Below are 114,837 nucleotides of genomic sequence, written 5' to 3'. Positions count from 1 at the left end.
GTACTCGGCGCGGACTGTCGCTTCCGGGACGAGGCGGTCGCGGTCACCCGCCAGCATCAGCAGGGGGCCGCGGGCACGCTTGGTGTCGACGCCGGCTTCGCTGTTCGGCGCGAAATTGGCGAGGCCCGCCTGGAACAGCGGGCGGGCGGGAGCGGGGATGCCGTGGGTGGCGAACAGTTTGTCCGATTCTTCGCGGGGGATCGCGTTGGCGAAGGCGCGGTGGTAGCTCTCCGGAGTATGCGACCACGTTTTGCCGCGCAGCCAAGGCTTGCTCAGCACCGGGAGCACGCTCGTGACCTGGACCAACGGCAAGGTCAGCACGCCGCGGAACTGGGCGGGATTGATCGCGACGCATCCGCTGGCCGACCCCGACCCGAGCAGCTTCTGGGCGATCAGGCCGCCGAAGGAATGTCCGATGACCACGGGCGGCATCGGCAGGTCGGCGATGAACTTCGCGTAATGCTCGGTGACCTCGCCGATGCCGCGATTGTTCAGTGCGTCGGGGTTCTTACGGGTGGCATCGGCGGTTCCGGCGTCGCCCGGCCAGCCGGGTGCGAACGTCTGATAGCCCGCGCGGTCGAACGTGTCGAGCCATGCGCCCCAACTGCTGCTGTGCATCCATAGACCGTGGATGAACACAACCGGACGACGTGCGGTGGGATTCGACACGAAAACCTCCTAGGACGGCGCTGTACAGAATCTGCGCGACGCGGCGGGCAGTGAATTCGTCAGTCAGCGGCTTGGAGCGGTCCGGATCAGCTGGCGCGTCCGGACAGCAGACACCGCACGACCTCAATGATCGCGCGGCGCTGGGGTTTTCGTGACCCGTTCGGCCCGGCGCTCGCGCACCGCGTACGGGCGGTCTCCCCGCGAATGGCATCGGCCGGCGGGAAGGGTTTTCAACTAGTCGCAGACCCTGGCTTGCTTGCCGGCGAGTGCGTCCAAGCCGAGCATCGCCAATAGGGACTGGCAATCGTCGGCATTTTGTGAATAGCTGGCAACGGTGCGTGCGGCCACCGCGCTCTGTCGCGCAGTTTCGGCCTTTTCATTTGCCCGCGCCTCGGCGAATTCGCCCGGTTCGTGGATGAGGGTGATGTGTCGTGCCGGGGACATGAATCTCCTTGGGGGTTGATCGAAGCCTACAAGGCGGGCTCGCTCCGCGACAGCCGAACCGACCCAGCAGTTCGCTGAACAGGCTCGGTCGGGCGGCGCAGGGCTGGCAACCGAGTCGCCGGTGGGGCGCGTCGACCGGGGGCCAGCGGTCGCACTCGCCCCGGTGGTGAGGCGGTTATGGAGACGGCGAGCCCGCTTGACGCCCGCGGCGATCGGCGACGGGTCCGGCGGCCACAAACCGGAGACCAAGGTGGTGCGTGATGAGTGTTGCGTCACATACCCACGCCAAATAATCGCGCGACACTCCCCGCGCCTGACCGAGCGCGAAGGACCTACGGGTCACGGGACGAGGAGCTGACGGACTACGCCGTCGGCCAGGAGCCGGCCTCGGTCGGTGAGGATGAGGCGGTCCGCCGCGCGGGTGGCCAGGCCGTCGGCGATGACTCGGTCGGCGGCGGCAAGCCCGACGGGATCGAGGTCGGTGAGGGGCAGGCCGGTGCGGAGGCGGACGGCGAGCATGACGCGTTCGGTGTAGCGCTCGTCGGCGGTGAGGGTTTCCCACCCGGCCGCAGGGAGACCACCGAGCGTGACGCGGTCGGCGTAGCGGGCGGGGTGTTTGATGTTCCACCAGCGGACGCCGCCGACGTGACTGTGCGCGCCGGGGCCCGCGCCGAGCCAGTCACCGCCGTCCCAGTAACCGAGGTTGTGCTGACAGGCCGCGGCTTCGCTTGCGGCCCAATTGGATACCTCGTACCAGGTCAGGCCCGCGGCGGCGAGGCGGCCGTCGATGCGTTCGTAGCGGGCGGCGAGCACGTCGTCGTCAGGGGCGGGGAGTTCGCCCCGGCGGACGCGGCGGGCCAGCGCGGTGCCGTCTTCGACGATCAGTGAGTAGGCGGACACGTGGTCGACGCCCGCAGCGAGCACGGCGTCGAGGCTGGCGTCGAGGTCGCTGTCCCGTTCGCCGGGGGTGCCGTAGATGAGGTCGAGGTTCACGTGGTCGAACCCGGCGGCGCGGGCTTCCTTCGCGGCGGCGACGGCACGGCCGGGGGTGTGCGTGCGGTCGAGCACCTTCAGCACGTGGGCAGCGGCGGATTGCATGCCCAGCGAGATCCGGGTGAACCCGGCCGCGCGGAGGCGCTCGAAGAATTCGGGTGCGGTCGATTCCGGGTTGGACTCGGTGGTCACCTCGGCGTCGGCGGCCAGGGTGAAGTTCGCGCGCACGGCGTCGAGCACCGCGGCCAGCCCGTCACCGCCGAGCAGCGAGGGGGTGCCGCCGCCGACGAATATCGTCGCCACCTCGGGCGTCGCGGTCGGCAGTGCCGCGAACCGCTCTGCCGCCGTTGCCAACTCGCCCCGCAGCGCTTCGAGCCAGGACTGCGGCGACGCGGAGGTCCCCAGTTCACCCGCCGTGTAGGTGTTGAAATCGCAATATCCGCACCGTGCCGCACAGAACGGCACGTGCACGTAGATCCCGAACGGACCACCCCCGAAGTCACCGAGCACCGGTCCCGACATCTCGGTGCCGACAGGGATAGCCGCAGGTGAACTCACCCCTCTAGTGTGCAGGTCCGCCGCCACCGACCCACACCCGATCCCGCTCTGGACAAACGATCACCGGGAACTCCGCTGCCTGCCTTGTTCGCCGAACGTGGCGCGGTTCACTTCGACAGGGTCGGCTGCATCGACCGCCGCCCGCACGGGATGATCTATGACTGGCGTCACATATCAGGTCAACGGTCCAGGGGATTTCCCGCAAAACTGCGGAAAATACGGACACCCAGTCGGAAGGCTGCCGCTGACGTGGCACAATAGGCTGCATGCGCGCATCGGGAGTACGACTTGTGGCACGTCGCCACGTCGACTACAAGCGCGTTTGTAGCGCCTGCTGTCTGACCGAATCCCCTCGGTAGCTCAGCGACGCCCATCCCCGGGTCCTTTCGATCCGGCGAATTTTCGACTTCATCGGTCCGCTGACACCGCAGGTGCGAGTCAGCCCCTCGCGCCTCCAGCACGGATTCCCATACCCCCGCAGGAGCGACCCCATGACGTCGAGTACCGACGCCGGTCCTACCGACCAGTCCGGCCCCGAATCCCGGCCAGGCCACCACACGCGGCCCGACCGGCCCGTTTCAGAGCGCCGCGTCCGTCCCGACCGCCCGCGCGCCGAAGCGGCCACCGCGACAGCGCCGCGCGCCCGCAGCACCAAGCCGGTGCGCCGCAAGGCGGAGGGCCAGTGGGCACTCGGCTATCGCGAACCGCTGAACCCGAACGAGCAGTCCAAGAAGGACGACAACCCGCTCAACGTCCGCGCCCGGATCGAGAACATCTACTCGAAGCAGGGCTTCGACAGCATCGACAAGGGCGATCTGCGCGGCCGGTTCCGCTGGTGGGGTCTCTACACCCAGCGCGAGCAGGGCTACGACGGTAGCTGGACCGGCGACGAGAACCTCGACCTGCTCGAGGCCAAGTACTTCATGATGCGCATCCGCTGCGACGCGGGCGCGCTGAGCGTCGAGCAACTGCGCACCCTCGGCCAGATCTCCACCGAGTTCGGCCGCGACACCGCGGACCTGTCCGACCGGGAAAACGTGCAGTACCACTGGATCGAGGTGGAGAACGTCCCCGAGATCTGGAAGCGGATCGAGGCGGTGGGGCTCAAGACCACCGAGGCGTGCGGCGACTGCCCGCGCGTGGTGCTCGGTTCGCCGCTGGCCGGTGAGTCGCTGACCGAGGTCATCGATCCGACGTCCGCGATCGACGAGATCGTGCGCCGCTACATCGGCAAGCCGGAGTACTCCAACCTGCCGCGCAAGTTCAAGACCGCGATCTCGGGCCAGCAGGACGTGGTGCACGAGATCAACGACGTCGCGTTCGTCGGCGTGAACCACCCCGAGCACGGACCCGGCCTAGACCTGTGGGTCGGCGGCGGCCTGTCCACGAATCCGATGCTGGCGCAACGGGTTGGCGCGTGGGTGCCGCTGGACGAGGTGCCGGACGTGTGGGAGGCCGTGGTGTCGCTGTACCGCGACTACGGCTACCGCCGCCTGCGCACCAAGGCGCGGCTGAAGTTCCTGGTCAAGGACTGGGGCATCGAGAAGTTCCGCGAGGTGCTCGAGGAGAAGTACCTGAAGCGCAAGCTGATCGACGGCCCCGCGCCGGAGCAGGCGACCAAGCCGATCGACCACGTCGGCGTGCAGAAGCTGAAGAACGGGCTCAACGCGGTCGGCTTCTCCCCCATCGCGGGCCGGGTCTCGGGCACCATCCTGACCAAGGTCGCCGACGCGGTGGCGCGGATCGGGTCGGACCGGATCCGGTTCACGCCGTATCAGAAGCTGATCGTGCTCGACGTGGCCGACGACAAGGTCGACGCGCTGATCGACGAGCTGGCACCCCTTGGGCTGCAAGCCCGTCCGTCGCTATGGCGGCGAAACCTGATGGCCTGCTCCGGAATCGAGTTCTGCAAGCTGTCCTTCGCCGAGACGCGCAAGCGGTCGCAGGTGCTGGTTCCCGAACTCGAGGAGCGGCTCGCGGATCTCAATGCGCAGCTGGACGTTCCGGTCACCATCAACATCAACGGCTGCCCGAACTCGTGCGCCCGGTCGCAGGTGGCCGACATCGGGTTCAAGGGCCAGCTGGTCGACGACGGCAGCGGGAATCATGTGGAGGGCTTCCAGGTTCACCTGGGCGGCAGCCTCGGTTTCGACAGCGCCTTCGGGCGCAAGCTGCGTCAGCACAAGGTGACCAGCGACGAGCTCGGTGACTACATCGAGCGGGTGGTGCGCAACTTCATCAAGCACCGCGAGGACGGCGAACGGTTCGCCCAGTGGGCCGTTCGTGCCGACGAGGCCGATCTGAAATGAGCCTCGCTTGCGACGGGCATCTGATGGGAGATCAACTGTGACAACCGAACTGGTCACGAAGCTGGGCGAGGACGAGCTCCGGGCCCTCGCCGAACAGGGCGCCGCCGACCTCGGGACGGACGCGTCCGCGCTCGATCTGCTCCGGTGGACCGAGGACAATTTCGGCCGTGCCGTTTCGACCGACCCGCAAGCAGTCGCCAGCGGTGGCTACATCGTCGCCTCGAACATGCAGGACGGCGTGCTGGTGCATCTGGCCGCGCAGGTCCATGCGGGCGTGGACGTGCTGTTCCTGGACACCGGCTACCACTTCGCCGAGACCATGGGCACCCGAGACGCCGTCGAGGCGGTGTACGGGGTGAATGTGATCGACGTCCGGCCGGAACACAGTGTCGCCGAACAGGATCAGCTGCTCGGCAAGGACCTGTTCGGGCGCGATCCGGGTGAGTGCTGCAGGTTGCGCAAGGTGGTTCCGCTGCAGCGGTCGCTGGCCGGGTACAACGCGTGGGTCACCGGCATCCGCCGGGTCGAGTCGCCGACCAGGGCCAACGCGCCGCTCATCTCCTTCGACGAGGGATTCGGGCTGGTGAAGATCAATCCGATCGCCGCCTGGTCCGACGACGAGATGCAGGACTACATCGAACGGCACGGCATTCTCGTCAATCCCCTTGTCGAGGAGGGGTATCCGTCGATCGGCTGCGCGCCGTGCACGCGGAAGCCGGAGCCGGGAGCCGATCCGCGCAGCGGGCGTTGGGCCGGCCTCGCCAAGACCGAATGCGGGTTGCATACCGCATGACCGAGTCAGGCCCGGAGGAGGCAGCGTGCGTAACCACGTAGGGCCCTCGGGCAGGCAGATTGGACACCGCCTGACCGAGTCAGGCCCGAAGGAGGCAGCGTGCGTAACCACGTAGGGCCCTCGGACAGGCAGATTGGACACAGCATGACGGAGACCATCGTGAGTGAACTGCTAGACGAGTCCTCGAATACCACCGAACGTGCTTTCGGCATTACCGATTTCGACACTCTTGCCGCGCTGGAGTCGGAGTCGATCCACATCTTCCGCGAGGTGGCTGGGGAATTCGAGCGGCCGGTGATTCTGTTCTCCGGCGGCAAGGATTCCACCGTGCTGCTGCACCTGGCACTCAAGGCCTTCTGGCCCGCGCCGCTGCCGTTCTCGCTGCTGCACGTCGATACCGGGCACAATCTGCCCGAGGTGCTGGAGTTCCGGGACAAGATCGTCGAGCGGTACGGGCTGCGGCTGCATGTCGCCAAGGTGGAGGATTACCTCGCCGACGGCAGGCTCACCGAGCGGCCGGACGGCATCCGCAACCCACTGCAGACCGTTCCGCTGCTGGACGCGATCAGCGAGCATCGCTTCGACGCGGTGTTCGGCGGCGGCCGTCGCGACGAGGAGCGGTCCCGCGCGAAGGAGCGAATCTTCTCGCTGCGCAACGCCTTCGGGCAGTGGGACCCGAAGCGGCAGCGGCCCGAGCTGTGGAACCTGTACAACGGGCGGCACGCGCCGGGCGAGCATGTGCGGGTGTTCCCGTTGAGCAACTGGACCGAGCTGGACATCTGGCGCTACATCGCCCGTGAGGACATCGATCTGGCGCGCATCTACTACGCGCACCAGCGTCCGGTGTATCAGCGGGACGGAATGTGGATGACGCCCGGCGTATGGGGCGGGCCGAGGGAAGACGAAGCACTGGAAACGCTTTCGGTGCGGTACCGCACCGTCGGCGACGGATCGTCCACCGGTGCCGTGCTTTCCGACGCGGCCGACAACGCGGCGATTCTCGCCGAGGTGGCCGCGTCCCGACTGACCGAACGTGGTGCTACCCGCGGTGACGACCGGGTGTCGGAAGCCGCGATGGAAGACCGTAAGCGAGAGGGTTATTTCTGATATGTCTGCCGAGTGGAGCTTGCCTAGCGAGCCATCAGCACAGCTATTGAGGCTGGCTACCGCCGGTTCTGTCGACGACGGTAAGTCCACTCTGGTCGGGCGTCTGCTGTACGACACGAAATCCGTGCTGGCCGACCAGATCGACGCCGTTACCCGCGCTTCGGTGGACAAAGGGCTTGCCACGCCGGATCTTTCGTTGCTGGTGGACGGGCTGCGCGCGGAGCGGGAGCAGGGCATCACCATCGATGTCGCCTACCGTTATTTCGCTACGCCGCAGCGGTCTTTCGTGCTCGCGGATACCCCGGGGCACGTGCAGTACACGCGGAACACGGTGTCGGGTGCGTCGACCGCGCAGCTGGTGATTCTGCTCGTCGACGCGCGCAAGGGCGTTATCGAGCAGACCCGCAGGCACGCGGCGGTGCTCGCGCTGCTCGGGGTGCCGAAGCTGGTGCTCGCCGTGAACAAGATCGACCTGGTCGACGACGCGGCGTCCGTGTTCGCGGAGATCTCGGCCGAATTCAACGGGCTCACCAGGACACTCGGCTGGTCCGACGACGACGTGCTGGAGATTCCGGTCTCCGCGCTGCACGGCGACAACATCGCCACCCGCTCGGACAGCACCCCGTACTACAGCGGCCCCTCGCTGATCGAGCACCTCGAATCGGTGCCGGTCGACGCCGACAGCACCGGCAATCACACACTGGGACTTCGTTTTCCGGTGCAGTACGTGATTCGGCCGCGCACCGCCGACTACCCCGACTACCGCGGCTATGCCGGCCAGATCGCGGCCGGTGCGGTGGCGCCGGGCGACGAAGTGGTGGTGCTGCCCTCCGGGATTCGCACCACCGTCGAACGGATCGACACTCCCGACGGTGAGCTCGCGGTGGCCCAGACCGGGCGCAGCGTCACGCTGATCCTGGCCGACGACGTCGACATCTCCCGCGGCGACATCATCACCTCGGTCGCCGACGCCCCCGAGCCCCTCGACACCTTCGATGCCACCGTCTGCTGGCTCGGCGACAAGCCACTGCACCCCGGCGCCCGCCTGCTGCTCAAGCACGGCACCCGCACCACCCAGGCCATCGTCGGCAGCTTGCTCGAGCGCTTCGACGAACAGCGCCTGATCGCCGCCCCCAACCCGGAATCCCTGGCCCTCAACGACATCGGCCGCATCTCCCTGCGCGTCGCCGAGCCCCTCGCGGTCGACGACTACCGAGTAAACCGGCACACCGGCAGCTTCCTGCTCATCGACCCCGCAGGCGGCAACACCCTCGCCGCCGGCCTCGTCGGTGACGTGCTGTCGGCCGTCGAGGTCGGCACCGGAGTCTGACATGACGGACCAGTTCAGCACCGCGACGCGGCCCGTCGCCGCAGCCGCGGTGCTGAACATCGTGGGCGCGCCGAGCGCGGTTGCGCCGGTGCGCAACCGGCCCGCGCTGATCGCGGTGGCGCATGGGAGCCGGGATCCGCGGTCGGCGGCGACCGTGGCGGCGGTGGTGGCCGAGTTGGTGGCGGCGCGGCCGGGATTCGATGTGCGGTTGGCGTTTCTCGATCTCAATGCGCCGTCGGTCGAGCAAGTGGTGGATGCTGTTGCGGCGCAGGGGCATACCCACGCCGTGGTGGCGCCGCTGTTGCTTGGCAACGCCTTCCATGCTCGGGTGGATCTGCCTGGGCTGCTGGCCGCGGCGCACGCCCGGCATCCGCAGTTGCGGTTGACCCAGGCCGATGTGCTCGGGCCTGATGCGCGGTTGGTTGCCGCTCTGCGAGATCGGGTGTCGGAAGCGTCGACCCCAGTGAGCCGCTTAGGTATCGCCGTCGCCGCAGTGGGCTCCTCCTCCCCTGCCGCCAACGCGCGCACCGCCGAGGTGGCCCGCCGCCTCGCCGCACTCACCGGTCATCTCACCGAGATCTGCTTCGCCACCACCGAACCATCACTGCCCCAAGCGATTTCCCGCCTGCGCAGCCGCGGCGCGGAATCCATCCTTGTCGCCCCCTGGTTCCTGGCACCGGGCCTACTCACCGATCGCCTCGTCGCGGCGGCCCCTGAGGTGATCCACGCCGACGTGATCGGCGCGCACGCGGCCCTCACCGCTATCGTCTGGAACCGCTACGACGCGGCGATCACCCACGCTCTCACGATGTCGGCTTAACCGCGGGCACGGAATTCGCGCCGTGAGAAGCCGTCCTGCGCGGACACTTTCGAGCCCAAACCGGCAAGAACAAGGCACAGCGCGCACAAAGTGCCCGCAGCGGCCGGCGTCTCAGCTCAGCAGGTTGTCGACGATGGCCCGGGCCGTCGCCACGCCCCACTCGTCACCCATCTGGTGCGCGGTGTGGGCAGCACCGATCACCGCGGACAGTTCGAAGGCGATCACGTCGGCATTACGTTCGCCGAGGTGACCCTGCTCCTGAGCACGACGGATTTCGTTGGCCAGGAAGGTCAGGAAGTCGCGGTTGTCCGCCGAAATGGCGTCGCGAATCGGGCCGGGACGGCTGTCGAACTCGGCGATGGTGGCCACTCGGAAGCAGCCGCCGGGAAAGGCGGGCTCGACGACCTGGCTGAACCACCGGTCCACGAGCACACGCAGGCGAGGCATGCCACCGTCCTCGTCCAGGCTCGGCGTGATGACCTGGTCCAGAAACACGTCACGCGCCGCCTTGACCGCGGCCAACTGCAGACTCTCCTTGCTGCCGAACAAGGTCGCGATGCCACTCTTGCTGAGCCCGAGATCGGCGGCGAGCCTGCCGATACTCACCCCGGTCAGCCCCTCGACGGACGCCACATCGGCGGCATGCCGGGCGATCGACGCCCGGGATCGCGCGCCCTTGGCCAAACGCTGATCGGTGCCTTGCTGCCGACTGGCGGCGGTAGTGGACTCGGACATGGTGCCATTCTTCCACGAAATCCCGCGAATACGAACGTACGGTCGTACTTCAATGTCAGGGGCGCAAGCGCACCGGTAAGGCGGTCAAGCCCCGGATGGCGAAGCTCGTCCGCCACTCGGTTTCGGAACCTGGCGAAAGTTCCAGATCGGGGTAGCGCTCGAGCAGTCGCGCCAGCCCGATGCGCCCCTCCATGCGGGCCAGGGGCGCGCCGACGCAGTAGTGGATTCCGTGGCCGAAGGCGAGGTGACCGTTGTCGGGCCGGTCGATGTCGATGACTTCTGGATCGGCGAATCGACGAGGGTCACGACCGGTCGCCGCGACGGACAAGACGATCAGCTCGCCGGCGGCAATGGCGATGCCGCCCACCGTGATCGGGGTCGTCGTGTAGCGGAAGGTCGTTTCGCTCGTCGGTGACCGATGCCTGAGCACCTCCTCGATGAATGCCGGAATGTGCGCGGGGTCGTCGCGCAACCGCCGACGAGAGTCGTTGTCGGCCAACAGCGTCACCACCGCGTTGCCGATGAGGTTCGCGGCCGTCTCGAAACCGGCGACCAGCAGGACGAGCACCATACTGCGCAGTTCGCGGGACGTGAGCCGATCCCCGTCCGCCTCCGCGACGATGAGCTCGGAGAGCAGGTCAGCGCCCGGTTCGGTGGTCCGATCGTGGATGAGGTGATCGATGTAGGCGACGAACTCGGTGGCGGCCGTCATCCGCTCGCGCGGAGCATGCTCGCCGGACACGATGACCGTCGACCAATGCTGAAATTTCGCACGGTCCCGATCGGGCACTCCGAGCAGTTCGCAGATCACCGACATCGACAGCGGCACCGCATACCGGTCCAACAGGTCCACGACATCATCTGCTGCCGTGGCCATTTCGGTCAGCAGCGCGTCGGCGAGTTCGGCGACGCGCGGAGCCAGCCCGCGCACCGCTCGGGTGCCGAACGCTCCGCTGAGCAAGGTCCGCAGCCGGGTGTGCTCGGGTGGGTCGTAGAAGACCAACATGCTGGCGAACGGCCCACTTTGGACCTGGTGGCCGGCATTGCTGGCCGCGAGGGCCGATCGTGCGCCGTCGGAGCCGAGGCGCTTGCTGATGCCTGGATGCGTGAACGCCTCTTTCGCCTCGGCGTAGCCGGTGATCAGCCATCCATTGCTGCCGTCAGGGAACACCACCCGATTCACCGGCCCGCGGTCACGCAGCGCGCGGTAGGCGCCGTGTGGGTCGCGGTAGAAGTCGGGCGTCAATACGAATGGCTCGTCCGCCAATCCGTCGGCGGCAGAGGCGGTTTCGATCTCCATCTAGTGAAGCTATCAGCGTGGCGATTTTCCAGGCGTCAATGCTGGTAGCGGTCGACGAGTTCGGTGCCGATGCGGGCGAGTTCGGCCTGGACTTCGGGCGGGTCGAGGACTTCGAGGGAGGCGCCCCAGCCCGCCAATTGCTGGGCGAGCATCCAGGCGGTGGGGGCAGTGACCTGGACGCGGATGCGGCCGTCGACGATAGGGCCGTCGACGACGCAATGCCTGCCCTGCTGGTTGCGCAGTATCGGCAGCAGGCGGTCGGCGATGAGGACGGTCGCCGACGTGGCGGCCCGGCGTTGCTCCAGCTCGTCGACTACTTCGTTCCAGGTTGCGGAGAGATCGAAATCGGCTGGCCGGTGGGCGGTTTCGTCGGTGAGCACGGCTTCGGTGATGCGGTCGATGCGAAACGTGCGTTGGCCGTGCTCGGTTCCGGCGATGAGATACCAGATGGCGTCCTTGTCGATCAGGCCCCACGGGTCGACAAGGCGCTCGGTGCGTTCACCCTTCTTGCTTGCGTACCGCAGGCGAACCTTGTTGCGCTGCACCACCGCTCGCTGCAGCAGCGCAACCACCGGTGGCAGTTCCCGGTCTGCCTGGCCCCATCGGGCCGGGTCGATCACCACGGCGTCGGCGGCCGCGGCGGCGTCGGTGCGGAAAGGCTGGGGCAGCGCGCGAACCAGTTTGCGCAGCGCCGATTTCACCTCCGGCACCGCGTTGGCCGACGGACCAGCCAGCAGGAACAACGCGCGCGCCTCCCCCGCGGTCAAACCGGTGAGATCGGTACGCGCGCCACCGACCAGCGACCATCCGCCGCCGCGACCTGGCTGCGGATACACCGGCACACCCGCCGTCGACAACGCCTCGAGATCACGGCGGGCGGTGGCAACCGACGTCTCCAGTTCCGCGGCGACTTCGGCGGCGGTCACCCGTCCGCGCGTCTGCATCATCAGCAGGATCGCCACCAATCTGTCCGCTCGCATGCGCACAATTCTGCCCGAGAAAGTGCTCATTCGGTGAGCACTTTGGGGCGGAGGATGGTTTTACAAGCAAGGCACGAACCGATGAAGGAGCGAAAATGCTGCGAGGAATGGCGACGAGCACGTTCTACGCCGACGACCTGGAGGCCGCGAAGAACTGGTACAGCGAGTTCCTCGGTATCGAGCCGTACTTCGCCGTCCCCGGCGGCTACTACGAGTTCCGGATCGGTGACTACCTGGCCGAATTCGGCATCGTCAACCGGGCCTACGCACCGGCGGGCGCCCGCAACGCACCCGGCGGCGCCATCGTCAACTGGCACGTCGACGACCTCCAGACCACCTTCGACCGGCTGCTCGAACTCGGCGCCGAGCAGTACGACCCGATCACCGAACGCGGCGAAGGCACCGGCTTCGTGACCGCCTCCGTCATCGACCCCTTCGGCAACATCCTCGGTCTCATGTCGAACCCGCATTACCTCGACGTGCTCGCCAAAACCGGCCCGGCATAACCTCGCAACGGTGACATGGTGCCGGACGGGACTCGTTCGCCCGGCACCATGTCCCGCCGCGTGGCCCGGCCGGTCGCCTCGGCCGGGACACCGCGCGAGCCGCCGCTGGCAGGCAGGCTCTGCCTAGAAGTCGAAGCCGGACGGCGCGCGGATTGGTCCGGATTTCCGCGGCGCGCGGGGTAGCGCGGGCGTTGCGGCGATCGGGTCGTCATATGATCTGGCCCACATCCGCCGTTGCCCCGCGCACGGCTTCCGGCTTGGTCAGGCTTGGAAGGACACCTATGGTCAGCCGCGCCCGAGCACTACCCGGCGCCCGCACCCCCGACGACGTGACCGATCCAGCGAACACTCCGGAACTATTGCTGCGCCGCGTCGCCCGCGGCGATGAGCAGGCCTTCGCCGCGCTCTACGACATCGTGGCGGGCCCGGTGCTCGGCATCGTCACCGGTGTGCTGCGCGACCACGCCCAATCCGAGGAGGTCGCGCAGGAGGCGCTGCTGGAGATCTGGCTCGAGGCAGCACAATTCGACGAACACTGTCGCAGCGCCTTGGCCTGGGTGCTGACCATCGCGCACCGGCGCGCCGTCGACCGGGTGCGCTACCAGCACGCCACCATCGAACGGGAAAACCGGGCAGGGCAATTGCAGCCGTGCCGCGGCTTCGACGAGGTGGTGGAGGCGACGCTGGACAAGATGGAGCACGAGGCGGTCCGGTTGGCGCTGGATGATCTCACCGATCTGCAACGCCGATCGATCGTCCTCGCCTACTACGGCGGCCGCACCTACCGCGAGGTCTCCGAGGCACTCGACAAGCCGGTCGGCACGATCAAGACCCGGATGCGCGACGGCCTGATCCGTCTGCGGGAAAGTTTGGGAGACCGCTCGTGACACCCGACCTGCACAACCTCACCGGCGCTTACGTTTTGGATGCGTTGTCCACCGCGGAGCGCGTTGCCTTCGAGCAGCACCTGACCGACTGCGCGGCCTGCCGCGGCGAGGTCGACGAGCTGAGCGAAGTCGCCGCCCAGCTGGCCATCGCCGTGCCACCACTGCCCGCGGCGGGCATGAAGGATCGGGTACTGGCCGATATTCGGGCGCGTCCACAGCGCCGCCTCGATGACGCGCTCGGGCAGACACAGTTGTTGCCCGCGCTGGACGCGCTCGGTCGCACCGATATCATGCCCGCCCTGAATGGTCTGTCGGACAACCACTTCCCTCCGACGCGCCGGGGTTGGATCATCCGGGCGTCGGTCGGCGTCGCGGCCGCCGTCGCGGTGGTGGCCGTGCTGATCACCGGACTCACGCTTGTCGGCGGTGCGCACAGCGGCACCGTGGTCGCCGCGGATCAGGTGCGTGACGCGCGCGACGCTGTCACCAGGAACGGCGTATTGACCGTGGCGGATGGTGCTGCGACGGCGGTGTTTTCGGCGAGCGTCGGCAAGGTGATCGTCACCGTCACCGGGCTGCCCGCGCCGGACAATGATCACGGCTACCAGCTGTGGACCATCCCGGCCGACGGCACGCCGCGTTCGGCCGGGATGATGCACATCTCCGGTGGTCGCACCGAGCTGACCGCGGACCTGACCCGAGACACCGCGCTGCTCGCGATCACGGCCGAACCGAGCAATGGGTCGGTTCAGCCGACGACACCGATCGTGGCGCGAATTCCGTTGAACTGAACTACTTCACACAGGTGAACTGCATGACGTCGATGTGTCCTGCCCGGAAGTGCTGGGCGCATCCCGTCAGATACCTCATATACGTCTGATAAGTGTCCGGACCGCACAGGGCTTCCGCCTCGGCACGTCGCTCAGCCAAGGCGGCCGCAGGCGCCGTGATGTCACGCAGCGGCGATGCTTTGGCCAGGCGACGGTCCTGACATCAGTTACGAACATCAGTGTTCACAATAGTGTAGCGGCGTCGCTCGCCGACAGGGGGCGGGCCTGATCGCGGTCGAAAGCGTTACGGCGGAGCCCTTCCAGTCCGGACGGAAACCCAGCACAGGCATTGCGACGGTCAGGAGACGGAAGCAGCCATTCGGCGTGGCCACACTCCGCGATCAGAGCGGAGCCTGGGCTCCGACACGTTGACACGCTCCGGTCAGGGACGGAACCAGCGCTCCAGCACGGTGGCGACGCCGTCTTCCAGGACATCGCCGGTTACCTCGTCGGCCAGGTCTCTGACCTCGGCGGGCGCATTGGCCATGGCCACGGAATGTGCTGCCCAGCGCAACATTTCGCGGTCGTTGTAGCCGTCGCCGATGGCCAGGGTGGCGGCGCGTGGCACGCCGAGGGACTGGCGGAGGCGTTCGAGGGCCCAGCCTTTGGAGACGCCTTGGCGGGAGACGGTGAGCCACGGGCCGAATTCACCATGCACCCAGCTGGCGCCCGGGACTTGGAGCTCCCGCAGCAGGCTCAGCATTTCCTCCAGCGAACCCTCGGGCCACCAGCCGTTGAGCCGCGGGGTCGGCTCGCTGCTCAAGGCGGCGTGGTCGACGAGCAGGTATTCGCCGAGCGAGAACCCGCCCGGGCTGACGCCGGTGGCCCAGTAACCGACGCCGACCTTCTCCACGGCGAAGACCATCTCGGGGATCAGTGCCCGCAACGCGACGACCGCGGGCGCTGGATCGAACTCCTGCACCGTCAGCGGTTGCCCCTTGGCGACGTCGACGTGCACCGCCCCGTTCGAGCACAGCGCATGCCCCTCGATCAGGCCGAGCTCGGCCAACACCGGACGGGTGACCAGAACAGTCCGCCCCGTCGTCACCACCACATGCGCACCGGCCGCGACGGCCGCACGCACAGCGGCAACCACGCGCTCGCTGACCGGACTACCGGTGTCGAGCAACGTTCCGTCCACATCCAGCGCTATCAGCCGGGGTCCCCCAGTTGCCACCAGCCCATTGTGCCCCGCCAGCAACGCACCCGTCCGCCGATCAACCGCACCGAGACCGCCACTCGCGTCCGATGATTCGGCCTGGCCACCAAGTACGAAGCGCCGACCGCGGCGGCAAGCAAGCACCAAAGGACCGCCGAATCCGCACCCACTCTCGGGATCCGCACTCGCTCTAGGGCCCTATTGTCGGCCCTATAGTCGGTGCGGATCCCGAGAAGAAGTGCGGATTTCGCGGGGACGGGGGTGCTGGAGTACGACTCTGGCCAGTTCGGGTGGGGAGCCTGTGGTGGTGTCGATGGTCAGGTCGTAGGTGGCGCCGTGGTCGTGGACGGAGTGGAAGTGGCCGCGGGCCAAGCCGATTTCGTTGCCGCGGGCCAGTTCTCGCTGCTCGGCTACGGCCAGTGGGCAGGTGACTGCCACCAGTTGGACGTTCAGGCCCGCGAGGACGGTCTGCCACATCGGGAGTAGATCCGGCGTCAGCAGCATCTCGTCGATGACCAGATGATCGCCGCCGTGCGCGAACGCCGCGGCGGCCGTGCAAGCCGATTGCAGCATCCGGCGCCCCACCGCGCCGTAGCGGACAACCAGTAGCGGGTGGCCGTCGTCGTCGCGGCTGGTGCGGTCGTACCAGAACCCCGCGCGACTGAGCGGACCATCTCGTCCCCCACCCCAGTTCGGCGGCACCAGACCGAAGAGGGTGTCGATGCCCCAGTAGACGAACGGCACGTCACTCTCGTCCTGAATGCTGCGAGCCAAGGTCGTCTTACCCGCACTCGATGTCCCGTTGAGGAAAATGACTCGGCCAGGGCGATCGGCGCTCCGCATCCGACCACAGTATCGAGTGGACGCCGGACAACCCATGCAGCAGACGCAGCCTCGGGTGCGGCGGCCGGGCTAGTGGGCGCCTGCACCGCCTGTGGAACCGCCGGACGAACCGCCAGAGGAGGCGCCGCCGGAGGTCGAGCCACCCGACGTGGAGCCACCGGAGGTGGAGCCGCCGGTGGACGCGCCCGAGGTGCTGCCGCCGGTGGAGGTGCCGCCGGTCGAGGCGTTTCCGGAAGTGCTTCCGCCCGAAGAGGTTCCGGCCGAGGTCGAGCCGCCGGACGAGGTGCCGCTGGATGACGAGGTGTCAGCGGAACCGCCGGTGGTGCCGCTGGATGTGGAGCCGCCGGTTGAGGTGTTGCCGGAGGGGGTTTCGCTGGACCCGCCGGCGGATGCACCCGTCGTCCCGCCGGACGATGTACTGCCCGACGTGGATCCACCTGTGGACTCGGAAGCTGTTGTGCCGGTTGTGGTACCGGTGCCGGAGGTGGTTCCGGTGGCCGGGGTGTCGACTACGCCGCCGGTGGCCGGAATACTTGCGGCGGGCACGGTGGCTGCCGGATCCGGTATTGCGGGAGCCGAATTGACTGGGGGCGCAGCAGGTATAGAACCGGGGGCGGTGGCTACGGGGCCGCCGGCGATGGGGACCGCCGCAGGTGCGCCTGGGGCAGGCTGCCCTGGTTGCGGGACGAGTTGGCCGAAGGGCAGGGGGTTGATGAAGTACGCGGGGTCGGCGTAGGTGCCGCCGTGCGATGTGGTGGCGCCTGGCATTCGGGGTTCGGTGTGGGAGCCGAGGCGGGATTCGGCGACGCTGGGGCCGAGCTTGGTCGTGTGGGACGCGGGGGTGATGAACAGGCCGTAGGCCGAGGGCCTCGGCATGGCCGCGCTGGCGGCGAGGGTTCGCGAGGTTGTCCAGCCGGCCGGTGTCGCCACCCAGGCGTCTCGATGACTGGCCAGGTCGGCGCTGGAGTCGTAGAGCAGGGTGTCGGTGGTGGGCGCGTCGAGACCGGGGAAATGTTCGAGCACCGGTGACGCACTGGGGGCCGACGGGCTGCCGAAGACCGTCACCGCAGACATGGCGACCGCGGAAACGACGGCGGCGCTGGAGAATACGGCAACGCGTGGCGCGTGCTGCTTGCCGCCGGACACGGCGAGCGCCATGGTGCGCGCGGCCATGAGGGCGGCGCCCGCGGCGACGGTCTGGCCCGGGTCGGCCGAGACCACCAGGGGGCGGCCGAGTTCGGCGAGGGTGCGGGCGACTTCGGCGGGCCGGGAAGCGCCGCCTATCACCAGGATCCGGCTGATGTCGGACAGCGTGAGGTCGGCCGAGCGGACGGCGGCGCGCACTACCTCGAGGGTGTCGTGCACGTGCGAGGTGCGCAGGCTGTCGATGTCGACCATCGACAGCGTCGAGGTCGGCATGGTTGCGCCGGGCTTGGCGTCGTGGGCGTAGCGCGCGATCATCGCGCCGAGTGGCCTGCCGCCGAAGTCGTAGGAGCGCATGGGTTTTCCGACCATCGGGTGGTTGTCCCAGTCGGGACCGACGCGCACGACGGTGACGTCGAGGCTGGTCCCGCCGAGGTCGTAGACGAGTACGAAGCCGGGCTCCAGCGGACCGTGTTCGTGCTCGAGCCATTCCGCCGCGGCGACCGGTTCCGGCACCAGCGCAACATCACTCGCGCCGGACAGGTCGAGCGCCTGCCGCAGCAGCGTCACCTCTTTGTCGGAATACGTTGCGGGATAGGTGGCTACGGCACCCGACTGGTCGGCCGCCGCCTCGGCGTCGCGCAGCCCGTTCACCACCGCGGCGACCAGGTTGGCAGGCGACCAGATGCGCCCGCCGACGATCATCGGCTCCGGATCGCGGCTCAGGTCGGCGAAATCCGTTACGGCCATGCTGAATTGCGGGATGCCACCGATGCGTAGTCCACCCGCGCTGTCGAACGTCACCGCGGTGCGTCGACTGCGCACGACGGGCCGGGTTCGTACACCGGCCGCCGAGGCAGTCATAGAGTTCACTGCGCCGATGCTGAAACCCAGACCTGTGGTCATATGCTATCCCGTCAACGTACCGAGACCACGTCCATCACACAGAGATCCATGTGGCCGCGGTCGTCTTCCAAACAGCCAGCACAGATTAGCTGTTCGGCTCGCTGGAAGGATGTGGAATAGACATGAACGGCAAGAGAATGGCGTGAAACGTTTAGCTCGGCACGGCAATGATCCGGATCACCTGGGACTATGCTCCCACGTCAGAATTGTTCAGCCCTCTCGACAGCCGCCGATTCGGTAGCACCACACCCGATCCGGTTACCACGCAGCGATCCGGACAATGCTCCGATAAACGATCAACACCCCGAATTCCCCAGAGAATTACGCGTCACATAAAGACACTGACTGGTCGGTAACTAAATCATAGCCAGCAGTGCAGATTTCATCACATCGCCAATGAACCCGCTAGATACATGACGCATCAACTCCAAGTCCGCTTCCCGCCAGCACAGCCAACCCGCTCCGGCTTGACTTGGTTCTGCGACCGCACCACCGAGGTGAGATCGCAAGAACGAGAAGGGAAATAGAGACCATGGCGACACGGTTCGCGGAAAAGGTCGTGCTGATCACAGGCGCCAGCTCGGGCGTCGGCAAGGCGGTGGCGCTGCGAGTGGCGAGCGAAGGAGCCGCCGTGGTGCTCGGCGCACGCGGCAAGGACGCGGGCGAGCAGGTCGCGGCCGAGATCCGGGCGGCAGGCGGACGGGCGCTGTTCGTGCCGACCGACGTGACAGTGGAAGAGGACGTGGCCCGCCTCACCCAGGCCGCGCTCACCGAATACGGGCGACTCGACGCCGCCTTCAACAACGCGGGCGCCGTCAACGCCTTCGGCCCGATCGGCGAGATCGACGAGGCGGGCTGGCGGGCCGACCTGGAACTCAACCTGACGAGCGTGTTCTACGGCCTGCGCCACCAGGTGCCCGCGATGGTCGCCAACGGCGGCGGCGCGATCCTCAACAACGCCTCGAACCTCGGGATGGTCGGGATGGGCTCGGTCGCGCCGTACGTGGCAGCCAAGCACGGCGTTGTCGGCCTGACCAGGGCGGTCGCGCTGGAGTCCGCCAAGCAGGGCGTCCGGGTGAACGCGATCGTCTCCGGCGCGATCGACACCCCGGCGTTCCGCAACTCGATGGGCGCGACGCCCGAGGGCGAAGCCGCCATCGCCGCCCTGCACCCGCTGGGCCGGATCAGCCAGCCCGAGGAAACCGCCTCATTCTGCGCCTACCTGCTCAGCGACGAAGCCAGCTTCGTCACGGGCGCCGCCCTCGCGATCGACGGCGGTTTCACCGCGCAGTAAGGCCGAAAAAGAAAGCTCGGACGGGTCGCCGCGCGCGACCCGTCCGAACACTACTCAGCCGCGCACATATCAGTACGCCGCGCGCGAACCAGTCAGCAATTACGGGCGCGGCGGCACGAAACGTGCGCGGTAGGTGAGTGTGCAGCCCGGTGCGGTCACGCCCTCATCGCGCGGCCGGGCGGGGCACCATCGACGGCGACGTTGGCGTCGATGGTGGCGGCCTCGCAGGACTACGTAGTCCCGCGAGGAGATCGTCAGGAGCGGGTCAGGAGGCGACGGACCGGGCTGCGGCGCTTGGTAGCACCCGCGGTCCGGACCTCGGGCTGGCGCTGGTGGATCAGGCGGTCGAATTCCGTTGCGGTGCCGGCAGGTTCGGGAAGGCGGCCAGCGTTGTAGTCGTCGGCCAGCTGCCGCACCGTCTGCTGGGCGCAGGACTTGTTGGTGCCGATGAAGCCGGTCGGGCCGCGCTTGATCCAACCGGTGACATAGGTGCCGGGAAGGACGGCGCCGTTGACGCGTTCGAGGACGCGGCCATCCTGGTTCGGGATCACACTCGCCGCGGCGTCGAATGGCAGGCCGGGGATCGCGACGCCACGGTAGCCGACCGAGGTGAGCACGAGGCCCGCGTCGAGGCGTTCGGTAGCGCCGGTGGCGACCGCGCGAGTGCGGCCGTCCGGGTCGGTGACGAGCTCGTTGCGGCTCACCTCGATGCCGGCCACTCGATCGGTGCCGAGGATCTCGGTAGGAGAAGCCAAGTAGCGGAACACAACCCGCTTGCGTTCACCGAACGGCCGATTACGCACGGTGTGCAGCAACCGCAGCTTCTGCTCGACCTGATACGGCAGGCCATCGGTCACCTCGGGCAGCTCACCCTCGACCATGATGTCCACGTCGGCACCGAGCAGACCAACGAATTCCGGCACGGTGAAAGCGGATTCGAGCGGACCGCGACGGCCGAGGATGACGACCTCCTCGATCTTGCTCTCCCGCAAGGCCCGTAGCGCGTACGGGGCGATGTCGGTGCCCGCCAGCGATTCCGGGTCGCTGGTCAGGATGCGCGCGACATCGAGGGCGACGTTGCCGTTGCCGACGATGACGGCCCGCTGCTGCGACAGGTCGAAGACGCGGTCCACGTGATCGGGATGCCCGTTGTACCAGGCGACGAAGTCGGTGGCGGAGATATTGCCGGTGAGTCCCTCACCGGGGATGTCGAGCTTGCGGTCGGCCGACGCACCGACGGCGTAGATCACCGCGTGGAAGTGATCGAGCAGCTCCTCGTGCGAAACATGTCCGCCTACTTCGACATTCAGGTACGAGCCGAAGCCGTGCTGGGCCGAGATGATGTCGAACAGCTCGCTGACCTTGCGGGTCTTGTCGTGGTCCGGCGCGACACCGTGCCGGGCCAGACCGTACGGCACCGGCAGCCGATCGAACACGGTGACCGACACGCCGGGCTGGGTCAGCAGCTCGTCGGCCGCGTACATCGCCGACGGGCCCGACCCGACGATCGCCACCCGCATCGGCTGGCGCTCGGTGCGAATCTCGGCCGCGGGCACCGGCTTTGCCAGCAGCGGCCGCGGCCGGGCCTGCCGGTAGAAGTCGGCGTTGATCTCGATGAACGGCTGCTGCTCGGCGGTCAGCTTCTTCGACGACACGATCGCGTCGACCGGGCATGCGGTGGCGCAGGCGCCGCAGTCGACGCACGCTTGCGGGTCGACGTACAGCATGTCCGCGGTCAGGAAGTCGGGCTCATCCGGCGTGGGATGGATGCAGTTGACCGGGCAGGCGTACACGCAAGACGCGTCGCTGCAACAGGATTGGGTGACGAGATAGGGCACGTCAGCCGGCCTTGGCCGCGCGCAACGGCTCCGAACGGTAGCGGGTGGTGTGGCCGTCGATCTTGAGCAGCTTCCAGACGGCCTTGGAGACCGGGTTCATCAGGCCGATGTCCTTGGCCAGCGTGCGCACGTCGCCGAAGAAGTCGCTGAACTCCTGCTTGGATTCCTTCGACCCGTAGAACAGTTCCTTGCGGACGTAGTCCGGGATGTCGAATTCGCGCCAGAAGGACCGCGGCGGGGTGAAGATCGAGCGGCCCAGGATGTACATGACGATCGGCATCGCGATGGACAGCACGAACTTGCTGCCCGGCTTCGCCTCCGGCACATGTGTTTTCAGGAATTCGTGGGCGAAGGAGATGTGCCGCGCCTCTTCGGCCACGTGAATGGCCATCACGCCGCGCATGATCGGGTGCACGTCCTCGCCGGAACGCAGGATCGCCTTCTGGATGTGGTCGATCGGCTCCTCGCCGGCCAGCACCGCCATGAAGAACAGGTTCGGGAAGAGCGCGGCCACGGGGGCGCCGAGGTACTTGAACTTGCGGACGAGCGGGCCCATGCCCGGTACATCCTCACCGATCCGGTTCACCATCTCCTGGAACATCAGGGTGTGGTTGTGCTCCTCGATCATCTCGTGGGAGCAGTAGCGGAATTCGGGAGAACCGTTGGGCAGGCCGAAGTTGTGCGTGACCATGCCGCTGATCAGGATCGTCTCGAACTGCAGGCCCACCTTGGCGACGTTGGCCTGGCGGTACTTGCCGATCGCGATCTTGCGCTCGTCGGTCTGCGCGAGATACCACGGGTGGCGACCGAGCGGATCGGCCGAGACCGGGAGGATCCACCGTTCCGGCCCCGCCTCGGGGGCGAAGTCGGGGTTGTCCCAGTCGATGTCCTCGAACGGGTCGAAGTGCTTGTTGACCGAACCTTCGGAGAGCAGCAGCAGCTTCGAGGCGTACTCCTGCGCCTTCTCCAGATCGGTATCGATCGGGGGCGTCACGGCTGTAGACATCGTCGTCGCTGCCTCTCCTAGTAGGACGTTTATCTGTATCCAATAGTTACACCTATGGGCAGACACGTCAAGACACGAAGACAGCAACTGGACGGTTGATCACGGGAAACCCGAGCGAGAGGCCGCCGCCACCAGTCCCCCGTCGTCGGGGTAACACGGTGGCCGCGGCCCCACTCGACGCAGCTGACGGTCAGGGGATCCGGCGGCGGCCGCCCTCGTCACTACCGCCACCGGATCGCCCCTAACGCAGCCCGAGCTGCGCCAATCCCACGACCACGCCGTCCGCGGGCAGCGCGAGCGCCATGCCGACACCGGCGACGGACAGCCCGGCGGCCAGCGCCACCCTGGTCAGCCGCTGCTTGGTCCGCTGCGACAGCACCATCGCCCTGGTGGCCGCGCGGCGGTGCGTGCCGGGACGGCGCTTGCCGTGGTGTTTGCCCGCCAACTCCTCGGCGGCGACGGCGGCCCTGCGGCCGATGATCGCCGCCCCGTCGGCGATGGTTCGCTCCGGATCGGGCGGCGTGATCACCGGCCTGGCCAGCTCGCCCGCCAGCACCTGGGCCACCTCGACCGGCCGCGCCGCGCCGCCGACCACGACGACACAGTCCACGTCGGCCATGGTGACGTCCGCGGCGCGCAGGCATCGGTAGACGAGCTCCAAGGAGGCCCGCACGTGTTTGGTGCGTAACTCGTCCGCGGTGGTGCCGGTGACCGAACCGGATAGCGAGGCGGACGGCAGTCCGTGCCCGGCGCGCGAGGCGACCAGCGCGCCGAAGGCCCGGCCGCCGTATTCGGCGGAGTGCATCGGCTGGCCGACGATCGGGTTGTTCGGGCAACCCGCGCCGACGCGGACCAGCGTGACGTCGAGACTCGCGCCACCTAGGTCATAGACGAGCGCGAGACCGGGCATGAGCGGGCCGCGGTCGGCTTCCAGCCAAGTGGCCGCCGCGATGGGTTCGGCGACCAGCTCGACATTGTCCAGGCCGATGGCGTCGAGCGAGGCCCGCAAGTCGCCGATGTGCGTCTCGGTGTAGCGCGCCGGGTAGGTCAGCGCGATGCCGACGTCGCTGCTGTGCGCGTCGTATTGCGGATGGTCGAGCAGTGTCTCGGTGATCAGGCTCTCGGCGACCACCGCCACCAGGTCCGCGGGCGAAAGAGCACGGTGACCGACCCGCGCCGACATGATCGAACGTTGCGTGAGATCGGCGAATTCGATAATCGCGCGCCCGTGCCGCGGAATCATCCCGACCCGGGCCAAACCAGTACTGTCGAAGGTGAGTGTTGTTCGGCGCGTGATGGTTTGGGAGCGCTGCGCCCAGCGGCGACCGGGCGGCGCCGCCGGGGACGGCGGCTGGCGAAGCCAGCGGGGCGGGTGGGCGCCGTCCGAACCCTCCTCCGCGAGAGCGGAAACCGTGTTCACCGTGCCGATGCTCAAACCGAGACCAACCGCCATCGCAATCCTCTGATCGCCGAGCCGATTTGCTTCGAACTCTCTCCACGCAACCACTCCGCGACCTGCCTGCCAACCACCGGACACCCTGTTGTCCGCAGCCCGCCTGTTTTGGCACAGGTTGCATAGCACAAGCATCCATCCTGGTCACCTGCCCTGGACGGCGGCGAATGCGACGACGACCGGATCCCACTGCGACACGCCGATATTCGACGGTGTCCCATCGGTGTTGCCGGAAGCTCCGAACAACCGCCCGGACATCAGGCACCACGTGCGAATACACGTTCTCACATGCTGTGATAGCCCCTAACAATCCCCCGAACGCCTGACACGCGACCGCCGGAAGCGGATACTGTCCGGGACCGCGGGGCGAGTCGACGACACACCGCACTGCCGACACCTTGGACGGCCGGCCCGATCGGACACCAGCGCAACTTCGTACCCACTGCCGTGGCGCCGCACGCCCGCGAGAACCGACGGATTTCCTTGTGCCAGCACAAGATCAGCAACGTCTCAGCAGCCGATGATCTACCGGACCGGATCCGCCCGAATCCATGCCGCCTGACTGGTGGCCTCCCGCAAGATCCACAACGCCGTCCGCGGACTGCTCCCGCGCGTAGCGGGGCGGGGTTCTGCGCCGATCACCAGAACGGTCGATCCCGACGGTCGGTGAACGAAAGAGCAAGGCGTTCAGGAACTTTGGTCCACATACCGGCCATCCGTTCCGGCGCAACCGCTTTCGAACCGCAGGAGCAAACGGTGGCGCCGAAACCTACTGGTTTCGACTCCAGCAGTGAAGAATTGCCACCTTTCGCACCATCGATCAGTGCGCGGGCAACTCCGGGATCCGGGTGGCCCGCGCATACACCGTTTCACCGTCGGACAGTCGCAAGGCCGCCGCGTCACCGCGAGTCACCTGAGCGGCGAACAGATCGCCGGTGGCCGCGTTGCGCAGCTCGACCCGCACCTCGAAGCCGAGGTGCACGACCCGTTCGACGGTCGCCCGGGTGACACCGGCCGAATCGGCGGTGCCCTCGTGCTCGGCCAGCGCCATGCTCGGCTCCCGGCCGACCCGGATGTCGTGCGGACGCACCAGATGTCCGTTGAGCCGCGCCACGGCGCCGAGGAAGGACATGACGAACTCGTTGGCCGGCCGGTCGTACACGTCCTCCGGCGTGCCGATCTGCTCGATCCGCCCCTTGTTCATCACCGCGATCCGGTCGGCCACGTCCAGCGCCTCCTCCTGGTCGTGGGTGACCAGCACGGTGGTCACGTGCACCTCCTCGTGCAACCTGCGCAACCAGGTGCGCAGATCGGCGCGGACCTTGGCGTCCAGCGCGCCGAACGGCTCGTCGAGCAGCAACACCTGCGGATCGACGGCGAGCGCGCGGGCCAGCGCCATCCGCTGCCGCTGACCACCGGACAGCTGGGCCGGGTAGCGATGCTGGAAGCCGTCGAGCCCGACGATGCCGAGCAGTTCGTCGACCCGCTTGGCGATCTCGTTCTTGGGACGCTTGCGGATCTTCAAGCCGAACGCCACATTGTCGCGCACGGTCATGTGCTTGAACGCGGCGTAATGCTGGAACACGAACCCGATGTCGCGCTTCTGCGGCGGCACCCTGGTCACGTCGTTTCCGGCGATCAGCACGATGCCGGAGTCGAGCGATTCGAGCCCGGCGATCGAGCGCAGCAGCGTCGACTTGCCCGAACCCGAGGGCCCGAGCAGCGCGGTCAGTTCGCCGGACGGGATATCGATGGTGACGTCGTCGAGCGCGGCGAACGAACCGTAGTTCTTCTTCGCGTTGGTCACGGTGATCATTTAGTGCCCCGTTTGCGTTCGAGGAGGGTCATCAACAGAAGTGTCACGAGGGCAAGGCCCATCAGCAGGGTCGCGGCGGAGTAGGCGCCGAAGGTGTTGTGGTCGTTGATGTATCGGCCGTGCACCAGCAGCGTCAAGGTCTGCGACTTGCCTGGCTGCGCGGAGGACACCATGATCACCGCGCCGAATTCGCCGAGTGCGCGCGCCACGGTGAGCACCACGCCGTAAGTGAGGCCCCAGCGGATGGCGGGCAAGGTAATCCGCCAGAACGTCTGCCAGCGGGTGGCGCCGAGGGTGGCGGCGGCCTGTTCCTGCTCGTCGCCGATCTCGTGCAGCACCGGCTCGACCTCGCGCACCACGAACGGCAACGTGACGAAGATGGTGGCGAGCACCATGCCGGGCAGGCCGAAGATCACCTTGAAGCCGAGGCCTTCCAGGCCGCCGAACCACCCGTGCGCCCCCCACAGCAGGATCAGCGCCACACCGACCACCACCGGCGAGACCGCGAACGGCAGGTCGACGATGCCCTGAACGAGCGTGCGGCCCGGGAACTTACCGCGCACCAGCGCCAGCGCGGTGAAGATGCCGAAGATGACGTTCAACGGAACCACGATCGCCACGATGATCATCGACAACTGAAACGCCGAGACCGCCGCGGGCGTGGTGATCGAATCGATGAACGCGCCGATACCCTTTTCGAAGGTCCGCAGCAGAATGATGATCAGCGGCGAGACCAGCAGCACGAACAGGTACCCGAGCGCGACGACGCGCAGCGAAATGCGGGTAGGCCAAGAAAGATTCATCGGGATTCCTGTTCCTTGCGCACGCTGCGCTCGGCAAGCAGTCGCAAGATGAGCAGCGACGCGAACGAGATAACCAGCAGCGCAACCGAAACCGCCGCAGCGTTGATCGGCCGATCGATCTCGATCTGCTTCTGGATGTACTGCGAGGCCATTTCGGTCTTGCGCGGAATCGCGCCGCCGATCAGCACCACCGAACCGTATTCGCCGATGGCGCGGGCGAAAGCCAGCCCGCCGCCGGAGATGATCGCGGGGCCGAGCGTGGGTAATACGATGCGGCGGAAGGTGGTCCAGTTGTCCGCGCCGAGCGAGAGCGCCGCCTGCTCGACCTCGCGATCCGCCTCGATGAGCACCGGCTGCACCGAGCGAACCACGAACGGCAGCGTGACGAACGCCAGCGCGACGATCAGACCGGGCTGAGTCGCGTTGAGGTGGATATCAATCGGGCTCTGCGGGCCGTAAAGCGACAGCAGCACAATGCTGGCCACGATCGTCGGCAGCGCGAACGGCAGATCGATCAGCGCGTTGACGATGCCCTTGCCGGGAAAATCGTCACGCACCAGCACCCAGGCGATGAGCGTGCCCATCACCACATTGACCACCGCGACCACGATCGAGACGAGCACGGTGATCCGCAGCGAGTCCACCGCGGCGGGCGCGCTGATCGCCGCCCAGAAGCCGGACCAGCCCTCGTCGAAGGAGGTGACGGTGAGCGCGGCCAGCGGGAGCAGCACGATGATGCTGAGCCACAGCACCGCCGTGGCGATGCCGAGCGGACCCACCGAGCCGGTCACCCGCAGCCACGACCAATTGAACCGCTCTGCGGCGGGGGAACCGCCGGGAGTCATCTTGCTCCCGGCGGTGCTGCTGTCAGTCACAGTCGTCCAGTATCCCGTGCGCCGAACCCGGTTACTTGGTCGCCTTGTCGTAGATCACCGCGACGGTGCCGGTGTTCGGGGTGAACAGCTCCTTGTCCACGGCCTTCCAGCCGCCCAGGTCGGCGATGGTCCACAACTTCTGCGGGGTCGGGAAGTCCTTGGCGAAGTCGGCGGCCACCGCCGGATCGACCGGACGGAAACCGGCTGCCGCCCAAGCCTTCTGGCCCTCGGTGGTGTAGAGGAAGTCGCGGAAGGCGACGGCCTTCTCCTGGTTCTTGCTGTTCTTGAGCACCGCGACCGGGTTCTCGATCTTGAAGGTGGTCGGCGGGATGAAGTGCTCGACCTTGTCGCCGTTCCGCTCGGAGAAGATGGCCTCGTTCTCGTAGCTGAGCAGCACGTCACCGGTGCCCTGCAAGAAGGTCTCGGTGGCCTCGCGGCCCGACTTCGGCTGCACCTTCACGTGATCCTTGGACACGAGCTGGCTCAGGTAGTCCAGGCCCCCCTGCGGGTTCTTGCCGCCGTCGGACTTGGCCGCGTACGGGGCGAGCAGGTTCCACTTGGCCGAGCCGGAGCTGAACGGGTTCGGGGTGACCACCTCGACGCCGGGCTTCAGCAGGTCGTCCCAGTCTTTGATGCCCTTCGGGTTGCCCTTGCGGACCACGATCGCGACGACCGAGCCGAACGGAATTCCCTTGGTGGCGTCGGCATTCCAGTTCGCGTCGACCAGGCCCGCGTCGACCAGGCGGGTGACGTCGGGCTCGACCGAGAAGTTCACGATGTCGGCCTCGGCGCCGTCCTTGACCTTGCGGGATTGATCGCCCGAGGCACCGTAGGAGCCGTTGACGACGACGTTCTTGCCCTTGTCGGTCTTGTTGAACTCGGGCACCACCTTGTCGAAGCCGGGCTTCGGGACGGCGTAGCCATAGAGGTTCAGCGTGCCGCCGCTGCCGTCGGCGCCACCACCCCCGACGGTGTCACTGGCTCCGCCACCGCAGGCGGTGAGGGCGACCGCCGCGAACGCGGTGAGGGCGGCGACGACCGCGGTACGACGGCGCTTGGAGAGCCAAGATTTGCTGGACATCGGGTGGACCTTTCCTACGGACCGCCGGCTCGAGACCTCGAGCGGCAAAGAAAATGCTGTTGGATCGGTAGACCGGCCGCCGCATCGATGCGAGCGGTGGCGTGGCTGTCGGCCGGGTAGGCCGTCGAGGTTCGGGGACGCCTGCGAAAAGGTTGCACGCCAGTCTACGAGGGAGGAACGCGCAAACGTGCCCGGTAGCCGATCAGCGACAGAGAATGTCGGCGACCGCGAGATTGCCGACCGCGATCAACGCCAGTTCATGGCGGACCCGCGGGACACAACTCGAAGACACGGGCAGACTGTAGCAGAGGCCACGGCCCGAGTTCGAATCACAGAGTTCCAGGAAGAGGGGGGTTTCATCCCATGACTAACAGCCCGGATCGGGTACGTACGAGGTTCCCAGGCATCAGCACTCGCGCGTGGGAGCACCCCGCCGACCGCACCGCGTTGGTCGCGCTGCGGACACTATCCGGATTCGACGCGATCCTGCGCACTTTGTCTGGTTTGCTGCAAGAACGCCAGCATCGACTTCTGTACCTCGCGACGGCCGTTCGGGTCGATGAACGACAGTTCCGTTCGCTGCATCAATTGCGCGAAGACTGCGTCGCGGTGCTCGACGCCCGCACCACGCCGGAGATCTTCGTGCTGCAGAGCCCGCACGTGAATGCCTTCACCATCGGCATGGACCAGCCGTTCATCGTGCTGACCACCGGTTTGATCGATCTGATGGATACCGAGGAGTTGCGTTTCATCGTCGGTCACGAGCTCGGCCACGCGCTGTCCGGGCACGCGGTGTACCGCACCATGCTCATGCATTTGCTGCGCATCTCCGCGAGCATCGGCTGGATGCCGGTGGGCGGCTGGGCTTTACGCGCGATCGTCGCCGCGCTGATGGAATGGAGCCGCAAATCCGAGCTGTCCGGCGACCGGGCCGGGCTGCTCTGTGTCCAGGATGTCGACGCCTCGGTGCGGGTGCATATGAAGACCGCGGGCGGCACCTGGATCAAGGAAATGAACCACGGCGCGTTCCTGGCCCAGGCCGACGACTACGAACGCTCCGGCGATCTGCGCGACGGCGTGCTGAAGCTGCTCAACCTGGAATTGCAGAGCCACCCGTTCTCCGTGCTGCGCGCCGCCGAGCTACGCCGCTGGATCCAGAGCGGCGCCTACGACCGCGTGCTGGCCGGCGACTACCCGCGGCGCGACCAGGACAAGAACACCAGCATCTCCGAGGAGATCAAGGAAGCAGCCCGCACCTACCGCAACAACTTCGACCAGTCCGAGGACCCGCTCATCCGCACCGTGCGCAACCTCGGCCGCGACGTCGGCGCCGCGGTCAACACGGTCGGCCAGGAAGTCGGCGACACCGTCTCCAAGATCGGCAAGCGGTTCAACGACTGGCGGGCCGGGGAGAACTAGCGGGTGACGAGCCAGGCGACCACGACGAGAACGAGCAGGGCGATCAAAGCCAGCTGGACGCGCGAACGGGGCATCAGTGGGCGCCGCTCTGCACGGTCGGGCGGGCATCGCCGGTAGCGAGATCGGCGGGCACGGTGTCGGGCACGGTGGGTAGCGCCTCCTCGACGCCGTGCTTGCGGTCGAGCACCCGCAGCAGGGCGCGCAGCGTCCGGTCGAGCAGGTAGGCGATGGCGAAGCTGACCGGGACCATGCCTACCAGCACGACGAGGAACTGCGGGATGAACGGGAGTCCCGCGACCCACAGCTCGAAGCTGTCCCACCAACCTGCGATCTGATGCACCAGCCCAGCCTAGTGCGTCCACCTGAGAGCTCGGCAAGGTCAATATTCGGTCACGGACGCGCCGAGGGAGCGGACGCGACAATAGACACAGTGGACGTGAGGCCGCGGTGGGCCCGAAGATGTGGGGATGGCGTCCCCCGAGTCCTCCGACGATCTCACCGTCGACGAGCCGTATGACCTGCCGGTGCTCAGCCACCTGACCGAATCGAAGCGGCGCGGCGCCTTCCCGCCGATCGACGACTATGCCTTTCTGTCCGACTGCGAAACCAGCTGCCTGATCGCCAGCAACGGATCCGTCGAGTGGATGTGCGTGCCCCGCCCGGACTCCGCGAGCGTCTTCGGCGCGATGCTGGACCGTAGCGCGGGTCACTTCCGGCTCGGCCCGTACGGCGTCAACGTGCCGAGCGCGCGCCGCTACCTGCCCGGCGGAATGATCCTGGAGACCACCTGGCAGACCGAGACCGGCTGGCTGATCGTGCGCGACGCGCTCGTGCTCGGCCCGTGGCACAACAACGACCAGCGCTCCAAGACACACCGCCGCACCCCGATGGACTGGGATGCCGAACACATGCTGCTGCGCACGGTGAAGTGCGTGAACGGCACCGTCGAGCTCGAAATGAGCTGCGAGCCTTCCTTCGACTACCACCGCGCGGTGAGCCGCTGGGAGTACACCGGCAAGGTCTACGAGGAGGCGACCGCGGTCCGCACCGATGACCCGAGCGCGGGCCCGAGCCTCATGCTGACCACCGACCTGCGGCTCGGACTCGAGGGCCGGGAGGCGCGCGCCCACACCAGGATGTCGGAGGGTGACGAGAAGTTCATCGCCCTGACGTGGTCGGAATTGCCCGCGCCCAAGTCCTATACGGATGCGGCGCAGAAGATGTGGCAGACCACGGAGAGCTGGCGGCAGTGGATCACCCAGGGCAACTTCCCGGATCACCCGTGGCGCAACTACTTACAGCGCAGCGCGCTGACCCTCAAGGGCCTCACCTACGCGCCGACCGGTGCGCTACTCGCCGCTGCCACCACTTCCCTTCCGGAAACCCCTGGTGGTCAACGTAATTGGGACTATCGCTACACCTGGGTGCGCGACTCCAGCTTCGCGCTGTGGGGCCTGTACACGCTCGGACTCAACCGTGAGGCCGACGACTTCTTCGCCTTCCTGCGCGACGCCACCACCGGTGCGAACGGCGATGCCGTTCCGCTGCAAGTCCTTTACGGCATCGGCGGCGAACGCGAGATCACCGAGCAGACCCTCGACCATCTCAGCGGCTACGACCGATCGCGGCCGGTGCGCATCGGCAACGCCGCCTACAACCAGGACCAGCACGACATCTGGGGCACCATGCTCGATGCGGTGTACCTGCACGTGAAGTCGCGCCAGCAGGTGCCGGAAACGTTGTGGCCGTTGCTGGAACGGCAGGTTCACGCGGCCATCTCGCACTGGCACGAGCCCGACCGCGGCATCTGGGAAGTACGCGGCGAGCCACAGCATTTCACCTCGTCCAAGGTGATGTGCTGGGTCGCGCTCGACCGCGGCGCGAAACTCGCCGAACTGCACGGCCAATACGAGAGCGCCACCCAGTGGTACACCATCGCCGATGAGATCAAGGCCGACATCCTCGAGCACGGGGTGAACGCCAACGGCGTGCTCACCCAGACCTACGGCGGCGACACCCTGGACGCCTCACTGCTTTTGGCGGTGCTGACCCGCTTCCTGCCGCCGGACGACCACCGGATCCGGGCCACCGTGCTGTCCATCGCGGACCGGCTCACCGAGAACGGCCTGGTGCTGCGCTACCGCACCGACACCACCGACGACGGATTGACCGGCGAGGAAGGGGCTTTCACCATCTGCTCGTTCTGGCTGGTGTCCGCGCTGGTGGAGATCGGTGAGCTGCAGCGCGCGAGGCACCTGTGCGAGCGACTGCTCGGCTTCGCCAGCCCGCTGCGTCTCTATGCCGAGGAGATCGACCCGCGCAGCGGCCGCCACCTCGGCAACTTCCCGCAGGCCTTCACCCACCTGGCCCTGATCAACGCGGTCACCCACGTGATCAGAGCCGAAGACAACCGGCAAGCGGGCGGCTTCCAACCCGCCCACACCCCCGCGAACAACCCTGGGTAGCAGGGCTTTTCGTCAGACGGTCAGACTGTCGGCCTGCTCGCGCAGGCCGCGCAGTTTGCCGAGTTGTCCGTCGACATCCTTGATCCGGTCGCCGCTGTGATCGCCGTATTTCTGGTAGGCCGATTCGGCCAGGCGCAGTGCTTCGTCCGCCTGCTTGGCATTGTCGCCGGCGATCTCGGTGAAATGATCGCGCAGCACTCGCTGCATGGCGCGCAACCGATTTCGGGATTCCTTGCTCACCTGGAAGATGACGTCGTCCATCAGACGGGCCACCGCGACCTTCGCCTCGGCGCGGCGACGCGCCTTGAGGTTCTTGCGTTCGTCCCACAGGGCGTTGACGCCCAGCAGCACACCGGCGCCGATCGAGTACCAGTTCACCAGCGACATCTTGAGGATGCTCGTGACAAGACCGACCATCAGGATGCCGCCGTAGGAGCCGCGCAGCGCGGACAGGAACTGTTGTCCCACACGCGCTTTCGCGCTCTCCAGCGGTTCGAGCGACTGCACCGCCTCGAGCACCTCGCCCGGGTTCTCCAGCCGCATGTTGGGCAGCGGCGCGGCCCGGTTGTCGGCCAGGAACTTCGACGCCACCTGTTCGGACAGCTCGACCGAACGGTAGTGCGCCATCACGAAGTTCTCCTCGACCGCCTCACAGATCCGCGCGTCGAGGTCGGTGCCGAATTCCTTCCAGCGCCGCGCCGGATCGTGCTGCATGATCTCGGCCTCGGCGTCGCGCACCAGGCTGCGCAGCCGGTGCCGCAGGTCGTGTTCGATGTCGGCCATCAGTTCGGTGCTGCCGTCGACCAGCGTGACCTGCCAGTTCGACGTGCGCTGGCGCTGCTGGTCCGCGTCGTCGCGCGCCCGGACCAGCTTGTCGGTGATCTCGGCACGCATCCGCGGATCACGCAGCGACTCGACCTCGTTGCGCAACGTCAACCCGAGGTGGTCGCTGACCAGCCGGATATCCTGCACCGCCGCTTCCAGCGCGACACTGTCCGCGCGGGCGACCACGTAGTCGCGCAGGTGGTCGATCAGTTGTGGCACACCGGATTCGATGTCGCGCTGGTAGTTGCCGGACAGTCCGGCCTGCCGATGCAGTTCCGCGGACACCGGCGCCACCGCGAAGCCGAGTCCGGCCGCGTCGAGCAGTTCCCGGTTGCGCTGCTGGGTGTGCGACCAGTGGGAGAACTGGTCGATCTTGTTCAGCACGCAGATGACGGTGGGGCAGATCTGCTGGATGCGCTGCAGGTAGGCGATCTGGTCGACGGTGAGTTCGGTGGCCGCGTTGGTGACGTAGAGCACCGCGTCGGCGGCGGCGACCATCGACCAGGTGGTGTTGTCGGTGCCGCGCGCGCCCGGCGCGTCCATCACCACGACCCCGTCGGCCAGCAGCGAACTCGGCTGGGTGAACTCGGCCCGGATCACGCCGAAGCCGGAGATGGCAGGCCCGGGATCGAGCGGATCCACCGACTGCCGTTCGGTCCGGCCGTCGACCGAACGCACCAGTGTGGCAGTCGGTTCCGGTCCGTACTCGACGATGACGGGCACGCTCAGGTCGCTGTCGGTCGCGCTGACCGACGCGCCGACCAGGCTGTTCACCAGCGTGCTCATGCCGTTCTTCGGCTCACCGACGACAACGAGGCGAACCCTCGGGTCACCGACCCTGGCCCGGACCATACTCAGGCGGCTGCCCAGATCGTCGCGGCCCGCGAATCGGGTCATCTCCCGCAGTTCGTCCAGAATCCGGATCAGCGGCGCCATCGCGTCCGGATGTTTCACCGTCGCGGCCTTCAGCCCGGCTGCGGCAGACAACCTGCCTCCTTACATGTGTTTGCTATCGATCGACATGGACGCCCCATGCACCCCTTGACCACACGACAAGCTCCGATTACATCAACGCTATGTCCAAGCCGCCCGGCACCATGTGGTGGGTCTCGGCCATCGTCGACTCCGGCATCAGTCCGCCGGAGAGACCGCCGCCCGCGGCGACCGCGAGGGTCGAGTGGTCGGCGTAGAAGGCATGGTCCTGGATCGGGACCATCGACGAGTCGACCATGTGTGCGCTGCTGATCGGATCCGCGATCGCGTGCGGCTTGGGGTCGAACGTCGTCGGCGGCTTGTAGGTCGGCGCCGGGGCCTGGGTCGGGGCCTGGTAGGTCGGTACGTCGTGGGTCGGTACCGGGACGTCGTGGGTGGGGACCGGGACATCGTGGGTCGGCACGTCCGCGGTCGGTATGTCATGAGTCGGCACGGTCGGATCCGGCTGGGTCGCGGTCGGCACGTCCTTGGTCGGCACGGTCGGCTGGGTGGTGACCCCGCCGGAGGTGCCGCCGTTGCCGGTGCTCGGTCCGGTACCGGTGCTCGGTCCGGTACCCGTGCCCGGCGCGGAGACGTCGTCGTCATCCGGGGCGGTGGTCGGCGCGTGCGTCGGCTGGCTGCCGGTGGCCGGCGGAATCTTGGTGGTCGGCACGTCCGGTCCGGTGCTGATGCCGCCGTGCGAGGTCGAGGGCTGGCCCGCGCCGGGCACCTTCGTCGTGACGTCCGGCGTCTTCGGGACGCTCGGGGTGGCGACGTCGGTCGGCACCACCGGGACCGGGACGGTCTTGGTGATGGTGGTCGGCACGTTCGGCGTGGTGACCGAGCCGTCCGAGTGCTTCGACGGGTCCGTCACCGGAGCGGTCGGCTTCAGCACGGGCGTCGGCCGGGCGTGATCGAACAGCACGGGCGTGGCGGCCGCGGGCACAGTGAGCACCGACGGACCCTCCGGCGCGGTGAACACGTTCGCGATCGGCGTGGTCGCGGCGTCCGGCTGGATCGTGGTCTGCAGCGGGGTGGCCGCCACCGGCTGCGCGGCACTCGCCATGGGCGCCACCGCGACAACCGGTGCCGCCGCGACGGGTGCGACCGCAGCCGACATGACCGGTGCGGGCGCGGCTAGCGGCGACACGACGGGCTGCACGGTGGCAGCCGGTGCCGTCGACGAGGTGGTAGAGCCCGGGGTGGTCAGGCCGCCGACAACGCCGGGGTGACTGTGCTGGCTGTGCCCGTTCATGGCCGGATCGAGCACCGAGCGCCCGGTGCCGTCGGGCACGTGGCCGAGGCCGGTGCCGAGGAAGTCGGTGAACTGGTCGAGCTGGTCACCCACGTGACCGGCGCCGACGTCCACCTTCATCTCGGAGTTGAAGTAGATGCCCTGCGGGCCGATGCCGAAGTCCACGGACCACTGCGTGCCGACGAAGACGCCGAGCGGGTCACCGCCGCCGTCGCCGACACCGTCGAACGGGCCGCTGGCCGCGGTCGACTCGGCGTGCGATCCGGGCAGGTCGAAGGCGCCGGAACCCGGCGCGACGAAGCCGTTGGTGCCCGGCAGGCCGAAACCGTGCCCGGCCTGACCGAGCCCGTGGCCGGGCAGGCCGAAGCCGTGGCCGCCGGGCAGGTCGAGATCGTTCGAGACGCCGCCGCCACCGGTTCCCGGCAGCTGCAAGCCGTTGGACGCGCCGGCGTCGGTACCGGGCAGGCCGGTGCCGCCGGTCGTGCCCGGCAGTCCCATGCCGGACTGGCTCGGCGTGGCCGACGTGCCAGGCAGTCCGAAGCCGGACTGGCCCGCTGTTCCTGGCAGCTCCATGCCTTGCTGGCCGGACCCACCGCCGGGCAGGCTCGGCAGTCCCATGCCGGACTGGCCGCCGTCGGTGCCGGGCAGCGGGAAGCCCGCGTCGGTGCCGTTGTAGTCGCCGTTGAGGGTCGGCAGCGGCAGGTTCGCGCCGCCGTGAGCGGTGCCGGGCAGGCCGAAGCCAGGGTTGGGGTGCGCGACCGTCGAGTTGCTCGCGTGCGGTGAGGTGATCGGCGCGGGCTCTACGACCAGGTCCGGGAAGGTGATCACCGGCGAGGGGATGTCGGAGTCGGGGTCGGTGTTGTGCGCCCAGCCCGCGTTCCTGCTGTCCGCGTGGGAAGAGTTGGGGTGTGCCGGGACGCCACCGCCGTTCGCGGCCACCAGTGCACCACCGGTGACGTACGCACCGGCCCGCGCGACCCGCGCGACGCCCGTGGCTACTCGATAGGCGGTGTCACCCGTGCGCTCAGCTGCCTCGGTGGTCTCGTCATCGAAGGGCAGGTCACGCGTCATGAAAGCTCCATCTCGGGTTTCCAGCAACCATCCTCACCTGCCGGCCAGGCCGAGTGAAGATCACCTAACACTATTTCGGGAAAACCCGACTGTCACATTCTCCAGGACTGTAGAGACTCCGCCGGTGGCGAGCAACACAACCTTGCCATCCCGAAAACCAGAACGAAAGCCCTATTTCTAGTGGGTTAGCAAACTGGACGGGGCCTCCAATATGCACCATGACCAGGTCAGATTCTGCCGGTGCCCGGAAGCGTCGCGCGGAGGCCGACGAGACCCTAAGAGTTCTCTAACGATTGCTCAACAAGTGGTGAAGATCCTTTGCCTACCGTCGATTTCATCGGACCAGCCGGGCCGACAGCATCGATCTGAAGGAGTCACCCCTCATGACCGCACTCATCGGACGCCGCATCGCGGCCGTGCTCAGCGGGACCGCGCTCACCGCCGCCGTGGTCGCGAGCATGGCGGGCGCCGCCTCGGCCCAGCCGGGAACGCCGCCCATGCCGACCCAGCCCGGCCCCCGCATCGCGATCGACCCGGTCCCCGGCGAGCCCGTGGTGTGCCCCGAGATCGGTCCGGACGGGTCGGTGCTGATCACCCGTGGCGAGGGCGAAGACGGACCGTGGGTCACCATCGAACGCGACCTGCCGCCGGGTGCCGTGCCCGCGACCCCTCTCGACACCGTCCCGTCCGTCACCGCCCCCGGCGTCCCGGCCGACCCCGGTATCCCGGCCGTCACCGTGCCCGGCGTCCCGGCGGACGCGGTGCCCGCCTACCCGGCCGAACCGGGGTGCGTCGTCGCCAGCGTTCGCTGACCGGCCGGGACTAATGTTGATCCATGACCGGACACCGGATCTTGGTCGTGGACGACGAGGTTCGTGTGCTCGCGTCGCTGCGACGCGGGTTGGAACTCTCCGATTTCGAGGTGGTCACCGCGGCCGACGGCGCCGAGGCGCTGGCGATGGTGCGTAGCGCGACACCCGACGCCATGGTGTTGGACGTGAACATGCCGACGCTCGACGGTGAAGGCGTGGTCACGGCGTTGCGCGCGATGGGAAACGACATCCCGATCTGTGTGCTGAGCGCGCGCAGCGCCGTGACCGACCGCATCGCCTGCCTCGAACGCGGCGCCGACGACTACCTCACCAAGCCCTTCGACCTCGGCGAGCTCGTCGCCCGGTTGCACGCGTTGCTGCGCCGCCGGGTCAGCACCGAACGACCGGACGCGCAGGTGCGGATCGGTCAGGTGCAGATCGACCTGGCCGGGCACCGGGTGCTGGCCGCGGGCACACCGGTAGACCTGACAAAACGAGAATTCGAGGTACTCGCCATGCTCGCCGACAACCCGGGCATCGTGCTCGGCCGCGAGCAAATCCTTTCCACGGTATGGGGTTACGACTTCGCCACCGACACCAATGTGGTGGATGTGTTCGTCTCGTATCTGCGACGCAAGCTGGAGGCGCCCGGCGCGCCGCGGGTGGTGCACACGGTGCGCGGTGTCGGCTTCGTCTTACGGGAGCAGCCGTGAAACGCTCACCGTCGCTGCGTACCCGGGTGGCGGTGGTCTCCGGCGTGGTCGCGGCGCTCGTCGCACTCACCCTGACCATCACCTTCGCCGCGTTGCTGAACGCGACCGGTGAGCGGCAGTTGGACGACACTGTCTCGTCGATGGCGGTCCGGGTTGCTCCGCCGCTGAAAACTCTTCCGATGGACCGGGTTCCGTCCTTGCCGCCGAACGCCGTACCCGCGTCCCCTGGGCCACCGTACGCGGCACCACCGCCCCCCGCGGCGCAGGTTGAAACCCCCGGCTACCCGACCGAAGCGCCTTACGCGGCAACAGGCGCCCCCGAGGCGGGCACCGCCCCCGTTCCGGCCGACCTGCCACCCGACGTGGCGATCACTCGCGTCGATGGCCTGCCCGGCGTGCTCGTCTCACTGGACCCGAACCGTGACGTCGTCGCCTCGGCCATCCACCGCAGCCAGCTGATCGGCCTCGGCATCGGCGTCGCCGGTGCGCTGATCGCCGCCCTACTCGGCTGGTTCCTGGCCGGTTATGCCGCCCGCCCGCTGCGCAGACTGGCCGCCGCCACCCACGGCATCGACACCCTCGAGGAACTACCGCCGCTGTCCGGTCAAGGCGCCAGGGAGGCGGAAGAACTCTCCGACGCCATCACCCGGATGCTCGCCCGACTCGAAGCCGCCCACCGCGCCACCAACCACGCGCTCACCAGCGCCCGCGACTTCGCCGCCGTCTGCGCCCACGAACTACGCACCCCACTCACCGCGCTGCGCACCGACCTACAAGTGCTGGCCACCAAGGAGATTCCCGCCGAACAGCGCGGCACCATCCTCACCGAGGTCCTCTTCGCCGAGAAGCAGATCGAGAACACACTGACCGATCTCGAACGACTCGCGATCGGCGAACTCACCGACCCCGACGTGTTCGAACCCTTCGACCTCTGCGAAACCCTCGACCGCGCAACCCAAGACGCCCAACGCCGGCACCCCGACGTCCGCATCGACCTCACCGCATGCGAGCCCGTCACGGTAACCGGCACCCCCGGCGGCCTGATGCTGATCGTCACCAACGCGGTAGCGAACGCCGTCCAACACGGTCACGCCGACACCGTCACCATCACCGCCAACCCCGCCACCGACAACACGGTGGAAATCCTCATCGACGACGACGGCACCGGCATCCCAGAAACCCTGTGCCCCACCGCCTTCGACCGTTTCGTCAAAGGCCCCGGCTCCCCCGGCTCCGGCCTCGGCCTCGCCCTGGTCCGCCAACAAGCCGAACTCCACTCCGGCACAGCCGAGCTCGCCAAGAGCCCACTGGGCGGTACGCGTCTGCGGGTGCGGATCGCCATACATACCTCGGACTAGATTCAGTCGACCCATTCTTGGAGAGGTGTGCTGTCGAAGCTGATGCCGACCTGCTTGGGCAGTGTCACATTGCGACCGAATGCGTAGCGGTGCACATCTTGATACCGATCTCCGTCGGGCTCGCTGTACACGACGACTTCCGCTTGATCACGATCGATGAGCAAGTAAACGGGAATCCCAGCTTGTGCGTACGCGGTCGGCTTATCGACCAGATCGCGCTGGTAACTGTCGGAATCATGCGACGTAACTTCCACTGTCATCACGACAGCATCGGATAAACCCCACTCACCACAACCGACAAAAGCGTCGGGTGGCGCCAAGACACCGTCAGGGCGCGCTCGGCCCTTCCGGTACGGCCCGACGACCAAACCTTGGCCCGCGATGTGCAGGAACAGGCCGGGGTTAAGCGGCAACAGCAGCATGAGCAGCCAGTTGAGGATCCGGTTATGGTCGCCATCAGGCACGCGTTTTACCCCCAGTCGTCCGCCGATAAGCTCGAGCTGCACACCCTCGGTTTCGCGGTAGACCGTACGTGCGATCACCTCGAAATCTTCGGTGAGGATCACATCCTCATGCACCGCAGTCATCGCCATCCTCCCTGGTTCAGCACCGCTCGCCGACGCATTCTGCCTCATAGTTCACCACCTATCAGGCATTATCCCTCGATTCGTCGACGAGCGCCGGACCGACGCCTTACTTGCCCTTCGGCTTGTCCGACGCCGCGTCCGAGGACAACGCCGCCACGAACGCTTCCTGCGGGACCTCGACGCGGCCGATCGTCTTCATCCGCTTCTTGCCTTCCTTCTGCTTCTCGAGCAGCTTGCGCTTACGGCTGATGTCGCCGCCGTAGCACTTGGCGAGCACGTCCTTGCGGATGGCGCGGATGTTTTCGCGGGCAATGATTTTCGAGCCGATGGCGGCCTGGATGGGCACCTCGAACTGCTGGCGCGGGATGAGTTCGCGCAGCTTGGTGGTCATCTTGTTGCCGTAGGCCTGCGCGGCGTCCTTGTGCACGATCGCGCTGAACGCGTCCACCGCCTCGCCCTGCAGCAGGATGTCGACCTTGACCAGCGCCGCGTCCTGCACGCCCGACTCTTCGTAGTCGAGGCTGGCGTAGCCGCGGGTGCGCGACTTCAGCGAGTCGAAGAAGTCGAAGATGATCTCCGCCATCGGCATGCTGTAGCGCAGCTCGACGCGGGTCTCGGACAGGTAATCCATGCCGCCGAGCTCACCGCGACGCCCCTGGCACAGCTCCATGATCGAGCCGATGAACTCGCTCGGCGAGATAACGGTGCACTTCACCATCGGTTCGTATACGTGCCGGACCTTGCCCTCGGGCCAGTACGACGGATTGGTGACGACATGCTCGCTGCCGTCTTCCATCTCTACGGTGTAGACCACGTTGGGCGCGGTGGAAATCAGGTCGAGGTCGAACTCGCGCTGCAGCCGCTCACGGGTGATCTCCATGTGCAGCAGGCCGAGGAAGCCGCACCGGAACCCGAAGCCAAGTGCCACTGAGGTTTCCGGCTCGTAGGTGAGTGCGGCATCGTTGAGTTGCAGCTTCTCCAGTGCGTCGCGCAGGTCCGGGTAGTCGGAGCCGTCGACCGGGTACAGACCCGAGTACACCATCGGGCGCGGCTCGCGATAGCCGACGAGCGGTTCGGTGGCACCGTTGCGCGCGGAGGTCACCGTGTCACCGACCTTCGACTGGCGCACGTCCTTCACACCGGTGATCAGGTACCCCACCTCACCGACGCCGAGACCCTGGGTCGGCTTCGGCTCCGGCGAGACGATGCCGATCTCCAGCATCTCGTGCGTGGCACCGGTGGACATCATCTTGATCTTCTCGCGCGGCGTGAGCCTGCCGTCCACCACGCGGACATACGTGACCACGCCGCGGTAGGTGTCGTACACCGAATCGAAGATCATCGCGCGGGCGGGTGCCTCGGGATCACCGACGGGCGCGGGCACCGTCTTGATGACCTCGTTGAGCAGTTCGGTCACGCCGACACCGGTCTTGCCCGATACCCGCAGCACGCTGTCGGGTTCGCAGCCGATGATGTGCGCGATCTCCGCCGCGTAGCGGTCCGGATCGGCGGCGGGCAGGTCGATCTTGTTCAGCACCGGAATGATCGTCAGATCCTTGTCCAGCGCCAGGTACAGATTGGCCAGCGTCTGCGCCTCGATGCCCTGCGCCGCGTCGACCAGCAGCACCGCGCCCTCACAGGCTTCCAGCGCACGCGACACCTCATAGGTGAAGTCGACGTGGCCCGGCGTATCGATCAGGTGCAGCACGTAATCCGTACCGTCCACCTGCCACGGCAGCCGCACGTTCTGCGCCTTGATGGTGATGCCGCGCTCGCGCTCGATGTCCATCCGGTCCAGGTATTGGGCGCGCATCTGCCGCTCCTCGACCACACCGGTCAGTTGCAGCATCCGATCGGCCAGCGTCGACTTCCCGTGATCGATGTGCGCGATGATGCAAAAGTTCCGGATCCGAGACGGATCGGTGAACGTCGTGTCGGCGAAGCTGGCGGGCACTCCACTCCTCATGGGTATCGGCAAACTGCCGTCTATCGTCCCATGTCCAGTACGAAGCTCCCGCCAGCGGTGTACCTGAGCGCGCTGCGGGCCGGCATCGGTGCCGATTCCCCGTCGATTCGCGAGCGACTGCCGGCGAGGCTCAGTCGCGAGCAATCCCAGGAACGTCGGTGGCTCATCGTAGAGTTAGGCCATGCCAGGCCAACCGCTGAAAACAATCCAGATCGAGGGGTTCACCTCGATCAGATCGGCGACGGTCGAGCTCCGGAAACTGAACATCCTGGTCGGTGCGAATGGGGCGGGGAAGAGCAACTTCGTTCAGGCGCTCGCCCTGCTCGGGCGAATCGTCGACTGCGAACTCGGACTGTTCGTCGGCCTCAACGGCGGTGCCTCGGCGCTGCTCACCGACGGGGACGGTACCTCCCGGATTCGTCTCGAACTCGACGCGGAACCCAACTCGTATGAGGCCGTCCTCGTCCCGGCAGCGAACGATGAACTGATCTTCGATTCCGAGATCGTCTACTACCACGAGCCGGAATATGACCGGCCGTACAGCAAGTCGCTCGGACGCGGGCATCGAGAAACCCGACTGGCCGCTGACGTCGGTGGCCCGCGCGGCGGTATCGCCAAGTACGTCTTCGCACTTCTCGAAGGCTGCAAGGTCTTTCACTTCCACGACACCAGCGCGGACGCGCCGGTCAAGCGGATGGTCTCGACTGCGGACAACCTGAATCTGCGTTCGGACGCCGGAAACCTCGCCCCCTATCTGTACCGGTTGCAGACCAGCGACGAGGCCACCGACCAGGCCGCCTATCGCCGAATTGTCGGTGCGATCCAGCTGGTGGCACCGTTCTTCCGCGATTTCGTGCTGCAACCCGAGAACAACGATCGCATCCGCCTCCGCTGGCAACAGCAAGGCTCCGACGCTGTCTTTTCGGCCAACCAGATGTCGGACGGCACACTTCGGTTCGTCTGTCTGGCAACACTGTTGCTGCAACCGGAGTTGCCCGCGCTCGTCGTCCTGGACGAACCCGAACTCGGGCTGCACCCCTTCGCCATCGTGCAACTCGCGAACCTGCTTCGGCAGGCCTCGGCGCGCAGTCAAGTCCTGATCGCCACCCAATCGGTCACCTTGATGAACCAATTCGAGGTCGACGATCTGATTGTCGTAGAGCGCAAAGCCGGAGCGTCGTCCTTCTCGCGGCCGGACGCCGCCGAGCTGGAAGCCTGGCTGGCGGAGTACTCGCTCGGCGAGTTGTGGGAAAAGAACTTGCTCGGCGGTCGCCCCGCCAGGGAGGATCTCGACCAGGCATGACGGCCAACTATCACCGTCTGCACTTCCTGGTGGAAGGGCAGAGCGAGGAGATCGTCGTCAATAACGTGCTCGGGCCCTACCTCGCCGACCGCGGCTGGGCGGTGAGCCAGTCCATCGTCACGACCAGACGGCCCGCAGGCGGCCCCAATCACCGCGGTGGCGTCAGCAGTTGGTCCAAGGTCGAGCGTGAGATCAAACTCCTGTTGCGAGATTCGAGCCTCGAAGTTTTGACGACGCTGTTCGACTTTTATGCGTTCCCGCCAGACGCTCCCGGAATGGCCGACGTCCCGCCCGGCCTGCCGCCACGGGGTCGTGCATGTCGAACAGTCTCTCGCGGCCGCCACAGCCGATCGCCGGTTCGTGCCGCATCTGATCCTGCACGAGCTGGAGACCTGGGTGTTCGCCGCGGCCGAGCAAGTCGGCTGCCTGTTGCCAGGACTGACCGAGCAACTGCTCAAAGACGTGCACGTGGCGGGTGGCCCGGAACTGGTCAATGACGGCCCGGACACCGCGCCGTCCAAGCGGATCTTCAACTACTGCCCGCAGTACTCGAAAACAAACGACGGGCCGCTGGCGATAGCCGACCTCGGTGTTGTAGAGCTCCGGAACCAATGCCCCCACTTAGATGCCTGGCTCGAACTGTTGGACAGTCGCTTGTCGTGATCGCGGACCTGCCGATGTAGTGAGCACTCACACATTCGATGTCGTACCGCTATGCCAGCGGGATCCCACACCAGCTGGCGTCCTCCCTGTTCGCGAGGGCCATTGCCCGACTGGACCCGCCGACGCGGCAGCACGAGCCCAAATCAGCACATTCGTAGTTGTCGCGGGGCGGGTGAGAAGAGGGCGGGGCGCCGTTATATTGCGAATATGGCCCGAAGTTGGAACTCCCTCGGCAAGCAGCTCGGACTTATCGCGAAGGAGCAGGGTCCCAAAATCGTCAGGCAACAGGGACCGAAGCTGGTGGAGCGGCTGGTCGGGTCGCTGACTTCGCGGCGGACGCCGCCGGTGAAGGTGCGGCCGACCGCGTCCACCCCCGTGCCGACGGCCGAGCGCGCCCGGCAGATCGTGTACTCGCCGCAGCTGGACGGGCGGGCCGATCCCGGCGAGATCGTGTGGACCTGGGTGCCGTTCGAGGAGGATCCGAGCAATGGCAAGGATCGGCCGGTGCTGGTGGTCGGGCGTGATCGCCGGACGCTGCTCGGATTGATGCTGTCCTCGAAGGCGGACCGGGCACACGACCGGAACTGGGTCGGGATCGGCAGCGGCAGTTGGGATCCCGAGGGCAGGCCCAGCTGGGTTCGGCTGGATCGGGTGCTCGATGTGCCGGAGGACGGCATCCGTCGCGAAGGAGCGATCTTGCCCCGCAAGACATTCGACCTCGTCGCCCACCGGCTGTGCGCCGAATACGCTTGGCACTGAGTCGAATAGGGTCGGCAACCGTCTTGACCGGCAACTGAGGGGGCGGAATAGCAACGGGCCCACCGACAGTTCGGTCGGCGGGCCCGTCGGATCAGCTCAGGAGAGCAGGTTGCGCGAACGGCCGAACAGCAGGCCGTAGACTAGGGCGCCGAGCGCGCCGCCGATCAGCGGGAACACCACGAAAGCCCAGACCTGGCCCATCGCCCCGTCCTGATACGGCGCGACGGCGAGGCTGCGGGCCGGGTTGACCGAGGTGTTGTCCACCGGGATCGAGATCAGGTGGATGACCGCCAGCGTGACGCCGATCGACAGACCGGCCAGCGGCACATCGGAGAGTTGATCGGTCGAGGCGAGCACCACGAAGACGAGCAGCGCGGTCAGCATGACCTCGATGATGATCATCGCGGCCATCCCGTACCCGTTCTGCAGCACCATCTCGCCCAACGGACCCTTTTGCGCCGACGGACTGTGCTGCCCCCAGCCGTTCGCACCGAGCCCATTGACCTCGCGGTCATAGGACGGCAGATTCTTCGCCAGCGCGAACAAGACGAGCCCGGCCAGGAATCCGCCGATCAATTGCGCGATCCAATACCCGGCCGCCGTGACCACGCTGATCCGCCCGAGCAGCAAATGCCCCACCGTCACCGCGGGATTCACGTGACATCCGGAGATCGGCCCGATCGCATAGACCAGGAACAACAGCGAGAGCCCGAAAGCCAACGCCACCCCGAGCGCGCCGACCCGATCCCCCGCCAGCACCGCGGTACCGACACCGCCCATCACCAGCACAAACGTGCCGAGTGCCTCCGCGCCCCACTTCTTGGTGTCGGGAATCGGCCCATATTCGGCCACCTCTTCGACGAATTCTTGAGCCGTTGACATCTGTCCACCTTCCGCGTTCGGAGACAATTAGCTATTGCCAGCCGTGGTGCCGCTGAGATAACAGTGCCGTTCAAGATCAACGGGTTGCCTTACGGAACTTACGCGAGTCGGGTGATCTCTACAACGACCTCCAGATCGGTACAGCCACCTCCGGAAAATATGCCTTTCAACGGCGGCACATCCGCGTAATCCCGGCCGACGCCGACCGAGATGTGTTGTTCGTTGACAGCGATATTGTTGGTCGGGTCGTAGCCCCACCACATCCCGGTCCATGCCTCTACCCAGGCATGTGACTGGCCCGCCACCGTCACGCCGATTTCGGCGGCCGGATTCGGGTGCAGGTAGCCGGAGACGTATCGGCTGGGAATGCCCATGCTGCGCAACAGCACCAGGGTCAGATGCGCGTAATCCTGGCAGACACCTTGCCTTTCCGCGAATGCCTGCACCGCCGAGGTGTGCACCGAGGTGGTGCCCGCGAGATAGTTCATCTCCCGGTGCACCCATTCAGCCGCGCGGACAACGGCTTTCGCCGGCGGCAGACCCTTCGCCAACTGAGTGGCGATACCGGCCAGTTTACGATCGCTCGGCACATAGGAAGTGGGCGCGAGCATTTCGTCGAAACGGTCCGCGATCCGATCCGTGCGCAACCGATCCCAGTCCAGCTCCTCGGCGGGGCCGGCGAACGGCTCGGTTTCCACCACCGACGAGCCGGTGACTTCCAATTCGGTATGCGGAGCGTGCAAGTCGAACGCGGTGACCGCGGTGCCCCAGTAGTCGGTGTAGCGGTAAGAACGGGTGGACGGCTCGGTCTCGACGCGATTGAGGATCACGTTCTGCCTGCTGTCCGCGCGCGGCGTGAGCCGCGCCTCGTTGAACGACCGCGTGACCGGCGCGTCGTAGACATAACCGGTGGTGTGCACCACCCGGATTCGCCAACTCATACCTCCCCCTCCACCTGCGCGTGACCGTCCTGTTTGCTGTGCAGATCGGTCCACGCCACCCAGGGCGCTGCGTGGAAGTACTGCAGCGCGATCGCCTCGCTCACCTCGCGACACGTCTTCCGCAACTCCATCAGCCGGTTCCGCAGATCCTCCAACAGCACACCGGGCGGCAGGAATTCGAGCTCACTGCGCGCGCGGCCCAGCAGGCGTTGCGCCTCGTGTCTGGCCCCGACCCGGCTGCTCGGCCGCTGATCCAGTTCGGCAAGGCAGGTTTCGGCCACCCGCACCGAGTGGAACACCGACCGCGGGAAAAGCCGGTCGAGCAGGATGAATTCGGCGACCCGATGGGCGTCCAGCGCGCCGCGATGGGTGCGCAGGTAGGTGTCGTGCGCACCGGCCGAGCGCAGCACGGTCACCCAGGCGGGCGAGGTGGTACGGTCGCCAGCGCGCGAAAGCAGCAGCCGCACAGTCATATCCACGCGTTCGATGGAGCGGCCGAGTAGCAGGAAGCGATAGCCGTCGTCGCGGCTGAGCGTGGAGTCGGACAGTCCGGCGAACATGGCCGCGCGGTCCTGCACATAGTGGAAGAACTCGTGCGGCCCGAGACTGCGCGCCGCCTTCTCCGCGACCGCCAGCCCGATGTAGGTGGCATTCAAGCATTCCCACATCTCGCTGGAGGTGACTTCCCGTGCGCCCCTGGCATTTTCGCGGGCGTTGGCGATCGAGTCGATGATCGAGCCACCGTCGTGACTGAAGGCGACGAGATCGGTGACCGACCAGACGTCAAGGGGGCCTTCAGGAGGTTCGATGCCGAGCACCCGCAGCAGGACTCGGGAGGTGCGGTCGGGATCGACGGTCGCGTCCTCCAGCAGCTGATGTACCGCGACGTCGAGGATTCGCGCGGTGTCGTCGGCACGCTCGACGTATCGTCCGATCCAGTACAGAGATTCCGCGTTGCGGGCCAACATCAGCGCATCACCGCCCTCGATAGTCGCCCACCCAGCGACTGCCGCTGCTCCTGTTGCTGTTGCTGCTGTTGCTGATTCGCCTGCGACGCCGTCAGATCCCGCCCCACCTCACGCGAATCCGATTGCGGCGGTTCACCAACCAGCTCCGCACCGGCCAATTCCCGATCAGCCAGCGAATCCCGTCCGGACAACACCCAGGTGTCCTTACTGCCACCACCCTGACTGGAATTGACCACCAGCGAACCCTCAGGCAACGCGACCCTGCTCAACCCGCCGGGCAGCACCCAGATCTCGTCACCGTCATTGACCGCGAACGGCCGCAGGTCCACATGCCGCGGCACCAGCTCATTGCCCACCTTCGTCGGCACCGTCGACAACTGCACCACCGGCTGCGCGACCCACCCGCGCGGGTCCGCCTTGATCCGGCGGCGCGATGCCTCCAGTTCCCGCGGCGACGCGTCCGGCCCGATGACGATGCCGTACCCGCCGGAACCCTCGACCGGCTTGATCACCAACTCGGCGATCCGATCGAGCACCTCGTCGCGTTCGCCGGCCAACCAGCAGCGGTAGGTGTCGACGTTCGGCAGCACCGGCTTCTCGTTGAGGTAGTACTCGATGATTCTCGGCACATAGGCGTAGATCAGCTTGTCGTCGCCGACACCGTTGCCGACCGCGCTGGAGATGACGACATTGCCCGCCCGCGCCGCATTCAGCAGGCCCGCGACGCCGAGCACCGAATCCGGCCGGAAATGCATGGGATCGAGGAAGGTGTCGTCGATCCGGCGGTAGATCACGTCCACTTGACGCTCGCCCGCGGTGGTCCGCATGTAGACGACGTTGTCGCGGCAGAAGAGGTCACGCCCCTCGACCAGTTCCACGCCCATCTGCCTGGCCAGCAGCGAATGCTCGAAGTATGCCGAGTTGTACACACCGGGCGTCAGCACGACCACCGTCGGATCGGCCTCGTTCGGCGCGGCCGCCGCACGCAGCGCCGCGAGCAGATGACTCGGATAGTCGCCGACCGCCCGCACCCGATGCGAGGAGAACAGATCGGGGAAGACCCGCGCCATCGTGCGCCGGTTTTCCATCACATACGACACACCTGACGGCGAGCGCAGGTTGTCCTCGAGCACCCGGAAGTCACCGCGCTCGTCGCGAATGAGGTCGATGCCGGCCACATGGATGCGCACCCCGTTCGGCGGCACCAGCCCCGCGGCCTCGCGATGGAAGTGCTGACAGGACGTGACCAGGCGTTTCGGGATCACCTCGTCGCGCAGGATGTTCTGCTCGCCGTACACATCGGCGAGGAACAGCTCCAGCGCGACGACTCTTTGCTTGATGCCGCGCTCGAGCTTGGCCCACTCCGCGGCGGCGATCACCCGGGGCACCAGATCCAACGGAAACGGCCGTTCTTGCCCGGACAGCGAGAACGTGATGCCCTGATCGATGAACGCGCGGTCCAGCGCGGCCGCGCGCGCCGCGAGGTCGGACACGTCGATCGGCGCGAGCGCGGCGAACAGCCCCTTGTACGGCTGCCGCACCCGGCCCGCGCCGTCGAACATCTCGTCGAAGGCGTCCGCGTACCGGCCTGGTCGATAACCTTCGAATAGCCCTGGGGGCGCGCCCTTGCCATTGCTGGCGGCCCGCCCGTTCATACCGACCGGTCTGGACGCGGCGGATCGCGCCGAGCGTGGCGGCGAGGCGGGAGTCATGCAAAAATCGTGCTACACGCAGCGGCAATGCTGCGTGTGACACAGGTAAATTTCTCGCATCACTAGTCCGCTACTGGCGACATACCCGGTCTTCACACCGACCGGTCGGTGTCCTTCGCCAAGGCGGCCCAGTGCTGATTTCGTGCGCCGAGCGGCGGCTGGTATCCTCGACCTTCGGCGTTGCGTTACCCGTTTACCGAGGGTGCGACGCACGCGTAAGAACTTTTCCAGCACAAACCACTCAGCGACAGGAACACGAGGAAACAGGCGTGGCCAACATCAAGTCCCAGTTGAAGCGGATCCGTACCAACGAGGAGGCGCGCAAGCGTAACCAGTCGGTCAAGTCCGCGCTGCGCACCGCGATCCGCAGCTTCCGGGAAGCTGCCGCGGCCGGCGACAAAGAGAAGGCCGCCGCGCAGCTCCTGACCGCGAGCCGCAAGCTCGACAAGGCTGCCTCGAAGGGCGTCATCCACGCCAACCAGGCCGCCAACAAGAAGTCCGCCCTCGCGCTGGCTCTGAACAAGATCTGATTTCCCCGGTGCCGATCCGGTACCGCAGGCATTGACGCAGCCGCCGTGGCCTCGACGACCACGGCGGCTTTTGTCGTGCCCATGAGCGGTCAGGCGGGCCGCCAGCTGGTCGAATTCATACACACAGCCGGTCAGCCAAGTGTTCATCACCAAGGATTCTGGATCGGGCCACAGCCTGTCGGTGGTTCCAGCTACCATTCGGCGCATGGTTACCGTTTACGCCAATCAGACTGTGGTCCGTGGCGAGGATCTGCCCGACGTGATTCGGGCCGCCGAGGTCCTCGGCATCGGGGTGAAGATCGAGAACGTGATGGTTCCCATCGACGATGAGGGCAATTACTCGTTGGAGTGGGTTGTCACGCGTGACGACGAAGTCCCCGTTTACGACGACTGGGAGGGCCGCTATGAGGAGTCCGAGGAAGACGAAGAGGAGCTAGTACTCAGCTCTGTGGAGTGAGTCCTGGTGCTGTCCGATCGACCAACGGCGCCGGATCGGCCGCAAGCCGGTCCAGCGCCGTCTGAGAATCCGCATCGGCCGCTCGATAAATGACGATGCGCTGGTCAGGGTCCTGCAGCGGCATCAGTACCTCGTAATTGACCACCAACTGTCCGACGATCGGGTGGCGCAGCGGCTTGGCCCCGCGCCCGTTCACCTTCACGTCGTGCTGGGCCCACGCCTGCTCGAACTCCGCGCTGTGGGTGAACTCGGCGATCAGATCGCTCAGCACCTGGTCCTCGGGATGCGCGGCCCACGCCGCGCGCAGATCCGCGATGCCCTCGCGAATGATGCGCTCGCGCTCCACGTAGAACTCGCGCATGCTCGGCTCCAGCAGGCACAGCCACATGGTGTTGCGATGCCGCGGCGGCAGCGTGTCGAAGTCGATGACCAGCCGCGACATCTCCCGATTCCAGGCCAGGATGTCGTAGCGGTGGTTCACCAGCATCGCCGGTAACGGCGACAGATCGTGCACCAGCATGGCAAGTGCGGGCGCGGGCACCGTGCTCGGTTTCCCGGCGTTCGGCTGCCGCTGCTGGGCCAGATCGAACAGGTAGGCGCGCTCGTCGGTATCCAGCCGCAGCGCCCGCGACAAGGCCTCCAGCACGTCGGCCGACGGTCGCAGGCCACGCCCCTGCTCCAGCCGGACGATGTAGTCGGTGCTGACCCCAGTGAGGTAGGGCTTACGCACTCTTCCCCGGCACGGAGTTCGATTGACGGCCACCGACGGAGAGTGGACGGGCGGCGGGTCCGACGAGATCAGCGGGCCGATAAGCGATCTGCTGCTTGTCGCGACGGGCCGTGCCGCCGGACTCGCCGCGTTGACCGCACCGGGGGGTCGATCGGGCCTCTGCCGCTCTGCGTGATGTCGTTGTCGCACAAGGCACTTGATGTCGATGCGGTCGGTAAGCCCGTCGCAGAACGCTAGCCTTACCCGTATGGATCTGGTGGCACGCACCTATGGCAGTCCGGATGCGCAGAAGTTGATCGCGGAGGTCCAGCAGGAGTATGTGGCGCGCTACGGCGGGACGGACGCGACCCCGACCGATCCAGCCGAATTCGAACCGCCGCGCGGTACGTTCCTGGTCGGTTATCTCGACGGGGTTCCGGTGGCGTGTGCCGGGTGGCGCGCGCACGACGGTGACGAGCCCGACTTCCGCGACGGGGATGCCGAACTCAAACGGATGTACGTGGTGGTCGAGGCTCGCCGCCGTGGGCTGGCCAGGAAGCTGTTGGCCGCTGTCGAGCAGAGTGCGGCGGCGGCCGGGCGCCGCCGGATGATCCTGGAAACCGGTGCGTTGCAGCCGGAGTCCATCGCTCTCTACATCTCTGCGGGCTATCTGACGATCCCCGCATTCGGCGTGTACAAGGGTGAGCCGGAGAGCCGCTACTTAGGCCGGGATCTGCGTAGACCGGCTGCGTCGGAACTCTCATCGCCGCCAGATTGGCTCTAGCGCAACACTTTCGCGCGGGAGCGGCCTATCAGTTGACGCAAGGGATGGTGTCGCCGGTGATGGTGGCGTCCACCGGCTTTCCGACATCCGGCGCCGGCATCGCGGATTCGGCGACCGGGTCAGTCGTCGACAGCGTCTGCGGGCGGGCCGGATTGTACAGCGCGACAGTGGGATCCGGGTCGCCGAAGGCGGCGCGGACCTCGCGGCGGATGGCCGCCGGATCGATGATGTTGACGTCCTGACCGTTGATGTTGTCGTAGCGGAGTACCGGAAGGGTGCGGAATTCGACGGCCGGGCTCTCGGACGTGCCGAGGGTCCGCAAGAAGTCCGTGATGTTCCAGCCGTCGGACAGCACGATATTGCGGTGCGCGACATCCATCAGCGCGGCTAGCTTGCCGACATCGGTGAACGTGCCCGCCTTGCGCAGATCGAGGGCCACCGAGGTGAGAAACGCCTGCTGCCGGTGGGTCCGGTCGAGGTCGCCGTTCTCCAGACCGTGGCGCTGCCGCACGAAGGCCAGCGACTGAGCCGGGTCGAGCCGCTGCCTGCCGGCGGGGAAATCGGCACCGGAGTAGTAGCTGTCGTTCACCGGCTTGTTGAGACAGACCTCGACTCCGCCCAGCGCCTTGGCCAGGTCGTAGAAGCCCGCCAACGTAACCTCGCCGAACCGATCGATCGGCACCCCGGTAAAGTCGCGCACCGCCTGCACGATCGATGCCCGGCCCGCCTCCCGCCCCGCCCGCTCCAGCGCCTTGCCATCGGTCACGCCCTGATTGATCAGTTGATCCTGGACGGCGGCCTTCTTCAACCCATACGCTTCTTTGATTTTCACGTTGGTGTAGCCAGGAATACCGGACACCTTGACGTAGTCGTCGCGCGGAATCGACACCGCGACAATCTTTTTCATATCCGCAGGAATATGCACCAGGATCAACGTATTCGCGTTGTACCCGCCCTCTTCGCCATCACCCGCGTGTAGCTGATCGAGGATCTCCTTCGGCAGATCATTCCCGTCCTGGTCCTTGCGAGTGTCCAGCCCGATCAACAACACATTCACGTCGCCGGCCAGCGACCGGGGCGCGTCCACCCCCAACGCCGCCGATCGGGTGAACCCCCTGTCGAACCGCCCCGCCGTCGCCCACCCGAAAGCCGTCCCCGCCAAAACCACCGCCGACAATCCCCCGGCCACCACTTTCAGCACGGTGAGCCCCACTCGCCGCTCCGGCCGTCGATGCACACCACCCCGCCGCCGTCGACCGTGCCAAGCGCCGGTCCGCCGGGATTCGTCAACCGGAAAGACCGGTGCAGTTCGCTCGTCCATAACCAAATCCAGTTTGGCACGATTTCAATAGCTAGCAATTCGCTGAATTCACGGAAAAAGGCTGGCCAGGCTCTCGCGAGGACACATCAAGTCCGTTATTCACCACGCTGAACAAAACTGCCAAGACCGGACAAACCTCGCCTGACGTTGCGATCTATTGCAACAGCCCGCTAGACCCAGAAATATTTGTGTCAGCACGTGCTGCACAGTTCTGGCTCATTGAGTTCTCGCCCACATGTGTCTCAGCACACATTCGGCATCACCACATTGCCCGTCACCAGGTCAGCCAAATGCGGCGGCCACACCATGATCAGCGCTTTCTCCGTGGTCGCTTGCCCGCACGGCCGAGGCAGCTCGGCCAAACCGCGCGCGGCGTGCGGCGATTCCAACCATTGCCGTCGCTGCGTGCCGCTGATAGCCCGCGCACATTTCGTCGACACGCGCACAAGATTGCTGACAGATTCGTTTGCAGCCGGCTATTCCGTGCGCGCCCCAGCCCTATCGCTTGCGGAGTGAGCTGACACGCAAGTCGCGGTAAGCGCGATCTTGCTAGCCAATTCCGGTGCGGGCCCGCCATTTTCGTGCGTCGCGGGCGCCCGGTGGTGGTGTCAGCCCGCGGAGTGTAGGTCGAGGATTTGGCTGAGGGCGTGTTCCAGGGCGTAGTTGGCATCGGCGGCGCCGCCCTTGACGTCGGCGTTCAGTGCGGCGACTACCTGGAGGGCGGAGCCGATGGTGGTGGGGGTCCAGCTGCGGGCCTGGGCTTGCGCCTTTTTGACCTTCCATGGCGGCATGCCGAGCTGCTGGGCGAGCTTGAACGGGTCGCCGCGGCCTGCGGAGCCGACGCGGGCGATGGTGTGCACGGAGTCGGCGAGGGCGTCGGCGAGCAGCACGTGCGGGACGCCGCGGTCGTTGGCCCAGCGCAGGGCCTCCATCGCGCCGGGGCGGTCGCCCGCGACGGCGAGTTCGGCCACGTCGAAACCGGAGACCTCGGCTTTGCCCGAGTAGTAGCGGTGTACGGCGGCGACGTCGATCTTGCCGCCGGTGTCGGACGCCAGCTGGGAACAGGCCGCGGCGAGCTCACGCAGGTCGGAACCGACGGACTCCAGCATCGCCTGGACGACGTCGCCCGCGACGCGCACTCCGGCGTTCCGGAATTCGCCGCGCACGAACTCCACGCGCTCGGCCGGCTTGGTGATCTTGGCGCAGTCGTGCACGACCGCACCGGCTTTCTGCAGCGCGGGCACCAATGCCTTGGCTCGCCCGCCGCCCGAATGCAGCACCACGAGCACCACGCCCTCTGGCGGATCACTCGCCGCGGCGGTGATCACGGCGACCGCGTCCTTGCCTGCCTCGGCCGCCGATTCCAGGATGATCACCCGGTCCTCGGCGAACAGCGATGGACTCAACAGCTCGGCAAGTTCCGCGGTGCTCGCGTCGCCCGCCCGCATCCGATCGACCGGCACCGCTTCGGCATCGGGCGCGAGCGCGCGCACCTGCGCGGTGACTTCCGCCACCGCACGCTCGACCAGCAGTTCCTCATCCCCCAGCGCCAGGTGCAGCGCGGGCCGCTCGGTCATGACGCCACCTCGCCGACGCTCGCCTCCGCCATCGGCGAAGGCACGCCGTGTCGATGGTCCACTCGCTCACGCTCGTTGGGCTCGGTCACGGCAGCGATCCTACGGTCCCCCACCGACAGACCCGCGCCGCAGGTTCCGCGTGTTCACCGAGCGCCATGCAGAACCCGGCAACTTGCATCAATGATGCGCCAGGTCAGCTCGGCATCGAGTCGGTCGAAACGTTCCCCCACCCGCGTTCGCGGCAGCCACAGCAGCCGATCCGCGAGCGCCGCACCGAAGGGTGTTTCCACCGCCGTGCCGAAAGGCGTTGCTTCTACGCGAGGTAAATGCATCATCGGGAAGTCACCACGCGTAGCGATTGCCTATCGCCTAGCACCAGCACGTCGCCGTGCTGGTCGGTGCGCGCCACGGTGCTGCCGAGGTCGGACAACACGGTGAGGACTCCGGCATTCGGATGTCCAAAGGTGTTCTCGGCGCCGACACTGACCACGGTCAGGCGTGGGCGCACTGCGGTGAGGAATTCCGTTGTCGTGGTGCGGGACCCGTGGTGCGGCAGCTTCAGAACGTCTGCCTGCAGCGGGGCGCCGGACTGTAGTAGCGCACGTTGCGCGGTGGCTTCGATGTCGCCGGTGAGCAGGATGCGTCCGGCGGGTGTCGTCGCGGCGAGCACGATCGAGCGATCGTTGGCTTCGTCGGCCTCGGCGCCGGGCGTGGGCCGCGGTCCGTCCGCCCCCGGTGCGAGGACCTCCAATTCGACTGCGCCGAAGCGGAATACCTGTCCGGCCGACAGCTCCATCAGCGGAATCCCGGCTTCCCCGGCAACCGCCACGACCTTCGCCAGTCCTTCCACTCGCGCGCCATGCTGCGGCGCCGCACCAGGCGGGTCGCTCGATGAGTGCGCATCGGCTGCCAGGCCGCATTGCTCGCCAGACGGCTCGGATGAACTGGTGGTCGGCTGACGCTGTACCTCTACCGCACTGGCCGCGACACTCGAACTGTCACTCCCAGAGTCACTCTCACGCTGTGCCAAATCCCGCCGAACCTCCGGCGAGCCGCAGCGTGCTGATTCGTTTCCGAACTCACGACCTCCCGCCGAGGCCGAACCTGGTTGCGCGGTCCGGGCCGACCGCACCTCGTCGGCGACCGATGCACCGCTGGCGTCCGCTGTACCACCGGCGCTCGGCAGCAAGCCCTCGAGCTCATGCAGGCCGACCGCCACCGCGGCCACGGCTCGTCCGTCCAGCGCACCGCTGAGGCCGCCGATATGGTCGGCGTGCGGATGGGTCAGCACCAGCAGCGCGATCCGCGAAATATGCAAGCGGTCCAAGCAGTTTCGGATCGGACGCGGCTCCGGTCCGACATCGATCACCACCGCTGTATCCGCACCTACCGACAAGGCGAGCCCGTCACCTTGCCCTACGTCGCATACAGCGAGCACCCACCCTGCGGGCGGCCATCCGGGATGCCAGATCCGCACCGGGATCGCCACCACCGCTACGCCGAACGCCACGGTCAGGATCACCCGTCGGATCGCGGCGAACCGCATCACGAGGATGCCCACGGCGACTACCACGAGGGCGACCAGCCCGCCCAGCATCCCGCCGGACACCTCGACCGACGAGCCGGGCACGTCGGCCACGTGTTCGGCGACGAACAGCAACCACCACATCGGCGGTGCGGCACAACGCACTACCAACTCGGCCAACGGCAACCAGACGCTGGCCGACACCGCACCGACCGCGCCGATCACCGTGATCGGTGCGATCACCGGCTCCACCAGAACGTTCGCGAAAATCGCGACCAGACTGAGCTTTCCGTCCAAGGCGACCACCAGCGGCGTGGTGACGACGAACGCACCGGCCGCCACCGCGACGAGCTCAGCGGGCAGGTGCCGCCAACCCCGCGCCCGGAGCCAGTCCGCCCAACTCGGTGCCAGCAGGATCAATCCGGCGGTCGCACAGACCGACAGAGCGAAGCCGGCCGACACCGCAAGCGCGGGCCACACCGCGAGCAGGCCGATGATCGCCGCGCACAGTGCGGGTAGCGCCTGTTTTCGACGCCCGGTCACCAAGGCCAGCAAGGTGATCGCGCCCATCGCTCCGGCACGCAACACACTCGGATCAGGCCGGGCGATGATCACGAACAGCACGAGCGCCGCCCCCGCGACCACCGCTCCGGCGCGCGGACCGAGCGTCAACACCCGTACCGCCAAGAGCACCGCCCCGAGCAAAATAGTGAAATTGGCGCCGCTGACCACGCAAAGGTGTGACAGGCCCGCGATTTCGAACTCCTCACGCAGGTCATCGGGCAGCATGGAAGTGTCACCATCCACCAGCGCGGGCAACAATCCGGCCGGTTCCGCGGGCAGCGCCTGGGACGTCGCGGTCGCGAAATCCGTACGCACCGAACGAGCTACCCGTTGCCACCACGGCAATGTGCCCACCACCCGCGGTGATCCCTGCGCGAGCAGCATCGCCACCGTGAGATCGCGCCGCCCCGGTACATCCACCCGCGCCTGGAACTCGACCGCCTGTCCCGGCACCAACTCGGCCCACCCGTCGCCGGACGCCAGCACAACCACCGCCCCACCCGCGCGCACCGTCGTCTCGCCGAGGCGATACTCGTCCAAGGTGCCCCGCACGACCCTTCGACTACCGCCGAATGAGCTGCCGCGCATCGGCTTCGGATCACCACCCGGCGTCACCACCACCCGGAGTGAGAATCCAGCCGCCGCCCGCAGCGGATGCGTCGCCACCCGATGCTCCCGCCACGCAGCGGCCACCGCGAACCCTGCCGCCAACAACACCGCAGCCAACGCAACCACCGCGACAGCCCGCCGCCGCTCACCCCGATGCGCCATCGCCCACAACAACAAAACCCACAACCCGATCGCCAACACCACCAATGCCCCCGCAAGCAACAGCCCCGCAACCCAGCCGGCCGAAACCGCCACAATCGTTGCCCCCCAACAACACACCGCCGCAGGCAGCAACCGGGCATCCAGCACTTGGGGTTCGTCATCAGCGCCATCACGCTCCGGATCAGCACCCCGACGACCCGGCCAACTCCGGTCCGGCACGTTCGAACTACCGTCGCGGGTGCTCTGCCCATCGCGAGGCCCGCCATCCCGGTCACGCGCGGTCATGTCGCCACCACTTCGCCGAGATCCCTCTGGGCGAGCCGGTTCCGCACCCGCCGAGTCCGCTGCGCTGCCGAGCTCATATCTTCACCAACTCGCGCAGGCGGGACAGGCGGGCGGGGCCGATGCCGTCGACTTGGCCGAGTTGGGTGACGTCGGTGAAGCGGCCGTGCGCGGTGCGCCAGGCGATGATCGCCTTCGCCATCACCGGGCCGATGCCGGGGAGGGCTTCGAGCTCGGATTCCGTCGCGGTGTTGAGGTCGACGCGGCCGGAAGGGGTTGTCGGATGGGCCGATCCGGACGGCGCGGCCGGGGTGCGGGCGCCCGCGTTGATGGTCGCGCTACCGAGTTGTGGCGGGCCCGGGTTCGGTCCGGGTGGACCAACCAGCACCTGGTCGCCGTCGACCAGCCGCTGCGCCAGATTGAGCCCGGCCAGATCCGCGCCATCCTGCGCACCGCCTGCCGCGACCAATGCGTCGGCGACGCGTGATCCGCCGGGCAGCCGCACCAAGCCGGTGCGGTGCACCAACCCGACCACGCTGATCACCAGTTCGCCGCCTGGTGCGGCGGGCACCGATGCGTCGCCGTGCGGTGCGGCCGCACCACCTGCCTGGGCGGGTACCGGTGCGGCGCCGGACAATGCGGCCGCGCTCGCCGGTTCCGCACCCGACATCCGCGTGACGGCGGGAGCCGTGGTCGTCCGCACCGCGGCCAGCGGCGGCACGGGTCGAGCGACGGGTCGCTCACGGAATATGACGACAGCGGCCACCACCATCGCCACCAGCCCGATCGCCAGTAGCGTGCACAGTCCCCGGCGGCCCGGATCGAGCCGCATCCCCCGAAACCGCTCCGGCACCAGCCGATCCCGCCACCCCCGGCCCTCGGCGGGGTCATCCAACCACCCCGGCGAACGCACCTCCCCGATATCGTCATCGCCGTCCTCGTCCTCGGACGGCAACTCCGCAAGACCCCACCGCCCCGCGCGCCGAGAAGATGCCCCGCTCGCACCCGAGCTCAGTTCGTCAGGCCGCTGATCTACGCTGCGTACGCCATCCGCCGACAACTCATCGCGTGTCCACGACCCGGAACTGTCCGAGTGCACCGGGTTTGCGGCGGCATCCCAATCATCCGATTCCCCGTCGGCAGCGGCCAAGGACTCATTTCGAACTCGCAACCCAGTGCCCTCGGACAGCACGAGGCCGTCTTCGCTGCCCGGCCCCGTCGATCGCCGATCGGCGTCATGCGCCAAACCTATCGATGGCCGCACCGGCCGCTCTTTCAGCCGGTCACGGGCTAATTCACGCAGCCCGCTCGATCGCCGAGTCGCCGCTGGCAAGGCACTCGCCAGGTGGGCTCGGCGGCCGCCGAGGGGACGGGAGGCTTCGGCCGCACCTGCGATCCCGGTCCGGCTGGCGCCGACGCGGGTGGTCAGTGCGCCGAGGCGTCGTTGCATCCGCTCGCGTTCGTCCTGTCGTGGCATGGGGGCGACGCTAGTTCCGGCGGGTGCCGAGAGACCGTGGCCGAGCAGGGAATTCGGCAGCCCTGTTGATAACTGCGGGGGTGTGGACAACTCGCCGGCGCCGCGCAGATCGGCCGCTGGGCGTGGCGGACCACGAAATGTAAAACTGGGCCCGTGATCCGATTCCGTTTCGGCTTGACGCCACTGAACCGAGTCGGCCAGTGCGGAGATCAGTACCGGATTTTGCCCTGGTTCGCGCTCACCGAGGGCTGGTACTACATCGACGTCGGCGGGCATGACCTGCTGCGCGTTTCCGAACGCACGGCCGAGCTACTGCGCACCCAGGCCGGACACCGTGCGGCTGCGCACGACTGCTACGTCGAGTACTACGTCGCCCGCCTCTGGGAGGACATGCTGACGTTGCTGCCGAGCGCGCTGGAGCCGGTGCCCAGCGACCTGATCGACTTCGTCGGCACCGAATCCAAGGGCTGGTCGTTGGCGGACACACCGGAGGTCGACGCCGCGTCGACCTGGTACGGCGACCGCACACTCGACACCGGATACCTGTGGTTCGGCCCGCATGTGCGGTGCTGGCGCACAGTCGACGGCGGCCGCGATTCCGTCACCATCGCTTGGCACTACCCGGCGGATCCGGAGAGCGAGATCGAATTCACCGCCCCGCCGACCGGCCGGGTGAGCGTGCCGGCCGACGAATTCCGCACGGCCGTCATCGAATTCGATCGCACGCTGCTGGCCGCGATGAACGAACGCCTTCGGGAATTCGAACTACTTGGTCCGCCCGCAGGTATCGAGATCGATCTGCCCTTGCTACAGCACGAGCAACAAGATCGAGCGAACTGGCTGGCACAGGCGCTGGAACGTCGACCCGACACGGACTGGGATGCCGTCCGCATCGGCGCCCGTACCCTCCGCCAACCCTCTTCCGCGGTTCGCTGACCGGTTCACGCGCCTCCTGGCAGGACCAGGACGCCTACCGCGCCGACGCCGAGGTGAACGCCTAGGGCGGGACCGAATTCGGCGACGATCAGTTCGTGGATACCGGGAATCAGATCGCGGAGTTGAGAGGCGACGGTTTGCGCGGCCTCTTCGGCACCTAGGTGCTGAACAGCGACGGCGGCGCCGTCTTCGCCTGCCGCATCAACCGCTGCCGCAACGAGTTTCGCGAACGCCTTGGAGCGGGTGCGCACCTTCTCCCGGAGTTCGAGGCGACCCTCGACGATCTGCAGCAACGGTTTGGTCACCAGTTCGCTGCCGAAAAACGCTGCGGCGGAGCTCAGTCGGCCGCCGCGACGCAGTTGTTCGGTGCGGTTCACCAGAATGAACGTGCGCGCTCGGCTCGACGCGGCGACCGCGGTGTCGTAGACGACATCCAGCGACGCTCCGTCGCGGGCCCGGCGTGCTGCCGCCAGCACCGGCAGACCGGTGGCCAGACCCGCGCCGAGCGAATCGACGAGACGAACCCGATCGGCGGCGTCCATGTCGCGGACGGCCTGCCTGCCCGCCTCCCATGTGCCCGAGAGTTGGCGCGAAATATGCACCGCGACAACACCATCACCGCCGCTGAGCGCCAAGGCTTGTTCGTAAACGGCGCGCAGCTCGCCCGGCGATGCGGCCGAAGTAGTGACCGTGTCCGAGGCGTAGTCGATGTCGACGGGGTCGACGCCTTCGCGAATCGCGCGTTCACCGATCAGGACGTGCAGTGGTACGACGGCGATATCGAGCTCGGCGGCGAGTTCGGCAGGGAGGCTGGCGGACGAATCTGTCACGACCACGACGGCCACGGACTACCGAACCTCCTGCAGGGTCTTCACCATCGCGTTGGCCACGGCGGTATGTCCGGCCCAGCCCCAGTGGATACCGTCCGGGTTCGCGTCGCCGGAGAAGATGTTGTCGCGCACGGCTTCACCGAGATCGACCAGCGGCACCGAGGTGCGAGCCGACCACGCGCGCAGCGCCCGCACCGCGCGCTCCCGGCCGGAATGCACGCGTCCGTAGGCGTCGCAGTTGTGCACCGACGGCAGCACCGCGACGAACGGCAACTCGGGCCGCAAGTGCGCCAACGCTTCTCGCGATTGCTCCAGGTAGTCCACGCTCACCTTCGGCGGAAGCGCAACGGGGCGACCGAGTTTCGACAGCTTGGGCTGCAGCCAGGTATAGGTGGCCCGCACGCCACGGCGGAGGGCGGGCGGACGGACGTAGCGGATCAGCTCACGCAGCGCGGTCGGCAGCGGCGACGGCAGGGAATCCATGCCACCGACGGCGAACACGACGGCACCGGCACGCGGCACCGCCGCCCACACCCGCGGATCACCGATCAACGCCCAGTACGCGTCCCGGCAGGTCCAGCCGATCCGCCCGACCACCTCGACATCCCAATCCAGCTCGGCCCCAACGAGGTTCGGCCAGATCCGCGGATGGTCAGCGGGCAGCCCACCCTTGGGCCCGAAGTAGGACAACGAGTCAGCGATCACCAGCAGCACGGGCCGACCGGAAGTCGACGCTTGCTCCGAAACGCTGGAGTCCGCCCGCCCCGACGACTGCACAGCTTCGGCAGACTCGCCGCCGACCTGCGAGGAGCCAACTCCGACAGCGGCTTCGGCCGACTCGACGCCCGATTCACCAGATACGGAATCCGAGGCAGCGTTCACACCAGCGACAGCTACTGTGGCCGCAGGATCGGCATCCGCTGCGACACCATCCGTTTCGCTGGACACCGCAACCGGAGCAGCCGAGACACCGTCAGCAACCGAAGCGGCGGCCGGCGCAGAACCGACTGCAGCGCCGTGGGATTCGCGCTCCCGCTCCGCGAGCGGAGTCGCGAGGTCGTTCGACGCGTCCCGACTCGCGGATTCGGCAGCATCGACCCGACCGTCAGTCGGGTTCGCCGCGGCGGCCGACTCGCCGTCAACGGCCCGCACCACGGGTTCCCCGGCCACAGCCGACGTTTCGCCAGGAGCCGCCCGATCAGGAGGCGGGTCAACCGAACTGGCGGGAGCGGAGCCCTCGGGTTCGGCCGGCGCCTCCCCCTCGTCCGTGCCCGACTCAGCATGTTCGGGCTCGACCACCGGAGGTACCGGGGGCGGGCCGAACAGCGCGTCCGGGACAGAACGTTCCGGTTTGGCCGACGCCTTCCGGAACAGTTCGTCCGGCACCTGCCGAATCGGATCTTCAGAGGACATCCGGGGCCACCTTCGCCGATGCGTTCCACACGTCAAGGCGCCAGCCGGGCTGGTCGATGCTCGGACCGTGACTGCTGAGCTGCACCCAGCTGGTGTTGGCCAGTCCGCCGAGGACGGGCCAGTTCGCTGGCGGCAGATCGAGCAGCGCGGCCGTGAGACCGGCGATCAGCCCGCCGTGCGCCACCAGGATGATAGTCCGGCCGGGCCAGTCCTGCCGGTCGACAAGGAGTTCCCGCACCACCGGCAGCGACCGCGCGCCGACCTCGAGTTTGCTCTCCCCGTTCGGCGGCCGGTAGGTGGCATCGAGCCGCCATGCCTGGCGCGCACCGGGATAGTCGGCGTCGACCTCGAGGTGGGTCAGCCCCTCCCAGTCGCCGAGATCGGTTTCGCGCAGCCGCGGATCGGGCACCACATCGAGTGAGGTGTGCTCGGCCAGCGCGGAAGCGGTCTCGAAGGCACGGCGCAGATCCGAGGAGATGATGGCGATCGCGTTATGCGAAACCAGTTCGCGCGCAGCCTCTTTCGCCTGACGGCGGCCGAGTTCGGTGAGATCGGTGTCGATCTGGCCCTGCATCCGGTCGGCGGCATTCCATTCGGTCTGCCCGTGCCGCAACAGAATCAGGTTGCGCACGTGGGCGTACTTACTCACGGTCGCGCCTTTCTGACGCTCGACACTGCCTCACCGATGACTCGCTCGTTCACTCGGTGTCGCTCTCCGCGTCACCGTTCACCGCCGCGGCCCGCGCGTCCGGTCCGCCGATGCCGTCCACCGGCACCACCGGGCAGTCCTTCCACAACCGTTCCAGCGCATAGAAATTGCGCTCGTCGTTGTGCTGGACGTGCACCACCACGTCGACGTAGTCGAGCAACGCCCAGCGGCCCTCGCGGGTGCCCTCGCGCCGCACCGGCTTGTGCCCGGCCTCGCGCAGCTTGTCCTCGATGTTGTCGACGATGGCGTTCACCTGACGCTCGTTCGGCGCGGAGGCGATGACGAAGCAGTCGGTGATCACCAACTGCTCGGACACGTCGAGCACCACTACGTCGAGCGCCAACTTCTCGTCCGCCGCCCGCGCCGCGACCTGCGCGATCTCGACCGACTCCACAGAGGCGCTCATCGGCGCACCTCGATGCGGCCAACCATTGCCTGCCCCCCGCTACGCTCGCTCACTCAGCTACCTTCCGCTCCTGCGGGCACATAGAGGTGCCGCTTAGATATGTACTGCACCACGCCATCGGGGACGAGGTACCACACCGGCCGGTTCTCGGCGGCGCGGCGACGGCATTCGCTCGACGAGATCGCCAGCGCCGGGATTTCGACCATGGTCACCGCATCGGCCGGAAGATCGCGCAGATGCTCCTCGAGATGATCGGTATTCAGCTCGTACCCCGGACGGCTCACCCCGACAAACCTCGCCAGTTCGAACAGTTCGGCCCAATCCTGCCATGTCAGGATGTTGGCCAGCGCATCCGCTCCGGTGATGAAGTACAGCTCGGCGTCCGGATGCCGGTCGCGCATCTCCCGCAGCGTGTCGACGGTGTAGGTGACCTTTTCCCGGTCGATATCCGCCCGACTGACCGAGAAACTCGGATTCGAGGCGGTCGCGATGACGGTCATGAGGTATCGGTCCTCCGCCGGACTGACCTGTTTATCGGCCTTCTGCCAGGGCTGACCGGTGGGGACGAAGATCACTTCATCGAGCGCGAACCGATTCGCGACCTCGCTGGCGGCGACCAGGTGACCGTGGTGGATGGGGTCGAAGGTGCCGCCCATCACGCCCAGTTTGCGGCCGCGCCGACCTGTCTCTTGCATGAGTGCCGAGCTTAACTGGTCGAGTTCGGGCGGCCAGGAGCGGCAAGCCGAGTGTCGGTCGACTGCCGCGGACCGCCCCACCAGCGCCTGGCCCGCTATTCGCCCGCCAGCCCGTACCCGTCTTCCGCGTCCAGCATCTCGCTCAGCTCCCTGCGGGTCTGGGCGAGCTCCTCGGCTATCGCGGTCGACGAGCCGTTATCCGCCAGTTCGGCGATCAACGCCTGCATCGCGCTCACCCACGGTCGGCCCGGCCCGTCGCCGGAGCCCCATAACTGCAGCCACGCCGCCGACCGCACACAGCGGGCGCGCGACACCGCGTTTCCGAGAGCGCCGAACAATTCGGCTGCCCGGTGATAAGCGGCCACCGCTGCCGCGTCCTGATCGCAGTAGTCGAGTGCGGTGGCGGCGGCCATGGCGAGATCGGCGTGTAGTGCACGACGGTCGAGATCGTGCTCCACCAGTTGGGCGGCCAGCGCGAATTGCCGTGCGGCGTCCTGATATCGGTGCAGCGCGTTCAACGATTCGCCGAATTGGGCACGGACCGCGGCAAGTTCGGCGGGCGGATAAGGAACCCCGTCCGCGACCATCGCCTCCTCGAAGAGCGCGGCGGCCTCGCCGTGCCGTCGCGCGCGATGGAACGCCCGCGCGGCAATCACGGTGTGGTGCAGCAGATCCGGCTCGGAGAGCCCCTCCCAGCTCGCGGCGGCACGCACCGCCGCATCCGCCAGGTCGAGCTCCCGATCCGGTTGTCCGGCGATCGCGATGACCAACTGCGAACTGAGCCGCGCCGTCTGTTCGACGGGCAGGATCCCGGCACCCACCGACAACGCCTCCCGCAGCCTCGCCTCGGCATGCTCCGGCGCATCCGCCAGCCGGGCAGCGCCGAGCTCCGCCAGCCGCTGCACCTCGGCGACCCGGTCCGCGTCGGAGGCAACGCTCTCGGGCCACTCCTCAGGAAAGGTGGCCACCGTTCGTCCCACCGCGGTGGTGAGTACCGCACCGGCTGCGGTGGCAAGTACGGCACCGCCCGCTGGACCACCACTGCCTGTACGAGTGGCACTACTCGAAGGAGCCGCGCCGCGCCCACCACCCGGCGGGGCTGCACCGCTCCCAGCAGGAGCGCCACCTGTCTGCGAGGTACCACGTGCCGAGCCGGCCCCATTCGCAGCGGGTCCGCCGCTCCTAGGAACCGTATCGCCTACACGAAGTCCACTGGCCGCAGAAGCCACGCCATCGCCCTCGGCAGTACCACTAGCACGAGCTTCACCCCTGGCTTCAGCACCATTCGCTGAAGCAGTACCTCCGGTGGAAGAGGCCTCGCCGGTGGGAGCAGAACCAGCCCCAGGAGCGGAATCGCCCTCAGGAACGGCACCTGCCGCACCGCCCACAGCCGCGTCAGTGCCAGCGGGAACTCCATCACTGGTTGCTACCCCAGCCCCGGAAGCGGCACCGTTCGCAGCGATGCTGGATGTCGAGATTTCAGCACCGGCCGTAGCCACCGTATCCTCCGTACCCTCCGCAGGAAGGCAATCAGCCCCCGCGATCGCGGTAGCTTGCGGCAGTTTGCTGCGTAGGCCGAGTGGAAGTCGTTCCACTAGAGGCTGTCTCGCCAATCGAGTTGCGACTTCAGTGCTTACCGCCGTGTTCCCGTTGCGGATGTCGTATCGCGCGCACAGTCCCGCGATCTCCGTATCGAGCTCCGCCAGTAGCGAATCCACCGTCTCGCCCGCGACCTGCACGTAGCCGAGGCCGAGGGTGACGAGCCTGCGAAGCAGCACGCATACGCCGGTGATGAACGCGAGGCGCGCGCCAACGTCGGCGCCGGGGTCGGTGAGCCAGCGGGCGTGTTCGGATAGGATCTCGAGCCCGCGTCCTTCGTTGCCGGTCAGCGCGCAGAACTCGATGTGCAGGGCGACCGATGGCCGCAAGCTGTCGCTGTGCCGCACCAGCGGGTACCCGGTCAGATGCGCGCCGCGAGCATCGGCCAATCGTCCGGTACGCAGCAACGGAAGCAGAGCCTGGGCCAGTACCCGATGTGGCTCTTCCGCGCAGCTGCGATCACCGTCGATGACCGCCTGCCAATGCGCGAGGGCACCCGTGTCATCCCCCAAAGCCACTCTGCTGGCGCCCCATTCGTTGCGTTCACACGCATCACAGTCGGACAGGCCGTCGCGCGGCGCACCGATGGCTTCCTCCTGCAGCCGCGCGCCCTCCTCGACGTCCCCCAGCTTCCGCGCGAGTTGAGCGCGCAGCGCCAGCACCGGCCGCAGGCTGTAACCGCGCTGGCGGTAACGGGTTTCGAGCTCGTCGAACCAGCGGTACACGGTGGACAGTGGTATCGCAGGGTTGTCGATGAGCCCCCAGGTCATCCACTTGAGGTACCAGTGCAGCGAATGCGTGAGCGGGCCGAGTTCGGCGGGGAACTCGTCATAGATCCGCAACAGCCTGCCGTAGGCGACCGGCGCCAGGTCGCGTTCACCAGCGTAGGTGTAGGACTCGGCGAGTTCCAGCAGCACGCGTCCTTCCAGATGCCGGTTCGGGCCCGACTTCGCCGCCGCCGCAAGCGTTTCCAACCGCTCGACGCGTAGTCGGCCGTGCGGCAACGAGTAGACCTGTGCCAGCGCCTGATCGATCTCGACGGGGTCCACGTCTCACTCCGTCTCTTCGCCGGTGCCCGCGGCACGTTGCGTTGCCCAGCTGAGGAATTCGCCGAACGCGCGGTTGAGCAGCGCCGTGTCGGTCGCCCGCAGCGGACGGTGGGTCATCAGCAGTGCCTGCCCGTACAGCGATTCCACGGCGGTCTTCAGGAAGGCTGGATCGTTGATGCGGGTCAGCCTGCGGACGACCGGACTGTGGTGGTTCAGCACGAGTTGGGCGCGCGGTGCGGCGGCGTCGAGCGCGCCGAGGATCTCGCTCCACAGTTCGTTCGCGCCGAGCGCGGTCTCCGCCCTGGTGCGTGCGTTGCGCGCGCCGCGTCCTTCGAGGTACAGCGCGGGCACCGAAACCGGGTGGAAGGCACGCACAATCACGTCACAGGACAGCGGATCCAGGACGGCGCGGGCAATGGACAGGACCGGGGTCAATGCCAGTTCCTCGGCCGGATCTACCGGATCGAGTGCTGCCGTGATGGCGTCGGTATCGAGGTCGATCACCTCGACACCGGGTAGCAGCTGCGGCAGCAAGGCGACAAGTTCCCGGTCGTAGGCGTAGCCGCCGTTGACGATCCCGATGCCCTGCGCCGCCGCGGTGGACGCCACCTGACGGAACTCCTCCACCGTCGCGGTCACCCGGATGACCGGGTGTTTTCGCGCGAATTCGGTCAGCGGGACGCGCCCGTCGGTGGTCTCGAACGTCAAGTGCGGCAGCATGATCCGGAACAACTCCGCCGAATGCCTGGCCATCGCCTTGACGCCGAGAGCGTGCACCGCGAGGAACGCGGCCAGCCGCTGCGGCTGCTCGGCCGCGATCTCGGTGAGCCAGTCGCGCACCCGGTCGCCGAGCACCTCGCGGATGATGGCGAGCCGTTCGTCCTCGTAGAGCCCCTCGCGAGACGCGGTCGGCCGCAACGAGTCGGTGTCGATCACGCACCGCACGAAGAACGCCCAGTCCGGCAGCAGCCCGCGCACCGCGTCGCCGAGCAGCATGCCCTTCAGATACACCCGGTGCGCGCTGCTCTCGGCCGGATTGCCCGGCTGCGCAAGCACATACGCGACGCCGCTGACGCCGGCCAGTTCCGCGTCCAGGTCGATCACGTCGAGTGGATCGAATCCGAGTGTGCGCTCACCGAATTCGAGCAGTGCCTCGCGCCGCTCCATGGCGGACGGGTAGTGCCGATGCCATACGGCCGGGCCGTCGGTGACCGGCACGATGGTGCCGTCGGACTCGACCGTCACCGCATATGGCAGCAATGAACCGTATGCACGGGCGAGTTCGATCACCCGGCGCGGCGCGAACCACGACTCGGCGCCCACCCGTGGCGTCAGGTGCACCGTGGTTCCCGGCTCCGGATACTCCATCGGCTCCAGCAGCCGTACCGAGTAGGTGCCGTCCGCCGCGGCCAGCCATTCGACCGGCGCGGCCGCGGGATTGTCGGCGGATCGGGTGACCACGCGGATCTTCTCGGCCACGGTGAAGCAGGCGAGCAGTCCGATGCCGAACTGCCCGAGGAACTCTCGCCGCGCGCCTTCGATGTCGTCGCGCTTCGACGATCGGCCGATGGTCGCCAGGAAGCGGTGCACGTCCGCCTCGGTCAGGCCGACCCCGGGGTCGGCGATCCGCAAGCCGGTCGCGTCGACGCTGATCCGGATCGCGGTTGGCGCCAACCGGTCCCGCTGGGCACGCGCGGTGACGGCGTCCACCGCGTTCTGCAATAACTCGCGCAGGTACACCCGAGGACTGGAATACAGGTGGTGAGAGAGTAAGTCGACGATCCCCCGCAGATCCACCTGAAACGTATAGCTGTCTTCCACCGCCGCCACACCATTGGGCGTTCGCTCCACCATGGTGCGCAATCCTTGCCGCACGCGCCAATGGTTCGCTTAACAATCGCTGATGACGCCGATCAGACCTGCGGCCGCTTGGACTTCGGCAGCCTGCTGACCACCGCCTCATAGGACTGGTCGATCAGTTCGCGCACCTCGTCGTCCGGTATCGCGCCATTGAGCTTGACGCCGTTCCAGCCATACCGCCCGATATACGACGACGCCGTCACATCGTTCGGATACACCCGGATCAGCTCGTTGGCCTCATCCCGGGTGCGCCCGCACTTGAGCCCGACCGAGGTCTCCCCGAGGAACGCGAAAATCTTGTCGCCGACCTTCGCGACCACATCGCCTTCCCACGGTTCGTCCTGCCAGGCACCGGGTTTCGCGAGGCAGTACTTCAGCAGCTGCTTGCCATTCATGCCCACTCCTCACACCGGCAGCAGCATCGACACCACTGCCGTCAGTTGGCTGGCCGAGCGACATTCGTGCATCTCGATCACCTGCCGGTACTTGTCGGCGGCGGAATCGCCCGAGCCCCAGTTGGTTTGCATCTCCGGATTGAGCCAGTGCGCGTGCTTGGCGGTCCGCACGAGCGACCGCAATGTCGCCAATTCTGGGTCACGATAGTTGGTGCGCGCGTCGCCGAGGATCAGCAGCGAGCTGCGCGCGGTGACGGCATCCGGGAAGTCCCTGGCGAATCCGGCCAGCGCGTTGCCGTAGTCGGAGTGCCCGTCCATCCCGACGACGCGCGCCTCGGTGAAGATCCGGTTCATCGCCTTGTCCAGCTGGGTGCGCGGATCGAAGAATTGGGTGACCTCGTCGGTCTGGTCGACGAACGCGAAAATCCTTACCCGCGAGAATTGTTCGCGCAACGCACTGACCAGCAGCAGGGTGAAATTGCTGAACCCGGCGACCGAGCCGGACACGTCGCACAGCAGCACCAGCTCCGGCCGGCCGGGCCGCGGCTTGCGGTTCACCAGGTCGATGGGCACGCCGCCGGTCGACATCGACTTACGCAGCGTCTTACGCAAGTCGATCTCACCGCGGCGCGAATGCCTGCGCCGCACCGCGAGTCGCGAGGCCAGAATGCGCGCGAGTCGCTGGGTGCTGCGCCGCATCTCGATCAGCTCGGATTCCGAGGCACGCAGGAAGTCGACGTCCTCGGATTGACGCGGCACGCCGTAACTGGCGACCCGCTCCTTGCCGATCCGCTCGGCCACCCGCCGCCGGGTCTCCGCTTCGACCGACGCGCGGAACGCGTCGATCCGACCGCGCGCGGCCCGCCGGGCGATCTCGGTGTCGAACGCGCTGGTGTCCGGCCCGGCCGCCAGTCCGGCCAGGATCTTGGCCAGCAACGTTTGCGGCTGAACATCTTTCAACGCCTGATAGGCCGAGAACGACGACCCACTCGCTGACTGATACTGACCGAGCTGCTCGACCAGCTGAGCGGCCAACGCGTCCAGCCGGGCATCGCCGGCTTCCTGGGTCAGCAGCTCCGCGAGCAGTTCCCGCAGGGCCGCGATGTCCACCTCACCCGTCGGCGTCCGTGGTATCTCGACCTCGTCGCGGGCACCGCTTCGCTCCCCGATCGCGAGCGGAAACCACAGGTCGAAGAGCCGATCGAAGGTCGCGCGATGGGTGGTCCTGCGCAACAGCGAACACGCCAGACCCTCGCGCAGCACGTCCCGGTCGAGCAGATCGAGCACGGTCACCACCCGGCCGGCGTCCACGGTCTCCGAGGGACCCACCGGAATACCGCGCTCGCGCAGCGCTTCGACGAACCCGACGAGATGACCGGGCAGACCGTGCGGCGCGGTCAGTTCCGCATCCGGCGCGGGCTGCGATCGCGCGGGCATCGGCTCAGGCCAGCTTCAGCTCGGCCAGCGCACGCTGGTGATCGCTCTGATGCTTGAGCACAACACCGAGCGTGGCCCGCACCGCGGAATCGTCCAGGTCGTGCATGCCGAGCGCCAGCAGCGTGCGGCCCCAGTCGATCGACTCGGCCACCGAGGGCAGCTTCTTCAGCTGCATGCCGCGCAGCACGTGCACGATCCGCACCAGCTGAGCGGCGACGGCGGCGGACAGTTCGGGAACACGGCTGGCCAGGATGCGGCGCTCGAGCTCCTCGTCCGGGAAGTCCAGGTGCAGGTAGAGACAGCGGCGCTTGAGGGCCTCGGACAGTTCGCGGGTGGCGTTGGAGGTCAGCACCACGAACGGCTTACGGGTGGCGACGATGGTGCCCAGCTCGGGAACGGTCACCGCGAAATCGCTGAGCACCTCGAGCAGCAGGCCCTCGATCTCGACGTCGGCCTTGTCGGTCTCGTCGATCAACAGCACCGTCGGATCGCTGCGCCGGATCGCGGTGAGCAGCGGCCGCGACAGCAGGAATTCCTCGGTGAAGACGTCGGCTTTTGTTTCTTCCCAATCGTTTTCGCTGGACGCCTGAATGCGCAGGATCTGCTTGGCGTGATTCCACTCGTAGAGCGCGCGAGCCTCGTCGACACCCTCGTAGCACTGCAGGCGGACCAGTTCGGCGCCGGAGGTCTGCGCGACCGCCCTGGCCAGCTCGGTCTTGCCGACACCGGCCGGGCCCTCGATGAGCAGCGGCTTGCCGAGCCGGTCGGCCAGGAACACCGAGGTGGCGGTGGCCTTGTCGGCGAGATAGCCGGTGGTCGCCAGCTGATCGATCACATCGTCGACCGAGGTGAAGATCGGCTCCTGGGTCGTCTCGGGGGTGGGGGCCACGTGCAGTCCTTCCTTGGGAACGAGCGCCGCTCGCTCCCTATTACCTATACCGGCCGGATCTGGCCGTCGCCCCACACGATCCACTTGGTGGAGGTCAGCTCCGGTAGCGCCATGGGTCCGCGGGCGTGCAGCTTCTGAGTGGAGATGCCGATCTCGGCGCCGAAGCCGAATTGCTCACCGTCGGTGAACGCGGTTGAAGCATTCACCATGACGGCCGCGGCGTCGACTCGGCTGGTGAATTCGCGGGCCGCGGCCAGCTCACCGGTGACGATGGCCTCGGTGTGCCCGGTGCCCCAGGTGTTGATGTGCTCGATGGCCGCGTCGAGGCCGTCGACCACCTTGAGCGCGATATCGAGGGTGAGGTACTCCTCGCCCCAGTCCTTGTCGTTCGCGGGCACCAGGCCGGGCAGGTCGCCGTGCACGGTGACGCCGTGCCGTTCCAGCGCCTCGATCAGCTTGGGCACCGCGACGGTGGCGATCGCGTCGTCGATGAGCACCGTCTCGGCGGCATTGCAGACGCTGGGACGGCGGGTCTTGGCGTTGAGCAGGATCTGCTCGGCCATGTCCAGATCGGCGGCCGCGTGCACGTAGACGTGGCAGTTGCCGGTGCCGGTCTCGATGGTGGGCACGGTGGCGTCGCGGACCACGGCACTGATCAGGCCCGCGCCGCCACGCGGGATGACCACGTCGACCAGGCCGCGGGCCTGGATCAGGTGGGTGACGCTCGACCGGTCGGCGCTGGGCAACAGCTGCACCGCGTCGGCCGGAAGACCCTGGGCGGCAAGGGATTCCCGCAGCACGGCGACCAGCGCGGCATTGGCGTGCGCGGCCGAGGAGGAACCGCGAAGCAGCACGGCGTTGCCGGACTTGAGGGTCAGCCCGAACGCGTCGACGGTGACGTTCGGCCTGGCCTCGTAGACCATGCCGAGCACGCCGAGCGGCACCCGGACCTGGCGGGTTTCCAGGCCGTTCGGCAGCACCGAGCCGCGCACGATCTCGCCGATCGGGTCGGGCAGCCCGGCCACCTGACGCAGGCCGGAGGCGATGCCGTCGATCCGCGACTTGGTGAGCCGCAGCCGGTCGATCAGCGATTCCTCGACGTTGGCGGACTGTGCCGCGAGCACGTCCTCGGCATTGGCGTCGAGCACCGCGTCGGCCGCGGCGAGCAGCGCGTCGGCGGCGGCATGCAGCGCCTCATTCTTCTGCGCCGTGGTCAGCTGCGCCAGCACACGCGACGCGACCCGACCCTTGCGTGCGGCATCGTGCACCAGCTCGCGGACATCCGGCTCGGTCGTCGTTCCTACCGTCATGGGTACAGCCTACTGACCCGGGCCAAGGCAGAATTCAGCACCGCACATCGCCCGCCGTCCGGTCCGTGGTCACATATTCAGGTGATGGAATTGGGTCTGCTCGGGGTCGTGGCCTTCGTCCTGATCGTCGTGCTCGCCAGTGTCCTCGTGGTCGCCGTGAAGTCCGGTTCCCGGCCTGCGACACCGCCGGTCCCTGGTCCGGGCTGGTATCCCGACCCGGCGGATCCGAACCTCGTCCGCTGGTTCGACGGGCACCAGTGGACACCGCAGACGCGGCAGCGCCTCTACTAGCCTTGGACGGCATGGCCGAAAAGACGGACGTTCCCTCGATCGCGGTGCTCGGCAGTATCAACATGGATCTGGTGACGACCACCGATCGGCGGCCGGTGCCCGGCGAGACGGTGCTCGGTACCGGGTTCGCGATGGTGCCGGGCGGGAAGGGCTCGAATCAGGCCATCGCCGCCCAGCGGGCCGGTGGCGCGGTGCGGTTTCTCGGGGCGGTCGGCGATGACGTGTTCGCGGCCGAATTGCGGCGCGTGCTGACGGATTCGGGGGTGAACGTCGAGCGGTTGCGGACGGTGGACGGGCCAAGCGGGGTCGCCGCGATCGTGGTGGATGGTGGCGGCGAGAACAGCATCATCGTGGTCGGCGGGGCGAACGCGCGGATGACCGAGCTCACCGAGGCGGACCTCGACGCGATCGCTGGCGCCGATATTCTGTTGTGCCAGTTGGAAATTCCGATCGATACGGTGCTGGCCGGGGCACGGCACGCGCGCGCCAACGGCACCACGGTGCTGCTCAATCCCTCCCCCACCCAGCATCTTCCCGCCGAGCTGTGGGCGAATGTCGATGTGGCGGTGGTTAATTCGGGCGAGGCCGAACAGCTCGGCGCCGCCCTCGATCCGGTCGCCCACGTGGTCATCACCCGTGGCGCGGACGGCGCGACCTATCGCGGACCCGGGGGCAAACAGCTGTCCCAGCCGAGTCCTGAGGTCGACGTTATCGACACCACCGGTGCGGGCGATACCTTCACCGGTGCACTGGCTGCCGCCTGGCGCTATGGCCCCGAACACGCGTTGACCTGGGCAGGCACCGCGGGCGCACTGGCCACCACCAAGCTCGGCGCGAGCACCTCGATCCCCACCGAAGACGAGATCCGCGCCGCCCTCCCAGCGAACTAGCGATCGCCGCAACAGCCGTGCTGCCGACGCCCACCGCGAGTAAGGCCGCCATCGCGTCTCACTATTGCGTAAATACAATGGCGCGCACTGTGATCGGCTCGGTGGCCGGCGCCTTGTCCGTTCACCATCGCACAGCAGCACGATGAACCGCCGCCGGTGAAAGTTCACGCCGAACAGCAACCCGCCGACTATCGTTGATGTTCATGCCCACCATGCCGGAGCGCATTCCGTCCGACGACGACAACGACGCGGTCATCGGCAGGTTGGATGCCGACATCGTCGCGCTGACCTTCGTCGACAACGCCGGAATCACCAGGGTGAAGACGGTGCCGATGCGGCGGCTCGCGCAGGCGGCGCGGCACGGGGTCGGGGTGTCGCCCTGCTTCGAGACGTTCGCGTTCGATGATCTGATGACGGCCGGGAAATACCTCGGCGGGCCGGACGGTGATCTGCGGTTGGTCCCGGATCTGTCGGTGCTGACCGAACTCGCGTGTCAGCCGGGCTGGGCGTGGGCGCCCACCAACAAATACACCCAGGACGGGACGCCCTTCGCCGCCTGCCAGCGCGGGTTCGCGACCCGGCAGGCCGAGGCGGCGCGACAGGCCGGACTCCGGCTGTCCATGGCGTTCGAGACCGAATGGGCTGTTGGGCAGGGCGACACCCAAGACTTCACCCCCGCCGCCTACGGGCCCGCGTACGGCTTGGTGCGACTCGGGCAGGTGGCCGACTACGCGCGGGAACTGGTCGCGATACTCGATCGGCAAGGCATCCGCGTCGACCAGTTCCACCCGGAATACTCACCGGGCCAACTGGAACTGTCCGTCCAACCGTCCGATCCGGTCGGCGCCGCCGACGACGCGGTACTGGTGCGGCACACGATCCGCCAGGTGAGCCTGCAGTACGGCTGGCGCGCGTTGCTCGCACCCTGCCTCGAGCCGGGTGGCACCGGTTCCGGTGCGCACCTGCACTTTTCGGCACAGGACGAGCAGGGCCCGCTGTTCGCCACCGGCGACGGCCCGTACGGCATGCGCCGGACCGGCGAGGCATTCCTCGCCGGGATACTGCGCGAGCTGCCCGCGCTCGTCGCGGTGGGTGCCGGTAATCCGGCGAGCTTCCTGCGTCTGGTGCCGTCGCGGTGGGCGGGCGTCTGGCAATGCTGGGGCCGGGAAACCCGGGAGGCGGCACTGCGTTTCATCACCGGCGTGCGCGGCACCGAGGAGTGGGCGGCCAACGCCGAGGTCAAATGCTTTGACGCGACCGGAAATCCGTATCTGATCGTGGGGTCGGTGATCGCCGCCGGGCTGGCCGGCGTGGCCGAGGACCTGCGGCTGCCCGCCGAAATCGGCGGCGATCCGGTGGAATTCGACGCGGAACAGCTGCTGATCTCCGGCGTGCGCAGGCTGCCGACCCGCCCCGCCGAGGCGGCCGACCGGCTGGCGGACTCCGCGGTGCTGGCCGAGGCGATGGGTCCCGAATTACACGACGCGCTGCTCACCGTGCGCCGCGCCGAGGCGGACCGTTATCAGTGCGCCAGCCCCGAAGAGCTTGTCGCGCTGACTCGTTGGCGGTTCTGACGTGCTGACCGACGGTCTGACGCTCACCGATCACCACTGTCACGGCGTCGTCCCGCACGATCTGGACCGGGCCGGGTTCGAGCGACTACTCGGCGAAGGACCCACCGGGACCTTCGATTCCGCGATCGGGCTGGCGGTCCGCCGCTGGTGCGCACCGGCACTCGACCTCCCGCCACACGTCGGTCCGGACGCCTACCTGACCCACCGAGCCGAGCTCGGCTGGCGCGAGGCCGCCGTGCGACTGCTGGCCGCCACCGGCACGACCAGCTGGTTCATCGACACCGGATTCGGCGGCGGCACAGCGGAATTCGGTTTGCTCACCGACGGCGAAGTGCGCGAAGTGGTGCGGATCGAACAGGTCGCCGAACAGGTGATCGCCGAGGTAGGCGCGGGCAAGACGGTGTTCGATCAGATCGAGGCCCGGCTGCGCGAACGCGCCCGACATGCCGTCGGGCTCAAGACCATCGTCGCCTACCGCTGCGGCCTGGATTTCCCGCTGCGCGATCGTCCACCGAAATCCGTGTTCCCCGAACACCGCCTCACCGACCCGGATCTGCTCGGTTGGCTGGTCGGACTCGGCGCGCGCATCGGCGCCGAATTCGGCCTGCCCCTGCAATTCCACACCGGCTTCGGCGATACCGACCTGCGACTACATCGCGCGGATCCCTTGCTGCTCACCGACTTTCTTCGCAACACCGCGGACACCGGCCTGACCGTGATGCTGCTGCACTGCTGGCCGTTCCACCGCAACGCCGCCTACCTGGCCCACGCCTTCGCGCACGTACGGATGGATATCGGACTCACCGTCCCGTACGTCGGGCACCGCGCCGAGGCGGTCCTCGCCGAGACGCTCGAACTCGCCCCGTTCCGTTCGCTGTGTTATTCGTCCGATGGTTACGGCCTGCCGGAACTGCATTTCCTCGGCGCATTCTGGTGGCGCCGCGGCCTCGGCAGACTGCTCGACGAATGGATCGCCGAGGACCTGATCACCACCGCCGACGCCGAACGCCTGGCCACCGGCATCGCCCACATCAACGCCGAGGACGCGTACCCGGGCACCCGGTAACACCACGGGAAAATACTCGAGCTGCCCGAGTATTTATTCGAGTGCGCTTATTCGCGTCGATCTTTACCGTTGATCAGGAAAACCAACGAAAGGATCGACAATGTTTCCCGTCGAGCTGCGCGGCACCCGCGCGCAGACGCTCATGTGGGCCGAAGAGCACGCGGTCGAGCAGTCCGCGCTGCAGCAGCTGCGGAATATCGCCGCGCTGAAATGGGTCCACGGCGTCCGCGTGATGCCGGACGTGCACCTCGGCAAGGGGGCAACGGTCGGCTCGGTGATCGCGATGCGGGACGCGGTTTGCCCGGCCGCGGTCGGCGTGGACATCGGCTGCGGCATGGAGAGCGTCAAGACCGACCTCACCGCCGCGGATCTCCCGGACGACCTGCGTTCGCTGCGGTCCAGGATCGAGGCCGCGGTCCCGGTCGGTTTCAGCGCGCACGACAGCGCGGTCAACGTGACCAAGCTCGGCGGCGAGGTGTCCGCATTGGGCGCGAGCACCGCGACGCTGCGGGCGGGCTGGGACAACTTCTGGGGTTCGTTCGCCTCGCTCGACGATGGCGTGCACAACCGGGAGGCCAAGGCGCACAAGCAGATGGGCACCCTCGGCGGCGGCAACCACTTCATCGAGGTCTGCCTCGACCAGGATGACGCGGTGTGGATCCTGCTGCATTCGGGCAGCCGCAACATCGGCAAGGAGCTCGCCGAGCGGCATATGGCCGTGGCACGGACGCTGTCGCACAACGTCGATCTGCCGGATCGCGATCTAGCCGTATTCCTTTCCGGAACACCGGAAATGGATGCCTACCGGCGCGACCTCACCTGGGCACAGGAGTATGCCGCACGCAACCGCGCGGTAATGCTGGCCCTGGTCTGCCGTGCGGTGCGCGACGAATTCGCCGAGCGCCCGGTGCGTTTCGATCAGCCGATCAGCTGCCACCACAACTATGTGGCCGAGGAGCTCATCGACGGCATCCCGATGCTGGTGACCCGTAAGGGGGCGGTCCGGGCGGGCGCGGGTGATCTCGCGCTGATCCCGGGTTCGATGGGCACCCGTTCATATGTGGTGCGCGGCAAGGGAAATCCGGCCTCGTTCCAGTCGGCCTCGCACGGCGCGGGGCGGCGGATGAGTCGTAACGCGGCGAAGAGGCAGTTCACCGTCGCCGATCTGGTCGCGCAGACCGAGGGCGTCGAGTCGCGCAAGGACGCGGGCGTGGTCGACGAGATCCCGGCCGCCTACAAGGACATCGACGAGGTCATCGCCGCACAGCGCGACCTGGTCGACGTCGTCGCGACGCTGCGGCAGGTGCTCTGCGTCAAGGGCTGAACTCGGGCCGCGCCCACCACCGGTGGGCGCGGCCTCGATTCACTTGCGCCGCAGGGTCGCCGCGAACGCCGCGCCGAGCAAGAACATGCCGGTGAGCAGCGCGAAGCCGTTCAGTATCCAATTGTGCAGTGCGAGATGGAAATCGTCGGACAGCTCCGGCAGATTCTCGACCTGCCGGTAGGTGTCGTCCGGGAAGACAATGTGCAGGATCCCGGGGATCACACCCCACACCAGGCCCGCGATCGCCGTGCCCACCGGGGAGAACGCGGCCAACGCCGCCACCAGGAACAGCAGCACCGCACCGCCGATGATCTGAAAGTTCGAACCCCAGCGGTCCGCCGAGCTGCCCAGGATGACCCACTGCCTGGTGTCGAGCGCGCCGTGCGCGGATAGGCCGATCCCGATCGGGGTGATCACCAGCGAGATCAGCGTGCCGGTGAGCGTGCGGCCGAAGCCGCTGCGACTCTGGAACTGGGAGCCCGGCGGCGACCAGCCCGCCGGCGGCTGGTATTGGCTCGACATCGTTGCCCTCCTGCGCGGACCCGCTGTCGGGATCCTCTCGGCCCCTATTGTCCGCCGTTCATGGTCATTTCGCGTCGAATGCCGCGCCGAGGCGGTTACGATCACGCTTCCGGCGAGACCGGAGAGACGCGCACGTCAGGACTGGTTACCATCGGGTATGCGCCAGCAACAACGAGGTTCGGGCTCCACAACGCCCGCTGCGACGGCCACCGAGCCCCCGGCCATTCCAGGTGTTCGCCGCTACTTCGCGGCCGCGCGCGGCGTGGACTTCCATGTGACCGAGGCCGGACCCACGGACGGTCGACCGGTGCTGGCGCTGCACGGGTGGCCGCAGCATCACTACGCGTATCGCCATCTGCTGGCCGATCCCCCTGCGGGACTGCGCATCATCGTGCCGGACCTGCCGGGTTATGGCTGGTCCGGTCCGGCGCCACACCGGTGGGCCAAAGACGATGTCGCCTCCGATGTACTGGCGTTGCTCGATGAACTCGGGCTCGACCACGTGCTGCTGATCGGCCACGATTGGGGCGGTTACATCGGACACCTCATGGTGTTGCGCGAGCCCGAGCGGTTCGACGGATACCTGGTGCTGAATATCGCTCATCCGTGGCAGACGCCGCGCAGTTTTCTGCCGCATGTGTGGCGGTTCCTGGTCTACCAACCGGTCGTCGCCACGTTCGGGCAGTACTTGCAGCAGCGCACCCGGTTGCTCGAGGTGATGCTGGCCAAGGGCGTCAAGAATCGCGCGGAGTTCGGTCCGGAAGTGGTTCGCGCGTATGCCGATCGGTTCCGCGACCCGGGCGTCGCGCGCGCCGGTGTCGACACATACCGCACCTTCTTGCTCCGTGAACTTCCGCGCGGTGCCCGTCATGGGGAAACCCGCCGCGCCACCATCCCGATCCGGGCTCTGTTCGGTGTCGACGACAGTGCCGTGCACCACTCGCTTGCCGCCGCCGAGACCGCGAAAGCCGATGACTACACGCTGGAGCGGGTGGCGAACTGCGGTCACTTCATCGCCGAGGAACGCCCCGACCTGATCCGGGCCCGGCTGATCACCCTCGCCGAGGAGACCGCGCCGGCCGGAACGCACTGACGGATGTTGTTGTGGCGGAGCGTAATTCTCATGCCGACCGTGTCACGTCATGGCTATCGATACCCTGCAGCACCGTGATGTGCTCCACCACAACGGTATTGCCGCCCCGCTGTTTCGCCTGATACATCGCGCTGTCGGCGCACCTGATCAGATCCTGCACCAGCTGGCGGCTGTGCCGGTAGCCGTCGGCACCCGTGTCGGCGACGGCGATACCGATGCTGGCGGTGACCGAAATCGAGCCGATGGGTTCGGCGACGGCGCTGCGTAGTCGCTCGGCGGCATCGACCGCGGTGGGGACGGGCAGGCGCGCGACGATCGCGAACTCCTCGCCGCCGAGCCGGGAGACGATGCTGTGCTCGGGTGCCACGCGCTGCAACCGATCCGCCGTTTGAACCAGCACCTTGTCGCCCGCGGCATGCCCGAACGCGTCGTTGACCGCTTTGAACCGATCCAAATCGACCATCATCACGCAGACGGGCACCGGCCCGGAGCCACCGACCGTCATCGCGGAGTGGTACTCGAATCCGCGTCTGCTCAACAGCATCGTCAACGGATCGGAGAGCATGTCACTGCGCAGCACCCAGTAGCAGAACTGCAGGCCGGGTGGCACCACCGTGGCCGCGACCATGCCGAGGATCATGATCACCGCCGACGCGGCATCGCCGACGCCGAACAGCGGAATCGACAGTACCACCGCCGACGCCAACGACCACGCCGTGTGCCCGGCCAGCACCTGCGGACTGTGGAAGGCGCTGACATAGATGCCGACGATCAGCAACAGCATCATCCCGACCGACCGGACGACATTGCCCGGACTCAGCACACAGACCAGCGTGATGCACACGTCGCCGATGGCGACCAACGTCAGCGATTCCACTCTGCTCGGCCACGGCAGCCACCACCAGCGCACCACCCACAGCACCGCCGCCACCACGATGCACCACAGCACCACCCGGCCGAGCAGGTACTGCGGACCCGCCGACGACGTCACCGTCAGCACGCTGATCAGCGGCGTCGCCAGTCCGCACAGTCCGATGGCGTACTTCACCACGCCGAGTGCTGAGCGGTCGGCGAGGGCGTTCACCACCCAGCGGTAGTCGACGCCGTCCCGCCACCAATCCCGAAGTAATCGCAGGTAGCCGTTCATGACCGCGTCCCGGTCACGCACGGCTCCGGCCCGAGCGAGTGCTCGGCTGTGTCTATCGTTCGCTCGCTACGCTCGGTCATTCGACTCGTCCTCGGCGTCGACCAGGAAGCCTCGTACTCGTTTCGAACCGCGCTCACTTGTGGTGAACGCCGCCGCGGAAGCCGGTGATCACGGTGTCATCGCGGCGATTCACGCAGTGTAGGACACATCGCGGCGGTTACCGAGAGTCCGACCGGTATCGATATCGACAAGCACCGCCGGGGCGGGTGGGCGCGACGCGCGCGGTTGCTGTCGGTACCGTCGGGCACGATGGAGCGCATGACCACGGCGACCGATGTCCCGGCGATCGACCTCACCGCACCCGACCTTCGCGAGCGCGCGGAACACCTGCTGCGCGAGCTGGCGGGGCCCGACGCTCGGCTACGAGAGGATCAGTGGACGGCGATCGAGGCGCTGGTGGTGCAGCGGCGCCGCGCGCTGGTGGTGCAGCGCACCGGCTGGGGTAAGTCGGCGGTCTACTTCATCGCCGCCAAGCTGCTGCGCGGGGCCGGGCGCGGGCCGACGGTGATCGTGTCGCCGCTGCTCGCGCTGATGCGCAACCAGGTCGCCGCCGCGCAACGGGCGGGCGTGGTTGCCGCCACGATCAATTCGGGCAATGTCACCGAATGGGATGAAATCCACAGCCAGGTCGCGTCCGGCGAGGTCGACGTGCTGCTGGTCAGCCCGGAGCGGCTGAACAATCCGGACTTCCGCGATCAGGTGCTGCCTAAGCTCGCCGCCGACGCCGGACTCGTGGTGATCGACGAGGCGCACTGTGTCTCCGACTGGGGCCACGACTTCCGGCCCGACTACCGGCGGATCCGTACGCTCATCGCCGACCTCGGCTCGGATGTGCCGGTGCTGGCCACCACCGCGACCGCGAACGACCGGGTGGTCACCGACGTCGCCACCCAGATCGGCACCGACACCCTGGTGTTGCGCGGCACGCTGGACCGCGAGTCGCTGCACCTGTCGGTGGTGCGCTTCGACGACGCGGTGGAACGCACCGCGTGGCTCAGCGGGCACCTGCGCACACTCACCGGCTCGGGGATCGTCTACACGCTCACCGTCGCGGCCGCGCACGACCTGGCCGACGTGCTGAACTCGCATGGACACACCGTCGCCGCCTACACCGGCCAGACCGATCCCGCCGAACGCGAGGCGCTGGAGTCGGCGCTGTTGAACAACGAGGTGAAGGCGCTCATCGCCACCTCGGCGCTCGGCATGGGTTTCGACAAGCCCGATCTCGGCTTCGTCGTGCACGTCGGCGCGCCCTCCTCGCCGATCGCCTACTACCAGCAGGTCGGCCGTGCGGGCCGTGGCACCGAGCGCGCCGAGGTGGTGCTGCTGCCCGGACCGGAGGACGCGCGGATCTGGAGTTACTTCGCCTCCGTCGCGTTTCCGCGCGAACACATCGTGCGCTCGGTGCTCGACGCGCTCGACACCGACCGGGCCTTGTCCACCGTGGCACTGGAACCGCTGGTCGAGCTGAACCGCTCCCGCTTGGAGATGGTGCTCAAGGTGCTCGACGTGGACGGCGCGGTGCACCGGGTGCGCGGCGGCTGGATCTCCACCGGTCAACCGTGGACCTACGACACCGAACGCTATGAGCGGCTGTCCGAGGCCCGCGAGGTCGAGCAGCAGGCGATGGTCGACTATCAGTCGACGAGCGCCTGCCGGATGGTGTTCCTGCGCAGCCAGCTGGACGACCCGGGATTGCCTGCGGGGCAAGTGGATTCGCCCGGCTGCGGCCGCTGCGACAACTGCACCGGCACCCGGCCCGACGTCTCGGTGGACGCCGAGGCGGTCGCCGCCACCCGGGCCCGCCTCGACCGTCCCGGACTGGATCTGAGCCCACGCAAGCAGTGGCCCACCGGGATGGCGAAGCTCGGTATCCCGTTGTCCGGCAAGATCACCGGCGGCGCCGAGACCGGTCGCGTGCTCGGCAGGCTCACCGATCTCGGCTGGGGCCAGCGCCTGCGCACCCTGCTCGACGGCCCCGATGATCCCATCCCCGAGAAGGTCTTCGAAGCCTGCGTCGCCGTCTTGCGCGACTGGAAGTGGACCACCCGGCCGACCTCGGTACTGGCCTTGGAATCCCAGCGCTACCCCGTGCTGACCGCCACCCTCGCCGCAGGTCTCGCCGAGATCGGCCGCCTCAACGACCTGGGCACCCTGCCGAATCGCCCGGACCGCCCCCCGGTATCCGCCGCCAACTCGGCACACCGCGTCGCGGGCCTGTTCGACTCCTGGGACGTCCCCGACCTGACCAACGTAGAGGGCCCAATCCTGTTGGTAGACACCCTCTCCGACACCGGCTGGACCCTAACCCTCGCCGCCCACGCCCTCCGCACCGCAGGCGCCGACGCGGTACTCCCCTTCGCCCTCGCATCGGTCACCTAGCCCAACCCCGTCGACGTGAGTCAAATGGTCGCCAAAAGACCTGGCGGGCGTCGCCGCGTCCCGGCGCCGGTCAGTGGCGGGGGTCGGGGAGGGTGATCGTCGGTGGGTCGGGTTCGATTCGTCGGGTTGCGCTCAGGTGGTTGTCCGGGGGTAATGGGCGGCGGGGTTCGCGGACGCCTGCGGTGCCGCCGCCGCCTTCGCGTCCAGGTCTGCCGCCGCCGGTGGTCACCTTGCCGCCCAATAATCTTCGGATGGCTCGCAATAGTTTTCTCATGAGGTCCAGTGTGCTCGCCGGACGGGCGGGCACAACGATGTTCGCGGGCAGCGAAGTTACAGACTGAGGGTGGCGCGCAACCTGGCGTCGAGGGATTCGGATTCGCTGGTCGTCAGTTCGCCGAGCTGCTCGGCGAGCCAGGGACGGTAGGCGCGGTGCAGTTCGAGGGTGTCGGCCCAGCCGTGTTCGGTGTATGTGGCAAGCACGTGGCCGGGGTCGGCGTCGCGCAGGGGAACGACGTGCAGCCAGCGGTACGGCGAGGTGATCACCGCGGAGTCGGATACCAGGACCACCGACATGCGTCTCGGCAGCGGAGTGCCGTCGCGCAAGGCCGGGGAATAACGCCAGACCTCACCGCGTCTCATGCGGCGCCGCGGGCGTCGGTCTCGGCCGCCTCGGTGACGTTCAAGTCGTCGTAGGCCGCGACCTGCTCGGCGGCGTCGTCGACGGCCAGCTTGGCCAGGCTGTCGTGCACGAGCGCGGTGCGCAGCGAGGCGTTGATCACCGAGGACAAGCTGCGATTCTGCTGGTCGGCCGCCTGTTTTGCCCATTCGGCCACCTGCGGATCCAGCGTCACGGTCACGCGCGTCGCCTTACTCATACCGTCATGCATACCAGAGTGCCGCACATTGTGAAGCGCGTTTTCGGGCGGCGGGCGCGGTGCCGGGTCGGCTATCGTCGGACGCGTGGCCAGCAAGGCTGCGGCGTCGGCCATCGAACTGGATGTCGGCGACCGCACGATCCGCATTTCCAACCCGGACCGGGTGTACTTCCCGGAGACCGGCGCGACGAAGCTCGACCTGGTGCAGTACTACCTGAGCGTCGGCGACGGCATCGTCCGCGCGCTGCGCGATCGGCCGTGCATGCTGCATCGCTTCCCGAAGGGGTTGGCCGGGGCCAAGGTGCACCAGAAGCGACTGCCCGCGGGCGCGCCGGACTGGATCAACACGGTGCGCGTCTTCTTCCCCCGCTACAGCAGGCACGCCGACGAGCTGTGTGTAGATGAGCTGGCCGACGTGATCTGGGCTGTGCAGATGTCGACGGTCGAGTTCCATCCGTGGAACTCGCGCGCGGCCGACACCGAAAGCCCCGACGAGTGGCGCATCGATCTGGATCCGATGCCGGACTGCCCGTGGTCGCGCGTGCAGCGAGTGGCCTGCGTCGCGCACGAGGTGCTCGATGAGCTCGGCGCGGTCGGCTGGCCGAAGACGTCCGGCGGCAACGGTTTACACATCTATGTCCGCATCGCACCGAACTGGGGTTTCAAGGAGGTGCGCCGCGCCGCGCTCGCCTTCGCCCGCGAGGTCGAGCGCCGTGCACCCGACGACGTGACCACCACCTGGTGGCGCAAGGACCGCGACCCCAAGATGTTGTTCGTCGACTACAACCAGAATGCCCGCGACCACACCATCGCCGCCGCCTACTCGGTCCGCGGCGTGCCGACCGCCACCGTCTCCACCCCGATCCACTGGGACGAGATTCCCGACGTCGACCCCCGCGACTTCACCATCAAAACCGTCCCGGCCCGCTTCGCCGAACTGGGCGACCTACACGAGGGCATCGACGACGCGGTCTTCGACATAGATCAACTCCTGGAATGGGCCGACCGCGACAAGGTAGACGCCGACCTCGACCAGGAAACCGACCTCGACGAGGACTGATCCGCCCCCGCGGCAGGCGGGGTGCGGGCCGGGGGCAGTGATAACGTCGCCGCAGCGCTGCCACCAGCGCATTGCGCACCCGCTGTACTGCTCCGAAGGAGGTCTATCCATGAGCCGACCGGCAGTAGCGATAGCGATCGCGCCCGCTGATCCGCCTCCTGCGTTGCTGGCGAAGGCGGTCGCGGATGCCGGGGCGAGTGTGGCCGCGCTTGATGAGGCGCGGGGGTTGATCTGGGTGGGTACCCCGGGACAGTTTCCGGATGAGTTGCCGGAGACGATCGAGTGGGTGCAACTGCCCGCGGCGGGGGTGGAGGAGTGGTTCGACGCGGGCGTTATCGCCGCTCATCCGAAGGTGCAGTTCACCTCGGCCGCAGGCGCTTTCGCGGCCAGCGTGGCCGAGCACGCGCTGATGCTGTTGCTGGCGGGCGTGCGCTATCTGCCCGAACAGCTGCGGGCGGCCAGCTGGCGGCGGCAGGATTTCATCCCGCACATCGGTTCGTTGCGCGGTAAGACGGTCACCATCGTCGGCGCCGGCGGTATCGGGCGGGCGCTGATCCCGATGCTCGCACCGCTCGGTGCGCACGTGATCGCGGTCAACCGGTCCGGCCGTCCGGTCACCGGTCCTGGCATCCCTGACACGGTCGAAACGATCTCGACCGATCACCTTTCCCGGGTGTGGCCGCGCACCGACCATGTGGTCGTCGCCGCTCCGGCCACCCCAGCGACCGACCATCTCATCGACGCGGACGTGCTCGCCCGGCTCAAGCCACACTCGTGGGTCATCAATATCGCGCGCGGCAGCCTGATCGACACCGACGCCCTGGTCACCGCGCTCGCCTCCGGCGCGATCGCGGGCGCGGGGCTCGATGTCACCCATCCGGAGCCGTTGCCGGACGGTCATCCGCTCTGGGCGCTCCCGAATGCCATTGTGACACCGCATGATTCGAACCCGCCACAGCTGCGGCTCGCCGCCTTCGCCGACCACGCCTGCGCGAACGTCGAACGGTTCGTCACCGGCAAAGACCTCCTGGCCCCTGTCGATCCGGACCGAGGCTACTGACTCCCGGACCGCCGACGTACGTATACGACGGCGAAAAGTACTTATAGATGACTGATTCGGGGCACCCCCTGCGGCCATAACGTAGTTCCTGTCAGCAAGAACGACAGCGAAACCGCAGATCACAGCCCCGAAGGAGCCCATCATGAACACCATCGTCGCCCAGTACCTGGAAGCCTGGAACACCACCGACGCCACCGACCGCAAGGCCGCCGTCGCCCGGGTCTTCACCGAGACCGCCGGCTACACCGACCCGCTGATGGCGGTCGCCGGGCACGACGCCATCGACGCCGGAATCGCCGCCGCGCAAGCACAATTCCCCGGCTGGACGTTCCGCTTGGCCGGGCCGGTGGACGCCCACCACGATCAGGTCCGGTTCACCTGGGAGCTCGGCCCCGCCGACGCCCCGGCCGTGGTGGTCGGCTTCGACGTGGCCGTCGTCGAGGACGGCCGGTTCGCCAACGTGTACGGCTTCCTCGACAAGGTCCCCGCCGCAGCCTGACCGAACCCGCTCCGCCACAACCTTATTCACCGAAGGAAGCCCTGCCATGACCACCATCGCCCCGTCCTACCTGTCCGCCGTAAAGGCCCCTGGCCCACAACTGCTTCGCCTTTCGCTCCGCTTGGATGCCGTGGTCACCGGCGTCAACGGCCTGGCCTACCTCGCTCTCGCCAAGCCGCTGGAGTCGCTGCTCGGCCTGGACACCGAGATCGGCATCCCGATCGGCATCTTCCTGACGCTGTACGGCGTGGCGGTGGCGATCATCGGCACCAGGCAGTCGATCAGCACCACCGCCACCCGCGTGGTGATCGCGGGCAACGCCGCCTGGGTCGTGGTCAGCCTGGCCGCCCTCGTCGAGGGCGCGCTCGAGCTGAACCTGGTCGGCTCGGTCTGGGCGGTCATGCAGGCGGTGACCGTCGGCGGTTTCGCCGCCATGCAGTACCTGGGCCTGCGCAAAGCGCGGTGAAACCACCGATAACCGAATATCCCGAACCTCGACGACCGCGGCACCAGTACCCAGCTGATGCCGCGGTCGTCGTCGCAGGTCAACCCACATCGCGATCAGCCTGCAACAAATGTGCCATTGACAACTGGCACATTCATCGCTGATGCTGAACGCATGACAAGGTCAACGAAGACCTCGATACCTGGGGTACCGACCACCGCCTCCGCACGGTCCACACTGGCCGCGGCGGCCACCCAGATCGGGTTACGTCCGCTGAACAACGCGGTGCCGATGAACGCCACTGGCGTCTGGTTCGCCCGCAAGCTGGTCGCCACCTTCATGGCCGTGGGCGGTCCGGTGCCCCGCGGCACCGCCGTCACCCCGGTTCGGTCCGGGCCGGTGCGTGGCGAATGGGTCCGTGCCGCCGGGGTCTGTTTCGGCAGACAAGCCATCTACTACATCCACGGCAGCGCCTACGTCATCTGCTCGGCGCGCACCCATCGCGGTTTGGCCGCGCAGTTGTCGCGCAAGACCGGACTCCCGGTATTTGTCACCGACTACCGCCTCGCGCCGGAACACCGCTTCCCGGCCGCGGCCGACGATATCGAGGCGGGCTACCGCTGGCTGCTCGAACGCGGCTATGCCGCAGACGATCTGGTGATCGCCGGTGATTCGGCGGGCGGGCACCTCGCGCTCGACCTGCTCATCGAGAACGACCGCCACCGCATCCCGCAGCCCGCGGCCGTGGCGATGTTCTCGCCGCTGTTCGACCTCACCCTGCGGCTGGCCGCCGAACAGGAACGGCGCCACCGTGATCCGCTCATCTCGGCCGAGGCCGCGAGCCGGATGCCGCGCGAGTACACGCAGGGCCTGCCCGATGACCTGCCCCGGCTGCGGCTGACGGTGCCGCAAGGGATGCCCTTGCCGCCCATGCTCATTCAGGTCGGTGGCACCGAAATGCTCAGGGCCGACGCGCGAGCGCTGTGCGAGATGGTGCGCGCCGCGGGCGGCAGCTGCGAACTGGAGGTGTGGCCGGGTCAGGTGCACGTCTTCCAGGCGCTGCCGACGCTGGTGCCCGAAGCCGATCAGGCCCTGACCCGCGCGGCCGAGTTCCTGCGCGCGGCGCTGGCCGACCGCACTGTCTCCGAGAAGGTGAGCTAACGATGTTCGGACTGGAAAAGCTGCTGCCCCTTGGCAATCGGCCCCGGCGCACGTATGGCGCGCGAGCGGTGGTGACCGGCGCGGGCAGCGGTATCGGCCGGGCCTTCGCGCTGGAGATCGCCGAACGCGGCGGCCAGGTGATCTGCGCCGACATCGATGAGACCCGCGCCGATCAGACCGTCGCGCTGATCGAGCGCAAGCATCCCGGCACCGCGCACGCCTTCCGCTGCGATGTGGCGCACCGCGAGGACGTGGAAAACCTTGCGCGCTTTGCCGAATCGCTGTTCGAACGCCCGGTCAGTTTGGTCATCAACAACGCGGGCGTCGGCATCGGCGGAAAGCGCGTCGGCCAGGTCGGATTCGAGGACTGGGAGTGGGCGCTCGGCATCAACCTGTGGGGTGTGGTGCACGGGTGCGAGGTGTTCACGCCGCAGCTGCGCGCCGCGCGCCGGGGCGGGATCATCAATGTCGCCTCGGCCGCCGGGTTCGCCGCCGCGCCCTCGATGGCCGTCTACAACGTGTCCAAGGCGGGCGTGATGTCGCTGTCGGAGACGATGGCGGCCGAGCTCAGCGGCACCGGGGTCGCGGTCACCGTGCTGTGCCCCACCTTCGTGAAAACCAATGTGGCCAAGGACGGCCGGATCACCCAGCAGTCGGCGAGCCTGGCCGACACCCTCATGCGCTGGACCGGCTTCTCCCCGGAATACGTCGCCCGCAACACCCTCGACGCGCACGACCGCGGACAGCTGTATGTGCTGCCGCAGCTGGACGCCCACGTCGTCTGGCGGCTCAAGCGCTACTTCCCCGCCCAGTACACCTATGTCCTCGGCCTCCTGGATCGAGTGCTGCCCCAGGACAACTCCCCCGCCACCGACCGCACCTCGGTCACCGACAAGACAGGAGTCTGACATGGCCATCACGATGGACTTCGACGACATGCTCACCAAGATCAAAGACCGGCAGTGGGCGCTGGCCGACATCGATTGGGACGCACCGGGTGCCGAGATGATCTCGCCCGAGCTGCACGCCAAGCTCAAGCCGTTCATGGCCGATCTGATGTGGATCGAGAACGTCGGCGCGCGCGGCTTCGCCGCCATGGCGAAGAAGGCGCCCACCGAGACGCTGCGCGAGATCTACCGATACTTCCACGCTGAGGAGCAGCGGCACGCCAATGCCGAACTGGCGCTGATGCGACGCTGGGGCATGCTCGACGGCGACGAGATCCCGCAGCCGAACATCAACGTCAAGCTGGTGATCGACTTCCTGGACAAGTACGCCGACGGCATGTCGCTGTCGTTCCTGGGCACCGTCATTCCGATGCTCGAGGTCGCGCTGGACGGCGCGCTGGTCAAGTTCATCATGGACGAGATCCACGACCCGGTTTGCCAGGAGGTCTTCAAGAAGATCAACAACGACGAATCTCGCCATCTGGCCGTCGATTTCGCGGTGATGGATGTGCTCGGCCACGCACGGGCGCGCAAGCTCGCCACCGATCTCGTCGGTGGTTGGCTGAAGCCTTCGCTGATCATCGGCGTGCTGAGTTACGTGCCGCTGCTGAACAAGATTCGCGACAACATCGTCGAGATGGGCGTCGACGAGGAGAAGCTGTACTCGGCGCTCAAGCGCTACGCCAATGTCGGTGAGCGCAGCGAATTCGCGCGCAGGCTGCCGATGTATCAGCTGGTGAAGTTGCAGGGCGGCTGGGTGATCGACCGCGGCCACCCGTACCACCTGGTCGCCGACGCGCTGGTGAAGATCACCGCCAGGGTGCCGAAGGCGCTGCTGCGCAAGGACCCGACCTGGGTCAAGGAAGTCACCTACGAGCCGGCGGCATAGGGCATATGAGCAACCAGACATTAGACGTCGCCATCATCGGTGGCGGGTTCGCCGGGATCGGCGCCGCGATTCGCCTGAAACAGAAGGGAATCGACGGTTTCGCCATCTTCGAGCGCGGCGACGCGATCGGCGGCACCTGGCGCGACAACACCTATCCCGGTGCGGCGTGCGACATTCCGTCGCGGTTGTACTCCTACAGCTTCGCGCCGAACCCGGACTGGTCGCACACCTACTCGGGTAGCAACGAGATCCTTGGCTACATCGAGTCGATGGCGGCCGAGTTCGGGCTCGGGCCGCATTTCCGGTTCGGCAGCAACGTGTCCGGCATCGTGTTCGACGAAGCGGCCGGGCAGTGGGAGATCACGATCGACGGCCAGGGCACGGTGCGCGCCCGCACCGTGGTGCTCGCGTCCGGGCCGTTGGCGAACGCCAGCTTTCCGAACATCCGAGGGATAGAAGAGTACGCCGGGCACAAGATCCACAGTGCCCGTTGGGATCACGACTACGACTTCACCGGCAAGAAGGTCGCGGTCGTCGGCACCGGGGCCAGTGCGGTGCAGATCATTCCCGAGCTGGTCGATAAAGCGGCCTCGGTCAAGGTTTTTCAGCGCACGCCGGGCTGGGTGCTGCCCCGGGTCAACCGGCGCACCAACTCGGTGACCAAGGAGATCTATCGCCGGGTGCCCGCCGCCGAACAGCTCGCCAGGCAGGCCTGGTTCTACGGACACGAGTCGGTCGCGCTCGGCGTCGTCTGGAACACGCCGCTGACCAGGGTCGTCGAGCTGGTCGGCAAGGCCCAATTGCGCAGGCAGGTCAAGGATCCCTGGCTGCGCCGCCAGCTCACCCCGGACTTCCGGGCGGGCTGCAAGCGGCTGTTGATGACCGATGACTACTACCCGGCCCTGCAGCGGGACAACTGCAAGCTGATCACCTGGCCTATCGCCAAGCTCTCCGAGCGCGGTATCCGCACCGCGGAAGGTGTTGAGCACCAAGCCGATTGCATCGTCTTCGCGACCGGCTTCGACGTGTCCAAGACCGGAACCCCGATCCCGGTGGCCGGCCGGGACGGTCGGGTGCTCGCCGAGGAGTGGTCCGGCGGCGCGTACGCCTACAAGAGTATCGCCGTGTCGGGGTTCCCGAACATGTTCCTCACGTTCGGACCGAATTCGGGGCCGGGCCACAACTCGGCGCTGGTGTACATGGAGGCCCAGATCGACTACCTGGTCAGTGCCATCGGCACCATCCTGGAGCAGGATCTGCGCGTCCTCGACGTCAGGAAGGACCGGCAGGACCGCTACAACGCGGGCATGCAGCGCAGGCTGACCAGCACCACCTGGAACTCGGGCTGCAAAAGCTGGTACCTCACCGAGGACGGCTTCAACGCGACCATGTATCCGGGGTTCGCTACCCAGTATGTCAATCAACTGCGGACCGTCGACCTCGCCGACTACACGGTGGTCGCGGCGGACCGGAATGTACGGACGCCCCGGATCGCGGCGGTTTCCTAGATGACGGTGGCCGACGGCCTTGGCGATAGACTCGGTCGATCACGCGGCGTGAGCGACAGGCCCGGAGGCGGTAGCTCGCCGGCCGTGAACGCCGCAATTGAGCATTGACCGTGCTGTTCGGCCGTCGGCAATCCGGCGCCGCGGCGAGCGAGGAGGTGGATTCGATGGAGTACCGCATCGATGATCTCGCGCGCGCCGCGGGCACCACCACCCGCAATGTGCGCGCCTACCAGGAACGCGGCCTGCTGCCCCCGCCCGTCGGCAAGGACGGCCGGGCCAGCATCTACGACAATTCGCACCTGGAGCGACTGCGGCTGATCGATGCCCTGCTGCAGCGCGGTTTCACCACCGCGCACATCGGCGACTTCATCACCAGCTGGGAAACCGGCAAGGATCTCACCGAGGTGCTCGGCCTGCAGCACGCGGTGACCGCGTCCTGGTCCAAGGACGAAACGTTCGAGGTCCCCCGCGAGCTGATCGGCACCATCCTGGGCGCCGAGGCCGACGAACTCGTCGACCGCCTGCGCGAGATGAAACTGGTCCGGCTCGAGGGTGACACCGTGGTGTTCACCGAAACCCAGCTGCTCACCTCGTTCGCCGAATTGCACGAGTACGGCCTGGAACTGCGCACCCTCATCGAGATATACGCCAAGGTCGCCGACCGCATCGACGACATCACCCACATCATGATCACCGCCGCCAAACAGCACATCATCGATGAGCACGGCGCCGGCTGGCTCCCCGACACCAGCAGCGAAATCGCCGACACCACAACAATGTTGAGCAAGATGCGCGAATTGGCCGTAGCCTCGGTGCACTCCACCCTCGCCCGCTCGCTGGACGTCACCCTGCGCCATGAACTCGGCGACTACCTCGCCACCGCCGCCGAACGCGAACGCGCCCGGACGGATTCGCGCCCCGACTCCTCCATCTAGGCGGATCTGAACACGGGCGTCAGTTCCGTGATCGTCGGGCGAAGAGCATTGCGGCGCAGAGATATCCGACGATGGCAAGGCCGATCGACCAGAGCACGGCCGATAGCGCGCTGCCCCCGGTGCCATAGAGCAATGCGCGGAGCGTATTTATTACCGGGGTCGCGGGCTGGTGGTCGGCGAAGCCGCGTAGCCACGACGGCATGGAGGTGGTAGGCACGAACGCGCTACTGATGTAGGGGATGAACATGATCGCGTAAGTGAATCCACCTGCGGCCTCCGGGTTTTGCGCCAGGAGGCCCAGCGCGACCGCTATCCAGGTGATCGCGTGGACGAAGAGCACGATTATCGCGAGTGCGCCCAGCCACGCGAAAAAGCCTGCGGTGGGGCGGAATCCGAGCAGCACGCCGATCACGAGCACGATGGCGACGGCGATCATGTTGCGGACGACACCTTCGCCCGCGTGGCCCGCCAGCAGGGCTTGCCGGTAGATCGGCAGGGTGCGGAAGCGATCGACCGCGCCGGTGCGTAAGTCGGTCGCCACCGCGGTGGCGGTGATCGATGCGCCGAAGCCGGTGCACAGCAGGATGATTCCGGGGATCACGTAGTCGATGTACGGGCCGTCCACCTGGATCGCGCCGCCGAAAACATAGACGAACAGCAGCATGATCAGCACCGGCAGCAGTAGCGAGATCAGCAGGGTGTCCCGGCTGCGCAGCGTGTGCCGCACCGCGCGCCGGAACATGACGGCGGAATCGGTGTAAACCGTTGCCAGCGGACTCATGCCGCGGTTCCACCGCTGAACAGGCGCCTGCTCACCCGGCGGCCGCCTCGACGATATCGGCCGTTCGAGGAGTCGCGTCCGCATGCGATCGCAGCTCTCCCGCAAGTGCTTTCGCGCGCTGCGCGGTGCCTTGCTCGAGCAGGGTGCGCACCCCCGCCGCCAGCCCGTCGCGATCGAGCTTGCGGAAACTGAGGTGCGCGCCGACGCCGAGGCGTTCGACCTGAGCACCCCACATCGGCTGATCGAAGGACACCGAGCAGACCAGCGTCGGCAGACCGGCGCGCAGGCTTTCGAAGGTGGTGCCGATGCCGCCGTGGTGGACGGCGGCGGCGCAGACCGGGAAGACAATGTCGTGCGCGACCGGGCCGACAACCTTGACTCGCGCACCGGTTTCCGCGTCGGCGGCGGCCAGATCGCTCCAACCGGCACTCACCAGCCCGCGGATGCCAAGGCTCTCGCACACCTGCTCGACGATGGCGAGCACGGCATGGGTGTCGCGGATGGGCATGCTGCCGAAGCCGAAATACACCGGCGGCTCGCCTTCCGCGATCCAGGCGATCACCTCACCGTGGTCGGCGGCCAGCTCGCCGAGGGCTTCGCGTGCGGTTCGTTCCAGCGGCAGGAAGCCGACGAGCGGCCTGCGCTCGCCCCACTCTTCGGCCAGGCCGGGCACCAGGGCCGGGTCATATATCTGCACCTCGGGCACCCCCTCGCGGGCGAGCACCGCGGCGGGACTCGCGGTCGAGCGCGGCAGGCCGAGTTGCTTGCGGAGCTGGTTGAGGTACTTCATGAAGACGACGCGGCGCAGGTTCTCGGCGAGCAGCCAGGTGGCCTGATTGACCACGCCCGGCGGCCGCCACTGCGACGGCAGCGCGCCGGGAAACGGATACGCGGCGTTCTTCCGGCACGGAAACCCGTGCAACGACACCAGCGGCACCCGCATCGCCTCGGCGACCGACGCGGCCCGATCCTCGGTGAGCATTGTCGACACGATGATGTCCGCGTTCGCGCAGACGTCGATCACCTCGCGGTTCATCTGGTCGGCGTAGTCGGCCATCTGCTTGCCGACCAATTGCATCAGCCGGAAGCTGCTGCCCGCGGCCAGCGCCTGCTGGCCTTCGTCGGAGGAGTAGAGCTGTTGCACGTCCGGACCGCAGCTGACGGCGGTCAGGCCGGTGCGGGTGACGAAGTCGACCAGGTTCGGCGGCGCGCCGAGCAGCACGTCGTGCCCGCGTCTGCGCAGCTCGAGGCCGAGTGCCACCGCGGGTTGGACGTCGCCGCGGGTGCCCGTCAACGGAATCGCCACTCTCATGCCAGCTCCTGTACTCGGCGGGCCGCCCCGCGCTCGTCGCGCCGTGCGTCGGCGACTCGTCGTTCTTCCCAGCGTGCGCGTGCCGCACATGTCCGTACCGTGGTCCCATGCACGTCGCGCTGTTCACGGACTTTCATCCCGCGACCCTCGGCGGGATCCAGACCGCGGTCCATGCCCAGCGTCGCGGGCTCGAGCGGCTTGGTCATCGCGTCACCGTGTTCACCGCGCCCACGCCGGAATCTACCGAATCCGAGCAGGACATTGTGGTCCTTTCCGCACTCGGCGGGGTGCTGGTGAACGGTTTCGCCATGGTGTTGCCGACGCCGGCGAACAACCGCTTGATCGATGCGACCTTCGCCGAGCGCGGTCCGTTCGACATCGTGCACACCCAGACCACCTACGGGGTCGCCATCGCCGGACTCCGCGCGGCGCGCCGTCATGGCATTCCCGTCGTGCACACCGTGCACAGTCGCGACGACGTGTTCATCGCCAACACCTCCCCCGTCCCGTACCTGTCCGCGCTCACCATGCGTGCCCTGCACGGGCGCTTCGTGTCCCATCGGGGACAGCTGCCGCGCAACAACGAATCCCGCGCGGCGCGGCACGCCTGGCGCACGATGGTCGCGCAGGCGCAGGCCGCCGATCGGGTGATCGTGCCGACCGAGCACTTCGCCGAGCGCATCCTGGCGCATGGGCTGGACCGGCCTCTTCAGGTGATCTCCAACGGAATCGATGACGAGCTGCTCGATCGCGCGCAGGTGGCCGAACCGGGCACGACGCACAGCGGCCCGCTGCGAATCCTCTGGTGCGCCAGGCTGTCCGGCGAGAAGCGGCTGCTCGAAGCCATCGAGGCGGTGCGGCAGGTAGCGAACTGCACGTTCGACATCTACGGCACCGGAGACCTGCGAGAGCGCGCGCAGGCGGCGATCGAAACAGGCGGGCTGAGCGATCGTGTCCGGCTGCACGGTGCGGTCAGTCAAGCGGACTGCCTGGCTGCAATGGCGACGCACGATGTATTGCTCTTTCCCTCTTCAGGTTTCGACACCCAGGGTATGGCCCTGCTGGAGGCGGTGGCGATGCGGCTGCCGGTCGTCTACTGCGATCCGGATCTGGCCGAGACGGTGCCCGAGGGCGGCGGCGTCCGCACTCGCGACCCATCGGTGACAGCGATCGCCGACTCGTTGCGCGAACTCGCCGCGCACCCAGCACAATTGGCGCCGATGCGCGAGATCCTCACCGACCGGGCCGATGCGCGGCAGTCACGCCTCACCGATTCGATCCTGTCGATCTACACCGACCTCGTCGGAGGCACGAGACCCGCTATGCCGCAGTCTGTTCCGAATGTACCCACCGCCCCTGGACGGCTTCCCCTGCTCGGCCACAGCGTGGTGGCGCTGCGTGACGGACTGAAGTTCGTCACGTCGCTGGCCGAGGTGGGGCCGATCGTCCGGATCTATCTCGGGCCGCGCCCCGCCTATGTGCTCACCACCCCGGACCTCATTCGCGAGGTGAGCTTCGGCGAGGCAGGCGAATTCCATCGCGAGGAACTACGCGACGCCATCCAGGAGGTCATTCGCGGCGCGTCCAATGTGCTCAGCGGCAAGCCGCACGAGCTGCGGCGCCGAATGATAGCGCCTGCGCTGCGGCAGCGGCGGTTGAACGAATACGCCGTGGTGGCAGCCGATCTCGCGAACACGTGGTCGAAATCGCTACGGCCGGACCGGCAGCTGAACCTGGTGGATGAGGCGCACCGGCTCGTCCTCGACACTATTTCCTCGACGCTGTTCACCGCCGAGTTCGGTGCGGATGCGAAACGGGAAGTCCAGCAGAACATTCCGTGGCTGCTGAGCCAAGTGATCCAGCGCGCCGCGTTGCCGCCGCCGGTGCGCCGCCTGCGGGTGCTGGCCAACCACCGGTTCACCACCAAGTCCCGTCGGCTGCGCGCCGAGATCGGCGCCGTTGTCGCCGAATACCGCCGCGCCGACCGCGATTTCCACGATGTGCTCTCCGCCCTGGTGCGGCACAGCGATCCGGAGACCGGCACCCGGCTGTCGGACGAGGAGATCATCGACGAGCTGCTGCTGATGCTGGCCGCCGGGGTCGGCTCGACCGCGTCCATCCTCGGCTGGGTATGGCACGAGATCATGCGCAATCCGGACATCGCCACCGAATTGCGCCGCGAGCTGGACGATTTCGTCGGCGATGCCCCGGTCACCCCCGACCATGTCGCGGAGCTGCCCTATCTCCGCCTAGTAGTGCTGGAGACCCTGCGATTCTGGGGGCCGTGGGTGAGCACGCACACCGCGGACGGTCCGGTCACGCTGGGCGGCACCATCCTCCCCGACGGCGCCATGGTCGTGTTCAGCCCGTACATGATTCACCACAACGCGCACTACTACCCGGACCCGGAAACCTTCGACCCCGATCGCTGGTTTCCCGGCCGTGCCGAGGAGATCGACAAGAAGGCGATCCTGCCGTTCGGCGTCGGCATCCGGCATTGCCCGGGCAATAACTTCGCGCTGCTCACCATCACGCTCGCCACCGCCGCCCTCTTCGCCCGCTGGCAGCCGGTCGCCGACCCCGGCTACCGGGTGAAACCGTCGAACCGTGATTTCGTCGCGGCGCCGTCCCGGCTGCCGGTGGTCCTGCAGGCCCGGCATCAGGCGCGCGAATGACGGCGCAGCCGATGATTTCCGCGCCATCAGGTCGTCAGCACAGATATGGACACCAAGAATCTCGCTGACCTCTATTCGTTGCCGGAGTTGGATTGGGCGAACGTCCAAAAGACCCTCGACGCGAACGTCCCCCAAGCCCCCGGTACCGGCGGCCCGAACCGCCACACCTACTGGCTGACCACGATCAACCCGGACGGCAGCCCGCACATGACCGCGCTCGGCGCACTGTGGCTCGACGGCGCGTTCTGGTTCACCACCGGCGCGCGATCACGCAAGGGCCGCAACCTCGCCCGCGACCCCCGGTGCGCGATCAGCATCGCCATCCACGACTTCGACCTCACCGTCAACGGCACCGCGGCACAGGTCATCGACCCGAAGGCGGTCGCCGAGATCGCCGCGCGTTACGCCGCGGACGGCTGGCCCGCCAAGGTCGACGACACCGGCCAGGCCCTCACCGCCGAGTACAGCGCCCCGTCCGCGGGCCCGCCGCCCTGGCACGTCTACCGCATCACCGCGAGCACCGCGATGGCCCTCGGCACGGTCGAGCCCGGCGGCGCGGCGCGCTGGCGTTTCTGAGGATCCGCCGACCGGTTCAGCGCGGGGCGCATCGCAGGCCCGTACCCTCCTGAGTGGCACAGTGCTGATTTACCCAAAGTGCCGACCGTCGAGTGGAGGGGAGTCGCCCGGTGGCAGCCGACCACCCGAGAATGCCGCCGCCAGGGCTGGTTCGTGCGGTCGAGTTGGTACGCAACGGCCTATCTGTCGCTTATCGAAAGATGGTTCCTGGGCAGCTCGCGGTGATGGAGCTGCTTGCCGCCGGGTGGTTGACGCAGGCTATTCACGCCGCCGCCGAGCTCGGGGTGGCCGACGCGCTGACCGCTGGGCCGCGCAGCGGGGCCGAGCTGGCACAGGCGGTGGGGGCCGACGAGGACGCCTTGCATCGGTTGCTGCGGCTGCTCATCGGCCACGGCATCTTCAGGCGGCGCCGGGACGGCCGGTACGCGCTGACCCCGATGGCGCGGGCGCTGCGGCGGGACGCCGATGTCTCGCTGCGCGATGCGGCGCTGTTCTTCGGCTCGCCGATCCATCGGGACAACTGGTCGCACCTGGTCGACGCGGTGCGCACCGGTAAGCCGGTGGGTGAAGCGCTGCACGGGATGTCGTTCTTCGAGCACGCGCAAACGGACCGGACGCTCGGCACGCTGTTCGACAACGCGATGACCAGTATCGGCAGCCTCGGCCTTGGCCCGCTGCTCGCGGCCTACGACTTCGGGCGGTTCGAGACCCTTGTCGATGTCGGCGGCGGCGAGGGCACGATGCTTGCCGAAGTCCTCTGCCGCGCAACACAATCCAGGGGAATCCTGTTCGAACTGCCGGAGGTGGCCGAGACCGCGAGCCGTCGGCTGGCCGAGCTCGGATTGGCCGACCGGTGTGCGGTCGAGCGGGGGTCGTTCTTCGACGCGGTCCCGCAAGGCGGCGACGCCTACATCCTCAAACACATCCTGCACGACTGGCCGGAGGACGACGCGGGCCGGATCCTGGCTACGGTTCGCGCGGCGATGAAACCTGATGCCCGCCTGCTGATTATCGAACTGGTCGTCCCGGAGAACGCCCGCCCGCATCCCGGCAAGTTCATCGATCTGGAAATGCTGGTCAATACCGGCGGCCGGGAACGCACCGTCGACGAGTACCGAAAGTTCCTGGCACGCTACGGGTTCAGGCTGCGTCGGGTGGTCCCGACCGTCTCGCCGGACAACATTCTCGAGGCCGAACCCGCTTAAGGCGTCAACGCCGCCGCGACGACCGCGCTGACGACCCGGCTGACCGCTGCCGACTCCGGCGGCGTGCTTTTACGGTCGGCGAACAGCAGATGTCCGGCCCCGATCAGCGTGGGCGCCAACACAGTTACGTCGGCCGCCGCGACGACGCGGCCATGCTCTTGCTCTGCGCCGAGGTACGCCGCGATCATCTGGGTAGCCTCGGCCAGGAGCGGAACGCCGGTCGGCCTGGTCCGGCGCAGCCTGGCACGCAACTCGTCCCGGAAGGTGACGAGGCTGACGATCGAGACGGCGACCGTCCCGAACACCTCCGTCAGCGCGCCGCTGAGATTGCCGACGACGGTGCCGGTGCCCGCGGACGCGCACAGGGCGACGGCCTGGTGGTCGATCCGCGCGATGCGGTCGAGCACGAGTTCGGCGAGGAAATCGTCGAAGTCGGTGAAGTGCCGGTGCAGCACACCCTTCGCGCAGCCTGCCTCGGTGGTGACCGCGCGGCTGGTCAGCGCGCTCGGCCCGTCCTGCAGCAGAATGCGTTCCGCGGCGTCGAACAGCTGCTCGCGCACGTCGCGCATGGCCACTCCCGTTGGCACCGTGTACTTCTCCTCGCGTCGTCCAGCCCGAATCGGTTGTCGAGTGGGCATGTGCCCACTTATAGTGGGCGCATGCCCACTCTACCGCCGGAACCCTCGTCGGCTCCGCAGCAAGAATCTCATCAAGCCCGCGCCATGGCTGAGTCGTTCGGCGTGGACGCCGCGCGCTACGACCGCTCCCGACCCCGCTATCCCGAGGCGATGGTGCAAGCGATCATCGCGGCAAGTCCGGGACGCGATGTCCTCGACGTCGGCATCGGCACCGGCATCGTCGCCCGGCAGTTCCAAGCGGCGGGCTGCGCTGTACTCGGCGTCGAACCCGACGAACGGATGGCCGAATTCGCGCGACGCCACGGCACCGAGGTCGAGGTGTCCACCTTGGAACAGTGGGATCCCGCAGGCCGCACCTTCGACCTCGTCGTTGCCGGGCAGGTGTGGCACTGGGTGGATCCCGTCGCCGGCGCGGCCAAGGCGGCCGAGGTGTTGCGACCCGGTGGCCGGTTGGCCTTGTTCTGGAACGCCGGGCAGCCACCGGCCGAACTCGTGGAAGCCTTCGCGGAGGTCTACCGACGGCTGCTCCCCGACTCCCCTGTCACCCGCGGGCTCGCGGCCGACGCGGTGCGGATCTACCTGGCAGGGTGCGACAAGGCCGCCGACGGCCTCCGCGCGGCGGGCGGCTTCGGCGAGCCCGAGCAGCGGCAATTCCAGTGGGAGCAGCGGTACACCCGCGATGAGTGGCTGGAATTCTCGGCCACCACCGGCGTCGCCACCCAACTCCCGCAGGCCACGCTGGACGAGGTGCTCGGAGGTCTCGGCGACGCCATCGACGAAGTGGGCGGCAGCTTCACCGCGCAGTACACGGCGGTCATGGTCACCGCGGCACGGCTCGCCACCTGACCTGCTCGACGGGACGCCGACCTGATCCACGATTGCCGGATATCCTCGGAGTGACACGCTTCCGGAAGGTGCGACTGATGTCGAACGACGACAACCTGGTACCCGATCCACGCGCCCGCTGGCGCCATCTCCCCGCCGAGCCCGCCCGGTATGTCGAGGAAACTTTGCTCGACCCCACCTTCTCGACCTACACGCTGCCCGCCGTCGATCCCACCCAGGATTTCATCCGGCTCTACGGCTAGACACGCCCTAGGTGGGCGTTACGAAAGCGCGGGTAGTGATGCCGAGCCCGGTGCTCGTCACGCAGGAGGCGCGCATCGACTGACCGACCGCGGCCGAGGCGGAATCGGTGCCGGAGTACGGGCCGAATATCGGGCCGTCCGGGGTTGCGGGGACGCTGATGCCGAGGCATTCGACCTCCAGGATGGAGGATCCGTAGCCTTCGTGACAGAGCGCGACAGCGTCGGTCAGGCCTCGGTCGACGAAGCAACCGCCGGGGTCGGCCGCCGCATCGGCGCTACCGATCACCAGGCCGCAGGCGAGCACGAGCAGGCCGCCGCCGCCCACGATTCGCCGCATGCCCACAGTCCACCTCGCTGGCGCTCGCCTCATGAATCCCTTTCTCAGCACGATTCGGTAATCCAGCGCTATTCCATCAGACACGAGCCTTACTTATGCGGGACACGCACGGCGACACCGTCAACGTTTGCCGCTAAGGCGAGGTCAGCGCCTGGGCGATCAGGGTGAGATAGAGCGCGAGAATGAAGACCACCGCGGGAACTACGGGATAATTCACCCGGTCCCCTCTGCGGAAGTTCCATGCGGTGGTGACGGGAATCGTCAGCAGGAACGGCGAGATCCGGGCAATGAGTGCGCCGGGCGACGAGTAGTTCCACGGCTCTATCAACCCGATATTGCACAGCACCGCGGCGACCGCACAAACCACCGAGGCCGCGATACTTCCCTTGGCACCGAGAACATTCGAGTACAGCGACTCGTCGGGTCGCCGTTCGCGCGACGTCTTTCTGGCGAACTCGAACTGCAGGAACGCACCGGCGAAGATGCCGGCGACCGCCGCCGCCTGCCAGTGCGCGCGGACTTCGCCCGTATCGATCGCGGAGACCACGATGTAGCCGGTGACGAGCAGCTGCACCGGATAGGTGACAATCAGATTGACCAGGATGTTGGTGCGCACCACGGCGAACAACCGCTCCAGGCCCCACAGCACCAGCCCGTAAGCCATTGCCACAGCGATCATTACGGCGGAACCCACGGAGAGCGCGAGGCTGGCCGAGATGGCGCCGATCGCGATGAGACCCATGGCGACCCGCAGTTCGACGGCGCTCACCGCGCCGGTCACCAGCGGACGGTCCGGGTTGTGCACGCGGTCGTATTCGAGATCCTTCTGCTCGTCGACCATTCGGAGATACAGCAGGACGAAGGCGACGACGACAATCCGTACCACGGTGGACCAGGTCGGTCGCCATGCCGAATCGGGCTGCGTCACAAGCGAAGCCATGCCTTCGAGGGCGAGCACCCACAGCACGCCGTACAGCAGGTAGTGCGGCTTGTACATCACCGCGGTGAACCGGGCGATACGCGCGGCCGACACCAGCGGATGGGTCACGCCCACCGATCCCACATGGTCACCTCGGCGGCGGGAGCGCGCCGGGCCGGTCCATCGCTGCCGGGCAACAGCCGCGCGACCGGGATCATGGCCAGCTGGGTCACCTCATCGAACGGGATACCGAGCAGGTCGGCGACCTCGCGCTCGTAGGCCAGATGCGCGGTCGTCAGGCACGATCCGAGGTCGCGCTCGCGCAGGGCGAGCATGAAGTTCCACACCGCGGGATAAATCGAGCCGTAGAAGCTCGCCAGCCGCAATGGCGACGAGGCCGCCGGCAGGCGGCCGAGCGAACAGACGAGCACGAGCGCGGGCACCTCGGCCAGATGCTCCGCGAGATACCGGCCGGAGGCGAGATCGCCGAGCTGATCGGGCCGCGGCGTGCGCCCGGATAAGTTGGCGGCGAATCCCTTTCGGTAGTACTCGGCGATCTGCTGCTTGGTCTCACCGTCCTGCACGATGAGAAATCGCCACGGCTGCCGATTGCTGCCGCTCGGTGCTTGCACCGCGATATCCAGGCACTCCAGCAGATCTCGTCGCTCGACCGGCCGCGTCAGATCGAGACGACGGCGAAACGATCGGGTCGTGGTGAGCAGTTCGGTACTCATCAGCGATCGACCTCCGGTTCGTCGGCATCGAAACCCAGTTCGTCGTCGGCGAATTCGAGGTCGACCTCGGCCGCGACCGCGTCGAACTGGCGGATCTCGCAGTGGATCACCGTGCGGTCGGCCTGCTGTCCGGTGATCTCCGCGACACACTCCGCCGGACGGTCCAACTCCACAAACCGCTCGAAAGAGCTTCCGACACATTCCAATCGGGGCGATCGGTGGAGCACCATGGCCAGCGCGGTCTGCCTGCACGCCTCGATCAGCAGGCTGCCGGGAACGTGGTCGAGCTCGTGATCGAACAGGAACGGGTGACCGAGATCCGGGACCAGTGTGGCGCGGGCGATGGTTCCGGACAGGCTCGGCGCCGCGACCACGACATTGCGCCAGTTCTCCCGCCCGACCTCGGCCGAGACCGCGCGGTCGGCGAGCGCCGAGGCGCCCAGAAACGCCCCGAGGCCCAGGCTCTTGCGGAACGCGCCGCGCAATCCCGTCCATTGCTGCGGCGTCATCCAGGAGAACGACCCGTCGACGGTCATCATCGACTCGTCGCCACAGTCGATTTCGAGCACCATGTCCACGCCGTGCACCGTCTCGCCACGCACATGCCGCCGCGGCACCCGCACCCGCATCACGAGATCGGCGGGGGCCGTGCCGATTTCCCACGCCGCGGTGTCCGCGCCGGTGCCGTTGAAGGTGCGCACGACGAACGCCATATCGGCGGGGACGCCGTAGAACTCGTGACTCAGCGCGATGGCGGCCTGCCTGGCGGCCTCCATCACCAACAGCGGATCGTGCCGCAGGGCAAGCGATCCGGTGTGGTCACTGTAATAGGCGTGCATGCGCGGTAATTGGGCGCCGACCACGAACTCGTCCTCGGCCACCGTGTCCAGCGAGGTGACGAACACCTCGGACACCGCGCACCGGTGCGCCAGCGCACGCGAGATGGTGCGGAGATGGGTCGCTGTCTTCACCGTTTCCACGTTCGCCGTCACGGTCGTACCTCCAGCCAGTCTTTCGCGGTCACCGGTCGCAGCGTCTGCGGCTGCGTACCGACCCGCATCGGGAGTACATAGGACCCGAGCACGATCACCGACCACGGATCGAGTTCCCGCCCGTCGGCCCATGCGGCATACAGCAGTCGCGCGCATGCCGCGTCCGCCGCCGGGTCGACAGCGGGTTCGGCCGGGGCACCGGCCGCCGCCAGATCACGCAGTATCCGCTCGACTGCGGCGGCGCGGTCGAAGCTGCGCGCGGGTGCCTGCGCGTACAGGTCGTTCGCGATCGCGAGGGCCTGGGACGAGCGATCGACACCCTCGCCTACCTCCGCGATCACCCTTGCCCGGCGGTCCTCGTCCAGATAGATGGCGAGTTCCCGCAGCACATCGGCGGGATCGTCGGGCGAATGCACCAGATTCAGCAGATAGCTGTGCCTGCCGAGCAGATAGCGGAGCTCGCCGGGCTTGCGTTTCCGGGGGTCGGTCGCGCCCTTGGCCTCGGTAAGGCGCACGGCGACAGGCAGTTCCGCGTCCGCGCCGCGGACGACGAGGACCAGCACGTCCGAAATGCCGACGAGCAGATCGGCCAGGCGCCGGCGTTCGGGTGAGGCGATGTTCCAGGCGAAGTACCACAGCGCGCGGGCGACGTGCCGGTCGACGGCGACCCGGAGGGCACTGACAACGCGGAAGTCATTGTCCGCCAGCCATTTCAGTGTCGGCTCGACGGACCTGGCGACAATGGCGTCCGGCTTGAGCAGCAGCAGCGAGTGCTCCCTGGCGAACTTCGCGGCGTCGACGCCGAGGCGGTCGAGTTGGTCGACGGTCTCCTGCAGGTAGGTGTCGGCGGCGTAGGCCGTCACCTTCTCCCGCTGCGGTGTCAGCGCGGCGAGTAGCTCGCTCAGTGGGGCGCTCACCGGTCCGCCCCACCGGTGTCATTGCCCGCCAGCACTTCCTCGATCGACGGCAACGGCACGCCGAGATAGCCGGATTCCAGGCAGTAGTCCAGCAGCACTCGCAGATACTCCTTGCCGGTCGACGGTGGTGGTTTACCGAGCAGCACTTCGGCATTCGCCGTGCCGAAGGCGAGCCGCCGCTCGAAATAGCTGGTGTAGAGCGAGCCGATGCGCCGGTAGTACTCCCGCTCGATGGCGCCGAGATCGTCTTCGCGGAACGTCGCCGCGGGCACGAAGGTCGCGACCTCGAACGAAGGGTATTCGGCGAGCACGTCGGACACCTCGCGCAGCGAGAGCGTGTCTTGACCGACTGCGTGGAAGGTGCGGTGGGTGGCCGAGTCGAAATCGAGGACGACCGCGGCGATCACATCGGCGACGTGGTCGACCGGTGCCAGCGCGAGCGTCGCGTCGTAGCGGCCGGGCAGCGACCGCAGCTTGCCCTCGACCATGAGCTTGACGACGGTGTAGAGGTTCTTGTACTCACGGATCACGCCGGTGCCGGTCGCGCCGGTCACGATGCCCGGCCGGACGATGGCCCAGCGCATGCCCTGCTCCCCCGCCGCACGCACCAGCTGTTCGGCGCGGAACTTGCTCTCCTCGTAGCCGTTTCCGAAGGACTGGCCCGCGTCGAGTTCGTCCTCGGCGATGGGGCCGCCGCGCCGTCCGCACACGTAGGCCGTGCTGACGTGCACGAGCGGAACGTCCCAGGTCGTGGCCAACTCGATCGCGTTGGCGGTGCCCCGCACATTGAGCTCGTGGTAGTCGGCCTCCCCGGCGTCGAATGCCGTAGTGGCCGCGCAGTGCACGATCATGCCGACGCGCTCGGACAGATCGGCGGAATCCCGCTGGGACAGGCCGAATCCGGGGCTGCGGATGTCACCGGCGACCGGGCTGCCCGCGCCGAGGGCGGTGCCGTCGTTGCGGACGATGGCCGAATTGCTGTGCAGCACAGCGGCGACCGGGCGGCTCGCGGCGGCCAGCCGGGCAACGACCTCCGCGCCGACCAGCCCCGTTGCGCCGGTGACCAATACGGTGTCGCGCGCACTCACGATTGATCCTCAGCAGCCAAGGTGGTCGCGACCAGGGTGATGACCTCGCCGACTCGGCGCACGCCGACCAATTGCTCCGGCTGGTAGCGCGGCAGGCCGAACGACCGCTCGAGCACGACGGTCAGCTCCATCAACCGCAGTGAGTCGAAACCCAGGTCCTCGACGAGTCGTTGGGTGTCACCGGTCTGCGCCTGCGGGTCGGGTGCCATGGCGTGCACCAGTGTGCGCACCCGCTGCGCCACTTCGGCGGTCATGACGGCACCGCGTCGTCGCGCAGGTGTGGTTGCTGTCCGCCGGAGGCCAGCAGGTCGCGGGCCTCGTCGAGCGGCAGATCGGTGTCGAGATAGCCCGCGATGCGCAGCCAGTCGTAGCCGATGGCCAGTGTGCGCCGCCACTGTTCGCGGGAATCGAACGAGGCCGGGAAGTTCGCGGCGGCCGGGTCCGCGGCGACCGAACGCACCAGTGCGACGAAGTCGTCGAGGACCGCGATGCCGGTGATGGCGTCGCCGGTCTCCGAGAACCGCACTTGCCGAGCCGATTCCAGCCGTGCGAGGAGATCGGCACGGCGATGAGCGTGGGGCGGCAGGAGTCGGTGCAGGGTCGCCGACGGCGCGACGTCGGCGGGCAGCGGGTGAATACCGAAGGCGGACAGCATCACCCGCACACCCATCGCGATCATCCGATGTGCCGCGATATCGGCGACGGCACCTTGACCGTTCTTGACGGCACCGGCCAGATCCTCGCGCGCGTTCTCCAGCACGATGTTCGACCAGACCAGGTTCATCGCGCATTCGGTGAAACGGCGCGCGGGCAGCGGCGAAAGGGTCGCGATCGCGTCATCGCGCGCGGCGCCGGTCACGCCGAGTGCGGGTGCCAGCACGGAGGGCACCGGCGTGTAAGGGCGCACCGGTTTGCACATCGCTAGTGCGGGTGTCAGGAGTTCGCCTCGCCGCCACTGCAATCCGACGAAGCCGAGCCGGAGGAACTCGGCGAGTTCGGTGGTGCTGTCATGCTGTTGGCGGGCCAGTACCGCGGCGAGCGAATGACGGAACACCACCGTGCGCCAAGCGCGCGCACCGCTGCCGGAGAGGACGAAAACGTCGCTGTCACCCCGGATGACGTGCACCCGCTCGCCGATGGCCCAGGTGGTGACGCCGGGCACCCGGGCGAACAGAATCTGGTCGGGATCGTCGACGAAGTCCTGGACGCCGAGGTCGGTAGCGAGCTCGAAGACCTGCGCCCAGGTCGCCCGCTCGGACAGCGCTCGCGCCTTCGCGTCACCGAGCACGCCGGGCCGGGCGTCGCCGTAGGAATGCGTCGAGTCGTCGCCTGCCCAGGCGCCTGGATCAGCGAGATCGCGGTAGCGGTCGATGAGTTCATCGGCACCGATCCGATCCAGTTGCCGCGGTAGCCATTTGGTCTCGAGATAGCTTTCGCCGCGCCGTGCGGCCCAGCCTTTGATGGCCTGCAGCAGGCCGTCGCGCGCCCAGTCGATCGCCTCGTCGCGCGCCTTCAGTGCGCGCAACGCGACGGCGTACCGCAGAGCCTGTTCGGCTCGGGCGATCCACCAGTCGGCGATCAGCGTCGTGAACGTGGAATGCGTAAGCAGCGTGCGTAATTCGTCGATATCGGAGACGCCGGGCCGGACTACCGTTGCCCGCAGGAATCGTTGGCATCGGTTGAGTAGATCCTCGTCGAGCTCGGTCACAGTCGCGGCCTTCGCCACCTGCTCGAGCTGTCGCCGGAGTTGGGACTCGGAACGGGTGCGCACCTCGACTCGACGGCCGTCGATGAACAGCACGGTCGGCAGCGTGGGTAGGTCCTCATCGCCGGGCGCGAGTACCAGGAAGTCGACGTCGGATCCCTCGTTGCCGAAGCCCTCGGCCAGTGAACCCTCGAAGAGCACGGTCGAATTCGGCGGAATCGCCACGCTTTCCAGCGCACTATCGAGCAGCTGGCGCACGCGTTCGGCGGCCAGCGTCGGCTCAGGCAGGTCGTCCTGTCCACTTCCCCGCGTCGCGGCGCCGGGCACGTCAGGGACCGTTCGATCTCGGCCTTCGCCGGAATGACGGGGGGTCACCACCGCACCGGAAGGCCCGTCCGCCTCATGCACGACCGCGTCCGCCAAAGCCCCACTGCGGAATTGCTCCCACATGTGCCGCCGACGCGGCTTACCACTCGAAGTACGGCGGATGATGCCACGCGGGCCGGTGACGATGGTGACCGTCTGCGCGGGGCCCAACTCACCACGAATAACCTTGCGCGCCTTGGGAATCCAATCGCCGGGCTTGGACTCGGCGAACAACGCGATGCCTTGCGTACCCGGCTCGGTGATCGCGACGGCGGCGAGTTTTCCCTTGGTGATCCCGGTTTCCTGCGCGACGCGGGATTCGATGTCCTCCATGAACACCGAACGCCCGCGCACCTTCAAACTCGACCCCATCCGGCCGAGCACGAATACCTCACCGCGGTGCAGGAATCCGGCGTCGCCCGAGTACAGCGTGCCGCCGACGATCCTGGTCGACGCACCGTCGGAGTCGTCGGAGTAGCCGAGCGCCACCGAGTCGCCGACCACCACCATCTCGCCGAGGGTGGCGTCGGGCAGTTCGTTGCCGTCCTCATCGACCACCCGCACCGTGGATTCGGGGGTCGAGTAGCCGAGGCCGGTGATCCAGCCCGCGCCGTCGACACGATGGGTGTCATCGAGTAGCTCCCGGTCGAGGATGGTGACGGGTTCGCCGAACCGCAGCGTCGGTGTGTCGATGCGCAGGGCGGTGATCGGGCGATGCCGCGCCGAGGAGGTCACCATCAGCGTCGACTCCGCCAACCCGTAGGCCAGCGTGTAGGCGCTCATCGAAAAGCCGAGGGGGCCGGTGAGGTTCGCGAACGACTGGAGATCGGCCACCTCGACCGGCTCGGAGCCGACGGCGAGGGTGCGCCACCCGGACAGATCGAGGTCGGCGATCTCCTCGGGCGAAACCCGGTGTGCCACATAGCCGAGCGCGAACGACGGCGACGGGGAATGCTGAGCGTGCGCCATCGCCCGCAGCCAGCGCGCGGGCTCGCGGACGAACTGGTCCGGGCGCATCAGATACAGATCGCCCTGATTGGTGACGGTGGTGAGGAACGCGCCGACCAGGCCCATGTCGTGATAGAGCGGCAGCCAGGACACCATCGCCTCGCCGTGCCGCCACTCGACCAGCCGGGAGATCATCGCGATGTTGCTGGCCAGGTTGTGCCAGCTCACCCGCACCCCGCGCGGGGCGGCGGTGGAACCGGAGGTGAATTGCAGCAGCGCGCACTCGTCGGGCTCGCCGAACTCGCGCTCCTCGGGCGGGCACGGACGCAGCGTCGACGCGTCGATCACCAGCGGCTCATCGGCGCGTCCCGCGGCCGTCGCCGCCTGCCGCACGAACTGCTCGAATTCGGTCGAGGTGACCACCAGTCGAGGCTTGGCCTGGATCAGGATCGCGGCGATGTGCGCGATGATCTGGTCGAGGTCACCGAACATCGGCGGCGCGACCGGCGTGAACACCCCGCCGCAGGCCCAGACCGCGTAGAACGCGGCGACACAGGGGAATCCGGTCGGCATGATCACGCACGCGCCGTCGCCGCTGCCCATCCCGTGCTGCCGCATGAGCGCGGCGATCGACCAGGTCTGTTCGGCCAGTTCGGCGTAGCTTCGATAGTCCCAGCCGTCGGCCTCGTCGGCCAAGTGGATCCCGGCCTGCCCGGCCGGCCCGGCTAGCCAATCACGTACGGCCGCAACGTCTTTGTCATGATCCATCGCGGCCATCTCCTTCGGCCAGCACAGTAACGGTTCCGTGTGTGCCATCGACCCGAATCCGCATACTGGTCCGTACCTTTTTGGTCACGTCCTTGACCTGGACCACCGTCGGCACTCCGAGCTCCCGCGCCACGATCGCGACATGGGTGAGCGGGCTGCCACGCTCGATGACCAGCGCCGACGCCGAGGGCAGCGCGGCCACCCAGCCGGGATCGGTCCGATATGCCACCAGGATGCCACCCGCCACGTCGCGCGGCTCGTCCACGACGACCGCGGTCCCCTCGACGATCCCGGACGCCGACGGGGTGCCCGCGAGCACCGTCCCTGCCTCGGCAGCAGGCGTATCGGTGACCGGCACCCAACCCTGCCTCGCCAGCTCGGCCCGGCCGAAGGTCGATCCGGTGGTGACGAACCTGGCCGGCGCGACCAGCCCGGCGTCCTTGGCGCGCTGCGCCTTTCGGGTGCCGACGAGGTCGCGCAGGTCCGCGGTGTCGGCACCGTCGTAGCAGCCGCGCAGCTCATGCACGGTCAGCGAGAACACGTCGGAGAACTCGTCGATGACGCCGCGCTCGGCCAGGTCGCGGCCCATCACCCGGATCATCCGCTTGACCATGCCGAAGGCCCTGGTCCGGCAGAACCGGAGCCGTTCGCGGTGCGCGGCACAGCGGGAAACCTTGCCGCGCAACCGTTCATAGATTCGGCGGCGGAAGCCGTGCAAGTGGGCGTCCAGGTATTGCTCGGCCTCGTCGTGATGGCCGAGCGGTGCGTCGGGCAGGGCGCTGCGCAGCATGACGAACAGGCTGGCCGGATCTTCGCGTAGGTCCGGCGTTTCCAGTTTGAGTTCGTCCAGGCTTCGATAGCCGTAGCGATCGATGTAGGCGTCGACCCTGTCGCGGAAGTCCGGGTGGTCGGCGAGTGCCGGGTAGATCTGTTCCGGCGCTGTCGAATTCACCAGGGCGGTCAGCTCGGGGTCGGTGCGTGCCGCGTCGGCCAGTGCCTTCATCGCGCGGGCGGGTTCGGCGGATTCGACGTCGGCGCCGGGACCGACCACCGCGTAGAGGAACCACTCCGGCGCCTTCGGCAGCAGCAGCTTGGTCAGCAGGAACATCAATCCGGTGCAGGTGAGCAGAATCGCGTCGAGCACCATCAGCGGGCCCCAGCGTTCGACCAGGTCGCGGTCCACCTTTCGGTATGCCGCATAGGCTTCGGCGCCGGACAGCGCGGTGTAGTCGATGGCGTCGTATTCGTCGTAGACGCGGTAGAAGTCGGTCATGAACTGTTCGACGATGCCGTCGATGCCGAACAGTCGCCGCAGGTAGGTGAACGTGGTCAACGAGCGCGACCACAGTCGGCTCAACGGGTTCCGGAAGGTGAACGGGCGCAACGTCTTCGCGATATCGTCTGCCAGCGGCTCGTCCACGCCGAGTGCGGCCTCGAGCACCTTGCGGTTCAGCGGGTAGCCCGGGGCGATGCCCACCATGCGATACCAGTGCAGCAGGTTGTAATAGACGCGGCCGTGAAAGTAGCCGAGCAGCACCGGAGTCCACCGCTCGGTCTGTCGCAGTTGCGCGCCGGGTACTCGGAGCGACTTCGCGTAGCCGTGGTAGACGCGGCCGTAGATGTCGGCGGCGGTGGTGTAGGTCAGCGGGGAGGTGAGGCCGTTGAAGCTCTCGATGATGTTGGAGTTGTCCCAGATTCGCTGTGCACCGTCGGGGACGACCTCACCGGCGCCGCGGATGATCGCGCCGGGTCGAGCACCGAGGATCGTGGTGATCGGGCGCGACTGCAGGAACCAGAGTCCGTCTTCGTCGATCGCCCATTCCACATCCTGCGGGGCCTCGAACTCGGCCTCCACCTTGCGGCCCAATTCGGCGACCTCGGCGATCTCGGCATCGGTCAGCACGGGCAGTTCGCGGCGCGACGGGTCGATCTCGCTGATCGCGTAACCCTGATCGCCCCCGGCCACATAGGACCGGTCCTTGTCGCCGAGCACGGTTTCCAGCACCGCGCCCGAGGACTTGTCGACCACCACCGAATCGGCGTCCACGGCACCCGACACCAAGCCCTCGCCGAGCCCGTAGACCGCGCTGATGACCAGTTCGTCGCGGGCGCCGCTGACCGGGTTGGCCGTGAACAGCACGCCACTGGCCCGCGCCGCGATCAAGCGCTGCAGCACAACGGCGACCGCGCCCGCCCGCGGCTGCTGATTGGCGAAGGCGTAGCGCAGTGATCGTTCCGAGAACGCCGACGCCCAGCAGTCGCGCACCCGGTCGAGCACCGCGTCGATGCCGTTGACGTTCAGAAAGGAATCGAACTGGCCCGCGTACGAGTGCTCAGGGCCGTCCTCGGCGACCACCGACGAGCGCACCGCGATCGGGCCGCCGAGCCGCGCGTAGGCGTCGGCGATCAACTCGCGGACCTCCGCGGGCAGTGGGGTCGCGGCGATCTCGGTACGCAACGCGGCAGCGGCCGCCAGCGCTTTATCCAGGTCATCCTGGAGTGTGACCTCAGTCACTTTTCGCAGCAGATCGGTGTCCGCGGTGAATCGCGCGAAGACTTCGGTGCCGAGCACGGTCCACTCCGGGACCCGAAACCCGCACTGCCGCAGGCGGTGCAGACCGCGCGCCTTACCGCCGCCGACTGCGGCGATCGTCGCGATATCGGTCCACGGTCCTAGCACCTGCACGGCATGCTCCCATCACCCCGTGATCATCGTGCCGCAGCACAGCGCTCCGGCACGTCCAGCCGAGCAACATAGGGGGTTGTATGGATATATCCGAGAATTCAGCGCAGCGTTAGCCCACAATCCTAGGTGCTCGGTGCGGCTACCGCCCCCGTGCGCGATGACCGTTAAGCTACAAAGCAGTTTCGGTGGTGTTCGGTGAGGATGTGATTCGGGCGGTGAGTTGGACCTTCACTCCGGACGAGTTCGCCCACCTGTGGCGCGAAACCGACCTGGACCGGCACCCGTATCCGCTGCGGATACTGGAGACGCCGCGCACCGAGCACGAGGCCGACCGGCTGCGCGCGACACTGGACGAACGGCTGCCGCTGCGCGCCGACCCCGATCTCAGCGCCTGCCTGCGCATTCTCGCCGCACCGCACACCAGGATCGTCGCGATCGGCGGCGCCCACACGCCGGGCAGTGAGATCCGGCTGCTCGCCGCGGCGATCTTCGACCGGGCCGTGCTCGCCGTGCAGGAGCCCGGCTCGACGCCGGATTTCGGCGGGCGCGTTCGGCTCTCGATCGGGCACAGCGGCAAGCTGGGCACCCGGATCGCCGGCCTGCTGCCCGACGCGCCGGCCGGGCGGGAACCGGCCAGGGTCGCGCCGACCGACGCCGTGCGCGACGAAGAGACGGTGGTCGCGCGGCAGCCGATCGCGCCACGCATCCGCAAGCTGCTGCTGAAACCGCACAGCGCGGAAGGGCATATCCGGATCGAGCCTGCCCTGGACCAGCCGACGCCGGCGCCGCCGATCCACTACACCTGGTTCGACGTCAAAGGCGACGGACGCTACCTGATCAGGGCGGGCAAGGAAGTCCACATCACGCCCGCCTCGGCCGAACAGATCGGCGCGCAACTGCAGAAACGCATTCAGCCGTGAACTCGTTCGTCGATGCCGACGGATAACCACCGCTGCCCCCGGCAACGGCCACGGGCTAGTCTGAGGCTGACCGACCATCTCAGGGGTGTGCGATGACGATCGAAACCAGCCGAGCCGATATCGTCCGGTTCAAGCAAGCGGCCCAGGCAGGCACCGTCCAATTCGATCCGGCCGCGGCGCGACGATGCGCCGAGATGTACGACCAACAGGCCGAACGACTGATCCAGCTCCAGCAGCGCCTCGAAACCGCCGCGGAACTGGGCGGATTCGGCGGGTTCGTATCGGCGCAACAGTTACAGGCCGGGTTCAATCACAAAGCACGGGATGCCGCTACGTTGCTAGATCACTACATCGAGGCCGCCTACCGGATGAAAGAAGCCTTCTTGATCAGCGGCGGATTACTGGAAGAAGCCGACGCCGCCAACGCCGCCGCCCTGCGCGCCGTCGCATCGAGGCTCCCGCGATGACCGGAAACGATCCCGACTACATCAGCTCGATGGAACATTTCGAGTCGATGCGCCACGAAGAGATCTACGCCAAGACCCAGCAGATCGATGCCGCGGAGGTTTTGCGCGCGTCGGTCGCGTGGCTGGAAGTGGCGGGCACGCTCAGCACCTCGTTCCCGCTCACCCGCGGCAGCGTGGACCGAGTGATGAACTCGATGGAGTGGAAGGGTGCGACCGCCGACGCCGCGGTCGCCAGCATCCGCAGCTTCGCCGCCTCGGCGGACGAACTCGCCGCCGTCATGGGCCAGGTGGGTGCCCGGCTCGGCGGTGTTGCCGCCGCGGCCGAAGCGGTCAAGATCGCGGTGGCACCGCCCGGTTCGTCCGGGCCGATCGGCGCGGTGGCACGACTACTCGAGGCCGCGCACGTCATCGACGCGAAGATGGCCGAGGAAGCACTGCGCCAAGAGGCCGTGCTCGCGATGAACATGGTGTACAAACCGGCCTACGGGTTGGCAGGCAAAGCCGTTCCCGCGCTGCCTTCGCCGCCGGAGTCGTCAGACCAAGCCAAACGCGCACCCGCTGCGCCACAACAGCGTCGGCCGGCACCCCAAAGCCAGCCGGAATACACGCCGCCGCAAAACCAGCTCCCCGCGCAACCGAACGGTCACCCCCCGACCCCCGCTCCAGCCCCGTCGGTACCGGAATCCCAAGCGCCACCGAGCACTACAACGCCGCCACGCCCGGTCCCCGACCCACAGCCGACACCACTACCGACCACTCAGCACGCCCCTCCACCGGCACCGCCGACTCCCGACGCACCCCCAACCACTCAGCAGGCACCGCCACCGCCAACCCACCAGGCACCCCCGCCCGCCCCGCCAACTCCCGACGCACCGCCGACGACGCAACCGGCCCCTGCCCCACAACAGGCGCCACCACCATCGACCGAGCACGCCCCGCCACCCCCACCCCCGGCGCCACAACCGCCACCACCCCCCGCCCCAGCCCAACCGCCTATCCCCCTCCCGGACCCAGGCGGCCAGCCAGGCGTCACCGGCCCGATCCCAGCCGAAGACGAACAACAACCCCCGTCAACCACCAACCAACCCGGCGTGGTCCCCTCCCAAAAGTGACCATCACCCTGATGCCAACGCCCACGCTGTCCGCAGCCCCCGCCGACGGCAAACCCACCTGACGCACGTTGCATGCCCTTGACGCATGTTGCAACCTGCGTCAAGAGGGGACTATCTCGCTAACGGTGTTTCCGGCGTTGGGTGATCAGTAGGTTTGAGCGTCGGGCCAACGGTCAGCGAAGGTAATCGCGAAGGCATTGA

The 114,837-nt window shown here is 67.5% G+C and carries 107 protein-coding genes and 1 pseudogene (1 of these 108 only partly in view); 47 read left to right on the top strand and 61 right to left on the bottom strand.

Translation table 11 applies throughout. The annotated features are described in order from the left end of the window. The 3 genes from ACIBCN_RS00540 to hemW all read right to left on the bottom strand — a co-directional run. Positions 1-618 carry the 5' portion of an alpha/beta hydrolase gene (locus ACIBCN_RS00540; protein ID WP_396989319.1) on the bottom strand. It extends 153 nt beyond the left edge of the window, so the window shows 618 of its 771 coding nt (coding positions 1-618); it begins with the start codon at positions 616-618; its stop codon lies off the left edge, out of view. A gap of 285 nt (positions 619-903) precedes the next feature. Further along, positions 904-1,113, bottom strand: coding sequence for a hypothetical protein (locus ACIBCN_RS00535; RefSeq protein ID WP_107654883.1), 210 nt, complete (start codon positions 1,111-1,113; stop codon positions 904-906). Positions 1,114-1,452: 339 nt separating this feature from the next. After that, positions 1,453-2,628 (bottom strand): radical SAM family heme chaperone HemW, encoded by a 1,176-nt coding sequence (gene hemW / locus ACIBCN_RS00530; RefSeq protein ID WP_396990147.1) that lies wholly within the window; start codon positions 2,626-2,628, stop codon positions 1,453-1,455. Between the two features lie 302 nt (positions 2,629-2,930). On the opposite strand from hemW, the gene ACIBCN_RS00525 reads away from it, so the two are divergent. The 6 genes from ACIBCN_RS00525 (at position 2,931) to ACIBCN_RS00500 (ending at position 9,023) form a co-directional block, all read left to right on the top strand. After that, positions 2,931-3,023 (top strand): Ms4527A family Cys-rich leader peptide, encoded by a 93-nt coding sequence (locus ACIBCN_RS00525; RefSeq protein ID WP_357382870.1) that lies wholly within the window; start codon positions 2,931-2,933, stop codon positions 3,021-3,023. Between the two features lie 132 nt (positions 3,024-3,155). Beyond that, positions 3,156-4,973, top strand: coding sequence for a nitrite/sulfite reductase (locus tag ACIBCN_RS00520; RefSeq protein WP_396989318.1), 1,818 nt, complete (start codon positions 3,156-3,158; stop codon positions 4,971-4,973). A gap of 37 nt (positions 4,974-5,010) precedes the next feature. Further along, entirely contained in the window at positions 5,011-5,766 is a 756-nt protein-coding gene (locus tag ACIBCN_RS00515; RefSeq protein WP_396989317.1) for a phosphoadenylyl-sulfate reductase, read from the top strand. 144 nt (positions 5,767-5,910) lie between these two features. Next, positions 5,911-6,873 (top strand): sulfate adenylyltransferase subunit CysD, encoded by a 963-nt coding sequence (cysD, locus tag ACIBCN_RS00510; RefSeq protein ID WP_396989316.1) that lies wholly within the window; start codon positions 5,911-5,913, stop codon positions 6,871-6,873. 1 nt (position 6,874) lies between these two features. Next, positions 6,875-8,203 carry a sulfate adenylyltransferase subunit 1 gene (locus tag ACIBCN_RS00505; RefSeq protein WP_396989315.1) on the top strand — a complete coding sequence of 443 codons (1,329 nt, stop codon included), beginning with the start codon at positions 6,875-6,877 and terminating at the stop codon, positions 8,201-8,203. A gap of 1 nt (position 8,204) precedes the next feature. Then, positions 8,205-9,023 (top strand): sirohydrochlorin chelatase, encoded by an 819-nt coding sequence (locus ACIBCN_RS00500; protein WP_396989314.1) that lies wholly within the window; start codon positions 8,205-8,207, stop codon positions 9,021-9,023. 111 nt (positions 9,024-9,134) lie between these two features. Here the strand turns inward: ACIBCN_RS00500 and ACIBCN_RS00495 are convergent, their stop codons facing one another. From ACIBCN_RS00495 to ACIBCN_RS00485, 3 genes are read right to left on the bottom strand one after another with little or no spacing between them, the layout of a single operon-like run. Continuing rightward, a complete protein-coding gene (locus ACIBCN_RS00495) occupies positions 9,135-9,758 on the bottom strand; it encodes a TetR/AcrR family transcriptional regulator (protein WP_396989313.1) in 624 nt (207 codons plus the stop codon). Positions 9,759-9,813: 55 nt separating this feature from the next. Next, positions 9,814-11,058, bottom strand: a complete 1,245-nt coding sequence (locus tag ACIBCN_RS00490; RefSeq protein ID WP_396989312.1) for a cytochrome P450 — start codon at positions 11,056-11,058, stop codon at positions 9,814-9,816. A 35-nt stretch (positions 11,059-11,093) separates the two neighbouring features. Beyond that, entirely contained in the window at positions 11,094-12,038 is a 945-nt protein-coding gene (locus tag ACIBCN_RS00485) for a helix-turn-helix transcriptional regulator (protein ID WP_396989311.1), read from the bottom strand. Positions 12,039-12,133: 95 nt separating this feature from the next. Between ACIBCN_RS00485 and ACIBCN_RS00480 the strand changes: the two genes are divergently transcribed. From ACIBCN_RS00480 to ACIBCN_RS00470, 3 genes are all read left to right on the top strand, one after another. Next, positions 12,134-12,544 carry a VOC family protein gene (locus ACIBCN_RS00480; RefSeq protein ID WP_396989310.1) on the top strand — a complete coding sequence of 137 codons (411 nt, stop codon included), beginning with the start codon at positions 12,134-12,136 and terminating at the stop codon, positions 12,542-12,544. Positions 12,545-12,825: 281 nt separating this feature from the next. Next, positions 12,826-13,431 carry an ECF RNA polymerase sigma factor SigK gene (gene sigK, locus ACIBCN_RS00475; protein WP_396989309.1) on the top strand — a complete coding sequence of 202 codons (606 nt, stop codon included), beginning with the start codon at positions 12,826-12,828 and terminating at the stop codon, positions 13,429-13,431. Continuing rightward, the gene (locus tag ACIBCN_RS00470) at positions 13,428-14,222 is read left to right on the top strand and encodes an anti-sigma factor domain-containing protein (RefSeq protein ID WP_396989308.1); all 795 of its coding nucleotides are present in this window, start codon (positions 13,428-13,430) and stop codon (positions 14,220-14,222) included. The genes sigK and ACIBCN_RS00470 overlap by 4 nt, the downstream gene beginning before the upstream one ends. A 1-nt stretch (position 14,223) precedes the next feature. On the opposite strand, the gene ACIBCN_RS00465 is transcribed toward ACIBCN_RS00470, so the two are convergent. The 4 genes from ACIBCN_RS00465 to ACIBCN_RS00450 form a co-directional block, all read right to left on the bottom strand. Beyond that, on the bottom strand, positions 14,224-14,361 hold the full coding sequence (locus ACIBCN_RS00465) for a class I SAM-dependent methyltransferase (RefSeq protein WP_396989307.1): 138 nt from the start codon (positions 14,359-14,361) through the stop codon (positions 14,224-14,226). A gap of 282 nt (positions 14,362-14,643) precedes the next feature. Continuing rightward, positions 14,644-15,438, bottom strand: coding sequence for an HAD family hydrolase (locus tag ACIBCN_RS00460; protein WP_396989306.1), 795 nt, complete (start codon positions 15,436-15,438; stop codon positions 14,644-14,646). 192 nt (positions 15,439-15,630) lie between these two features. Beyond that, positions 15,631-16,263 (bottom strand): chloramphenicol phosphotransferase CPT family protein, encoded by a 633-nt coding sequence (locus ACIBCN_RS00455; protein ID WP_396989305.1) that lies wholly within the window; start codon positions 16,261-16,263, stop codon positions 15,631-15,633. Positions 16,264-16,332: 69 nt separating this feature from the next. After that, positions 16,333-18,270: an Hsp70 family protein gene (locus tag ACIBCN_RS00450; protein WP_396990146.1), complete on the bottom strand. Its 1,938-nt coding sequence runs from the start codon at positions 18,268-18,270 to the stop codon at positions 16,333-16,335. Between the two features lie 574 nt (positions 18,271-18,844). Here ACIBCN_RS00450 and ACIBCN_RS00445 point away from each other — a divergent pair. Beyond that, the gene (locus tag ACIBCN_RS00445) at positions 18,845-19,606 is read left to right on the top strand and encodes an SDR family NAD(P)-dependent oxidoreductase (protein ID WP_396989304.1); all 762 of its coding nucleotides are present in this window, start codon (positions 18,845-18,847) and stop codon (positions 19,604-19,606) included. A gap of 254 nt (positions 19,607-19,860) precedes the next feature. Here ACIBCN_RS00445 and ACIBCN_RS00440 read toward each other — a convergent pair whose 3' ends face one another. The 8 genes from ACIBCN_RS00440 to ACIBCN_RS00405 form a co-directional block, all read right to left on the bottom strand. Then, positions 19,861-21,444 (bottom strand): FAD-dependent oxidoreductase, encoded by a 1,584-nt coding sequence (locus ACIBCN_RS00440; protein ID WP_396989303.1) that lies wholly within the window; start codon positions 21,442-21,444, stop codon positions 19,861-19,863. 1 nt (position 21,445) lies between these two features. Continuing rightward, positions 21,446-22,450 (bottom strand): diiron oxygenase, encoded by a 1,005-nt coding sequence (locus tag ACIBCN_RS00435; protein WP_396989302.1) that lies wholly within the window; start codon positions 22,448-22,450, stop codon positions 21,446-21,448. A 241-nt stretch (positions 22,451-22,691) separates the two neighbouring features. Further along, entirely contained in the window at positions 22,692-23,903 is a 1,212-nt protein-coding gene (locus ACIBCN_RS00430; RefSeq protein ID WP_396989301.1) for an Hsp70 family protein, read from the bottom strand. Positions 23,904-24,723: 820 nt separating this feature from the next. Then, entirely contained in the window at positions 24,724-25,719 is a 996-nt protein-coding gene (locus ACIBCN_RS00425; protein WP_396989300.1) for a sulfate/molybdate ABC transporter ATP-binding protein, read from the bottom strand. Then, a complete protein-coding gene (gene cysW, locus ACIBCN_RS00420) occupies positions 25,716-26,522 on the bottom strand; it encodes a sulfate ABC transporter permease subunit CysW (protein ID WP_396989299.1) in 807 nt (268 codons plus the stop codon). Before cysW ends, ACIBCN_RS00425 begins: the two co-directional genes overlap by 4 nt. Next, entirely contained in the window at positions 26,519-27,367 is an 849-nt protein-coding gene (cysT, locus tag ACIBCN_RS00415) for a sulfate ABC transporter permease subunit CysT (protein ID WP_396990144.1), read from the bottom strand. Before cysT ends, cysW begins: the two co-directional genes overlap by 4 nt. 61 nt (positions 27,368-27,428) lie before the next feature. Beyond that, positions 27,429-28,478: a sulfate ABC transporter substrate-binding protein gene (locus ACIBCN_RS00410; RefSeq protein ID WP_396989298.1), complete on the bottom strand. Its 1,050-nt coding sequence runs from the start codon at positions 28,476-28,478 to the stop codon at positions 27,429-27,431. Between the two features lie 202 nt (positions 28,479-28,680). Continuing rightward, positions 28,681-28,770 carry an Ms4533A family Cys-rich leader peptide gene (locus ACIBCN_RS00405; protein ID WP_317983926.1) on the bottom strand — a complete coding sequence of 30 codons (90 nt, stop codon included), beginning with the start codon at positions 28,768-28,770 and terminating at the stop codon, positions 28,681-28,683. Positions 28,771-28,841: 71 nt separating this feature from the next. Between ACIBCN_RS00405 and ACIBCN_RS00400 the strand changes: the two genes are divergently transcribed. After that, complete coding sequence (locus ACIBCN_RS00400) at positions 28,842-29,897, top strand: M48 family metallopeptidase (protein WP_396989297.1); 1,056 nt, start codon at positions 28,842-28,844, stop codon at positions 29,895-29,897. Positions 29,898-29,970: 73 nt separating this feature from the next. Here the strand turns inward: ACIBCN_RS00400 and ACIBCN_RS00395 are convergent, their stop codons facing one another. Then, positions 29,971-30,237: a hypothetical protein gene (locus ACIBCN_RS00395; RefSeq protein WP_396989295.1), complete on the bottom strand. Its 267-nt coding sequence runs from the start codon at positions 30,235-30,237 to the stop codon at positions 29,971-29,973. 127 nt (positions 30,238-30,364) lie between these two features. Here ACIBCN_RS00395 and ACIBCN_RS00390 point away from each other — a divergent pair, with 127 nt between their 5' ends. Continuing rightward, a complete protein-coding gene (locus tag ACIBCN_RS00390; RefSeq protein WP_396989294.1) occupies positions 30,365-32,362 on the top strand; it encodes a glycoside hydrolase family 15 protein in 1,998 nt (665 codons plus the stop codon). Positions 32,363-32,374: 12 nt separating this feature from the next. Here the strand turns inward: ACIBCN_RS00390 and ACIBCN_RS00385 are convergent, their stop codons facing one another. Further along, the gene (locus ACIBCN_RS00385; RefSeq protein WP_396989293.1) at positions 32,375-34,174 is read right to left on the bottom strand and encodes a dynamin family protein; all 1,800 of its coding nucleotides are present in this window, start codon (positions 34,172-34,174) and stop codon (positions 32,375-32,377) included. A gap of 76 nt (positions 34,175-34,250) precedes the next feature. Beyond that, positions 34,251-36,485: a hypothetical protein gene (locus ACIBCN_RS00380; RefSeq protein WP_396989292.1), complete on the bottom strand. Its 2,235-nt coding sequence runs from the start codon at positions 36,483-36,485 to the stop codon at positions 34,251-34,253. Between the two features lie 383 nt (positions 36,486-36,868). On the opposite strand from ACIBCN_RS00380, the gene ACIBCN_RS00375 reads away from it, so the two are divergent. The 3 genes from ACIBCN_RS00375 to ACIBCN_RS00365 are packed head-to-tail and all read left to right on the top strand — an operon-like array spanning position 36,869 to position 39,368. Continuing rightward, positions 36,869-37,297 (top strand): hypothetical protein, encoded by a 429-nt coding sequence (locus ACIBCN_RS00375; protein ID WP_396989291.1) that lies wholly within the window; start codon positions 36,869-36,871, stop codon positions 37,295-37,297. 23 nt (positions 37,298-37,320) lie between these two features. Further along, a complete protein-coding gene (locus tag ACIBCN_RS00370) occupies positions 37,321-38,010 on the top strand; it encodes a response regulator transcription factor (RefSeq protein WP_396989290.1) in 690 nt (229 codons plus the stop codon). After that, the gene (locus ACIBCN_RS00365) at positions 38,007-39,368 is read left to right on the top strand and encodes an ATP-binding protein (RefSeq protein WP_396989289.1); all 1,362 of its coding nucleotides are present in this window, start codon (positions 38,007-38,009) and stop codon (positions 39,366-39,368) included. The genes ACIBCN_RS00370 and ACIBCN_RS00365 overlap by 4 nt, the downstream gene beginning before the upstream one ends. 2 nt (positions 39,369-39,370) lie before the next feature. On the opposite strand, the gene ACIBCN_RS00360 is transcribed toward ACIBCN_RS00365, so the two are convergent. Together ACIBCN_RS00360 and lepA are read right to left on the bottom strand one after the other, a co-directional pair. Next, a complete protein-coding gene (locus ACIBCN_RS00360; RefSeq protein ID WP_396989288.1) occupies positions 39,371-39,955 on the bottom strand; it encodes a Uma2 family endonuclease in 585 nt (194 codons plus the stop codon). A gap of 106 nt (positions 39,956-40,061) precedes the next feature. Beyond that, complete coding sequence (gene lepA / locus ACIBCN_RS00355) at positions 40,062-41,921, bottom strand: translation elongation factor 4 (protein WP_396989287.1); 1,860 nt, start codon at positions 41,919-41,921, stop codon at positions 40,062-40,064. A 181-nt stretch (positions 41,922-42,102) separates the two neighbouring features. On the opposite strand from lepA, the gene ACIBCN_RS00350 reads away from it, so the two are divergent. The 4 genes and pseudogenes from ACIBCN_RS00350 (at position 42,103) to ACIBCN_RS00335 (ending at position 44,646) form a co-directional block, all read left to right on the top strand. Next, positions 42,103-43,224 (top strand): AAA family ATPase, encoded by a 1,122-nt coding sequence (locus ACIBCN_RS00350; protein WP_396989286.1) that lies wholly within the window; start codon positions 42,103-42,105, stop codon positions 43,222-43,224. Next, positions 43,221-43,421, top strand: a pseudogene (locus ACIBCN_RS00345) (hypothetical protein); the annotation flags it as partial. The gene ACIBCN_RS00350 and the pseudogene ACIBCN_RS00345, both read left to right, overlap by 4 nt. A gap of 163 nt (positions 43,422-43,584) precedes the next feature. Beyond that, on the top strand, positions 43,585-43,887 hold the full coding sequence (locus ACIBCN_RS00340; protein WP_396989285.1) for a DUF4276 family protein: 303 nt from the start codon (positions 43,585-43,587) through the stop codon (positions 43,885-43,887). Between the two features lie 207 nt (positions 43,888-44,094). Then, complete coding sequence (locus ACIBCN_RS00335; RefSeq protein WP_396989284.1) at positions 44,095-44,646, top strand: type II toxin-antitoxin system PemK/MazF family toxin; 552 nt, start codon at positions 44,095-44,097, stop codon at positions 44,644-44,646. A 96-nt stretch (positions 44,647-44,742) separates the two neighbouring features. Here ACIBCN_RS00335 and ACIBCN_RS00330 read toward each other — a convergent pair whose 3' ends face one another. The 4 genes from ACIBCN_RS00330 to ACIBCN_RS00315 form a co-directional block, all read right to left on the bottom strand. Then, complete coding sequence (locus tag ACIBCN_RS00330; RefSeq protein WP_396989283.1) at positions 44,743-45,528, bottom strand: aquaporin; 786 nt, start codon at positions 45,526-45,528, stop codon at positions 44,743-44,745. A gap of 98 nt (positions 45,529-45,626) precedes the next feature. Beyond that, complete coding sequence (locus ACIBCN_RS00325; RefSeq protein WP_396989282.1) at positions 45,627-46,469, bottom strand: transglutaminase domain-containing protein; 843 nt, start codon at positions 46,467-46,469, stop codon at positions 45,627-45,629. Next, on the bottom strand, positions 46,466-47,437 hold the full coding sequence (locus ACIBCN_RS00320; protein ID WP_396989281.1) for an alpha-E domain-containing protein: 972 nt from the start codon (positions 47,435-47,437) through the stop codon (positions 46,466-46,468). The genes ACIBCN_RS00325 and ACIBCN_RS00320 overlap by 4 nt, the downstream gene beginning before the upstream one ends. Continuing rightward, entirely contained in the window at positions 47,437-49,092 is a 1,656-nt protein-coding gene (locus ACIBCN_RS00315) for a circularly permuted type 2 ATP-grasp protein (RefSeq protein ID WP_396990143.1), read from the bottom strand. Before ACIBCN_RS00315 ends, ACIBCN_RS00320 begins: the two co-directional genes overlap by 1 nt. 326 nt (positions 49,093-49,418) lie before the next feature. Here ACIBCN_RS00315 and rpsT point away from each other — a divergent pair, with 326 nt between their 5' ends. Then, positions 49,419-49,679, top strand: a complete 261-nt coding sequence (rpsT, locus tag ACIBCN_RS00310) for a 30S ribosomal protein S20 (RefSeq protein WP_396989280.1) — start codon at positions 49,419-49,421, stop codon at positions 49,677-49,679. Between the two features lie 205 nt (positions 49,680-49,884). Continuing rightward, positions 49,885-50,136, top strand: a complete 252-nt coding sequence (locus ACIBCN_RS00305) for a hypothetical protein (protein ID WP_396989279.1) — start codon at positions 49,885-49,887, stop codon at positions 50,134-50,136. On the opposite strand, the gene ACIBCN_RS00300 is transcribed toward ACIBCN_RS00305, so the two are convergent. Beyond that, entirely contained in the window at positions 50,120-50,866 is a 747-nt protein-coding gene (locus ACIBCN_RS00300) for a helix-turn-helix transcriptional regulator (protein WP_396989278.1), read from the bottom strand. The two genes, ACIBCN_RS00305 and ACIBCN_RS00300, sit on opposite strands and share 17 nt — an antisense overlap. A gap of 247 nt (positions 50,867-51,113) precedes the next feature. On the opposite strand from ACIBCN_RS00300, the gene ACIBCN_RS00295 reads away from it, so the two are divergent. Continuing rightward, entirely contained in the window at positions 51,114-51,629 is a 516-nt protein-coding gene (locus ACIBCN_RS00295) for a GNAT family N-acetyltransferase (RefSeq protein ID WP_396989277.1), read from the top strand. Positions 51,630-51,657: 28 nt separating this feature from the next. Here ACIBCN_RS00295 and ACIBCN_RS00290 read toward each other — a convergent pair whose 3' ends face one another. From ACIBCN_RS00290 to ACIBCN_RS00270, 5 genes are all read right to left on the bottom strand, one after another. After that, a complete protein-coding gene (locus ACIBCN_RS00290) occupies positions 51,658-52,842 on the bottom strand; it encodes an LCP family protein (protein ID WP_396989276.1) in 1,185 nt (394 codons plus the stop codon). A gap of 350 nt (positions 52,843-53,192) precedes the next feature. Further along, on the bottom strand, positions 53,193-53,390 hold the full coding sequence (locus ACIBCN_RS00285; RefSeq protein WP_396989275.1) for a hypothetical protein: 198 nt from the start codon (positions 53,388-53,390) through the stop codon (positions 53,193-53,195). A 168-nt stretch (positions 53,391-53,558) separates the two neighbouring features. Continuing rightward, the gene (holA, locus tag ACIBCN_RS00280) at positions 53,559-54,527 is read right to left on the bottom strand and encodes a DNA polymerase III subunit delta (protein ID WP_396989274.1); all 969 of its coding nucleotides are present in this window, start codon (positions 54,525-54,527) and stop codon (positions 53,559-53,561) included. A gap of 331 nt (positions 54,528-54,858) precedes the next feature. Then, a complete protein-coding gene (locus tag ACIBCN_RS00275; protein ID WP_396989273.1) occupies positions 54,859-57,480 on the bottom strand; it encodes a ComEC/Rec2 family competence protein in 2,622 nt (873 codons plus the stop codon). A gap of 265 nt (positions 57,481-57,745) precedes the next feature. Then, positions 57,746-59,146, bottom strand: a complete 1,401-nt coding sequence (locus ACIBCN_RS00270) for a helix-hairpin-helix domain-containing protein (RefSeq protein ID WP_396989272.1) — start codon at positions 59,144-59,146, stop codon at positions 57,746-57,748. Positions 59,147-59,299: 153 nt separating this feature from the next. On the opposite strand from ACIBCN_RS00270, the gene ACIBCN_RS00265 reads away from it, so the two are divergent. Next, a complete protein-coding gene (locus ACIBCN_RS00265) occupies positions 59,300-60,082 on the top strand; it encodes a DUF5984 family protein (protein WP_396989271.1) in 783 nt (260 codons plus the stop codon). Positions 60,083-60,087: 5 nt separating this feature from the next. Here the strand turns inward: ACIBCN_RS00265 and ACIBCN_RS00260 are convergent, their stop codons facing one another. The 11 genes from ACIBCN_RS00260 to ACIBCN_RS00210 all read right to left on the bottom strand — a co-directional run bounded on the left by ACIBCN_RS00260 (position 60,088) and on the right by ACIBCN_RS00210 (position 72,674). After that, complete coding sequence (locus ACIBCN_RS00260) at positions 60,088-60,927, bottom strand: DegV family protein (protein ID WP_396989270.1); 840 nt, start codon at positions 60,925-60,927, stop codon at positions 60,088-60,090. A 3-nt stretch (positions 60,928-60,930) separates the two neighbouring features. Further along, positions 60,931-61,626, bottom strand: coding sequence for a diglucosylglycerate octanoyltransferase (gene octT, locus ACIBCN_RS00255; RefSeq protein WP_396989269.1), 696 nt, complete (start codon positions 61,624-61,626; stop codon positions 60,931-60,933). A gap of 688 nt (positions 61,627-62,314) precedes the next feature. Further along, positions 62,315-62,974: a histidine phosphatase family protein gene (locus ACIBCN_RS00250; RefSeq protein ID WP_396989268.1), complete on the bottom strand. Its 660-nt coding sequence runs from the start codon at positions 62,972-62,974 to the stop codon at positions 62,315-62,317. 49 nt (positions 62,975-63,023) lie between these two features. Then, positions 63,024-63,440, bottom strand: a complete 417-nt coding sequence (gene rsfS, locus ACIBCN_RS00245; RefSeq protein ID WP_396967624.1) for a ribosome silencing factor — start codon at positions 63,438-63,440, stop codon at positions 63,024-63,026. Positions 63,441-63,493: 53 nt separating this feature from the next. Further along, a complete protein-coding gene (nadD, locus tag ACIBCN_RS00240; protein WP_150403063.1) occupies positions 63,494-64,135 on the bottom strand; it encodes a nicotinate-nucleotide adenylyltransferase in 642 nt (213 codons plus the stop codon). A 95-nt stretch (positions 64,136-64,230) separates the two neighbouring features. Beyond that, positions 64,231-66,783 (bottom strand): hypothetical protein, encoded by a 2,553-nt coding sequence (locus tag ACIBCN_RS00235; RefSeq protein ID WP_396989267.1) that lies wholly within the window; start codon positions 66,781-66,783, stop codon positions 64,231-64,233. Between the two features lie 3 nt (positions 66,784-66,786). Beyond that, positions 66,787-68,637 (bottom strand): HSP90 family protein, encoded by a 1,851-nt coding sequence (locus ACIBCN_RS00230; RefSeq protein ID WP_396989266.1) that lies wholly within the window; start codon positions 68,635-68,637, stop codon positions 66,787-66,789. 59 nt (positions 68,638-68,696) lie between these two features. Beyond that, entirely contained in the window at positions 68,697-69,038 is a 342-nt protein-coding gene (locus tag ACIBCN_RS00225) for an MmcQ/YjbR family DNA-binding protein (RefSeq protein ID WP_396989265.1), read from the bottom strand. Positions 69,039-69,047: 9 nt separating this feature from the next. After that, entirely contained in the window at positions 69,048-70,475 is a 1,428-nt protein-coding gene (locus ACIBCN_RS00220; RefSeq protein WP_396989264.1) for a VWA domain-containing protein, read from the bottom strand. A gap of 4 nt (positions 70,476-70,479) precedes the next feature. Then, the gene (locus ACIBCN_RS00215) at positions 70,480-71,364 is read right to left on the bottom strand and encodes an AAA family ATPase (RefSeq protein WP_396989263.1); all 885 of its coding nucleotides are present in this window, start codon (positions 71,362-71,364) and stop codon (positions 70,480-70,482) included. A 44-nt stretch (positions 71,365-71,408) separates the two neighbouring features. Then, the gene (locus ACIBCN_RS00210; protein WP_396989262.1) at positions 71,409-72,674 is read right to left on the bottom strand and encodes a glutamate-5-semialdehyde dehydrogenase; all 1,266 of its coding nucleotides are present in this window, start codon (positions 72,672-72,674) and stop codon (positions 71,409-71,411) included. A gap of 84 nt (positions 72,675-72,758) precedes the next feature. Between ACIBCN_RS00210 and ACIBCN_RS00205 the strand changes: the two genes are divergently transcribed. The 5 genes from ACIBCN_RS00205 to ACIBCN_RS00185 all read left to right on the top strand — a co-directional run bounded on the left by ACIBCN_RS00205 (position 72,759) and on the right by ACIBCN_RS00185 (position 77,819). After that, a complete protein-coding gene (locus ACIBCN_RS00205) occupies positions 72,759-72,965 on the top strand; it encodes a DUF2510 domain-containing protein (RefSeq protein WP_396989261.1) in 207 nt (68 codons plus the stop codon). A gap of 11 nt (positions 72,966-72,976) precedes the next feature. Next, complete coding sequence (locus ACIBCN_RS00200) at positions 72,977-73,855, top strand: ribokinase (protein ID WP_396989260.1); 879 nt, start codon at positions 72,977-72,979, stop codon at positions 73,853-73,855. Between the two features lie 203 nt (positions 73,856-74,058). After that, entirely contained in the window at positions 74,059-75,429 is a 1,371-nt protein-coding gene (locus ACIBCN_RS00195) for a glutamine synthetase (protein WP_396989259.1), read from the top strand. A gap of 1 nt (position 75,430) precedes the next feature. Continuing rightward, positions 75,431-76,495, top strand: coding sequence for an amidohydrolase family protein (locus ACIBCN_RS00190; protein WP_396989258.1), 1,065 nt, complete (start codon positions 75,431-75,433; stop codon positions 76,493-76,495). A gap of 100 nt (positions 76,496-76,595) precedes the next feature. Beyond that, on the top strand, positions 76,596-77,819 hold the full coding sequence (locus tag ACIBCN_RS00185; RefSeq protein ID WP_396989257.1) for an RtcB family protein: 1,224 nt from the start codon (positions 76,596-76,598) through the stop codon (positions 77,817-77,819). A 39-nt stretch (positions 77,820-77,858) separates the two neighbouring features. Here ACIBCN_RS00185 and ACIBCN_RS00180 read toward each other — a convergent pair whose 3' ends face one another. Then, entirely contained in the window at positions 77,859-78,341 is a 483-nt protein-coding gene (locus ACIBCN_RS00180) for a hypothetical protein (RefSeq protein WP_396989256.1), read from the bottom strand. A gap of 157 nt (positions 78,342-78,498) precedes the next feature. Here ACIBCN_RS00180 and ACIBCN_RS00175 point away from each other — a divergent pair, with 157 nt between their 5' ends. Then, positions 78,499-79,434: an alpha/beta fold hydrolase gene (locus tag ACIBCN_RS00175; RefSeq protein ID WP_396989255.1), complete on the top strand. Its 936-nt coding sequence runs from the start codon at positions 78,499-78,501 to the stop codon at positions 79,432-79,434. 28 nt (positions 79,435-79,462) lie between these two features. Here the strand turns inward: ACIBCN_RS00175 and ACIBCN_RS00170 are convergent, their stop codons facing one another. After that, entirely contained in the window at positions 79,463-80,602 is a 1,140-nt protein-coding gene (locus ACIBCN_RS00170) for a GGDEF domain-containing protein (RefSeq protein ID WP_396989254.1), read from the bottom strand. 297 nt (positions 80,603-80,899) lie between these two features. Between ACIBCN_RS00170 and ACIBCN_RS00165 the strand changes: the two genes are divergently transcribed. Further along, on the top strand, positions 80,900-83,023 hold the full coding sequence (locus ACIBCN_RS00165) for a RecQ family ATP-dependent DNA helicase (protein ID WP_396989253.1): 2,124 nt from the start codon (positions 80,900-80,902) through the stop codon (positions 83,021-83,023). A 70-nt stretch (positions 83,024-83,093) separates the two neighbouring features. Here the strand turns inward: ACIBCN_RS00165 and ACIBCN_RS00160 are convergent, their stop codons facing one another. Genes ACIBCN_RS00160 through ACIBCN_RS00150 form a run of 3 tightly spaced genes read right to left on the bottom strand, consistent with a single transcriptional unit; the run spans position 83,094 to position 83,898 of the window. Next, positions 83,094-83,297, bottom strand: a complete 204-nt coding sequence (locus tag ACIBCN_RS00160; protein WP_396989252.1) for a hypothetical protein — start codon at positions 83,295-83,297, stop codon at positions 83,094-83,096. A 56-nt stretch (positions 83,298-83,353) separates the two neighbouring features. Further along, positions 83,354-83,662 (bottom strand): hypothetical protein, encoded by a 309-nt coding sequence (locus tag ACIBCN_RS00155; RefSeq protein WP_396989251.1) that lies wholly within the window; start codon positions 83,660-83,662, stop codon positions 83,354-83,356. Beyond that, positions 83,659-83,898: a DUF6364 family protein gene (locus ACIBCN_RS00150; RefSeq protein WP_396989250.1), complete on the bottom strand. Its 240-nt coding sequence runs from the start codon at positions 83,896-83,898 to the stop codon at positions 83,659-83,661. The genes ACIBCN_RS00155 and ACIBCN_RS00150 overlap by 4 nt, the downstream gene beginning before the upstream one ends. A gap of 85 nt (positions 83,899-83,983) precedes the next feature. Between ACIBCN_RS00150 and ligD the strand changes: the two genes are divergently transcribed. From ligD to ACIBCN_RS00105, 9 genes are all read left to right on the top strand, one after another. Next, on the top strand, positions 83,984-84,958 hold the full coding sequence (ligD, locus tag ACIBCN_RS00145; protein WP_396989249.1) for a non-homologous end-joining DNA ligase: 975 nt from the start codon (positions 83,984-83,986) through the stop codon (positions 84,956-84,958). A gap of 109 nt (positions 84,959-85,067) precedes the next feature. Then, positions 85,068-86,018 carry a D-isomer specific 2-hydroxyacid dehydrogenase family protein gene (locus ACIBCN_RS00140; RefSeq protein WP_396989248.1) on the top strand — a complete coding sequence of 317 codons (951 nt, stop codon included), beginning with the start codon at positions 85,068-85,070 and terminating at the stop codon, positions 86,016-86,018. Positions 86,019-86,160: 142 nt separating this feature from the next. After that, positions 86,161-86,517 carry a nuclear transport factor 2 family protein gene (locus tag ACIBCN_RS00135; RefSeq protein WP_396989247.1) on the top strand — a complete coding sequence of 119 codons (357 nt, stop codon included), beginning with the start codon at positions 86,161-86,163 and terminating at the stop codon, positions 86,515-86,517. 46 nt (positions 86,518-86,563) lie between these two features. After that, entirely contained in the window at positions 86,564-86,983 is a 420-nt protein-coding gene (locus ACIBCN_RS00130) for a hypothetical protein (RefSeq protein WP_396989246.1), read from the top strand. A 153-nt stretch (positions 86,984-87,136) separates the two neighbouring features. Beyond that, positions 87,137-88,123, top strand: a complete 987-nt coding sequence (locus ACIBCN_RS00125; protein ID WP_396989245.1) for an alpha/beta hydrolase — start codon at positions 87,137-87,139, stop codon at positions 88,121-88,123. A gap of 2 nt (positions 88,124-88,125) precedes the next feature. Continuing rightward, positions 88,126-89,031: an SDR family NAD(P)-dependent oxidoreductase gene (locus ACIBCN_RS00120; RefSeq protein ID WP_396989244.1), complete on the top strand. Its 906-nt coding sequence runs from the start codon at positions 88,126-88,128 to the stop codon at positions 89,029-89,031. Positions 89,032-89,038: 7 nt separating this feature from the next. Next, positions 89,039-89,959, top strand: coding sequence for a ferritin-like domain-containing protein (locus ACIBCN_RS00115; protein WP_396990142.1), 921 nt, complete (start codon positions 89,039-89,041; stop codon positions 89,957-89,959). Between the two features lie 5 nt (positions 89,960-89,964). Next, on the top strand, positions 89,965-91,467 hold the full coding sequence (locus ACIBCN_RS00110) for a flavin-containing monooxygenase (protein ID WP_396989243.1): 1,503 nt from the start codon (positions 89,965-89,967) through the stop codon (positions 91,465-91,467). Between the two features lie 164 nt (positions 91,468-91,631). Then, complete coding sequence (locus ACIBCN_RS00105) at positions 91,632-92,402, top strand: MerR family transcriptional regulator (protein WP_396990141.1); 771 nt, start codon at positions 91,632-91,634, stop codon at positions 92,400-92,402. 19 nt (positions 92,403-92,421) lie between these two features. On the opposite strand, the gene ACIBCN_RS00100 is transcribed toward ACIBCN_RS00105, so the two are convergent. Continuing rightward, positions 92,422-93,183: an ABC transporter permease gene (locus ACIBCN_RS00100; RefSeq protein WP_396989242.1), complete on the bottom strand. Its 762-nt coding sequence runs from the start codon at positions 93,181-93,183 to the stop codon at positions 92,422-92,424. Positions 93,184-93,214: 31 nt separating this feature from the next. After that, positions 93,215-94,495 (bottom strand): glycosyltransferase, encoded by a 1,281-nt coding sequence (locus ACIBCN_RS00095; protein WP_396989241.1) that lies wholly within the window; start codon positions 94,493-94,495, stop codon positions 93,215-93,217. 107 nt (positions 94,496-94,602) lie between these two features. Between ACIBCN_RS00095 and ACIBCN_RS00090 the strand changes: the two genes are divergently transcribed. From ACIBCN_RS00090 to ACIBCN_RS00080, 3 genes are all read left to right on the top strand, one after another. Next, the gene (locus ACIBCN_RS00090; RefSeq protein WP_396989240.1) at positions 94,603-97,170 is read left to right on the top strand and encodes a cytochrome P450; all 2,568 of its coding nucleotides are present in this window, start codon (positions 94,603-94,605) and stop codon (positions 97,168-97,170) included. 45 nt (positions 97,171-97,215) lie between these two features. Further along, positions 97,216-97,746: a pyridoxamine 5'-phosphate oxidase family protein gene (locus ACIBCN_RS00085; RefSeq protein ID WP_396989239.1), complete on the top strand. Its 531-nt coding sequence runs from the start codon at positions 97,216-97,218 to the stop codon at positions 97,744-97,746. Positions 97,747-97,946: 200 nt separating this feature from the next. Then, entirely contained in the window at positions 97,947-98,951 is a 1,005-nt protein-coding gene (locus tag ACIBCN_RS00080; protein WP_396989238.1) for a methyltransferase, read from the top strand. On the opposite strand, the gene ACIBCN_RS00075 is transcribed toward ACIBCN_RS00080, so the two are convergent. Continuing rightward, complete coding sequence (locus ACIBCN_RS00075; RefSeq protein ID WP_396989237.1) at positions 98,948-99,589, bottom strand: TetR/AcrR family transcriptional regulator; 642 nt, start codon at positions 99,587-99,589, stop codon at positions 98,948-98,950. The genes ACIBCN_RS00080 and ACIBCN_RS00075 overlap by 4 nt on opposite strands. 21 nt (positions 99,590-99,610) lie before the next feature. Here ACIBCN_RS00075 and ACIBCN_RS00070 point away from each other — a divergent pair, with 21 nt between their 5' ends. Together ACIBCN_RS00070 and ACIBCN_RS00065 are read left to right on the top strand one after the other, a co-directional pair. Continuing rightward, positions 99,611-100,435 carry a class I SAM-dependent methyltransferase gene (locus tag ACIBCN_RS00070; RefSeq protein ID WP_396989236.1) on the top strand — a complete coding sequence of 275 codons (825 nt, stop codon included), beginning with the start codon at positions 99,611-99,613 and terminating at the stop codon, positions 100,433-100,435. A 77-nt stretch (positions 100,436-100,512) separates the two neighbouring features. Beyond that, positions 100,513-100,677, top strand: a complete 165-nt coding sequence (locus tag ACIBCN_RS00065) for a hypothetical protein (protein WP_396989235.1) — start codon at positions 100,513-100,515, stop codon at positions 100,675-100,677. Between the two features lie 7 nt (positions 100,678-100,684). Here ACIBCN_RS00065 and ACIBCN_RS00060 read toward each other — a convergent pair whose 3' ends face one another. The 9 genes from ACIBCN_RS00060 to ACIBCN_RS00020 form a co-directional block, all read right to left on the bottom strand. Next, positions 100,685-101,014, bottom strand: a complete 330-nt coding sequence (locus tag ACIBCN_RS00060; RefSeq protein WP_396989234.1) for a hypothetical protein — start codon at positions 101,012-101,014, stop codon at positions 100,685-100,687. Positions 101,015-101,147: 133 nt separating this feature from the next. Then, positions 101,148-102,077: a hypothetical protein gene (locus ACIBCN_RS00055; protein WP_396989233.1), complete on the bottom strand. Its 930-nt coding sequence runs from the start codon at positions 102,075-102,077 to the stop codon at positions 101,148-101,150. After that, a complete protein-coding gene (locus tag ACIBCN_RS00050) occupies positions 102,059-102,667 on the bottom strand; it encodes a nitroreductase family protein (protein ID WP_396989232.1) in 609 nt (202 codons plus the stop codon). Before ACIBCN_RS00050 ends, ACIBCN_RS00055 begins: the two co-directional genes overlap by 19 nt. Further along, the gene (locus ACIBCN_RS00045) at positions 102,667-103,659 is read right to left on the bottom strand and encodes a ScbA/BarX family gamma-butyrolactone biosynthesis protein (RefSeq protein ID WP_396989231.1); all 993 of its coding nucleotides are present in this window, start codon (positions 103,657-103,659) and stop codon (positions 102,667-102,669) included. The genes ACIBCN_RS00050 and ACIBCN_RS00045 overlap by 1 nt, the downstream gene beginning before the upstream one ends. Continuing rightward, the gene (locus ACIBCN_RS00040) at positions 103,656-104,576 is read right to left on the bottom strand and encodes a nucleoside-diphosphate kinase (protein ID WP_396989230.1); all 921 of its coding nucleotides are present in this window, start codon (positions 104,574-104,576) and stop codon (positions 103,656-103,658) included. The genes ACIBCN_RS00045 and ACIBCN_RS00040 overlap by 4 nt, the downstream gene beginning before the upstream one ends. Then, on the bottom strand, positions 104,573-105,664 hold the full coding sequence (locus ACIBCN_RS00035) for an SDR family oxidoreductase (RefSeq protein WP_396989229.1): 1,092 nt from the start codon (positions 105,662-105,664) through the stop codon (positions 104,573-104,575). Before ACIBCN_RS00035 ends, ACIBCN_RS00040 begins: the two co-directional genes overlap by 4 nt. Continuing rightward, a complete protein-coding gene (locus tag ACIBCN_RS00030; RefSeq protein WP_396989228.1) occupies positions 105,661-105,918 on the bottom strand; it encodes an acyl carrier protein in 258 nt (85 codons plus the stop codon). The genes ACIBCN_RS00035 and ACIBCN_RS00030 overlap by 4 nt, the downstream gene beginning before the upstream one ends. Beyond that, entirely contained in the window at positions 105,915-109,451 is a 3,537-nt protein-coding gene (locus tag ACIBCN_RS00025; protein WP_396989227.1) for an AMP-binding protein, read from the bottom strand. The genes ACIBCN_RS00030 and ACIBCN_RS00025 overlap by 4 nt, the downstream gene beginning before the upstream one ends. Continuing rightward, positions 109,441-112,137 carry a phosphoenolpyruvate synthase gene (locus tag ACIBCN_RS00020; protein WP_396989226.1) on the bottom strand — a complete coding sequence of 899 codons (2,697 nt, stop codon included), beginning with the start codon at positions 112,135-112,137 and terminating at the stop codon, positions 109,441-109,443. Before ACIBCN_RS00020 ends, ACIBCN_RS00025 begins: the two co-directional genes overlap by 11 nt. A 185-nt stretch (positions 112,138-112,322) precedes the next feature. On the opposite strand from ACIBCN_RS00020, the gene ACIBCN_RS00015 reads away from it, so the two are divergent. The 3 genes from ACIBCN_RS00015 to ACIBCN_RS00005 all read left to right on the top strand — a co-directional run bounded on the left by ACIBCN_RS00015 (position 112,323) and on the right by ACIBCN_RS00005 (position 114,636). Beyond that, positions 112,323-113,057, top strand: a complete 735-nt coding sequence (locus ACIBCN_RS00015) for an ESX secretion-associated protein EspG (RefSeq protein WP_396989225.1) — start codon at positions 112,323-112,325, stop codon at positions 113,055-113,057. A gap of 92 nt (positions 113,058-113,149) precedes the next feature. Continuing rightward, positions 113,150-113,524: a hypothetical protein gene (locus ACIBCN_RS00010; RefSeq protein ID WP_379282453.1), complete on the top strand. Its 375-nt coding sequence runs from the start codon at positions 113,150-113,152 to the stop codon at positions 113,522-113,524. Next, positions 113,521-114,636: a hypothetical protein gene (locus ACIBCN_RS00005; protein WP_396989224.1), complete on the top strand. Its 1,116-nt coding sequence runs from the start codon at positions 113,521-113,523 to the stop codon at positions 114,634-114,636. Before ACIBCN_RS00010 ends, ACIBCN_RS00005 begins: the two co-directional genes overlap by 4 nt. Positions 114,637-114,837: the final 201 nt, after the last annotated feature.

The organism is Nocardia sp. NPDC051052 (assembly GCF_044456045.1).
Taxonomy (GTDB): domain Bacteria; phylum Actinomycetota; class Actinomycetes; order Mycobacteriales; family Mycobacteriaceae; genus Nocardia.
The sequence above is the reverse complement of the archived record's forward strand: the minus strand, read 5'-3'. Positions and strand labels throughout refer to the sequence as shown.

Coding starts and splice junctions, on each gene's coding strand:
- ACIBCN_RS00535 (WP_107654883.1), bottom strand. CDS start 1,113: ATGTCCCCGGCACGACACATCACCCTCATCCACGAACCGGGCGAATTC.
- hemW (WP_396990147.1), bottom strand. CDS start 2,628: ATGTCGGGACCGGTGCTCGGTGACTTCGGGGGTGGTCCGTTCGGGATC.
- ACIBCN_RS00525 (WP_357382870.1), top strand. CDS start 2,931: ATGCGCGCATCGGGAGTACGACTTGTGGCACGTCGCCACGTCGACTAC.
- ACIBCN_RS00520 (WP_396989318.1), top strand. CDS start 3,156: ATGACGTCGAGTACCGACGCCGGTCCTACCGACCAGTCCGGCCCCGAA.
- cysD (WP_396989316.1), top strand. CDS start 5,911: ATGACGGAGACCATCGTGAGTGAACTGCTAGACGAGTCCTCGAATACC.
- ACIBCN_RS00505 (WP_396989315.1), top strand. CDS start 6,875: ATGTCTGCCGAGTGGAGCTTGCCTAGCGAGCCATCAGCACAGCTATTG.
- ACIBCN_RS00500 (WP_396989314.1), top strand. CDS start 8,205: ATGACGGACCAGTTCAGCACCGCGACGCGGCCCGTCGCCGCAGCCGCG.
- ACIBCN_RS00495 (WP_396989313.1), bottom strand. CDS start 9,758: ATGTCCGAGTCCACTACCGCCGCCAGTCGGCAGCAAGGCACCGATCAG.
- ACIBCN_RS00490 (WP_396989312.1), bottom strand. CDS start 11,058: ATGGAGATCGAAACCGCCTCTGCCGCCGACGGATTGGCGGACGAGCCA.
- ACIBCN_RS00485 (WP_396989311.1), bottom strand. CDS start 12,038: ATGCGAGCGGACAGATTGGTGGCGATCCTGCTGATGATGCAGACGCGC.
- ACIBCN_RS00480 (WP_396989310.1), top strand. CDS start 12,134: ATGCTGCGAGGAATGGCGACGAGCACGTTCTACGCCGACGACCTGGAG.
- sigK (WP_396989309.1), top strand. CDS start 12,826: ATGGTCAGCCGCGCCCGAGCACTACCCGGCGCCCGCACCCCCGACGAC.
- ACIBCN_RS00455 (WP_396989305.1), bottom strand. CDS start 16,263: ATGCGGAGCGCCGATCGCCCTGGCCGAGTCATTTTCCTCAACGGGACA.
- ACIBCN_RS00450 (WP_396990146.1), bottom strand. CDS start 18,270: ATGACTGCCTCGGCGGCCGGTGTACGAACCCGGCCCGTCGTGCGCAGT.
- ACIBCN_RS00445 (WP_396989304.1), top strand. CDS start 18,845: ATGGCGACACGGTTCGCGGAAAAGGTCGTGCTGATCACAGGCGCCAGC.
- ACIBCN_RS00435 (WP_396989302.1), bottom strand. CDS start 22,450: ATGTCTACAGCCGTGACGCCCCCGATCGATACCGATCTGGAGAAGGCG.
- ACIBCN_RS00430 (WP_396989301.1), bottom strand. CDS start 23,903: ATGGCGGTTGGTCTCGGTTTGAGCATCGGCACGGTGAACACGGTTTCC.
- ACIBCN_RS00425 (WP_396989300.1), bottom strand. CDS start 25,719: ATGATCACCGTGACCAACGCGAAGAAGAACTACGGTTCGTTCGCCGCG.
- cysW (WP_396989299.1), bottom strand. CDS start 26,522: ATGAATCTTTCTTGGCCTACCCGCATTTCGCTGCGCGTCGTCGCGCTC.
- cysT (WP_396990144.1), bottom strand. CDS start 27,367: ATGACTCCCGGCGGTTCCCCCGCCGCAGAGCGGTTCAATTGGTCGTGG.
- ACIBCN_RS00410 (WP_396989298.1), bottom strand. CDS start 28,478: ATGTCCAGCAAATCTTGGCTCTCCAAGCGCCGTCGTACCGCGGTCGTC.
- ACIBCN_RS00400 (WP_396989297.1), top strand. CDS start 28,842: ATGACTAACAGCCCGGATCGGGTACGTACGAGGTTCCCAGGCATCAGC.
- ACIBCN_RS00390 (WP_396989294.1), top strand. CDS start 30,365: ATGGCGTCCCCCGAGTCCTCCGACGATCTCACCGTCGACGAGCCGTAT.
- ACIBCN_RS00380 (WP_396989292.1), bottom strand. CDS start 36,485: ATGACGCGTGACCTGCCCTTCGATGACGAGACCACCGAGGCAGCTGAG.
- ACIBCN_RS00375 (WP_396989291.1), top strand. CDS start 36,869: ATGACCGCACTCATCGGACGCCGCATCGCGGCCGTGCTCAGCGGGACC.
- ACIBCN_RS00370 (WP_396989290.1), top strand. CDS start 37,321: ATGACCGGACACCGGATCTTGGTCGTGGACGACGAGGTTCGTGTGCTC.
- ACIBCN_RS00360 (WP_396989288.1), bottom strand. CDS start 39,955: ATGACTGCGGTGCATGAGGATGTGATCCTCACCGAAGATTTCGAGGTG.
- lepA (WP_396989287.1), bottom strand. CDS start 41,921: ATGAGGAGTGGAGTGCCCGCCAGCTTCGCCGACACGACGTTCACCGAT.
- ACIBCN_RS00350 (WP_396989286.1), top strand. CDS start 42,103: ATGCCAGGCCAACCGCTGAAAACAATCCAGATCGAGGGGTTCACCTCG.
- ACIBCN_RS00335 (WP_396989284.1), top strand. CDS start 44,095: ATGGCCCGAAGTTGGAACTCCCTCGGCAAGCAGCTCGGACTTATCGCG.
- ACIBCN_RS00330 (WP_396989283.1), bottom strand. CDS start 45,528: ATGTCAACGGCTCAAGAATTCGTCGAAGAGGTGGCCGAATATGGGCCG.
- ACIBCN_RS00325 (WP_396989282.1), bottom strand. CDS start 46,469: ATGAGTTGGCGAATCCGGGTGGTGCACACCACCGGTTATGTCTACGAC.
- ACIBCN_RS00320 (WP_396989281.1), bottom strand. CDS start 47,437: ATGTTGGCCCGCAACGCGGAATCTCTGTACTGGATCGGACGATACGTC.
- ACIBCN_RS00315 (WP_396990143.1), bottom strand. CDS start 49,092: ATGAACGGGCGGGCCGCCAGCAATGGCAAGGGCGCGCCCCCAGGGCTA.
- ACIBCN_RS00305 (WP_396989279.1), top strand. CDS start 49,885: ATGGTTACCGTTTACGCCAATCAGACTGTGGTCCGTGGCGAGGATCTG.
- ACIBCN_RS00295 (WP_396989277.1), top strand. CDS start 51,114: ATGGATCTGGTGGCACGCACCTATGGCAGTCCGGATGCGCAGAAGTTG.
- holA (WP_396989274.1), bottom strand. CDS start 54,527: ATGACCGAGCGGCCCGCGCTGCACCTGGCGCTGGGGGATGAGGAACTG.
- ACIBCN_RS00270 (WP_396989272.1), bottom strand. CDS start 59,146: ATGCCACGACAGGACGAACGCGAGCGGATGCAACGACGCCTCGGCGCA.
- rsfS (WP_396967624.1), bottom strand. CDS start 63,440: ATGAGCGCCTCTGTGGAGTCGGTCGAGATCGCGCAGGTCGCGGCGCGG.
- nadD (WP_150403063.1), bottom strand. CDS start 64,135: ATGCAAGAGACAGGTCGGCGCGGCCGCAAACTGGGCGTGATGGGCGGC.
- ACIBCN_RS00230 (WP_396989266.1), bottom strand. CDS start 68,637: ATGGTGGAGCGAACGCCCAATGGTGTGGCGGCGGTGGAAGACAGCTAT.
- ACIBCN_RS00225 (WP_396989265.1), bottom strand. CDS start 69,038: ATGAATGGCAAGCAGCTGCTGAAGTACTGCCTCGCGAAACCCGGTGCC.
- ACIBCN_RS00220 (WP_396989264.1), bottom strand. CDS start 70,475: ATGCCCGCGCGATCGCAGCCCGCGCCGGATGCGGAACTGACCGCGCCG.
- ACIBCN_RS00210 (WP_396989262.1), bottom strand. CDS start 72,674: ATGACGGTAGGAACGACGACCGAGCCGGATGTCCGCGAGCTGGTGCAC.
- ACIBCN_RS00205 (WP_396989261.1), top strand. CDS start 72,759: ATGGAATTGGGTCTGCTCGGGGTCGTGGCCTTCGTCCTGATCGTCGTG.
- ACIBCN_RS00200 (WP_396989260.1), top strand. CDS start 72,977: ATGGCCGAAAAGACGGACGTTCCCTCGATCGCGGTGCTCGGCAGTATC.
- ACIBCN_RS00195 (WP_396989259.1), top strand. CDS start 74,059: ATGCCCACCATGCCGGAGCGCATTCCGTCCGACGACGACAACGACGCG.
- ACIBCN_RS00185 (WP_396989257.1), top strand. CDS start 76,596: ATGTTTCCCGTCGAGCTGCGCGGCACCCGCGCGCAGACGCTCATGTGG.
- ACIBCN_RS00180 (WP_396989256.1), bottom strand. CDS start 78,341: ATGTCGAGCCAATACCAGCCGCCGGCGGGCTGGTCGCCGCCGGGCTCC.
- ACIBCN_RS00175 (WP_396989255.1), top strand. CDS start 78,499: ATGCGCCAGCAACAACGAGGTTCGGGCTCCACAACGCCCGCTGCGACG.
- ACIBCN_RS00165 (WP_396989253.1), top strand. CDS start 80,900: ATGACCACGGCGACCGATGTCCCGGCGATCGACCTCACCGCACCCGAC.
- ACIBCN_RS00160 (WP_396989252.1), bottom strand. CDS start 83,297: ATGAGAAAACTATTGCGAGCCATCCGAAGATTATTGGGCGGCAAGGTG.
- ACIBCN_RS00155 (WP_396989251.1), bottom strand. CDS start 83,662: ATGAGACGCGGTGAGGTCTGGCGTTATTCCCCGGCCTTGCGCGACGGC.
- ACIBCN_RS00150 (WP_396989250.1), bottom strand. CDS start 83,898: ATGAGTAAGGCGACGCGCGTGACCGTGACGCTGGATCCGCAGGTGGCC.
- ACIBCN_RS00140 (WP_396989248.1), top strand. CDS start 85,068: ATGAGCCGACCGGCAGTAGCGATAGCGATCGCGCCCGCTGATCCGCCT.
- ACIBCN_RS00135 (WP_396989247.1), top strand. CDS start 86,161: ATGAACACCATCGTCGCCCAGTACCTGGAAGCCTGGAACACCACCGAC.
- ACIBCN_RS00130 (WP_396989246.1), top strand. CDS start 86,564: ATGACCACCATCGCCCCGTCCTACCTGTCCGCCGTAAAGGCCCCTGGC.
- ACIBCN_RS00125 (WP_396989245.1), top strand. CDS start 87,137: ATGACAAGGTCAACGAAGACCTCGATACCTGGGGTACCGACCACCGCC.
- ACIBCN_RS00120 (WP_396989244.1), top strand. CDS start 88,126: ATGTTCGGACTGGAAAAGCTGCTGCCCCTTGGCAATCGGCCCCGGCGC.
- ACIBCN_RS00110 (WP_396989243.1), top strand. CDS start 89,965: ATGAGCAACCAGACATTAGACGTCGCCATCATCGGTGGCGGGTTCGCC.
- ACIBCN_RS00105 (WP_396990141.1), top strand. CDS start 91,632: ATGGAGTACCGCATCGATGATCTCGCGCGCGCCGCGGGCACCACCACC.
- ACIBCN_RS00100 (WP_396989242.1), bottom strand. CDS start 93,183: ATGAGTCCGCTGGCAACGGTTTACACCGATTCCGCCGTCATGTTCCGG.
- ACIBCN_RS00095 (WP_396989241.1), bottom strand. CDS start 94,495: ATGAGAGTGGCGATTCCGTTGACGGGCACCCGCGGCGACGTCCAACCC.
- ACIBCN_RS00090 (WP_396989240.1), top strand. CDS start 94,603: ATGCACGTCGCGCTGTTCACGGACTTTCATCCCGCGACCCTCGGCGGG.
- ACIBCN_RS00085 (WP_396989239.1), top strand. CDS start 97,216: ATGGACACCAAGAATCTCGCTGACCTCTATTCGTTGCCGGAGTTGGAT.
- ACIBCN_RS00080 (WP_396989238.1), top strand. CDS start 97,947: ATGGTTCCTGGGCAGCTCGCGGTGATGGAGCTGCTTGCCGCCGGGTGG.
- ACIBCN_RS00075 (WP_396989237.1), bottom strand. CDS start 99,589: ATGCCCACTCGACAACCGATTCGGGCTGGACGACGCGAGGAGAAGTAC.
- ACIBCN_RS00070 (WP_396989236.1), top strand. CDS start 99,611: ATGCCCACTCTACCGCCGGAACCCTCGTCGGCTCCGCAGCAAGAATCT.
- ACIBCN_RS00065 (WP_396989235.1), top strand. CDS start 100,513: ATGTCGAACGACGACAACCTGGTACCCGATCCACGCGCCCGCTGGCGC.
- ACIBCN_RS00060 (WP_396989234.1), bottom strand. CDS start 101,014: ATGCGGCGAATCGTGGGCGGCGGCGGCCTGCTCGTGCTCGCCTGCGGC.
- ACIBCN_RS00050 (WP_396989232.1), bottom strand. CDS start 102,667: ATGAGTACCGAACTGCTCACCACGACCCGATCGTTTCGCCGTCGTCTC.
- ACIBCN_RS00030 (WP_396989228.1), bottom strand. CDS start 105,918: ATGACCGCCGAAGTGGCGCAGCGGGTGCGCACACTGGTGCACGCCATG.
- ACIBCN_RS00025 (WP_396989227.1), bottom strand. CDS start 109,451: ATGGATCATGACAAAGACGTTGCGGCCGTACGTGATTGGCTAGCCGGG.
- ACIBCN_RS00010 (WP_379282453.1), top strand. CDS start 113,150: ATGACGATCGAAACCAGCCGAGCCGATATCGTCCGGTTCAAGCAAGCG.
- ACIBCN_RS00005 (WP_396989224.1), top strand. CDS start 113,521: ATGACCGGAAACGATCCCGACTACATCAGCTCGATGGAACATTTCGAG.